80 protein-coding genes, 1 tRNA gene and 2 pseudogenes are annotated in these 94,370 nt (G+C 61.4%); 40 read left to right on the forward strand and 43 right to left on the reverse strand.

Annotated features, from left to right (window positions below):
* Nucleotides 1-163: 163 nt before the first annotated feature.
* The 6 genes and pseudogenes from Q6D67_RS14910 to Q6D67_RS14935 all read right to left on the reverse strand — a co-directional run.
* Nucleotides 164-494: pseudogene (locus tag Q6D67_RS14910) on the reverse strand (transposase); the annotation flags it as partial.
* Nucleotides 495-548: 54 nt separating this feature from the next.
* Nucleotides 549-788, reverse strand: a pseudogene (locus Q6D67_RS14915) (IS3 family transposase); the annotation flags it as partial.
* Nucleotides 789-928: 140 nt separating this feature from the next.
* Nucleotides 929-2,134 carry a site-specific integrase gene (locus Q6D67_RS14920; protein WP_304706460.1) on the reverse strand — a complete coding sequence of 402 codons (1,206 nt, stop codon included), beginning with the start codon at nt 2,132-2,134 and terminating at the stop codon, nt 929-931.
* A 292-nt stretch (nt 2,135-2,426) separates the two neighbouring features.
* Complete coding sequence (locus Q6D67_RS14925; RefSeq protein WP_304706461.1) at nt 2,427-3,659, reverse strand: acetyl-CoA C-acetyltransferase; 1,233 nt, start codon at nt 3,657-3,659, stop codon at nt 2,427-2,429.
* Nucleotides 3,660-3,710: 51 nt separating this feature from the next.
* Nucleotides 3,711-4,478, reverse strand: a complete 768-nt coding sequence (locus Q6D67_RS14930; RefSeq protein ID WP_304706462.1) for a crotonase/enoyl-CoA hydratase family protein — start codon at nt 4,476-4,478, stop codon at nt 3,711-3,713.
* A gap of 95 nt (nt 4,479-4,573) precedes the next feature.
* Complete coding sequence (locus tag Q6D67_RS14935) at nt 4,574-5,008, reverse strand: PPOX class F420-dependent oxidoreductase (protein ID WP_304706463.1); 435 nt, start codon at nt 5,006-5,008, stop codon at nt 4,574-4,576.
* Between the two features lie 137 nt (nt 5,009-5,145).
* Between Q6D67_RS14935 and Q6D67_RS14940 the strand changes: the two genes are divergently transcribed.
* The 4 genes from Q6D67_RS14940 to Q6D67_RS14955 all read left to right on the forward strand — a co-directional run bounded on the left by Q6D67_RS14940 (nt 5,146) and on the right by Q6D67_RS14955 (nt 11,026).
* Nucleotides 5,146-6,609: an FAD-dependent oxidoreductase gene (locus tag Q6D67_RS14940; RefSeq protein WP_304706464.1), complete on the forward strand. Its 1,464-nt coding sequence runs from the start codon at nt 5,146-5,148 to the stop codon at nt 6,607-6,609.
* A complete protein-coding gene (locus Q6D67_RS14945; RefSeq protein ID WP_304706465.1) occupies nt 6,606-8,405 on the forward strand; it encodes an FAD-dependent oxidoreductase in 1,800 nt (599 codons plus the stop codon). Before Q6D67_RS14940 ends, Q6D67_RS14945 begins: the two co-directional genes overlap by 4 nt.
* A complete protein-coding gene (locus Q6D67_RS14950) occupies nt 8,293-8,685 on the forward strand; it encodes a hypothetical protein (protein WP_370551970.1) in 393 nt (130 codons plus the stop codon). Before Q6D67_RS14945 ends, Q6D67_RS14950 begins: the two co-directional genes overlap by 113 nt.
* Before the next feature lie 100 nt (nt 8,686-8,785).
* Nucleotides 8,786-11,026 (forward strand): TonB-dependent receptor, encoded by a 2,241-nt coding sequence (locus tag Q6D67_RS14955; protein ID WP_304706467.1) that lies wholly within the window; start codon nt 8,786-8,788, stop codon nt 11,024-11,026.
* On the opposite strand, the gene Q6D67_RS14960 is transcribed toward Q6D67_RS14955, so the two are convergent.
* Genes Q6D67_RS14960 through Q6D67_RS14970 form a run of 3 tightly spaced genes read right to left on the reverse strand, consistent with a single transcriptional unit; the run spans nt 11,014 to nt 13,170 of the window.
* Nucleotides 11,014-11,385 (reverse strand): carboxymuconolactone decarboxylase family protein, encoded by a 372-nt coding sequence (locus tag Q6D67_RS14960; protein WP_304706468.1) that lies wholly within the window; start codon nt 11,383-11,385, stop codon nt 11,014-11,016. The genes Q6D67_RS14955 and Q6D67_RS14960 overlap by 13 nt on opposite strands.
* Before the next feature lie 28 nt (nt 11,386-11,413).
* The gene (locus Q6D67_RS14965) at nt 11,414-12,139 is read right to left on the reverse strand and encodes a sterol desaturase family protein (protein WP_304706469.1); all 726 of its coding nucleotides are present in this window, start codon (nt 12,137-12,139) and stop codon (nt 11,414-11,416) included.
* Between the two features lie 14 nt (nt 12,140-12,153).
* Nucleotides 12,154-13,170 (reverse strand): MarR family winged helix-turn-helix transcriptional regulator, encoded by a 1,017-nt coding sequence (locus Q6D67_RS14970; RefSeq protein ID WP_304706470.1) that lies wholly within the window; start codon nt 13,168-13,170, stop codon nt 12,154-12,156.
* A 143-nt stretch (nt 13,171-13,313) separates the two neighbouring features.
* Here Q6D67_RS14970 and Q6D67_RS14975 point away from each other — a divergent pair, with 143 nt between their 5' ends.
* The 3 genes from Q6D67_RS14975 to Q6D67_RS14985 are packed head-to-tail and all read left to right on the forward strand — an operon-like array spanning nt 13,314 to nt 16,399.
* Nucleotides 13,314-14,171: an NAD(P)-dependent oxidoreductase gene (locus Q6D67_RS14975; protein WP_304706471.1), complete on the forward strand. Its 858-nt coding sequence runs from the start codon at nt 13,314-13,316 to the stop codon at nt 14,169-14,171.
* A gap of 9 nt (nt 14,172-14,180) precedes the next feature.
* A complete protein-coding gene (locus tag Q6D67_RS14980) occupies nt 14,181-15,650 on the forward strand; it encodes an aldehyde dehydrogenase family protein (RefSeq protein ID WP_304706472.1) in 1,470 nt (489 codons plus the stop codon).
* Nucleotides 15,647-16,399: an SDR family oxidoreductase gene (locus Q6D67_RS14985; RefSeq protein ID WP_304706473.1), complete on the forward strand. Its 753-nt coding sequence runs from the start codon at nt 15,647-15,649 to the stop codon at nt 16,397-16,399. The genes Q6D67_RS14980 and Q6D67_RS14985 overlap by 4 nt, the downstream gene beginning before the upstream one ends.
* A 51-nt stretch (nt 16,400-16,450) precedes the next feature.
* Here Q6D67_RS14985 and Q6D67_RS14990 read toward each other — a convergent pair whose 3' ends face one another.
* The 3 genes from Q6D67_RS14990 to Q6D67_RS15000 are packed head-to-tail and all read right to left on the reverse strand — an operon-like array spanning nt 16,451 to nt 20,087.
* A complete protein-coding gene (locus Q6D67_RS14990) occupies nt 16,451-16,852 on the reverse strand; it encodes a Zn-ribbon domain-containing OB-fold protein (RefSeq protein WP_304706474.1) in 402 nt (133 codons plus the stop codon).
* 2 nt (nt 16,853-16,854) lie between these two features.
* Nucleotides 16,855-18,105: a thiolase family protein gene (locus Q6D67_RS14995; RefSeq protein WP_304706475.1), complete on the reverse strand. Its 1,251-nt coding sequence runs from the start codon at nt 18,103-18,105 to the stop codon at nt 16,855-16,857.
* A 5-nt stretch (nt 18,106-18,110) separates the two neighbouring features.
* On the reverse strand, nt 18,111-20,087 hold the full coding sequence (locus Q6D67_RS15000) for a pyrroloquinoline quinone-dependent dehydrogenase (RefSeq protein WP_304706476.1): 1,977 nt from the start codon (nt 20,085-20,087) through the stop codon (nt 18,111-18,113).
* Nucleotides 20,088-20,170: 83 nt separating this feature from the next.
* On the opposite strand from Q6D67_RS15000, the gene Q6D67_RS15005 reads away from it, so the two are divergent.
* The 3 genes from Q6D67_RS15005 (at nt 20,171) to Q6D67_RS15015 (ending at nt 23,409) form a co-directional block, all read left to right on the forward strand.
* Nucleotides 20,171-21,376: an LLM class flavin-dependent oxidoreductase gene (locus Q6D67_RS15005; protein WP_304706477.1), complete on the forward strand. Its 1,206-nt coding sequence runs from the start codon at nt 20,171-20,173 to the stop codon at nt 21,374-21,376.
* On the forward strand, nt 21,373-21,666 hold the full coding sequence (locus Q6D67_RS15010) for a Dabb family protein (RefSeq protein ID WP_304706478.1): 294 nt from the start codon (nt 21,373-21,375) through the stop codon (nt 21,664-21,666). Before Q6D67_RS15005 ends, Q6D67_RS15010 begins: the two co-directional genes overlap by 4 nt.
* Nucleotides 21,667-21,732: 66 nt before the next feature.
* Nucleotides 21,733-23,409, forward strand: a complete 1,677-nt coding sequence (locus Q6D67_RS15015; RefSeq protein ID WP_304706479.1) for an FAD-binding protein — start codon at nt 21,733-21,735, stop codon at nt 23,407-23,409.
* Between the two features lie 24 nt (nt 23,410-23,433).
* On the opposite strand, the gene Q6D67_RS15020 is transcribed toward Q6D67_RS15015, so the two are convergent.
* Nucleotides 23,434-23,652 carry a ferredoxin gene (locus Q6D67_RS15020; protein WP_304706480.1) on the reverse strand — a complete coding sequence of 73 codons (219 nt, stop codon included), beginning with the start codon at nt 23,650-23,652 and terminating at the stop codon, nt 23,434-23,436.
* 11 nt (nt 23,653-23,663) lie between these two features.
* Nucleotides 23,664-25,016 (reverse strand): cytochrome P450, encoded by a 1,353-nt coding sequence (locus Q6D67_RS15025; protein ID WP_304706481.1) that lies wholly within the window; start codon nt 25,014-25,016, stop codon nt 23,664-23,666.
* A 301-nt stretch (nt 25,017-25,317) separates the two neighbouring features.
* Here Q6D67_RS15025 and Q6D67_RS15030 point away from each other — a divergent pair, with 301 nt between their 5' ends.
* From Q6D67_RS15030 to Q6D67_RS15040, 3 genes are all read left to right on the forward strand, one after another.
* A complete protein-coding gene (locus Q6D67_RS15030) occupies nt 25,318-26,178 on the forward strand; it encodes a TIGR03619 family F420-dependent LLM class oxidoreductase (protein WP_304706482.1) in 861 nt (286 codons plus the stop codon).
* 37 nt (nt 26,179-26,215) lie between these two features.
* Nucleotides 26,216-27,214, forward strand: coding sequence for an SDR family NAD(P)-dependent oxidoreductase (locus Q6D67_RS15035; RefSeq protein WP_304706483.1), 999 nt, complete (start codon nt 26,216-26,218; stop codon nt 27,212-27,214).
* 104 nt (nt 27,215-27,318) lie between these two features.
* Nucleotides 27,319-28,083 (forward strand): sterol desaturase family protein, encoded by a 765-nt coding sequence (locus Q6D67_RS15040; RefSeq protein WP_304706484.1) that lies wholly within the window; start codon nt 27,319-27,321, stop codon nt 28,081-28,083.
* 51 nt (nt 28,084-28,134) lie between these two features.
* Here Q6D67_RS15040 and Q6D67_RS15045 read toward each other — a convergent pair whose 3' ends face one another.
* Nucleotides 28,135-28,755 carry a TetR/AcrR family transcriptional regulator gene (locus Q6D67_RS15045; RefSeq protein WP_304706485.1) on the reverse strand — a complete coding sequence of 207 codons (621 nt, stop codon included), beginning with the start codon at nt 28,753-28,755 and terminating at the stop codon, nt 28,135-28,137.
* A gap of 440 nt (nt 28,756-29,195) precedes the next feature.
* Between Q6D67_RS15045 and Q6D67_RS15050 the strand changes: the two genes are divergently transcribed.
* Nucleotides 29,196-31,412 (forward strand): TonB-dependent receptor, encoded by a 2,217-nt coding sequence (locus Q6D67_RS15050; protein ID WP_304706486.1) that lies wholly within the window; start codon nt 29,196-29,198, stop codon nt 31,410-31,412.
* Nucleotides 31,413-31,577: 165 nt separating this feature from the next.
* Nucleotides 31,578-32,417 (forward strand): SDR family NAD(P)-dependent oxidoreductase, encoded by an 840-nt coding sequence (locus Q6D67_RS15055; RefSeq protein WP_304706487.1) that lies wholly within the window; start codon nt 31,578-31,580, stop codon nt 32,415-32,417.
* 34 nt (nt 32,418-32,451) lie between these two features.
* Here Q6D67_RS15055 and Q6D67_RS15060 read toward each other — a convergent pair whose 3' ends face one another.
* From Q6D67_RS15060 to Q6D67_RS15100, 9 genes are read right to left on the reverse strand one after another with little or no spacing between them, the layout of a single operon-like run.
* Nucleotides 32,452-34,815 carry a TonB-dependent receptor gene (locus Q6D67_RS15060; RefSeq protein ID WP_304706488.1) on the reverse strand — a complete coding sequence of 788 codons (2,364 nt, stop codon included), beginning with the start codon at nt 34,813-34,815 and terminating at the stop codon, nt 32,452-32,454.
* Nucleotides 34,816-34,854: 39 nt separating this feature from the next.
* Entirely contained in the window at nt 34,855-35,643 is a 789-nt protein-coding gene (locus Q6D67_RS15065; protein ID WP_304706489.1) for an SDR family oxidoreductase, read from the reverse strand.
* A 45-nt stretch (nt 35,644-35,688) separates the two neighbouring features.
* Nucleotides 35,689-36,621 (reverse strand): TIGR03619 family F420-dependent LLM class oxidoreductase, encoded by a 933-nt coding sequence (locus Q6D67_RS15070; RefSeq protein ID WP_304706490.1) that lies wholly within the window; start codon nt 36,619-36,621, stop codon nt 35,689-35,691.
* A gap of 55 nt (nt 36,622-36,676) precedes the next feature.
* Complete coding sequence (locus tag Q6D67_RS15075) at nt 36,677-37,471, reverse strand: SDR family oxidoreductase (protein WP_304706491.1); 795 nt, start codon at nt 37,469-37,471, stop codon at nt 36,677-36,679.
* 33 nt (nt 37,472-37,504) lie between these two features.
* A complete protein-coding gene (locus Q6D67_RS15080) occupies nt 37,505-37,921 on the reverse strand; it encodes a RidA family protein (protein WP_304706492.1) in 417 nt (138 codons plus the stop codon).
* 30 nt (nt 37,922-37,951) lie between these two features.
* Nucleotides 37,952-39,034, reverse strand: coding sequence for a hypothetical protein (locus Q6D67_RS15085; RefSeq protein WP_304706493.1), 1,083 nt, complete (start codon nt 39,032-39,034; stop codon nt 37,952-37,954).
* Nucleotides 39,035-39,067: 33 nt separating this feature from the next.
* Nucleotides 39,068-39,904 carry an SDR family NAD(P)-dependent oxidoreductase gene (locus tag Q6D67_RS15090; protein WP_304706494.1) on the reverse strand — a complete coding sequence of 279 codons (837 nt, stop codon included), beginning with the start codon at nt 39,902-39,904 and terminating at the stop codon, nt 39,068-39,070.
* Nucleotides 39,905-39,915: 11 nt separating this feature from the next.
* Nucleotides 39,916-40,713, reverse strand: a complete 798-nt coding sequence (locus tag Q6D67_RS15095; RefSeq protein WP_304706495.1) for a glucose 1-dehydrogenase — start codon at nt 40,711-40,713, stop codon at nt 39,916-39,918.
* A gap of 19 nt (nt 40,714-40,732) precedes the next feature.
* Nucleotides 40,733-41,815, reverse strand: coding sequence for a hypothetical protein (locus Q6D67_RS15100; protein ID WP_304706496.1), 1,083 nt, complete (start codon nt 41,813-41,815; stop codon nt 40,733-40,735).
* Nucleotides 41,816-41,947: 132 nt separating this feature from the next.
* On the opposite strand from Q6D67_RS15100, the gene Q6D67_RS15105 reads away from it, so the two are divergent.
* Together Q6D67_RS15105 and Q6D67_RS15110 are read left to right on the forward strand one after the other, a co-directional pair.
* A complete protein-coding gene (locus Q6D67_RS15105; protein WP_304706497.1) occupies nt 41,948-42,892 on the forward strand; it encodes a GlxA family transcriptional regulator in 945 nt (314 codons plus the stop codon).
* Nucleotides 42,893-43,026: 134 nt separating this feature from the next.
* The gene (locus Q6D67_RS15110; RefSeq protein ID WP_304706498.1) at nt 43,027-43,794 is read left to right on the forward strand and encodes an SDR family NAD(P)-dependent oxidoreductase; all 768 of its coding nucleotides are present in this window, start codon (nt 43,027-43,029) and stop codon (nt 43,792-43,794) included.
* A 22-nt stretch (nt 43,795-43,816) separates the two neighbouring features.
* On the opposite strand, the gene Q6D67_RS15115 is transcribed toward Q6D67_RS15110, so the two are convergent.
* Nucleotides 43,817-44,398 carry a nuclear transport factor 2 family protein gene (locus Q6D67_RS15115; protein ID WP_304706499.1) on the reverse strand — a complete coding sequence of 194 codons (582 nt, stop codon included), beginning with the start codon at nt 44,396-44,398 and terminating at the stop codon, nt 43,817-43,819.
* A 109-nt stretch (nt 44,399-44,507) separates the two neighbouring features.
* Nucleotides 44,508-45,119 (reverse strand): TetR/AcrR family transcriptional regulator, encoded by a 612-nt coding sequence (locus Q6D67_RS15120; RefSeq protein WP_304706500.1) that lies wholly within the window; start codon nt 45,117-45,119, stop codon nt 44,508-44,510.
* A 109-nt stretch (nt 45,120-45,228) separates the two neighbouring features.
* Here Q6D67_RS15120 and Q6D67_RS15125 point away from each other — a divergent pair, with 109 nt between their 5' ends.
* Both Q6D67_RS15125 and Q6D67_RS15130 read left to right on the forward strand, forming a co-directional pair.
* A complete protein-coding gene (locus Q6D67_RS15125; protein ID WP_304706501.1) occupies nt 45,229-46,113 on the forward strand; it encodes a hypothetical protein in 885 nt (294 codons plus the stop codon).
* Nucleotides 46,114-46,147: 34 nt separating this feature from the next.
* A complete protein-coding gene (locus tag Q6D67_RS15130) occupies nt 46,148-46,957 on the forward strand; it encodes a coniferyl-alcohol dehydrogenase (RefSeq protein ID WP_304706502.1) in 810 nt (269 codons plus the stop codon).
* 38 nt (nt 46,958-46,995) lie between these two features.
* On the opposite strand, the gene Q6D67_RS15135 is transcribed toward Q6D67_RS15130, so the two are convergent.
* Complete coding sequence (locus tag Q6D67_RS15135) at nt 46,996-47,616, reverse strand: TetR/AcrR family transcriptional regulator (RefSeq protein ID WP_304706503.1); 621 nt, start codon at nt 47,614-47,616, stop codon at nt 46,996-46,998.
* A 120-nt stretch (nt 47,617-47,736) separates the two neighbouring features.
* On the opposite strand from Q6D67_RS15135, the gene Q6D67_RS15140 reads away from it, so the two are divergent.
* Both Q6D67_RS15140 and Q6D67_RS15145 read left to right on the forward strand, forming a co-directional pair.
* The gene (locus tag Q6D67_RS15140; protein WP_304706504.1) at nt 47,737-48,693 is read left to right on the forward strand and encodes a Rieske 2Fe-2S domain-containing protein; all 957 of its coding nucleotides are present in this window, start codon (nt 47,737-47,739) and stop codon (nt 48,691-48,693) included.
* Nucleotides 48,680-50,275 (forward strand): AMP-binding protein, encoded by a 1,596-nt coding sequence (locus tag Q6D67_RS15145; protein WP_304706505.1) that lies wholly within the window; start codon nt 48,680-48,682, stop codon nt 50,273-50,275. Before Q6D67_RS15140 ends, Q6D67_RS15145 begins: the two co-directional genes overlap by 14 nt.
* A gap of 20 nt (nt 50,276-50,295) precedes the next feature.
* On the opposite strand, the gene Q6D67_RS15150 is transcribed toward Q6D67_RS15145, so the two are convergent.
* Nucleotides 50,296-50,670 carry a nuclear transport factor 2 family protein gene (locus Q6D67_RS15150; RefSeq protein ID WP_304706506.1) on the reverse strand — a complete coding sequence of 125 codons (375 nt, stop codon included), beginning with the start codon at nt 50,668-50,670 and terminating at the stop codon, nt 50,296-50,298.
* A gap of 261 nt (nt 50,671-50,931) precedes the next feature.
* Between Q6D67_RS15150 and Q6D67_RS15155 the strand changes: the two genes are divergently transcribed.
* Together Q6D67_RS15155 and Q6D67_RS15160 are read left to right on the forward strand one after the other, a co-directional pair.
* Nucleotides 50,932-53,136: a TonB-dependent receptor gene (locus Q6D67_RS15155; protein ID WP_304706507.1), complete on the forward strand. Its 2,205-nt coding sequence runs from the start codon at nt 50,932-50,934 to the stop codon at nt 53,134-53,136.
* Nucleotides 53,137-53,275: 139 nt separating this feature from the next.
* Nucleotides 53,276-54,265, forward strand: a complete 990-nt coding sequence (locus tag Q6D67_RS15160) for an aromatic ring-hydroxylating dioxygenase subunit alpha (protein ID WP_304706508.1) — start codon at nt 53,276-53,278, stop codon at nt 54,263-54,265.
* A gap of 7 nt (nt 54,266-54,272) precedes the next feature.
* Here the strand turns inward: Q6D67_RS15160 and Q6D67_RS15165 are convergent, their stop codons facing one another.
* On the reverse strand, nt 54,273-55,676 hold the full coding sequence (locus Q6D67_RS15165) for an MBL fold metallo-hydrolase RNA specificity domain-containing protein (RefSeq protein ID WP_304706509.1): 1,404 nt from the start codon (nt 55,674-55,676) through the stop codon (nt 54,273-54,275).
* Between the two features lie 187 nt (nt 55,677-55,863).
* On the opposite strand from Q6D67_RS15165, the gene lipA reads away from it, so the two are divergent.
* From lipA to Q6D67_RS15185, 4 genes are all read left to right on the forward strand, one after another.
* Nucleotides 55,864-56,853: a lipoyl synthase gene (gene lipA, locus Q6D67_RS15170; protein WP_304706510.1), complete on the forward strand. Its 990-nt coding sequence runs from the start codon at nt 55,864-55,866 to the stop codon at nt 56,851-56,853.
* 14 nt (nt 56,854-56,867) lie between these two features.
* On the forward strand, nt 56,868-57,797 hold the full coding sequence (locus Q6D67_RS15175; protein ID WP_304706511.1) for a 1-aminocyclopropane-1-carboxylate deaminase/D-cysteine desulfhydrase: 930 nt from the start codon (nt 56,868-56,870) through the stop codon (nt 57,795-57,797).
* Between the two features lie 77 nt (nt 57,798-57,874).
* Entirely contained in the window at nt 57,875-58,759 is an 885-nt protein-coding gene (locus tag Q6D67_RS15180) for an NAD(+) kinase (RefSeq protein ID WP_304706512.1), read from the forward strand.
* Nucleotides 58,759-59,610 (forward strand): rhomboid family intramembrane serine protease, encoded by an 852-nt coding sequence (locus Q6D67_RS15185; protein WP_304706513.1) that lies wholly within the window; start codon nt 58,759-58,761, stop codon nt 59,608-59,610. Before Q6D67_RS15180 ends, Q6D67_RS15185 begins: the two co-directional genes overlap by 1 nt.
* Here Q6D67_RS15185 and Q6D67_RS15190 read toward each other — a convergent pair.
* Nucleotides 59,607-60,320 (reverse strand): Crp/Fnr family transcriptional regulator, encoded by a 714-nt coding sequence (locus tag Q6D67_RS15190; RefSeq protein WP_304706514.1) that lies wholly within the window; start codon nt 60,318-60,320, stop codon nt 59,607-59,609. The genes Q6D67_RS15185 and Q6D67_RS15190 overlap by 4 nt on opposite strands.
* 194 nt (nt 60,321-60,514) lie before the next feature.
* Between Q6D67_RS15190 and Q6D67_RS15195 the strand changes: the two genes are divergently transcribed.
* The 3 genes from Q6D67_RS15195 to pepN are packed head-to-tail and all read left to right on the forward strand — an operon-like array spanning nt 60,515 to nt 64,289.
* Nucleotides 60,515-60,784, forward strand: a complete 270-nt coding sequence (locus Q6D67_RS15195; RefSeq protein WP_304706515.1) for a YeaC family protein — start codon at nt 60,515-60,517, stop codon at nt 60,782-60,784.
* Between the two features lie 8 nt (nt 60,785-60,792).
* Nucleotides 60,793-61,620, forward strand: a complete 828-nt coding sequence (locus Q6D67_RS15200) for a DUF2797 domain-containing protein (protein ID WP_370551971.1) — start codon at nt 60,793-60,795, stop codon at nt 61,618-61,620.
* A gap of 8 nt (nt 61,621-61,628) precedes the next feature.
* Complete coding sequence (gene pepN / locus Q6D67_RS15205; RefSeq protein ID WP_304706517.1) at nt 61,629-64,289, forward strand: aminopeptidase N; 2,661 nt, start codon at nt 61,629-61,631, stop codon at nt 64,287-64,289.
* A 25-nt stretch (nt 64,290-64,314) separates the two neighbouring features.
* On the opposite strand, the gene Q6D67_RS15210 is transcribed toward pepN, so the two are convergent.
* The 6 genes from Q6D67_RS15210 to Q6D67_RS15235 are packed head-to-tail and all read right to left on the reverse strand — an operon-like array spanning nt 64,315 to nt 71,242.
* On the reverse strand, nt 64,315-66,015 hold the full coding sequence (locus Q6D67_RS15210) for a BatD family protein (RefSeq protein WP_304706518.1): 1,701 nt from the start codon (nt 66,013-66,015) through the stop codon (nt 64,315-64,317).
* On the reverse strand, nt 65,999-67,825 hold the full coding sequence (locus tag Q6D67_RS15215) for a VWA domain-containing protein (RefSeq protein ID WP_304706519.1): 1,827 nt from the start codon (nt 67,823-67,825) through the stop codon (nt 65,999-66,001). Before Q6D67_RS15215 ends, Q6D67_RS15210 begins: the two co-directional genes overlap by 17 nt.
* Nucleotides 67,818-68,861: a VWA domain-containing protein gene (locus Q6D67_RS15220; RefSeq protein WP_304706520.1), complete on the reverse strand. Its 1,044-nt coding sequence runs from the start codon at nt 68,859-68,861 to the stop codon at nt 67,818-67,820. The genes Q6D67_RS15215 and Q6D67_RS15220 overlap by 8 nt, the downstream gene beginning before the upstream one ends.
* Nucleotides 68,858-69,340 carry a DUF4381 domain-containing protein gene (locus tag Q6D67_RS15225; RefSeq protein ID WP_304706521.1) on the reverse strand — a complete coding sequence of 161 codons (483 nt, stop codon included), beginning with the start codon at nt 69,338-69,340 and terminating at the stop codon, nt 68,858-68,860. The genes Q6D67_RS15220 and Q6D67_RS15225 overlap by 4 nt, the downstream gene beginning before the upstream one ends.
* Nucleotides 69,337-70,275 carry a DUF58 domain-containing protein gene (locus tag Q6D67_RS15230; RefSeq protein ID WP_304706522.1) on the reverse strand — a complete coding sequence of 313 codons (939 nt, stop codon included), beginning with the start codon at nt 70,273-70,275 and terminating at the stop codon, nt 69,337-69,339. The genes Q6D67_RS15225 and Q6D67_RS15230 overlap by 4 nt, the downstream gene beginning before the upstream one ends.
* 10 nt (nt 70,276-70,285) lie before the next feature.
* Nucleotides 70,286-71,242, reverse strand: coding sequence for a MoxR family ATPase (locus tag Q6D67_RS15235; protein ID WP_304706523.1), 957 nt, complete (start codon nt 71,240-71,242; stop codon nt 70,286-70,288).
* Between the two features lie 249 nt (nt 71,243-71,491).
* Between Q6D67_RS15235 and Q6D67_RS15240 the strand changes: the two genes are divergently transcribed.
* Nucleotides 71,492-76,336: an NAD-glutamate dehydrogenase gene (locus tag Q6D67_RS15240; protein ID WP_304706524.1), complete on the forward strand. Its 4,845-nt coding sequence runs from the start codon at nt 71,492-71,494 to the stop codon at nt 76,334-76,336.
* A gap of 70 nt (nt 76,337-76,406) precedes the next feature.
* On the opposite strand, the gene rmf is transcribed toward Q6D67_RS15240, so the two are convergent.
* The 4 genes from rmf to Q6D67_RS15260 form a co-directional block, all read right to left on the reverse strand.
* Nucleotides 76,407-76,610 carry a ribosome modulation factor gene (gene rmf, locus Q6D67_RS15245; RefSeq protein ID WP_304706525.1) on the reverse strand — a complete coding sequence of 68 codons (204 nt, stop codon included), beginning with the start codon at nt 76,608-76,610 and terminating at the stop codon, nt 76,407-76,409.
* 161 nt (nt 76,611-76,771) lie between these two features.
* Nucleotides 76,772-77,998 carry a glycolate oxidase subunit GlcF gene (gene glcF, locus Q6D67_RS15250; protein ID WP_304706526.1) on the reverse strand — a complete coding sequence of 409 codons (1,227 nt, stop codon included), beginning with the start codon at nt 77,996-77,998 and terminating at the stop codon, nt 76,772-76,774.
* A 29-nt stretch (nt 77,999-78,027) separates the two neighbouring features.
* A complete protein-coding gene (gene glcE, locus Q6D67_RS15255) occupies nt 78,028-79,089 on the reverse strand; it encodes a glycolate oxidase subunit GlcE (RefSeq protein WP_304706527.1) in 1,062 nt (353 codons plus the stop codon).
* Nucleotides 79,082-80,557 (reverse strand): FAD-linked oxidase C-terminal domain-containing protein, encoded by a 1,476-nt coding sequence (locus tag Q6D67_RS15260; protein ID WP_304706528.1) that lies wholly within the window; start codon nt 80,555-80,557, stop codon nt 79,082-79,084. Before Q6D67_RS15260 ends, glcE begins: the two co-directional genes overlap by 8 nt.
* A gap of 62 nt (nt 80,558-80,619) precedes the next feature.
* Here Q6D67_RS15260 and Q6D67_RS15265 point away from each other — a divergent pair, with 62 nt between their 5' ends.
* Nucleotides 80,620-82,053, forward strand: a complete 1,434-nt coding sequence (locus Q6D67_RS15265; protein WP_304706529.1) for a DsbA family protein — start codon at nt 80,620-80,622, stop codon at nt 82,051-82,053.
* Here Q6D67_RS15265 and Q6D67_RS15270 read toward each other — a convergent pair.
* Complete coding sequence (locus Q6D67_RS15270; RefSeq protein ID WP_304706530.1) at nt 82,002-83,750, reverse strand: GNAT family N-acyltransferase; 1,749 nt, start codon at nt 83,748-83,750, stop codon at nt 82,002-82,004. The genes Q6D67_RS15265 and Q6D67_RS15270 overlap by 52 nt on opposite strands.
* A 50-nt stretch (nt 83,751-83,800) precedes the next feature.
* Nucleotides 83,801-83,995 (reverse strand): hypothetical protein, encoded by a 195-nt coding sequence (locus Q6D67_RS15275; RefSeq protein WP_304706531.1) that lies wholly within the window; start codon nt 83,993-83,995, stop codon nt 83,801-83,803.
* A 261-nt stretch (nt 83,996-84,256) separates the two neighbouring features.
* On the opposite strand from Q6D67_RS15275, the gene Q6D67_RS15280 reads away from it, so the two are divergent.
* Together Q6D67_RS15280 and Q6D67_RS15285 are read left to right on the forward strand one after the other, a co-directional pair.
* A complete protein-coding gene (locus Q6D67_RS15280; protein ID WP_304706532.1) occupies nt 84,257-87,340 on the forward strand; it encodes a TonB-dependent receptor in 3,084 nt (1,027 codons plus the stop codon).
* 61 nt (nt 87,341-87,401) lie between these two features.
* Nucleotides 87,402-88,829 carry a hypothetical protein gene (locus Q6D67_RS15285; protein WP_304706533.1) on the forward strand — a complete coding sequence of 476 codons (1,428 nt, stop codon included), beginning with the start codon at nt 87,402-87,404 and terminating at the stop codon, nt 88,827-88,829.
* 68 nt (nt 88,830-88,897) lie between these two features.
* Here the strand turns inward: Q6D67_RS15285 and Q6D67_RS15290 are convergent, their stop codons facing one another.
* A complete protein-coding gene (locus Q6D67_RS15290) occupies nt 88,898-89,980 on the reverse strand; it encodes a hypothetical protein (RefSeq protein ID WP_304706534.1) in 1,083 nt (360 codons plus the stop codon).
* A 106-nt stretch (nt 89,981-90,086) separates the two neighbouring features.
* Between Q6D67_RS15290 and Q6D67_RS15295 the strand changes: the two genes are divergently transcribed.
* From Q6D67_RS15295 to Q6D67_RS15320, 6 genes are all read left to right on the forward strand, one after another.
* On the forward strand, nt 90,087-90,431 hold the full coding sequence (locus Q6D67_RS15295) for a hypothetical protein (RefSeq protein ID WP_304706535.1): 345 nt from the start codon (nt 90,087-90,089) through the stop codon (nt 90,429-90,431).
* Nucleotides 90,432-90,510: 79 nt separating this feature from the next.
* Entirely contained in the window at nt 90,511-91,050 is a 540-nt protein-coding gene (locus Q6D67_RS15300) for a DUF3833 domain-containing protein (protein WP_304706536.1), read from the forward strand.
* 106 nt (nt 91,051-91,156) lie between these two features.
* Nucleotides 91,157-92,167, forward strand: coding sequence for an NAD(P)-dependent alcohol dehydrogenase (locus tag Q6D67_RS15305; protein ID WP_304706537.1), 1,011 nt, complete (start codon nt 91,157-91,159; stop codon nt 92,165-92,167).
* An 18-nt stretch (nt 92,168-92,185) separates the two neighbouring features.
* Nucleotides 92,186-92,262, forward strand: a tRNA-Arg gene (locus Q6D67_RS15310).
* 867 nt (nt 92,263-93,129) lie between these two features.
* Nucleotides 93,130-93,411 carry a type II toxin-antitoxin system RelE/ParE family toxin gene (locus tag Q6D67_RS15315; protein ID WP_304706538.1) on the forward strand — a complete coding sequence of 94 codons (282 nt, stop codon included), beginning with the start codon at nt 93,130-93,132 and terminating at the stop codon, nt 93,409-93,411.
* 14 nt (nt 93,412-93,425) lie between these two features.
* On the forward strand, nt 93,426-93,740 hold the full coding sequence (locus Q6D67_RS15320; protein ID WP_304706539.1) for a HigA family addiction module antitoxin: 315 nt from the start codon (nt 93,426-93,428) through the stop codon (nt 93,738-93,740).
* Nucleotides 93,741-94,370: the final 630 nt, after the last annotated feature.

The raw sequence follows: 94,370 nt of genomic DNA on the forward strand, positions 1-94,370 counted from the left end.
GGCGACATAACCGAACTGGATGCCCACGGCAACCAACTGAATTTATTCAACTTTTAACCGGACACTAGTGAGTTTAACTATTAAGTTATATTACGGCCATCAGATAAATAGAGCAAGAGTTATCGTCAAATCTGGTGTTTAGAGAACCCAGTCAGGCGGCCTCTTAGTTGTCTTTGTTGACTTCGATCCCGTCACGGAATTGAACGCCGGTGATCACTTTCCCCAGCGTTTCGTACCCCCGCAGTCTTCGCCAGTTCTGTTCCGCGCACTGACCCAGCTTGAACATCATGTGGAGCATGCCGTTGCGGGTCAGGCAACCCTTTGAGCGTTTCGTCCGATGCCGGATGGTCCCGAAGGTGGATTCAATCGGGTTGCTTGTCCGCAGGCTTTGCCAGTGCGTGGCTGGGAAGTCAGAAGGCCAGTAACTCCTGGCGGTCCTTCTCCAGCTTCACCGTAGCCTTGGGATATTTGGCCTCGTAAGTGCTCAAGAACAGGGCGTGAAAGCCCTTGAAAAGCTGGCCGAGACAGTGAACGTCATGATCTGGGTTCTACCCCACTTCTACGGACGGTTCTAAAACGGCTGAATACTCAAGATCACGCTTGGCCACTCTCCGTCGCTTTCGCGGATTATGAAAGCGCTCAATGTAATCGAACAAATCCGATTTGGCGATATCCCTTGTCCGGTACTTGCTCCGGTTTACACGTTCACGCTTGAGAACACCGAAGAAGCCCTCACAGGCGGCATTGTCACCGCAGTGACCCACGGCGCTCATGGAGCAGATCAAGGCGNCAGCCCGAATGAGTATGAATCAGCAATTTTTGAAATGAAGAAAGCGGCTTAACTGGGTTGTCACAAATTGGTTGACCACTCCACACTGCTGCGTCCTTTTATAGTGTGAGTGATCAAGCCTGCACCACGATCCGCTTGTCAGGCAAGGCAATACTGGCCCCAATCAGCCATCAGACCCCTACGCAGATCAAAGAGGTCGCCACGGCGGTAGGCGCGTTCTACGGCATCACCGACCGTATGCGCCAGGCAAAGCTCGCACGCCTCCCTGGGGTAGGTAGTCTGCTCTGCGGACCAGTCTCGGAATGTGGAGCGGAAGCCGTGCACGGTGACGCCATGTTCTTCCATGCGCCTCAGAACAGCTGTGAGAGACATGTCTGACAAGGGTACACGCTTCTTGCTGCCAGGGAATACAAGGGGATTGTCCGTCTCCTGGGGTAGCCCGCGCAGGAGCTGCACTGCGGCGTCGCTCAACGGCACACGGTGTTCTCTGCCCGCTTTCATGCGGCTCGCCGGGATCGCCCAGACGCGTTCTTCCAGGTCTATCTCGTCCCAGGTGGCGCCTCGCACTTCTCCTGATCGAGCTGCTGTCAGTACTGCAAATTCCAGCGCTCTGGCACCCACACCCGCCCGCTTTCGCAGTGCGATCATGAAGTCAGGCAGGCTGCGATATGGGAGGGCGGGGTGGTGTTCGACAGCGGCGACTTTACGTACCGCGGGAAAAATATGGTCAAGATGGCCGCGCCACCGGGCCGGATTGTCGCCTTTCCGAAACTTGCTGACCGTAGCCCAGTTGATCACGTTTTCCATCCGGCTGCGTACCCTGGACGCTGTTTCAGACTTCACGTGCCAGATGGGTTCCAGTACGGAAACGATGTGTGGGGTGTCGATCTCGTCTACCGGCATGTCGCCGATTACGGGATAAACGTACGCACTGAGCGTGGCATCCCATTGGGCGGCATGCTTAGCGTTCTTCCAGCCATGCCGCTTCGACTCGATAAAAGCCTCGGCGCATTGCTTGAAGGTTCGCCGGGCCACTTCTGCGGCCTTGTCGACCTGCCGCTTTTGCTGGGCTTCCTGGATAGGGTCGACGGGGTTTTCGGGGTCGTGGACTTTGGCTACCAGGGCCCGCGCCATTTCCCTGGCCCTGGCCAATGTAACGGACCTCAGGGACCCGAGCCCCATATTGCGGCGGCTACCATCAGGCGCAACATACCTGAAGACCCAGGTGCGACTATTGCCCCGCGCGAATAGATAGAGGTTCCCACCATCGGCATGCCAGCCGTTCGGTAAAGTTTTGAGTGAAATCGGTTTCAGCTTACCCGGTGTGTGGTCTCGCTTGATCATTAGCCGCCCCTCCTGTATACCATATTGTATACCATTCGAAGTGCAATGCGGTGAAAGCTCGTGAAATTATCTGGAAGCTTAGGATAAACTAACGTATTGATATAAAAGTAAAATATGAATGTTTCTGATGCTTTCTGAAACGTCTTGCCACCCGGCCCCGGCGGACGTCCGCTCCGCCAAATACGAAAAAAGCCACCTTCGCGGTGGCTTTTTTTGTTTGCGGGAACTGAAAAATGGGGTCAGGTCCCTTTTCTCAAATGGGGGCAGGTCCGCTGGACCTGTCCCCGCCTATTTAGATCCGTTCGATGATGATCGCCGGCGCCATGCCGCCCGCGGCGCACATGGTTACCAGGCCGAATTGCTTGTCCTGGCGTTCCAGTTCGTCGAGCAGGGTGCCGATCAGGATGGAGCCGGTGGCGCCGATCGGATGGCCCAGGGCCATCGCACCGCCGTTGACGTTCACCTTGTCCCGGTCGAGGTTGAGATCGCGGATGAACTTCTCGGCGACTACCGAGAACGCCTCGTTGATCTCGAACAGGTCAATATCCGACAGCTGCAGGCCGGCCTTGGCCAGCACTTTTTTCGCCGCCGGTACCGGCGCGTTCAGCATCAGCGTCGGGGAACCGCCCATGTTGCACATGGCGCGAACACGGGCGCGCGGCTGCATGTTGTGGGCCCGGGCGTAGTCGGGGGAGGCCAGCAGCAGTGCCGCGGCACCGTCGACAACGCCAGAGGAATTGCCCGCATGGTGCACATGATTGATCTTGAGGTCCGGGAACACCTGATGCACCAGCTTGCGGAAAGTCGTGCCGGATTCGGTCAGCGGATAGTCCGCCAGAGCCTCGAACGCGGGCTTGAGCTCCGCCAGGCTGGCGAGCGTGGTGTTGGGGCGAGGAAACTCCTCGTGATCCAGCGCCAGGCTGCCGTCGAGTTTGTACACGGGAATCAGGCTGCGGGCAAAGTGGCCGTTGGCAATGGCGTGGGCGGCGCGCTGCTGCGACACCACGGCCAGGCTATCGACCGCTTCGCGATCAATGCCCTCGAGGGTGGCGATGGCGTCGGCGCAAACGCCCTGGTGGGGCTGCGGGTGCTTTTCCCGCAGGCGTAGATTGTCGCTGTCGATAAAGGGTGACTGGCTGGCATCCTGGCCGAAGGTCGACATCATCTCGCAGCCACCGCCAATAACCAGGTCTTCCATGCCGGCCATGATGGAGGCGGCGGCCATGCTCACGGAGGTGATGCCCGAGCCGCAGAAGCGGTCCAGGGTCACGCCCGAAGAGCGAACGTCGTAGCCGGCGTCCAGGGCGGCCATGCGGGCCAGGTCGGCCCCTTGCTGGCCGCGCTGGGTGCTGGTGCCGAAAATGATATCGTCGACATCCGCCGTGTTGAGCTGGTTGCGTTCCGCGAGCGCGCGCAGCACCGCTGCGGCGAGGTGTTGCGGGTGCTGGTCGGCGAGTGCGCCCTTGCCTTTCTTGCCGATACCGCGCGGGGTGCGGCAGGCGTCAATAATCCATGCTTCTGTCATGCTGTGGCTCCGATTCCAATACTTCAATAGGGGTTGGGGGTCTGTGGCCGCTCAGCGGCCCTTCCACTGGGGCGCGCGTTTCTCGGCAAACGCGGTGGCGCCCTCGATGGCGTCCTCGCTGGTGAAGATGGGCTGCAGCAGTACGTTCTGCCTGGCAAACATCTCGTCATTGCTCCAGTCCTGGGCACTGTCGATAACCTGCTTGCTGGCCGCTACGGCCAGCGGGCCGTTGGCGGCGATTTTCTGTGCCAGTTCTTTTGCCGCCTGCAGGGCGGTACCGGAGGGGACGACCTGGTTGATCAGGCCCAGGTCAAAGGCGCGCTGGGCGCTGATGAAGTCGCCGGTCAGCGCCAGCTCCTTGGCGATGCGAGAGGGGATCTGCTTGGGCAGCTTGGCCAGCCCGCCGGCACCTGCGGCCAGCCCGCGCTTTACTTCCGGGATACCGAATTTCGAATCTTCCGCGGCCACGATCAGGTCGCAGCTGATGGCAACCTCGAAGCCCCCGGCAAGGGCATAGCCTTCCACTGCGGCAATCAGCGGCTTCTTGCCGGCGTACTCACAGATACCGGCGAAGCCCCGGCCCTCAACCACGGGCAATTCGCCGGTCACAAAGGCCTTCAGGTCCATACCGGAGCAGAAGGTGCCACCGGCGCCGGTGAGAATGGCGACGCGCAGCTCCGGGTTGCTCTCGAGCGTGTCGATGGCGGCCGCAACGCCTTCAGCCAGCGCCTTGTTGGCGGCGTTCTTCGCGGCGGGGCGGTTCAGGGTAATGGTGAGAATGCCATCGGCAATTTCGGTCAGGACGGGTTGTTCAGACATGCGTGTACTCCATGCATCGGGTGGGGGCGTAATTCCGCGCCCCGATGATACTGCGACTGGCGCGGAATGCGTAATCGTATTTAGGGGGGAGGGTACTAGCTGCCGACGTGATCCAGGCGGCCGCCGTAGAGCAGGGGCGTGGACACCTGCTCGGGGATGACGGTGACGATCACTCGCTCGGCGTCAGGTTCATCCAGGTCGAAGTCCCGGCCCATGCTCTTGCGGAAGAGTTTCTGGTTGAGGCTGCCGCCCGGATCGTCTGTCAGCTCTGCGTGGCCCCTGATCTCCACATAGCGGGTCGGATTTACCGGGTCCAGGACACAGATCGTGATCCGGGAATCCGCCTGCAGGTTGCGGTATTTGACGCGGCTCTTGAGCGTGCTGAAGCGGAAGGTTTCACCATCCCAGTCAAAGCCTACCGGATTGGTGGAAATGAGCTGGTCCTTCACCCGGATAGTGCTGACAAACGCAAACATGCCTTTTTCGAGAATTGCCTTGTGGCTGTCGGGAACGGTTTTCTGTACGGCCATGCTGTCTACTCCTGTGCGGTGATCGTTGTCTGCAGCAGCTGCGCTGCAATGTCTGGCGGCATGAAAAAGCATTGTAATTGAAACGTTTAATCGGCTAAAGTCTTTCCGGATAAAACCCGAGAACAAGGTCGGCTGCCATGTCCAGAATCATCCCGCGCGCGCAGGTAGAGTCTTTCACCGGCAGTTTCGATGCCATAGTCTGCGGCTTCGGAGGCGCCGGTGCCTGCGCCGCGCTGGAGCTGAGAGCCGCCGGCCTGGAGGTGCTGGTATTGGAACGCTTCAGCGCAGGGGGCGGCTCCACTCGCCTGTCTGCCTGTGAAATGTACCTGGGTGGGAGCGGTGGTACCAGCCTGCAGCGGGACCTGGGTATTGCGGACAGCAGTGAAAATTTCGAGCGCTACCTGTTGCAGTGCTTTGGCGCCTTTACCGACCGGGCGCGGGTAAGGGCATTCGTGGACGGGGCCGCCGGCCACTTCGACTGGCTGGAAGGGCAGGGCGTGCCCTACCGGCGCAGCCTCTTTGCCGGTCGCGACGTGGTGACGCTGACGGGTGATTCCCTGCAATACACCGGCAATGAGCGGGCCTGGCCATTTGCCGCCAGCGTCACACCGGTACCGCGGGGGCATCTACCCGAGGATGCGGGTCACGACGGTGGCAAGGTGCTGATGGATGTGCTGATGCAGCGGGTAGCGGAAGCCGGTGCCGATATTCGCTGTGACCACCGGGTGACGGCACTGATCCGGGACGACAGCGGCCGCATCTGTGGGGTTGAGGTAAAGGCGGATAACCGCCTGCAGCATATTGAGGCCCGCAGCGGCATCATTCTGGCCATGGGCGGCTTTATCATGAACGAAGAGCTGACTGCCCAGCACATTCCCCAACTGACCGCCTTCTGCACCCGGCACGGCAACCCCGGTGACCGCGGCGACGGCATCCTGCTGGGCGTGGCCGCCGGTGGCAACGCAATCCATATGGGCCAGGCATTCGTCGGCGTGGCGCACTACCCGCCGGCCCAGCTTACTTACGGCATTTTCGTCAACGCCCAGGGCCAGCGTTTCATCAACGAGGATGTCTACCTCGCCCGTCTCGGTGCGGCGATCGCCAACCAGACCGACATGCGCGCCTGCATGTTTATTGACAACCAATACTTCGCCCGCCCGGACTATCACCAGACCACAGAGATTATCGCCACCGGCGACACTGTGGCGGAGGTGGAGGAGGAAGCGGGATTGCCGCCAGGGTCCCTGCAGCACACGGTGGCCTACTATAACGAGCAGGCGGCGCAGGGTGCCGACCCACTGTTTCACAAGTCGCCTGACTGGCTGGCGCCCCTGGTCACACCGCCCTACGCCCTGGTGGATTACAGCCTGCCCCAGCTGCAGCCCACCTGTTTCACGCTGGGTGGCCTGGATACCCTGCCGACCGGTGAGGTACTCACCGTTGATGGCGAGATCGTACCCGGCCTGTACGCCGCCGGCCGCAGCGCTGCCGGTATACCCCGCACCGGAGCCGGCTATGCCAGTGGCATGTCGGTGGCCGACGCCACATTCTTTGGCCGGCTCGCGGGCAGGCAGATCGCGGCGAGCGCGGGCCAGCCGTGACTGCGCGTGGGGAAGTGCTCCTGAACCCGTTCAGCTGCCTGTTCCAGCCCCTCACTATCGGCAGCATGCAGCTGCGCAACCGTATCGCCATGTCCGCGATGACCACCAACTACGGCAGTGCCGACTTTGAGGTGACACAGCGCCTGATCGCCTTCCACGAAGCCAGGGCCCGGGGCGGAGCGGGGTTGTTAACCGTGGAGATGTGCTCGGTCGATGTTGCCCAGCGCTACCAGCCCCAGGCCCTGAGCCTCGGCGATGATCGTTTCATCGCCGGGCACCGGGAGCTGGTGCAGCGGGTACATGCGCAGGGCGCCTGCGTGCAGCCGCAGATTTCCCACCCCGGGCCGGAGTCCATGACCGACCCGGTGGGCCCATCGGTGTGCGTAGCCGCCGGTACCGGTTGGCCCTGTCGCGCACTCGCGGAGGAGGAACTGGAGCCGATCATGGAGCAGTATGCGGCGGCTGCCGTCCGCGCCAGGGAAGCGGGGTATGACGGCATCGAGCTGCATGCAGCCCATGCTTACATGCTCCTGGGCTCGTTTCTGTCGCCGCAGCGGAATCGTCGTGAGGATGGCTACGGTGGCCAAACGCTGGCGACCCGCAGCCGCCTGTTGCTGGAAACCATTGCGCGGATCAAGCGTGCGACCGGCGCGGACTTTCCCCTTACCCTGCGTATTTCCGGTCACGAAGGCAGCTTTGACGGCCGCGAGTTGACCGAAACCCAGCGCCTGGCCCCGGCACTGGTTGCCGCAGGAGTGGACTGCCTGCAGATCAGCGGTGGCGTGTCCCACGACCGCCTGGTCGGCAATATCGTCTGCGGCGCGGATACCCCGGACGGCCACAACACGGCGGTGGCCGCTGCGGTCCGGCAGGTGGTTTCGGTGCCGGTAATGGTCGTCGGCAGGCTGCACCGCCCGGAGTTGGCGGCAGAGGTTGTCAGCGAAGGACGGGCGGATGTCGTGATGTGGGCCCGCCCCCTGCTGGCGGATCCGGAGCTGCCGGAAAAGCTGCGCAGCGGACGTCGGGACCAGGTCCGGGAGTGCCTGTCCTGCCAGCACTGCATCGACTCCATGCTGCTGGCGCCCTTCGACGCCAATATGCACTGCGCGGTCAACGGCTTCAGTGGCCGCGAGAGCAGCCTGCGACCGGTGCCGGTCAACAAGCGCAAGCGGGTGGTGGTGATCGGGGCCGGAACCGCCGGCCTGGAGGCAGCGCGGCAGTGCGCAGACAACGGCCACGAGGTGATTCTGTTGGAGCGGGGGCCGCGCAGTGGTGGCTCGCTGTTCTTCGCCGCCACCGTGCACCGCGCCAATGAGCCGCTGTTGCACTACCTGCGCGGGGAGGTGCAACGCCTGGGCGTGGACCTGCGGCTCAACACAGGCGCCAACCGGGAAAGCGTTGCGGCGCTGGCTGCGGATGCCGTGATCGTGGCGACCGGCGCCCGTGTTGCAGTAGCCGATGTGCCAGGTGCCGGGCTACCCCATGTGCTGCAGGGTCCGGCGCTGCGTCGGGTACTCGCGGGGGAGCCCGCAGCTTCAATTGGACCTGAGCCATCCTGGACAAGGCTGGCAAGGTACTTGCCAGCAGCCGTGTGGCACTGTCTGCAGCCCGGCCAGGTGCGCAGGCTGGCTTCCGCTGGGCAAACGTGTCTGCGTGGTTGGGGGCGATCTGGTAGCGCTGGAGCTGGCGGAGTTCCTGCAGCGCCTCGGGCGCCAGGTTACCCTCCTGACGAAAGCGTCAGTGCCAGCGCTGGAGGTCGGCCCCAAGCGGCGTCAGGAACAGCTGGCCCGCTTTGACAGCCTGGGCGGCCAGGTATTGGCAGAGTGTGAACTGCTGGGCATAACCGTCGCCACGGTAGAATTCTACTGCGGCGGGCGGGAGGGGCGCCTGCCCGCCGATTCCGTGGTGCTGGCGGGTACCCCGTGCGGTGATACAACCCTGGCAGATGATCTGCAGAATGTCGCCGCACAGGTGTTCAGCATAGGCGACTGTACGGGGTCGGGGCTGATTGCCAAAGCCGTGGCCGACGCCACCCGCACTGCCTGCGCCATTGGTCAGGTGGCTGGTGAACAATGACTGTGGGTCGGGTTACCAGCCCCAAATTTATAACATTGTAAAAGCAATGTGTTTATGAGATAAATGCTTTGCCCTCACCAAATATAAGAGGAATGCCGTGATGCCGTACCCAGCCCGTCGTGTACCAGCTACTTCACTGATCCGCTCAGCCGTTGCACTGGCGGTTGGCGCCACATTTGCACTCGGTCAGCCCGCCCCGGCCCTGGCCCAGGGTCCGGGAAAACTGGAGGAGGTGGTGGTCTCCGCCCGGAAAATCGAAGAGAGCCTCCAGCAAACGCCCATTGCGGTCAGCGCCTATTCCGAGGAAACGCTGCGGGAAATCGGTATGGAGACCCTGACCTCGCTCTCGGCCTTTACGCCGAATCTACAGATGCAGCGCGGAGCCGGTGGCGATAGTTCCCTGGTGGCCTGCATGCGCGGGCTCTGCCGGACCGATGACATCATCACCGAGGAGCCCATGGTGGGCACCTACGTCGATGGCTTCTACATTGCCCGCATGCAGGGTGCTTTCTTTGACCTGCTGGATGTGCAGCAGATCGAAATACTGCGTGGTCCGCAGGGTACCCTGTTCGGCAAGAACACCGCGGGCGGCGCCATCAATATCACTACGGTGCGGCCCGACCAGGATTTTGGCGGCTACCTTGTGGGGACCCTCGGCAGTGATTCCCTTTACGGCGGCAAGGCCAGTGTCAACGTTCCGATCACTGACGGCCTTGCCGGACGGTTCAGCTACGCGCAGCAGAAGCGCGATGGCCTGATCGAGAACACCACTTTCTCTGATCTCAACGACAAGGACTACCAGACGGCGCGCCTTGCCGTGGCCGCGGACCTTGGAGGTCGTTTCAGCGCGGACTACACGTTCGACTGGTTCGACGCCGACCAGACACCCAACGGCTGGCAGCCCACGCTGATTGAACCGGGGCTGGATGTGGTGTTCCCCGGCGTTTCCGGAACCAGTGACCCCGGGTTGGACAGATCCGTGGCAACCCCCGAAGAGGTCTTCGACAAATTCAGGCAGACTTTCAACGGTTTAACGCTGGCCTACGACGTGGGCACTGTGGGGCCGGTAGATGACCTGACAATCAAATCGCTGACGGGTTATCGCAGCACAGACCTGAGCAGTTTCCGCACCATGGTTCCCTACTATCTCATTTCTGGCACCCTGGCCCAGGACTACAATTTTTTTACCCAGGAATTTCAGTTCCTGGGTACTGCGTTGAACAACCGGTTGAATATCGTCTCGGGCATTTTCCTCAGCGAAGATGAGGGGCTTTACCAACTCGACCAGCAATTTGGCTCCGTGGTGCCCAACACCATTATCACCCTGGAGACCGAAACCGACACCTGGGCGGCCTACGCGGAGTTGTCCTACCAGTTCAACGAACGCTGGAAGGCCTCCCTGGGAGGGCGCTACACAGAAGAAAAGAAGAAGGTTGATTCCTCCCTCTTCTTCCCGTCCACCGGCGGGACCCTCCCGGTGAGTGACCTGGCCCCGACGAATGAGTTCGATACGGACAATTTTTCACCCCGTGTGACTGTCAGCTACCAGCCGACCGACAGCACCATGCTCTATGCAACCTATTCCATCGGGTTCAAGAGTGGTGGCCTTAACGGTCGTGCCACACAGGTGCCAAACTTTGTGGTCTACGACGACTCCGAGATCACCAGCTACGAGCTGGGCATCAAATCCGACCTGATGGACAACCGCCTGCGACTCAACCTGGCGCTGTTCTACCAGGAGCTGGAGGACTGGCAGGTTCAGGTAAACAGCATTGACCCGAACACCTTCACCTTCCTCACCCGGATCGAGAATGCCGCCGATGCCAGCATGACCGGCGCAGAACTCGAGGCGACTCTGGTGCTATCCGACTCGTTCCAGCTCAGCGGCACGCTGGGCTGGCTGGATCCTGAGTATGAAAACTACCTCAGCCAGGATTTCACAACCCTGCAGTTCATCGATGTGTCTGACCTGTACAACTTCCAGTTCTCGCCGGACTGGACCAGCAGTCTCACCGCGCGCTACGAGGTGCCGTTGGGTGAGCTTGGTACCCTGCTGATGCGGGTGGACTGGTCCTATGTCGACAACCAGTTCTTCCAGGTTGTGCCGTCGCCCCTGATCGAAGGCGATGACTACACCCTCGTGGACGCAAGGCTGGAACTGCGCGAAATGTTCGGTTCAAGCCTTACCCTTGCACTGTGGGGCAAGAACCTGGGTGACGAAGAGTACCGTACGGGCGGCTTCGACGTCCCGACCTTTGGTATCAACCCACCCGATGGCCTCTATACCAACAGCTGGGCCAACACCCGGACCTGGGGGGTGGATTTGCGTTACGACTTCTGATCGGCTTCCGCAATGGCCTCTTCCAATGGCGCCAGCATGCTGGCAGCCCTCGGGTAGCCCGCATACTGGGCGATGAACAGCAGGAGTTCACGGGCCTCGTCCGGCGTCATCTCGCCGCGCTTCAGGGAGGCCTTGACCTGTATTTTGAAGGTCATGGGCTCGCCTTTCTCGGCGATGATACCCAACAGCAGAATACGCTTGTCCCGCATTGACAGGGTGCCCCGGGTCCACAGCTCCGCGAACAGCTGGCGCAGCATGATGTCGGTAAACGCATATCCCTCCGGAGGTGCAACGACATCCCCTGCGTACACTTCCTTGAGCATATCTTCACCGCGTGCGCGGCGTTCCTGGTCGTTCATATTATTCTCCGTCCTGTGGTGAGTCTGTTCAGTCCAGCGTACCGAACAAATAGTCGTAGAGCAGGGTGATCGTCGCGTAGTTGCCCTTGTGCATGTTTTCATGATGCACGTGGTGTTTGGCGGTGACCCAGGTGACCGTTCTGAAGGGGAAGTAAGGCAGTGTCACCGCGGTGTGATTGATGGTGTTGATCTGGGTAAATATGACATAGCTGACAACGACCGTCGCGACATGGAAAGGACCCAGCCCGAGCGCCAGCAGTGCCATGGTGCCCACGAACAGTGCGATACCGACGAAGGTCTCCAGGGGATGTACATAGAACCCGTCGATATGCGTGGGGCTGCGAGCCTGGTGGTGGACCGCGTGAACCTGCCGCATCTTGCCGTTGCCGTGAAACCAGAAGCGGTGGCACAGGTAATAAAAGAAGTCGTACACCATCAGGATGACGACGACATGCAGCACGACCATCCACAAGGGTTGCGATTCCAGGGTGACAAACCAGGGCAGCATCAGCAGGAAGAACACCAGATTGACCGCCAGTCCCACCTTTTGCGAAGCCCGGACCACAGGGGGATATTTGGGTTTGGCCAACTTCTCTTTATCAGCCGCAAGATTGAGCCGCCGCATTTCGGCGAGGGCCGGCACCCGGAAAGCGATAAACTTTCCCAGTTTGGTCAGGGCAATGATTGCCGCCAGCGTGAGCAGCGCCTCCTGCCAGTGGTAGTAGGCCAAAATATTGGCAAGGTCGAAATCCATACTGTCGCCTCGTTCTATTGAGTGGGGTTGAGCAGCAGCTCACCGAGTTGCTGCGCCCGGTCGGGGCCCAGGCGAGAGAGAAGGCTGTTCGCCAAGTCCTGCAACTCGCCGGTATTGAGGTGCGGTTCGGGTTGCAGCCGGGTGTACAGCTGGCGCATGCCATCCTGCAGCGTGGGCAGCGCTGCCGGTGAGTCTGGCGAGGCCAGCTCTGCCTCGAGAGCATCAATGGCTTCCACCGCGTCCCGGATCATCTCAAGGCCGGCTGGAGTGAAATGGAGCAACACCTGGCGCGCGTCCCTGGGATCGGTTCGACGCTCGATATAGCCCAGCTTCTGCAGCTCCGACGCAATGACGTTGATGGCCTGCTTGCTGACTTTGTGGGCGCTGGCCATTACCTGCATCCGCCCGCCGTCCTTGCCTATCAGGGTCAGCACCTGGGCGTAAGAGAGCTTCAGTCCGGGGTGCCCCCGGGCCTCGGTCAGGTCCATAAGCCGCCGGCTCATGTAGTCGCTCAGTCGCGGCAACAGGGAAGTGAAGCGGCCTTCGGGGAGGTGCGTGCTCATGCCCGCTTGAACGCCCGGAGGATTGCCGGGAAGCGGCGAGACGATAGCAATCAGCGCGTTGCGACACTCCTCAAACTGTGCAGCCCCCAGACAGACTTCGTATTCTGCCTCCAGCCTGGCGGCCACTTGCAGTCCGTCCGCGCGAAGTTTTTCGCCTGCGGCTGTCAGGATAACCTGCTTGGCGCGACCGTCTTCGGCGTCGGGCGCACGGCGCACATAGCCCAAAGACTCCAGTTCATTGACCACCGCATTCGCGGCCTGGCGGGTGATGCCCAGGTTGTCTGCAATGCTGCTCAGGCGTCGGCCGCCACTGGCGGCAAGGGATATATAGGGCTCAAAGCTCAGCCGCAGGCCTCGATGCCGGTGTGTTTCAACCAGACTTTCCATGATCCGCGATTCAAGTTGGCGGGTAATGGCCAGCACGTGCCGGGGGAAGTTGTCCTGATAGCGTTGGAGCACGGGGTTCATGGTGATCGGCAGCCTGCAAGCGGCGGGAATCTATATCTAACGATAAATGTAAATGAAGATTGACCGCAGGTCAAATGCAGTTGACATAAATACTGGGCAATGCCTACACTTCGACGCAAAGTAAATAATATGGAAACTGCATTATGACCATGCCCTTGAACGTAGGCTATATCGGTCTTGGCAATATAGGCGGGCCGTCAGCCCGGCACCTGATTGGTAAAAGCTGGCAGGCCCATGTGTATGACGTGTGGCCGGCCGCCATGGAGGGCCTGGTAGAAGCGGGGGCCGTTGCGGCCGACTCTGTGGCCAATCTGGCTGCGAAGTGTCAGCACATCGGTATTTGTGTGCGCGATGACCAACAGGTTGAGTCGCTGCTGTATGGTGCGGCGGGTGTTCTGGAAAACGCGGCCCCCGATACGGTAATCGCCATTCACAGTACCGTCTCCCGCGCGGGCTTGGTGCGCTGGGCAGCGGATGCCGGCGAGCAGGGGCTACACCTTATCGATGCCGCCATTTCCGGCGGCAAGCAGGGGGCTGAGGATGCGAGGCTCTGCTACATGGTCGGCGGCGCTGCGGAGGTCGTTGAACGAGCCAGGCCCGTCTTTCTGACCTCAGGTAACTCGGTCATCCATGCTGGCGCTTTGGGTACGGGGCTGCTACTCAAGCTGTGCAACAACCTTATCACCTATGCTGAATTTATGGCCATGTCGGAGGCGGTGCGACTGGCGGAAGCGGGCGGCCTGTTGCCCGAAATGTTGCGCGAAGTGGGCAAGTCCAACGGCGTCGTCAATGAAATGATGTCCCAGTTCATCAGCAACCGTAATGCGCTGGCGCGTGAGTGCACTGAGGAGCAGATGGATCAGTTCTTCGGCGACTTTGGGCGACTGGCCGAGAAGGATCTTGACTGTGCCCTGCAGTCCGCCGAGGAGATGGGTGTGAGTCTGCCTTCTACTCGCCGTCTGCGCGACCAGGCGCTCGCACTTTTCCTCAACAAGGCCTAGGAGTATTTCATGCACGCTGAATCCCGTCTCTTTATCAACGGCAAACTGGTGGCAGCCGCGTCCGGCAAGACCTATCCCAATCTGAATCCGGCCACCGAGGAAATGGTTGGAGAGGTGGCCGATGCCGGCCTGGAGGATATGGATCAGGCTATCGCCGCCGCCCGCCGTGCTTTCGATGAGACCGACTGGGCAACGAACCACGCCTTCCGCCTGCACTGCCTGCAGCAACTCAAGGCTGGGCTGGTGGCTGAAATGGGCAACCTGAAGGAGCAGATTGCGGTGGAAACCGGTTCACCGCTGGGCATCTGCGGTGCCGGGGGCCCCCAGTGCGAGGTGCCGATCGGTTTCCTGGATTTCACCCTCGAAACACTGCCAGAGTTCCAGTGGAGTCGGGATATCGGCGTCTCGAACATGATGGGCGTGCAGTCCCGCCGTCTGGTGGAGAAGGAGGCGATCGGAGTGGTTGCCTGCATTACGCCCTGGAACGTTCCCCTGCAGATCAATCTGGCCAAGTGTGTGCCCGCCCTGGCGGCGGGTTGTACCGTGGTACTGAAGCCGGCGCCGGATACCCCCTGGGCGGCCACGGCGCTGGGGCGCATTGTCAGCGAATACACGGATATTCCCCCGGGAGTATTCAATGTGGTGACCGCCGAGGATCCTGTTGCCACGGGCGAGGCGCTGGTGCGTGACCCGCGGGTTGACATGGTGTCCTTCACCGGCTCTACCGGGGTGGGCAAGAGGATCATGGCGATGGCCTCCGAAACGGTGAAAAAGGTGTTTCTGGAACTGGGCGGCAAGTCTGCGAATATCATCCTGGATGACGCCAACCTTGAGCAGAGCCTGCTGAGTGCGCTCAGCGTGTGTTTCCATGCGGGGCAGGGCTGTGCAATTCCGACCCGGCTACTGATACCCCGGGACCGCCAGGCCGAGGTGGAAGCACTGCTCAAGACTTACTTCGGCTTCATTGAGTACGGCGATCCGGGCTCTGAGACCCAGATCATGGGCAGCCTGGTGAATGCCCGGCAGCGGGAACGCGTCCTTGCGTACATCGAGAAAGGCAAGCAGGAGGGGGCGCGCCTGCTGCTGGGGGGCGGCGTGCCCGCTCACCTGGACAAGGGTTTCTATGTCGAGCCGACTGTATTCATGGATGTGAGCAATGACATGACCATCGCCCGCGAGGAGATTTTTGGCCCGGTGCTGGCGGTGATTGCCTGCGACGGCGAAGAAGATGCCATTCGCATTGCCAATGACTCCGACTACGGTCTCTCCGCCGGGGTCTGGTCGGCCAGCGAGGACCGCGCGCTGGCTGTTGCCAGGCGTTTGCGTACCGGTACCGTAAACATCAACGGCGGCAACTTCTACGGTGCTGACGCCCCCTTTGGCGGTTACAAACAGAGTGGCCTGGGCCGCGAGATGGGGCGCGAGGGGTTTGAGGAATACCTGGAAACCAAGACCATTGCCCTGGCGGTATCCGCATGAGCCTGCCGGTGCACGTCGTTACCGGCGGTGCCCGTGGCTTTGGCCGCGCCATAGCGGAACACCTGCTCGCTACCGGCGCGCGCGTTTGTCTGCTGGGACGCAACCAAGCCCGGCTCGACCAGGCGGTGCAGGCATTGGGTGAGCGCGCGACCGCCGTGGTCTGCGATGTGGCAGACAAGGACAGCGTCAGCAGTGCCTTTGCTGAAATCCAGTCGCGCTATGGGAGGATCAACAGTCTGGTGGCCAACGCCGGTGTGGCCCGCCCCGGTCGCATTGAAGTGATGGCTGCCGACGAGATTGCCCTGCAGCTCAACACCAATTTTCTGGGTACGGTGCTCTGCTGTCAGGCCGCCATCCCGCTGCTCAGGGGCGCCGAGAATCCCCGGATCTTGACCGTCTCCTCTGCCAGCGCCTGGCACACCGATGAGATGAGTCATCTGTCCATCTACGCCGCCAGCAAGGCAGGCGTTGAGCGTTTTACCCGGGACCTGCGCGAGGAGTTGCAGGCTGACGGCATCGGCGTCACCTGCCTGCGGCCGGGTGCTGCAGAGAGCGAGTTTGCGCTGGATTGGGACCAGGGGGTCCTGCAGGAGGCCTTTGTGGCCTGGCACGATACCGGCCCCTTGATGGATGTGGGCATGGCTGTGGATCAGGTGGCGGGGGCAGTGGTCTGGGCGCTGGCGCAGCCGCCGGGCGTGGCGGTAGACCTGCTGGAGATTCGCCCGAACGTGCTCACTCCCAAGCCCTGAGCGCCGGCTCTCGAGCGGGCGGTCGTCCTGGAGGCGGCCGCCCGTTTTCGTCTAGCAGGGTGAGAAGAGTGGAGCCATGAAAGGTTGGCCCTCACGCGGCTGCAGGGCGCGAAAACAGACCCGCAGCGGCATGTCGCAGCGCAATCGATCGGCCTCGCAATCGACGATACGCGTCACCAGGCGAACTTCTGGTGCTTCCAGGGGGCAGACCAGTCCCGTGATGTAGGGTGGCGCATGGTCGGGATTTATCGGGGCCAGAACTTCACTCCAGGACAGCAAGGTGGCGTCGCCTGAGAGCGCACGCCAATGTAATTCGCCCTGGCATTGCGGGCAGTCGGCTTTGGGGTACCACACCGCGCGGTCGCAGTGCTCGCACCAGGTTATGCGCAGTTCGCTGTTTGCGGCGGCCTGCCAGAAGGGGCCTGCCAGGGGGTCGTTCCGGTCCGGTGCCATGATCAGTTCCCCCGCTTGAGGATGAGTGTAGACGCTTCATCGGCGGTAAAGCCGGCGTAGGCCGCCACGCGTGCGGAGTCGACCTGGTTTACCGCGTCCCCGCGCAATTGCTTGACCAGTTCCACGACGTGGGAGATCCCGAGCAGATAGCTGTGGGAGAGCAGGCCGCCGTGGGTATTGCAGGGAATGCCGCCCAGCCGTCGGTGCCGCTGGTAGTAGAGGCGATCCTCCTGAATGAATTCGCCGCCTTCGCCTTCGCGGCAGAAGCCCAGACCCTCGATTTGCATCAGCGCGGTGCTGGAAAAGCAATCGTACACCGCAATCACATCGATCTCCGCTGGCGCGGTATCGGCCATGGCGTAGGCCCAGGGTGCCGCAAAAGGCTGTGGCGTAGCGGTAATGACCCGCTGCTGACTGATGTAGGGCGCGCCGTGAACCCGGCCGTGGCCGACGCCTTCGACCGCGATCGGGGCGTGGGGCATATCGCGGGCCTCTTCGGCCGGGCTCATGACCCAGGCCGCGGCGCCATCGGAAATCAGGCAGCAATCTTCCATGCGCAACGGGTCGGCCAGTGGGGTGCGTGCCAGGTATTTTTCCAGGGTCAACTCGCGCTCGTACATGACTGCCGCCGGGTCCCGGTTGGCATGGCGGCGAAAAGTCATTGGCAGCGCAGCCAGCTGTTCAGCGGTGAGCCCGTAGTCGTGCATGTAGCGGCGGGCGAAAGTGGCAAAGTAGACCGGCTGCGGATACCAGCCGAAAGGCAGCTCGAAATGCGCTTTCATGATCTCACTGGCGTGCCAGTCCCCCGGGGTTCCGGTTCCCGCCGCGCGCCGGGTGGCCCAGTCCACGGCAAAGACGTTCACTATGTGTCGCGCCTGTTTCCTGCGCATCGCCAGGGCGGCGGTGTGGGCGCAGGTAGCCGCCCAGACCATCGCGCCACCATCGGTACTGAACCACAGAGGCTGCGAGGTGCCGAAATGTTCATGGAAGTCTTCAGCTGTCAGCTGGTCGGCGACACCGGCCGCGACCATCAGGCCGTCTACCTGCTCCGGGCGCAGGCCGGCATCGGTGATGGCCGCGGCCACGGCCTCCAGCGCCATGGCTTTGGGGTGACGCCCGGAGGGGCCAGTAACGGCGGTTTCCCCGATGCCGGTAATGGCAACTTCGCCGCGAGTATCTTCCAGGGGCAGGCTCTGCCCCCAGTCGGGAACTGGCGCGCGTCGGGCCAGGGCTTCGATTGACTGCTGTGGCATTGAGTTCAGTCCCGTAGTCGATAGACCACCAGAGTGTCTCCGAGCAATTCCTGGAGTTTCTCCGGGCCTTTGGCGGCATAGGCGAGGGGGCCGTGGCCACCTGCGGCGATCGCAATATATTGTTTGCCGGTGCTGGACAGCCGGAAGCTCATTGGTGTCGCCTGTGCGGGTGCCGGCAGGGTGTCGGTCCACAGGGTTTCGCCGGTTGCAGCGTCGAAGGCGCGGAAGCGGCTGTCCAGGGTGGCGGCGATGAACACCAGGCCCGAGGCCGTCTGCAGGCTGCCGCCCGTGTTGGGCGTTCCCCAGTTAAAAAAGCGGCCCAGGCCCAGCGGGGCGAGCTCGGCAAGATTGCCCAGGGGAACCTCCCACAGTGTCTCGCCACTGTCCAGATCAATACCGGTGAGCACGCCCCATGGGGGCGCCGTGCAGGGGGTATTGTGGGGAGAGAGGAAGCCGGCGCGAACCGCCACCCAGGGTGTACCTTCCTGGGGCGCCGCGCCGACCAGATCGGCGCCTTCTGTATTCTCAACCTGATCCCGCGGCAGCAGCTGCACCGTGTACGGCACCCGCATTGAATTGACGACCATGGTGTTGGTGAGTGGATTGACTGAAACCGAGCCCCAGTTGATGCCGCCACCAAGACCGGGCCACATCAGGGTCGGACGGTCCACCGCCGGGGGGGTGAAGATGCCTTGGTAGTTCAATTCCCGGAACTGTTCGAGACAGGCCTGCCGGTCGCCCGGATAGATACCCCAGATATCGTCCTCGGTCAGGGTCGGGGGGTGGACCGGCGTGGGCAGTGTGGGGAACGGCTGGGTTGCCGAGATGGTCTCGCCGGGTACCGGGGAAGCGGGTACCGGACGCTCTTCCACAGGGAACAGGGGCTCGCCGGTTACCCGGTTGAGCAGGAAAACATGCCCCATCTTGGTCGCGACGATGACGCCCGGGACGTTACCATGCTGGTCAAACAGCACCGGTTGAGCGGCGACGTCCCAGTCCCATACATCCCGGTGCACGGTCTGAAAGTTCCACAGGGGCTTGCCGTCGCGCGCGTCCAGGGCAACCACTGATGTGCCGTAGTGATCCATATTCCCGCGCTCCACACCGCGGTAGTGATCGGGCTGTGATCCCCCCGTCGGCAGGTAGACTATGCCCCGTTCCACGTCCGCGGAGAGATTGCCCCAGCTGTTGGGTGTCGAGCGGGTGAAGTCGGCACCTGCGCGGGCAGCTTCGGCGGTAACCGGCTGCATGTCGGGGGGCACTGGGTCGAAGGCCCACCGCAACTCACCGCTACGCACGTCAAAGGCCCGTACTACCCCGGGCGGAGCATCCAGGCGCTGTCCGTCCATGACAAAAGCTCCCGTGATTACCAGATCTTCTATCACCAGCGGGGCGGAAGACACGTAGTACTCGGCCAGTCGTACATCGCCGAGGTTCCGGGTGAGGTCGACACTGCCATTCTCGCCGAAATCCAGGCAGGCCTCGCCTGTGCGTGCATCCAGTGCGATCAGGCGGGCATCCAGGGTTCCACTGAGGATGCGCTGGCTGCAATGCTCGGCCTCATTCTTTGCCTGCCAGTGGGCGACGCCACGACAAGTCGGGGTGTAAACGCCGGCAAGGGCCACTTGCGGGTCGTGTACCCAGAGCTCTTGCCCGGTTTCCGGGTCCAGGGCGATAACCCGATTGAGCGGTGTGCACAGGAACATGGTGTCGTTGACCACCAGGGGTGTGGCCTGAAAGGCTGTGGCGCCATGGGATTCCGTTCCGGGGGAAACGTCTCCTGTACGATAGGTCCAGGCGACTTCAAGGCGATTGACGTTTTCCGAAGTGATCTGGTTTAGCGGGGTAAAGCGCTGCGATGCCGCGCCGCCGCCAATCGTGGGCCAATTCGCTACCGGGCCCGCGTGGTCGATCTCGTCACCGCCGCACGCCACCAGGGCAAGCACCGCGAAGCTCGCGACAGGGATAAAAAATCTGTTCATGTTTTCCGCCCAAACCATATGTAGGAAAATGTTTTATATGGTAGCATGTAAATTCCTGAAAGACAGCGAAATGAGGATTTGACGTGACCTATCAGCCCAGGCGTCTGCGTTTTGGAGCATTCCTTGCTCCCTTCCACAACGATAGAACCAGTCCCACTTTTGCCCTCGAGCGTGACCTGGATCTGATCCAGTGGCTCGACAAGATGGACTACGATGAGGCCTGGATCGGTGAGCATCACTCCGGTGCTTATGAGTGCATTGCGTCGCCCGAGGTGTTCATCGCCGCTGCGGCGGAGCGCACCCGCAACATTCGCTTCGCAACCGGCGTCAGTTCGCTCAGCTACCATCAGCCGCTTGTTCTCGCAGACAGAATCGCGCAGCTGGACCACCAAACCCGGGGTCGCCTGATCTTCGGTGTCGGGCCTGGGCAGTTGATTGCAGACGCCTACATGATGGGCGTGGATCCGCAGCGTCTTCGCGAGCGCATGGGCGAATCCCTTGATGTGCTGATCAAGCTCTTGCAGGGCGAGATCGTGACAGCCGAGACCGACTGGTTCACCTTGCGCGAGGCCCGCATGCACATACTACCGTACCAGGCAAATCTCGAGATCAGCGTCGCATCGGCGATATCGCCTGCGGGCGCCCGCCTCGCCGGGCAGTACGGTGCCTCCATGTTGTCGGTCGCTGCATCCAGCCCGCAGGGCTTCAAGGCCCTGGCCGACAGCTGGGCGATCTGCGAAGACAAGGCGGCAGAGTATGGGCAGACCGTTACCCGTGACAGCTGGAGGGTGGTAGCGCCATTCCACATCGCGGAGACGCGCGAGCAAGCTCGCCGTGACCTTGAATACGGTTTGCTGGACATGTTCAACTATTTCCACAAGTTCGGCGGCGAACTCTTCCCTCAGGTCAAGGATCTGGATGAGGCGATTGAAGTCTGGTGCACCGGTGGCCTTGGGGCGTTCGGAGTAGGCCTGGTAGGCACGCCAGACGATCTGATAGAACATATTCAAAACTTGCAGGACCAGTCAGGTGGTTTCGGTGCGTTCCTGTCACTCGCCCACAATGCGGCGAGCTACGAGGCAACGAAAAAATCCTACGAGCTGTTGGCGCGCTATGTGATGCCACACTTTCAGCACTGCAACGACAATCGTACGCCTTCGTTGGAATGGGCGGCCTCTAATGCAGATCGTTTTATGGCCGAGTACATGGGCGGAATCAAGAAGGCGATCGACAGTCACGAAGCAGAGCAGCGCAATAAAGCCAGGGCGACTGGAGGGAAGGCATCATGATCCGGCACATCACATTGATCGATTTCAAGGAAGACGCCACGCAGGAGCAAAAGGACGAGGCTCTGCAGGCTTTCCGGCAGCTGCCACAGCACATACCGGGTATCCTGGAATTTCAGGTGGGGCTGGACCTGGGGTTGCTTGAGGGCAATGCCGGCCTGGCGGTGCAGGCGACTTTTGCCAACAGGGAAGCCTTCATTACCTATTCCCGCCATGAAGCCCATGGTTCGGTGGTGTTCCCGGTCTGTGGTCCCATCATGGCGGGCTATAGCACGGCGCAGTTTGAAGGCTGAAAATCCCAATAAACGTTTGCTGACCGGACAGGGGTGCCCTTGGTGCCGGGTAATGGAGAATAACAGTTGAAGTGGGATTCGGAGCATGACGTCATTGTCGTCGGCAGCGGCGCCGGGGCACTGACCGCGGCATGCCGCGCCAGAGATCTCGGTAACCAGGTACTGGTTGTCGAAAAGGCCTCCTTCTACGGCGGAACATCCGCAAGCTCCGGGGGCGGCTTGTGGGTGCCCAATAACCATCTAATGCTGGCGGCCGGTATTGAAGACAGCGAAGAGGATGCACTGGTTTATCTGCGCGAATTGACCGCAGGGGATGTCGCGCCAGAGGTCATCGAAGCCTACGTCCGTGAGGCGCCGGCAATGCTGCGCTACCTTGAGGCGCAGACGCATGTCGCCTTTGAGTCCATGATTCACTACGCCGACTATTATCAGGAATTGGCTGGATCCAGGCCAGGTGGCCGTTCGATTGATCCGCTTCCATACCACGCCAGGGTTCTGGGCGCTTCTTTCCACACGCTGGGTATGCCACATATCCAGACCCAGGTCATGGGCTTTATGGGCTACACCAACCAGGAAGGTGCGGTTCTTCTGAGCAAGGCGCCCGGCTGGTGGATAGTAGTCCTCAAGCTCGCGATGGAGTACTTCCTGGATATTCCTGGACGAATGAAAGGTCGTCGGTCCCGTCGGCTGGTAATGGGCAATGCGCTATTGGGTCGGCTGCGCCGTTCGATTGACGATCGCAGTGTGCCGGTCTGGCTCGACTCCCCGGTCACGGAGTTGATTCAGGAAGAAGGGCGGATGGTCGGCGTAGTGGTCGAGCACGATGGCAAGAGAAAAAGACTGGGCGCGCGCAAGGGTGTAATCGTCGGTAGTGGTGGCTTCGAGCATTCCCGGAGCCTACGGGGAAAGTATCTGCCAGTACCGACTCGTGCGGAATGGTCGGCCGCTTCGCCAACCAACACCGGAGATTTGTTGTCCGCAGCTACCGCAATTGGCGCGGCTACCCATCTGCTGGATGAGGCGTGGTGGGGGCCTACCATTCGCGTGGCAGGGGAGGACAGGGCGCGTATGTTGTTTACCGAGCGCTCGATGCCCGGCTGTATTCTGGTCAACCAACGCGGCTCGCGCTTCGTCAACGAGTCTGTCGCTTACACCACCGCGGTGCAGGCCATGTATTCCGGCGACAATTTACCCTGCTACGCGATATTCGACAGTCGCTATCGCAGAGAGTATCCGTTTGGGCCCTTGCTTCCAGGTGGCATGCATCTCGATTGGCTGCAGCCCAGCAAGATAAGCAAGGAGTTGTTGAGTTCCTCGAACTCCATCGCCGGGCTTGCCGAACAGCTTGGTATAGCACAGGACCGCCTGGTCCAGACGGTGGAGTCCTTCAACGGCTTTGCCGCCACCGGTGTTGATGAGGATTATCACCGCGGTGAAAACAGCTATGACCAGCTCTACGGCGATGTGCGCCTCGGCCCGAATACCTGCCTGGCTCCGTTGGCTGAGGCGCCTTTCTATGGCATCGAAGTCTACCCTGGAGACATCGGGACCAAGGGCGGCCTACTCACCAACGAGCATGCTCAGGTTCTGAATGATCAAGGCGAACCACTGCCCGGGCTCTATGCCATTGGCAACTGTGCAGCATCGCCTATGGGGCGTTATTACCCCGGTGCGGGCGCGACCCTGGGGCCGGCCATGACCTTTGGCTATATCGCTGCTGGCCACGTAAGTGAGCGAGTGTAATATTCGCTCTGCGGAAGTTTCTGTTCAGTCAACTTCTACCAATTGAATGGTCTGATTCGGGCAGTATCTGACCGCATCTTCCACCTTGCTGCGCAGGCCTGGGTCCGGATATTCGGCTTTTACCCGAACCTTCGGGTAGCCGGAATCCATATCGACCACCTCGAAAACTTCAGGGCATTCCTCGACACAGACCCCGTGTCCCTGGCAAAGCAGCAAATCCACTTCTACCTTGTATTTACTCATCCCACCCACCCTCATGCTGCCTGGCGGTCGGCGCGGCGCCGGTAGCGCAATATGCAGGGGTCGGAGGGACGCAGGATCAGGGACGGCATGATTTCTGCATACTCACCGGGAGGCCCCGCCAGTTCGAACTCGTAGTGGTGCAGCAGTACCGAGAATATGACCTTGACCTGAAGGATGGCAAAAGCATTGCCGACACATTTGCGTTGGCCGCCACCAAACGGAATCAGGGCAAAGGGATTGTCGGGTGCTGGCCGGTCTGGATCAAAGACCTCGGCATTTGGAAAGCTGCTTTCCAGCCGATGGGCTACATAGGGGCAGAGCATCACGTTCTTGCCCTTTTCAATGCTGTGCCCCTTGTACTCGAAATCCTCGACAACGCGGCGGGTGAGTGTGTTGAGCGGCGGATGTACGCGCAGAGCCTCGCGGATAAAGCCTTCCAGCCTGGACATTCGACGCAGTACTTTCAGGTCGAACTGCTGCCCGCCGTTCATGACCTCGTCAACCTCGCTGACGACAGCACTGGCGAGGTCGGGGTGCCGGGCCAGTTCGACCAGCGTCCAGGCGGCCGTATTGGCACTGGTATGGTGACCGGCAAACATGAACCAGACAATCATGCCGGCTATCTCACTGGTCGTCAGGTGACGGCCGTCGGGGTAGGTCGTATCCATGTACACCTGGAGCAGGTCCATGTGCACCTCGCCAGAGGCGCGGCGTTGCTCCACTCGTTCTGTGATCAGGTCCTCAAGCCGCGCGCGGGCCTGATCACGGGCCGCATAGGCATCTTTCTGTGCTCCGGGGTCCTGCAGGCCGCCCGCGTCGGCCGCAGCGCCCAGGGTGTGGTAAAGCTCGGCAAATTCGTCCGTCAAGGAATAGCGGAATTCGGACCCCAGCAGACAATGAGTCGAGGTCTTGATGGTCAGATCGGCAAAGCCTTCGTAAAAGTCGATCTCGCCGCTGTCGCCCCAGTCCGCTATCCAATCCTCGGTCTCCCTGGCAATAATGGGGGCGTAGTGGTTCATTTTCTCACTGGCGAGGCCTCTCGAGTGCATGCGCAGTTGCTGCCGTTCGATATCGAGGGGCGCGCCATACTGTACGCCTTTACCGAAGATGGGTACCATGAATTGATAGGCTTCGCGCGCGCTGACCTTGTCGTCATCGACGCGAAACACGGCCTCATGCGCCTCCGGTCCCACCATCAGGACCGTGTTCCGGCCGCCCATGTCAAACTCCGCCAGTTCGCCACACTCTTTGTAGGCGCGAAGCAGGAAGAAGGCGGGGTGAGCACAGAACTCCTCAAAATGCCCGCCCTCTTCGGGGGATTTTGCGCCGCTGACGAACGGAATCGGCTTGCTGGACTGAGTCATGTTGGCCTCTGTTTTAACAGGAGAGAGTACCACGCGAAAGTACCATGCGAGAGTAGCACGCCTGAGTACCTCGCGAGAGTAGACAAAACATTGCTATATAAATTTTTATCGAGTATAGGCCAAGCTCCCGGCTCACACAAGCAGGGGTAGATTCGGTTCGAGTTCCGGCGCCAGAGCATATGCTGCCGTAAAATGCGAGCTTCCAGGGCCATGGTTTGACTTGTAACATTTCGTAGAGTATGTTTTTTGCCGCGGCTATCCCGGATCATAACCCAGTCTCCTGCTGAAGAGGTCAACTCGTATGAACTACTGGCAATGCGTCGCCATGCTCGACATGAAGGAGCTCCCCGCGCTTGCTCGCCATGCCGAGACCCTTGGTTTTGAGGGTATCTCTCTCGGGGAACACCTGATCACGTTCAGCGAGCAGTATGAAAACTACGAGTACAGCAAGAACAACCTCATTCGCTGGTACCCGGAAACACACTGGCCCGAGCCCTGGGTGCAAATAGCCGCGCTTTCGCAGGTGACTACCCGGCTTCGCTTTCTCACCAGCGTCTATGTGTTGCCGATGCACGATCCCTTCAACGTTGCCAAGCTGGTATCCACTGCTGCCAACATCAGCGAGGGTCGGGTGATTCTCGGAGCTGGCATTGGCTGGCAAAAGTCGGAATTCGAACTTGTAGGGCAGGACTTCCACACTCGAGGCCGGCGCTGTGATGAAGCGCTTGAAGTCATGGCAAAACTCTGGACAGGTGAACCGGTCAGTCACGATGGTGAGTTTTATCCGTTTCCGTCTCTGCAGATGTCTCCCGGGCTGTTCCAGCCGGTCCCAATCTATATCGGAGGCTTCTCGGAGCCCGCACTGAGACGCGCGGCCAGGCATGATGGGTGGATTGGCGGGCAGCATGAGATGAGCGAAGTAGAGTTCTTTGTGCCCACGCTGATTCAGTACCGTAAAGAGTCCGGCAAAAGCCTTGAGGATTTCGAAATATGCCTTGGTCTTTACGATATGCAAGAGTCGAACATCGAGAGGTGCAAGGAACTGGGGGCTACCATGTTGTATCGGGAGGCCTTTTGCGACGCCAACGGCATGGCCAGTTCCATGACGCTGGCGGAAAAACTCCATGACATGGAGAGGTTCGCCAATCAACACCTGTTGTAGTGTTCAATACTCCCGTCGCCGCCATAGAGATTGAAGAGTGAACGTACTGGTAACAGGCGCGACAGGATTTATCGGCAGTCATACCGTTACGCAGCTTCTCCGTGCGGGGCACACGGTCGGAGTGTTCGCCCGCGATCCCGAGAAACAGAAGTCGGTCCTTGCCGGCCTGGGAGTCGCATCTGAGGACGTTGTCTGTCACCGGGGAGATGTTCTCGATGACACATGGGTCGCGTTACTTCCTCAGTATCAGGCTGTAGTGCACTGTGCCGGAATGATGTCCAAGAATACCGCCGACATGCAAAAGATGTGGGATCTCAATGTCACCGGCAGCGAGCGTGTGCTGAGGGAATCGGCGGCGGCCGGGCTTGATCCGGTGATATTTCTGTCGAGTTTCATGGCGATGTTTCCGCCCAGGGGGCCAGTCATGAACGCTGATGATCCCGTGACTGAGCCGGACTCGAGATACGCCAGAACAAAGGCGCAAGCAGAGCGTAATGCGCGCGCCCTGCAGGCCGAAGGAGCCCCGATCGTCTGCATCTATCCTGCATCCGTAAACGGTCCGGTCGACCCGACCGTAGGTAGCGGCCAGGAATTTTTGGCCAACTATGTCAACAGTGGCTCAATGCTGGTTACCTCGGGCGGACTCACCTTCACCGACGTGAGGGATCTTGCCCTGTTGGTCAGTCGACTCCTGGAGCCAGGGAAGGGGCCCCGCCGGATTATGGCGACAGCGGACTATCTCACCCACCAGCAGATCCTGAGCATCATGCAGGAGCAAACTGGCATGCAGATTAAGCCGATCAAGGTGCCTGGTTGGATTCTGAGGACGGCTGGGCGATTGGCTGACGTCAAGCAAAGGGCATTTGGTGGTCCTGCTCCAGACCTGACCTATGAAGCTGCATCGGTTCTAACTCGCTGTGTCCCGCAGAATGACGAAGAAGCTCGCGCCATCCTGGGGGCGCAACTAATAGGCGGAGAGCAGAGCCTCAGGGATATGGTCGACTGGATGCAGGCTGAGGGCCTCATCGGTCCCTGACCTCATCACAAAAGTAATGCAAGATTGACCATTAGTCAAATATACCTTACTTTATTCGCCTCAGGCTGGCACACTTCAGGCGCTGTCCGGTAAGGGAATGAGAAATGAGCTTCGACTACCACTGGCAGGTAAGCTTGCTGACCTTTGTCATTCTGGGCGGCTGTATTGCATTGGCCCAGCGGCTGGTCTTCAAAGTACCGGCGTTCGCTGCTGCGCGTGAACTGAATCGCGAGGAAAACAAGCGCAAATGGCGGGAACAGGGGAAGAAGTACCATCACCGGGTGGACTCCAGCAAGAAAATTGGATTGGCCATCAATGTGTTTTTCTATGTCGCCATCCTGCCCTTCTTTGTCACCTTGCAGGCCGCCCCGCTGTGGCGTATAGCATTGGATGTGGTCGTGATTCTGATGGTTTACGACTTCTTTTACTACCTGGTGCACCGCTTCCTGTTTCACGGCAAGGGTTCTTTGCGCAGGGTGCATGCAGTCCATCACCAGGCACGGAGCCGGGTAACTTCGATCGACTCCTACCTGCTACATCCAATGGAGATATTCATAGGTATTGCGCTCTATTTCGTGACTATTGTGATACTCGGATTAGTGGGCCTGGCGCCGTTTCATATAGCTACCATTGTGATCTCCAACTTTATTTACACCCAATTGAACCAGATCAACCATTGTCGTATCGATCTCGAGTTTTTCCCCTTTCGCACTCTTAACTGGATCGCGATGAAGCACGATGCGCACCATCTGGATATGCACAAGGGGAATTACGCTACCCTCACCTTGCTCTACGACAAGCTGTTTGGCACGGTGGAAATCCACCCGCTGGAAGCCAGGCAACGGAATGCCGCTGAGAGTCCCCAATAAAAGCCGGGTGCGCGAAATAACTGTTCCGTGGGAGGGGAGGGGCGTAACGGCTTAGGGATAAAGCATTGCCGTCACCGTAGCCTTGAGCCGCTTGATGTAGGCTTTGGGGTCAAAGCTAACCGGCTCCAGCGCCATTTCTATCAGGATCCCGGTCAACATACAGTGAACCGTATATATGACTTCCTGGAATATCTTGTCGGAAGCCGAGCTGTCGTGGAAAATTCTTCGCGCCAGTTCGACATGGGCCTCGCGGCTACGACTGATGGAAAGATCGTTGCTGGCCTTGCCGTGGCCCCGGGTCGCCAGGAGGATTTCCAGCGTGGCCATGTATTCCTCACCCTGATAGTGATACCAGGCAGCGTCCACGTACTTCGCCACACGCCGACCGGCAGTTCCGGTGGTGAATCGGTTTGCGCTGAGGGACTCGTGGAATTTTGTGTGCGAGCGTTGCAACACTTCCTCGAGAATCTCTTCTTTACCCCCGAAATGATGCTGTACCGCTCCCCAGGTGATGCCCGCGCGTTTGGCAATCTGACTTGAGCTGGCCGCTGCAAATCCGCTTTCCTTGATGAGGCTGATGACTGCACCGATAATCTTGTCCTGGGTCGCCTTGCTTTTGGCTGCCTGGCGGCCCATGGCATCGACATCTGCCTGATCGAATTCAATTGCCATAAGCCTTTACACTCCAGTTTTGGGGTCCACACCCCCACCTCGGCGGATGTTACTGTGCATCTCAAGATGTGTAAACATTACGCTACAAATCTGACAGGTTGTCAGGCTTTCCAGAGGGAGCAAGGGTTGTGGCGTTGGCTGATACGGCGTAAGAGAAGCGCAGGCCTGACACCTGATGGTGCAGTAAAAACATACATGCAAGAACGTATTTATCAAGCCACTCATGAATCTCACAAGCCTTGAGGGATAATATAAAACATATTAAAAACAAGAGGATAAGTATCTAGACCGTGTTTTAACGAGCTCAATTTGATGACGCATCCTGGCGGTTCTGACTTCAAATAGAAGAAGAATACATTTTCGCAGGTATTGACAGCCCCAATCGTTTCACGTTCCATAGGGCGCACTCAATTCTTATAAAATCCAGGGCGATAAAGGGCATGAGAAAAATAATTTGTAACGCTGTGTTGGCCGCCTCAATCATTCCTGCGGTCCATACCCTTTCAGCCCATGCTCAAGGTCCTGCCCAGGCGTTGGAGGAGGTTGTTGTATCTTCCCAGCGCCGGGAGCAGAGCTTGCAGGATGTCCCCATATCCATTGCGGCCTTTAGCAACGCGGCTATTCAAAATTTCCGTATTCAGAACCTGACCGACCTGAACACACTGGTGCCTAACTTGTCAGCTGTTGAAGGCGCCGGCGGTACTCGCAGCGTGGTGTTTCAAATCCGGGGTCTCTATGCAACCGGTACGGCTCTCGGTGCGGATGCCGGTGTCGCCACATACCTGGATGGCGTTTATCTCAGGGGGGGCGGTGCGTCTATTGTCAATTATGCAGACCTTGAACGTATAGAAGTGTTACGCGGCCCTCAGGGGACACTGTTCGGTCGGAATACCTCGGGGGGAGCTATCGCCTTTATCACCAAGTCTCCTGACGGAGAGTTCGGTTTCAGGCAGAAACTCACCACCGGTAATTTTGACCTGTTCGAATCCAGAACACGTGTTGATACTCCACAACTGGGACCTTTCAGCGCCAGCCTGAACTACACCTATAGTGACAGGGAAGGGCCGGTGAGAAACACTGGAGCGGGCTTCACGGTCGATTTTTCAGAGTTCGGTGGGGGGCGGTTTGTTTCCCCTGAGCGGCTTGGCGACTCGAAAACCGAGGCGGTTTTCCTGGCGCTGGATGCTGATTTTCATGAGGATTTGAGCCTGGTCTATAAATTCGACTATACGGACATGGAGGCAACCCCGACCGCGGTTGGCATTTTGGGTTCCATTCCAGCGCTGGCAGGCCTTACCGACCCTTCGTTCGGGGCGGAGATGCCGGATACGGTCAACAATGCCTATCACATGCCCACCACCCAGCTCATCCGCGGTCACAACCTTACTGCTGAATATGCCTTGAACGATTCCATGACCTTACGGAATATCCTCTCTTTCCGGGAGGCGTCAGTGCAGGCGCCCGGGCATACTCTGGACGGTCTTGGGCAATTTGCCCCTATTGTTGTGATCTTTGCGGTAACCGGTGAAAACGAGAGGGAAGAATTCAGCGAAGAGCTGCAGTTTATCTGGGACGAAACAGCGTTTACGCTCACCACCGGTGTGATGTTTTACGACCTGGAGCAGACCGCGGGGGGCTACAAGAACGCACAAAACGGCTTCTTCGGTTCCGCGCCTCCGAATTTGACGTTTTTCCCGGGTTCCGTACCTGCGACCCAGTCTGATGTAGAAGCACAGTCGATGGCGGTCTATGGTCAACTCGAGTATCACCTCAATGAGCAGTGGGACGTGATACTCGGTGGGCGCCACACCAAGGACGAAAAGGACTATGTGGATCATACCTTGATGACCGGTGAAGTGCTGGAAACTGCCTACGACGAGTCGGAGTTTACCTATCTGCTTGGGCTCAATTACCAGCCAACCCTCGACTCTCTGGTATATTCGAAGTATTCAACCGGGTACATATCCGGTGGCATTGTCTCTGGCCTCCCCTACGAGCTGGAGAAGTCCAAGTCGTTTGAATTGGGTGCCAAGACGAGTTGGCTGGAGAACAGATTGCAGACCAACGCGGCGTGGTTTTTCGTCGAGTATGAAAACCAGCAGTTTGGGACAGCAGGCAATCTGGTTGACCCTCCTATCCCGACATCCCAGGTTTTGGTGAACGCAGGAGAAACCGAAGCCCAGGGAATTGAATTCGAAGGATCCTGGCTGCCCTTCACCGGATTGACGATGGGGCTGAACCTGGGCTATCTGGATTTTGAATTCAAGGAAATCGACCTTGTGCTTCTGGGTGGACCGATTTCCAAGCATTTACGCCCAAAGTGGACCAGCACGGTTTCGGCGGACTATGAAACTCTTTCTGTTATAGGTGACGCGCGACTGCAGTTTCATTTTGATGCCTCCTATCGTTCTGAAGAGGAAGTCATCACCAGGCCGGTACCCTTTGTCGATGGAACCAACCCCGGCACCTGGCGGTTGAATGGCAGCGTGTCCCTGGGCGGTATGAAGTTTGCTGGCGGCGAGCTGGGCGTGTCGTTCTGGGGCCGGAACCTGACCGACAAGAATCTGCCCTCGAACATGAATACTTTGGGTCCCATAGTTGCCGGATACTATGAATTTCCGCGCACCTATGGGGTAGACCTGACCTACGATTACTGAAGGTGGACCGCAGGCGCTACTGTCACAGCTCGATCTATTGTGGTCCCCGGCGGCCGTGATGAGTTCTGTTAAGAATCCCCCATCATCGCGAATGATTGCGCCAGAGCGGTGGTTGCGCCCACCAGAGTGTGAGCGATGGAGCTGGATAATAACTGAGGAATAGGTATGAGTCTGTCTATTGACCTTGCAGATAAAGTTGCCATTGTTACCGGAGCAGGAATGGGTATAGGCGAGGGTGTGGCACTCGCGTTGGCGCGAGCTGGCGCTCACGTGGTGTGCAATGCACGCACCGCCAGGGACATCGACGAGACTGCGGCAAAAGTGAGGGCGTGTGGGGTAAGGGCGCTTGCAGTCCCTGGGGATGTTACGGTTGCCGAGGATCTGGACCGCCTGGTGTCGGCGACAATTCAGGAGCTTGGGCGTATAGATATCCTCATAAATAACGCTGGTGGCACTATTTTCAACGGGTTTCTGGATATTAGTGACGAAGAGTTCTCGTTCATTTTTGACTGGAATACCAAGTCTGCGTTCATGCTTTCAAAACGGGTAGCGCCCTACATGATCAAGCAGGGATCGGGTGTCATCATCAATGTTTCTTCCGCCGTGGGTCATCTCACAGGAAGAGGTATGATGGCCTATGGTGTGGCCAAGGCCGGGCTGGACTACCTGACTCGCAGCCTGGCGGATGAACTTGCGCCGCGAGTCCGGGTCAATGCGATCGCACTGGGGTCCATCATGACGCCAGCACTCAGGGCCAAGCTGATCGAAGCGGAAGCGAGCTTTGGCGAAACCCTGATAGAGAAAACGCCGCTGCGCAGTATTGGTGACGCCGACAAGGTTGGCGAAACCGTCGCGTTTCTGTGCTCACCGGCGGCCGACTACATCACCGGCGATGTGCTTCGTTACGACGGTGGCCTGCAGGATACCAACTTGCCGTTCCGGCTTCCCGACTATGAACCTGACTCGGTGTTTAATCGAGACAATGGCATCACCCGGGAGAGCTGAGCTTCCCGGATGAGTGGGTCAGGAGGCGCTCAGCTCAGCGATTGAACTCGTATACCAGGTCTGCTCCAAATGTCCTTTCGGGATTGTAACTGTTGGTGACGAAGCCGAGCTGCCCCCAGTCTATACCAAATTCCCGGTACTTCTCATTCTCCAGGTTGCGTACCCATAACCCGACGCTGAGGTGCCCGTTCCTGCCAGCGGGAATCTCGGCCAGCGTGGCCCGGGCGTTGGTCAGCCAGAACGAGTCAGACGAGTTGTACAGGGTCAGCTGGGGGTGAAAGTCGATTTCCCCGGTATAGGAAGTGTCCAGCCGCAGGGTGAGTTCGCCGATATCCCAGCGCGGGAAGCTGTATTCGGCGGAAATTGAGCCGTTGTGATTGGGCGTGTTCTGCTGGGTCGAGGCACTGTCGGCGATATCGACGTTGCGTCCTGTCGAGAAGCCACTGACCGGATCCACTTCGCCAGCTACGAAGCTGTCGAAATTGATGTCGGTGTAGCCGTAACTGGCATTGAGCTTGAGAGCATCGGTGGGTAGCCAGGTGGCTTCCAGCTCAATACCGCTGTTGGCAGAGCGTCCGGCGTTGACCAGAACCTGGGCCGCGCCGGTGTTGCCGGTCTGGAACTGTGAGATCTGCCGGTCCTTGTAGTCGGTGTAGAACACCGCACCGTTAAAGCGCAGGGTGCGGTCCAGCAGGTCGCTCTTCCAGCCAATCTCGTAGCTGATAACTTCCTCTTCATCGAAGGGCAACGACGCTGATTCAACCGTGGTGGCTCGCATGTTGAAGCCGCCAGAGCGATATCCGGTGACCACTTTGGCGTAGGTGCTCAACTGATCTGACCAACGGTAGCTGACGGTCGCGCTGGGACTGAGATTGTTCCAGTCATTGCTGGGTTTTATGCGTTGGGGTACGTTGTCCAGCAGATTGAATAAATCCAGTTCCCGGTCGTCTACGCTATAGCGTAGGCCCAGAGTGACATCGAGGTCCGGTATTAGCTCATAGGTGAACTCCCCGTAAGCGGCATAGGCCACGTTTTCCGGCCTGACGTGGAGGAACGGTGCCGATACCAGCAGGGAGGTGCCACAGGGTGGCGCCTGCAGTAGCAGACAGGTAGGCAGGACGAATGCCTGGGGGTTTCTGAGTTCCGACTTCTCCCGGAAGTAGTAGAGACCGGTGTTGTAGCGCAGGCGATCGTCCATCAAAGTACCGATGATCTGGAGTTCCTGGGACCACTGGTCCTGGGAGCGGTCGCGGTCATGGGATTGATAGAGGGGTACCAGGGTGCCGGCGGGGATCGGCTGAAAGGTGGCCAGGTCGAGCAGCGTGCTGCCATCGGCGGGGAAGGCGCCACCAAAGGTAGAGTTCGGGGTAAATTCGTCCCAACTGCGATAGCCGGTAATCGACTTGATGGTCAGGTTGGGCAGCGGGTCCCAGGTCAATGTCAGGGCGTGACCGTCGATGTCAGAGGTCCAGTCACCGGGATTTTTCGCGGCGCGAGGCAGGCGGTCCAGTCGCGAGGACGATGCCTCGTCTCTTGCCTGCTCCCAATAGGGGCCTCCGTAGAAGGCTCCGTCCGGACTGGCGTACATGTCTCGCACGAAGGTAAGCTGCGCTATGGGTTCGCCAGACTCCCACTCCGAGCGTTCGTAGCTATAGTCGACGCTGAACGCATCACTGGGCGTCCAGTTCACAGCCAGGCGATAGGCTCTGGTCTTTGATTCATCGAGTTTTCTACTGGTGTACACATCTTTGCGGTCGCCGTCGTTACGAGTGTCCAGAATCGACAGGCGGGCGGCCAGGCCGTTGTAACGGCCTGTATCAATTGCGGTCTGGAAATTGCGCTGGCCGCGGTTGCCGGCACCGATCTTCTGTTTGAAGACGAATTCGTCGCGGGGCGGCGTGGTCACGATATTAACAGCGCCGCCGATGGTGTTGCGTCCAAACAGCGTTCCCTGGGGCCCTCTGAGCACCTCGATGCGCTCCACATCGAATATGGCGAAGCCGGTGCTGGACTGACGCCCGACGTAAACGCCATCGACGTAGACGCCGACGGTGCCATCGAAGGAAATCGAGTCATCCTGGTTGGAAATCCCGCGGATACTGTAGCCAACAGCGGGTTGCCCGCCACTAAGTTTACGAATATCGAGGTTGGGCGTTGCCTGGGCGATATCCCTGACCTCGCTGATGCCCATTTGCTCGAGTTCGTGTTGGCCGAACGCGGAGACCGATACCGGGGTGTCCTGGAGCGACTCCTCGAATCGACGAGCGGTTACGGTCACTTCTTCGAGAACCCTCGCCTGGGAGCCTTCGGTCTGGGCTGCCGCCGGCAATGCTACTCCAGCCACCAGTGCGCCGAGCGCCAGAGGGATGGGATGTACCTTTACAGACATTATTTTCATGTTGGTTTCACACCTCTGTTACATGGATTAGCGACGGATTTACTTGCCGAACCACTGCCCGCCGTTCACGGACAGACTCTGGCCAGTGACCACGCGGGCGAGGTCCGAGGCCAGGTAGACCACGGTGCCCGCGCATTCCTCAGCTGTGGGGACGTAGCGCAATGGAAACTCCTGCTCGCAGTAAAGCGCCAGTTCTTCTTCGAAACTGCGCCTGTGCTGCTCCGCCAGGCCGGCCAGCCAGGGCCGGAAATTGTCGCCATCGATGGGCCCGTAGTGGACGCTGTTGCAGCGTATGCCATCGGGCCCGTATTCGGTGGCGATCGAGCGGACCAGGGAAGCCAGCGCCGCCTTGGATGCTCCGTAGGAAGCCAGATAGGGTGGCGGAGCATTGTTCGCGGCCCCGGAGTTGACAAGAATCACGCGGCCGTCACCGCGTTGCTTCATGGAGGGAAGGGCAGCCTTGAAGAGGTGCAGCGCACCGAAGAGATTGACCTCGATGGCTTCGCGCCAGCGGGCGACGTCTGCATCGGCGATCATCGCCATGTCTCCGGTGTCGTGACCATTCTGTACCAGGATGTCGACACCGCCAAATCGCTGTACCGCCTCCGACACGATGTGCTCACAGGATGCATGGTCGGCCAGATCGGTGCGAATAGCTACGGCCACGCCGCCTTCGGCTTCGATGTCCCCGGCGACCTTCTGAATGTACTCTTCGTTGCGGGCGCCGATGACGACCTTGGCGCCTTGCGTGGCGAAGGCCACAGCTGTTGCCTGGCCGGCCCCTGGTCCAATCCCGGTGATCACGGCGATTTTGTCTTTGAGTAGCATCTTTTTTGTTCTCCCTAGAGGTTGGTATTCCTGGTTGTCATTTCACTACCAGGTGTCGTTTCTGAGCGATTGCTTGAGCTGAACCAGGCGATCCAGCAAATTTTCGATGTCGTCCGGGTCGGGAGAGAAAAACAGTGGAGCGATGTCGATCACAGTGATGCCCGTATCGATCATCGCCTGGCCCTGGGCAAAACTGGCGTCGAGATCCACCCTGCCACGGCCATCCAGGATGGGTACCAGTGTGCCGCGCACATCAAAATCGTCAGGATTCCGGCCCTGCACTAGCAGTAGTGGCTTCAGCTGTGACACCGTATCCCTGATGACCTCCAGGGATCCGGTCGCTGGCAGCCAGCCGTCGGCGAAGCGCGCCATCCTGTCGAGATTGCGCTCCGTCGGGCTCACACCGAGCCAGATGGGCAGCGCAGTCCCCTGTACTGGCAAGGGGTAGGCCTGCAGGTCGTCGAAGTTGATAAACTTGCCGTGAAAGCTATGGGTCCCGCCGCTCCACAGCGCCCGACAGACCTGGATCTGTTCTTCCATGTGCGTGAAGCGGCCCTGAAAGGGCAGGTTTTGCGAGGTGAACTCGGCACGCTGCCAGCCGGCACCGAACACGGCAATGACGCGCCCCTTGGAGATGTAGTCCAGTGTGGCAAACTGCTTTGCCAGTAGAACGGCGCTGCGTGCCGGGGCGATAATCAACGCGGTGGAGAGCTGTATCCTTCGGGTGCGCGCCGCAAAAGCCGCCAGCAGCGTAATGGGCTCGAACCAGTTTTCTTCGATACCGCCCGGGAAAGCCTCTGGGCCCATGGGGTAATCTTTGGGGGCGTCGCTGGTGAAGCACAGGTGATCCGCCACGCTGATCATATCGATACCCTTGGCGTCGGCCATCTCGGCAATCGCCATGATCCTGTCGATATCCCCGTTCGTGTGGTGGCTGATGCGGTAGAGCGTGACACCCACACGAATCGACTTTGCCATTAGTCGGTTCTCCCTATGGAGTTGATGTTGGCCATAGTGAGTGGCGGGGTGGCAATCATGCTCCGTCCTCCTGCCCTTCCAGACGCTTGGACGTGCGCACGCCCGGCTTCACTTCGATGAACTCGGCGGCGATACCGGGTGGATACTCCAGGCTCTGCGCGATTGCTGCCCCCATGATCGGGGGAGTGGTAGAGCCTCCGTAATACTCGCCCTTGGCGAGCCACGCGGTGTAGGCTTCGGCCAGGGCGTTTTCGTCGAAGTTGTTGACCGTGCCGGTGAAGACGCTGCCGGAACTGAACAGGGTGACCAGGATGTTGTCCTCCACCAGTTCCTTGCGCAGTTCGGCGGTGAACTGATCCACGGCAGCCTTGCAGGCAGTGTAGACGGCCAGGTGGGCGAACTCGTTATCACAACGGACGGTCGCCGAGGATATGTTGACGATGCGCCCACCGCCATTGCGGCGCAGCCAGGGGATGGCCGCCTGGCAGCCGAAGATGGTTGAGAGCAGGTTCAGCTCCACGAGTTGCCTGACTTCCTGGGCGGGCATCAGTTCGACCCGCCGGGGGAACTGGAAGCCGACGTTGTTGATTACCGCGTCGATCTGGCCGAAGTGCTCCCAAATTTTGCAGTACACTTCGTCGAGGGCATCGCGATCGCTGACATCCACGGGAAAGCCGACGACTCGGTCCGACTGCCACTGGGCCACGGAAGCCTGCAGGCGAGCGTTGTCCCGGGCCAGCACCGCCACCTTAGCGCCGCGATCCAGCAGCACGCCGACCAGCCCCTCGCCAATACCCTTGGAGCCGCCGGTAACCACGACAACCTTGTTTTCCACATACCACTGGGGCATCTCTATCCTTATCCTTGTTTGTGTGTACAGCGCTTATCGTGCCAACAGCAGTTCATACTCCACCATGATATCGGGCGCTGCCAGCCGGTCGACGATGCGCAGGGTGCCGCCAGCGGGTTTGATCTTCATGGGCGCGACGAATGCTTCCCAGGCGGCATAGATGCCGGGGTAGTCCGATTCCTGGACGTCCTTGCGGAAGGTCCATTCCATGCGGATGATGTGCTCGCGTTCAAAGCCTGCCTCGCGAATGAATTGGTCCATCCTCTCCAGTACGCTTTCGGTCTGGGCCACCGGATTTCCCGGAAAGCGTGCCCCGGAGCCATCGTCGGCCATATCGGCGAGGCCGGTGATAAAATAGAGTTCCTCAAACTTCGCGACCCGCAGCCCCCAACTGAAGAGCTTGCTCATGTCCGGAAGGTTGTCCGGTCTATAGACCTGTATCTCTGCCATCACTGTTTCCCTCAGCTGATCGTGGTGTCTTCACTTCGGCAACTCAAAGGCCTGGTAGGCGGGGATCACTTTCATGTCCAGCTGGGTCACGATACCGGGAGGCGCGGCGACCACTTGGGGCATGCTGTTGACGCAGTTCATCGCCGTGCAGAGGATGCCCAGGGCGGCGGAATCACTGCCGTCTTCCTGCCCGCAGGTGAAGTGCAGGCGCAGGTCGGGGTCGCCCTTGATGTTGATCTTGTAGGCCCAGGGCTCCAGATGCCCCCACTCCCGGGCGATGCTTTCGTCCATGGGCCAGAAGGTTTTGAACTCGATGACCGGTTGACCCTTCACCAGGCCCGCGTAATTGAAGTTCTGTCCTGCCACATGGCCCTTGCGAATTTTTCCGGTCTTTGAACCCAGCTCCAGTTGGACATCGATGTCCTGCTTGGCCAGGGCGAAGCGGTGCTTCTTTTCGTACTCCTCGACCTCGATGCCCAGAGCTTCAGCGACCAAGGCGATGGACTCGAAGAAAATCGTGCTCATCACCTCCAGCAGGAAGGGCGGGTTGGCTTTGGCATCTTCGGGGGACATGTCGAAACCGAGGTTGGTGACCATGTCCCAGGACTCGTTGACCCGGGACATGTCGACAATCTCGTGCACGGTGATCTTGCGGATACTGCGGGACATGGCCGACAGCACAATGGGCAGACGGTCACCAGAAAAGCCGGGGTGGATGCCCGAACCGTGCATGCTGACCCCGCCTTTGTGGCAGGCGGCGGCGAGCTTGGCCTCGTCTTCCTTGTTGCGCACGGTGGTGAAGCCACTGGGGGTCACCAGGTTCTTGCCTGACTCGAGAATCCGGCACATTTCGTCGACATTGGCCAGCAGCGGTGCGTAGTGCACGACATCGGCGTCCAGGGCCAGAATCTCCTCCACGCTGTTGCTGCAGGAGACGCCGATGGGGCCGATACCGGCGATCTCACCGGCATCCTTGCCCGCTTTATCGGCGCTGTGGACCCAGCAGCCCACCAGCTGAAAGCCGGGCTTGTTGTGGAAGGCGACGATGGAGAATTTGCCGACGCTGCCAGTGGCCCATTGAATTACGCGGATAGCTTGTTTTTGTTCAGCCATGCTGGCCTCCTCAAGTAGTTGTTTACTGTTGTTTCAGGCCGCAGGCATCACAGCACCACCACACACACTGATCAGTTGCCCGGTTACATGCCTGGCGGCAGCAGAGGCAAGGTACACAGCCGCATTGGCAATATCCGCTGGTCGCCCGAGCCGCTGTAAGGCACGTGCCGAAGCTGTTGGTAATTCTTCCCCCGCCTCGTAAGCGGCATTGAAGGATTCCGGTGTGCCGAAGGTGTCCCCCAGGGTATTCCAGAAGCTGCCGGCGGAAATCTCGGCGCTGGATTCGGGAACTATCCAGCCTGGGGCGATAGTGTTGACCCGTATGTCATACTGGCCAAGATCGGCGGCCAGGGCCCGGGTCAGGGAGACCATGAATCCCTTGCAGCCGGCGTAAACGGGGTCGTTACGCCCGGCGGTGCCACTTATCGCGGCGGCGGAGGCGATGTTGACGATCGCGCCACCACCTCGCTCCACGAAATGCCTGGTCACTGCCTGGGTCACCCACAGGGTGCCACGGATATTGAGGTCGATCATCCAGTCGATGTCGGCCGGCGTGACTTCCAGCAGCCGTGCAAAGCCCTTGCCGCCACCGGCATTGTTGACCAGGACATCAATCTGTCCGAAGGTCGCCAGTGTCTGTTCCACCATCGCGTCCACCGAGGCGCGATCGGTGATGTCGGTGCGACAATTGAGAATACTGGGGTTGTTGGCGAATCGCTCGTGCTCCGCCGCCGGGGCGTGATCGGCGATGACCACCTGCGCACCCCGTTGGGCGAATGCCCTGACCATCCCCTGGCCAATGCCGCCGTTACCGCCGGTGACGATGACCGTTTTGCCCTCAAAGGAGAAAGCATCCTGCTGATCAATCATGGCGACCTCCGTCACAGGTCGGGCAGCCTGAAGGGCAGGTTGGTATCCTGCAGGCCGCCGTCCATGTCGAGAATGGCGCCGGTGGAATAGGAGCCCGCCTCCGAGCAGAGGAACAGGGCGGCCAGCCCGACGTTCTCTGCGTCACCGATGCTTTGCAGCGGGGTCTTTGCCAGCAGTTTCTCTCGAAATCCGGCCTCCATGTCGAAAGTGTTCTGCAGGGCGGGCGTCATGATGGAACCCAGGGCCAGACAGTTGACCCGGATCCTGGGGGCCAGCTCCTCTGCCATGCAGCGGGTCAGATGGTCCAGGGCGGCCTTCGCTACGCAATAGGCCATCATTCCGCGTATGCCGATGTGACCCGCTCCAGAGGAAATATTGATGATGCTGCCACCGCCGCGCTTGAGCAGCCAGGGAGTGGCCAGGCGGCTGAGGACGAAGGCGGAGGTAGTGTTCCAGTCGAAATGGTGGCGGAAGGCTTCCGTGGTGGTGTCCAGGAACGCGGCGTAGTCACTGCCACCGGCGTTGTTGACCACGATGTCGATGCCACCACAGCGCTCCACCGTAGTGTCCACCAGGGCAGCCAACTGGTCCTCCTGCATCACATCGGCAATCAGCGCCTCGGCACTCCCGCCCGCCTGTTTGACCAGCTCAACAGTTTCATCGATTTGAGCTGCAGTTCGCGCCGAGCACACTACGTGCGCACCGCCGGCCGCCATCGCCAGGGCGATGCCGCGTCCCACACCTCGACCGGCACCGGTGACAATAGCGACCTGGCCATCCACACGCATGCGGTCCAACAGATTGGTCATGAAGCTCTCCTGTAGCTAATCAGCGGAAGGCGCCGTGGCTGGTGATGATCGGCAGGTCGAGGAAGGTGCGCACCCCTGGCTCCGCCCGGCACACTGCCGGGATAGCGTTTACGGCGTGAACGGCCGTGCCCAGTAGCGCACCTTCTTCACCGCCCTTGCCGAACATCGGGTGGTTTTTGTCGAAGGACGCACAGACCTCCAGATTGATGCGATAGGAGGGGGTTCCCTCAACGGTGATGGTCCAGGACACTTCCTTCTCGGATTCAACCGGCCAGGCCGGATCGATGTCCATGGTGGTTTTCCAGTAAGTGCGCAACACAAAGGCTGGCTTGCCGTTGACAATGCCCCGCCACTCGAAGCGTCGGCAGGCAACGGTGCCAGGCTCGATACTGCGGCCGTTGGCCAGTTCCACGCGACTTTTGGCCAGCGCCACTTCATGGTTGGGCTCAACCCGTTCCAGAGTGACACCCATATGGTCGGCCATCATCACCATGGACTCGCGGAAATAGGCGCTCATCCAGTCCAGGAAGGGATTGTCCGGTCGCAGCGCTTCCTCCCGGGTCTTGCCGAAGCCAATATTGTCCATCATGATCTCGGGCGCATCACTGGTATAGACGTGAACGTCGGAAATCTCCTGAACGGTGATCTGGCGGGCGCGGTGGGACAGGCCTGACAGGGTCAGGGGCAGGACATCCGACATGAAGGCGGGATTGATGCCTGAGCCGTGGAACACGCTGTTGCCTGCCAGCGCAGCCTGCTGTAGCTGTTCCCAGGCGGCGTCGCCACGTGCCCTTGGATAGAGGTTGCCGGCTGTGGTGATGACATTTACGCCGCGCCGAAGAAGATCAGCTATTTCGTCGGCATCGGGCTGCATGGGCATATAGAGCAGGCAGTCAGCTTCGGCCAGCGGTAGAGCCTCCGGGTCCATGACCGCCTTGATGCCCGTGTCTGGGCGGTCACACAGATGACCGGCATCCAGTCCGACTTTCGCTTCACTGTAGACCTTGACGCCAGTGAGCTGCATATCGGGGTCATCGAGCACAGCCCGCAGGGCGTGCCTGCCTACCGCTCCCGAACCCCACTGGATGACTTTGTAGATCATGGCGTGCTTTCCTGTTGTTATCGTGATTTGTAGTCACCTCGCGGTTCTCGTATATTAAGGAGGCGCCAATGGGCAAATAATGGGTAATCGCGTCAATTACTGGCCGAATTGGCCGGGGGGTGACGAATAAGTATGCGTGCTGCCATATTGCTTACACCGGGTTCCGTCGTCTCCCTGGTAGCTGCAGTGCATGACCTGCTGTTGCACTGCATGACGCACCACATCAAGGAAGCAGCAGAGGTCGATCTGCTATACGGGGTGTCAGCCAGGGATTGTGCCCTGCTGCAGGACCGCTTCAGTTTTATCAGGCAGTACGATGTGGCCAACGCGCCGCGTCCGGACTGGCTGTTCGTGCCCGCCTTGATGGTGGATGGCAGCTGGGAGCCCTGCCGGCAGGGCCGGCTGGCGTCGTGGTTGCGAGACGAGGCTGCCAACGGTACCCGAATCGTGGGTGTAGGCACCGGTGCCTTTCTCCTGGCTGAGGCGGGCCTGTTTCCCGGCGGCAAAGCCGTAACACACAGCCGCTATGCGGCTCTTTTCCAGCGTAACTTTCCAGCCCTGCAGGTGGTCGCAGAACCGGGATGGGTGGAGGAGGGGGCAGTTATCTGTTCGGGCGACCTGCCGTGGCAGGAGCTGGTGCTTGCAGAGATAGCGCGTCGTTGGGGTGATGCCGCTGCCCGGGATGTTGCCGAAACCTATGCCCTGCAATGGAATCATCTGCTGCATCATCCGGACGGCAGCGGTGGAATTGATGCGTCCATGGCCCAAGCCAGGTCCTGGCTGGCCGAACACTATGCGGAAGACAATCTCATTTCGCGTTGTATCGAGCACCTCGGCCTGTGTCGCCGCACGTTCAATCGGCGCTTCAAGCAAGAAACAGGTATGACACCCAAGGAATATGTGCATCGCTTGCGGGTGCAGGCCAGTCAGTCGCTTCTGGCATCCACCCGTCGCAGCATCGAGGATATCGGTGGCCATGTTGGCTACACCGACATGGGCGCGTTTTACAGGTTGTTTCGGCGCCACACCGGGGTCTCGCCGGGCCAGTTCCGTCGCGGGCACACTGCCTTGCCCTGAACCCCGCGGGCCGATTCACCACATTTTTCTTCACAGAACTCTCCATTCCAGCCTGCATGAAACATTGCGATAATAATCTTTTCTGGGTAGTCTTTCTTCGGCTACAGATAATTCTGGCTTAGACAGGACTCTTTATGACACAGGATTTTCCGGCGGGTGTCGCCCTCGTCATTGGTGGCAGTGGCGGTACCGGCGCGGTTATCTGCGAGAAGCTGGCGGAAGCGGGTAGCGATGTGGTGCTGACCTATAACGGGAACCAGGCGCGAGCCGCTGAAACCGCTGAGCGGCTCAATGGCCTGGGACAGACTGCGGAGTATCATCAGCTCTCCATTGGCGACCATGTACGTGTCAAACAGTTGATCGACGATATTGCATCCAGACACCGGATCCACACCGTCGTGGTTGCGGCGGGATCAGACATCCCTCAGCTGATGATCAGGGACGTATCCCCTGAAGAGTGGCGGCGGGTGATCGACTCGGACGTCAACGGCTTCTTCAACATGGTCCACGCTTCCTTGCCTCACATGAAAGATGCTGGTGGAGGTTCGTACGTGCACATCAGTTCCGCTGGGTTGCACAAGTGGCCCGAGCGCGATGTGCTCTCCGTCGCCCCCAAGGCCTCGATCGAATGGCTGATCCAGGGGCTGGCGAAGGAGGAGGGCGCATTTGGCATTCGCGCCAACAGCGTCGCCATCGGCGTAATCAATGCCGGTATTTTCAAGCGGCTCTGGGCCGATGGCACTTTTGACGAGGCGTGGAAGGACGCTGTCCAGGCTGGCTTGTGCATCAAGCGCTGGGGTGAGCCCGAGGAAGTGGCACACGCGGTTGTCTATCTGGCATCACAGCGCGCGGCCTATGTGACGGGCCAGATGCTTTCGGTGGATGGCGGCTACGGTGTCTGACAAGGCGTATGCCGGTACTGAATTACTCCTGCATCGGCGTGCCGTGCACACCCAAATAATGGCTGCTCAAGTTTGGCTCCTTTAGCAGAGGAGTATTGATTTCGTAGAGCCGCTCATAATGCGTCTCGATAATCAGCCAACGGCCGTTCTCCTTCACGTAGCGGTCCCAGTAGAGCAGGGTGCCCTGCAGGAAGTTGCCGATATCCAGCTGCCAGGCGAGGTCCGCCAGATACCAGACGCCGGTAGCCTCAGTCTCGCTGAGAATCTGGATTTCCGGATGGTGGCCATTGTGTTGACCGATCATGCGGGTATTGAAAGACTGCCCGATGGCCGCCAGGTATTCCGCCTTGCCATCCAGCTTCCACTCGTAGGTGCCACCCTTGAAGTGCACATGTACGTCATCGTGGAACAGTTCGGACATCTCCTCCAGATTGGCGGTATCCACGCAGCGCAGATAGCAATGCTTGAGCTGCTTGATGGCTTCGATGTCCATGAGGCGCTGGATATCGCGACGCAGGCCCTCGATGTCGGTTCCGGTAGCCTCCAGGGGAATGCCAGCGGTGATGCCCATGGTTTGTCGGTTCAACTTTGCTGGCTCGCGCATGGTGCTGCTCCATTATTTTGGTTGTGGTCCTGCAGTGTAGTCTCTGTAGTAGACCCGGTCACCCGAAGACAAATACCAGGGCGCCGGCAGTACTGAGTCAGCTCCAATGTCACGCGCGTAGGCCGGCAATAATGGTGCCGATCATCAGGTCCTGGCGGCGGCTGTCGCGCATTTCTATGACGGGGCGGGAGGACAGGTTGTTGCGCTCAATACTAAATACCAGTGCCTGCAGCATATGCGCGGTATCTGCCGGGTGTGTTTGGGGCGCAATGTCGCCCTCACGGATCCCTCGCCGAATGACCTTTGCCAAAGCCCGTTTGACTTTGCGCAGCGCATCATCAGTTGCCTCCTGGTCCAGCATCAGTACCCCCTGCGCGTCATCAATCATCACTACCCGGATAAAACCTGGTTGATCATGTGACAGGAGGTCCCGCATCCACTGTTCGATCACCGTCAGTGCGGGTTGGCGGCTATTGAGAATAAACCGCGTTACAGCCAGGGTGTCTTCCACAACCCGAGCGTTCAATGCCAGCAGAATAGCTTCCTTGGTTGGAAAGTACTTATAAATAGCTGCGCGCGAGAGGCCGCATCGCGCAGCGATCTGCATCATGCGAGTATCACGATACCCGTCCTCCAGAAAGCAGGCCGCCGCATTGTTCAGAATCTTCTCCCGGGTGGAGTCCGCTCGGGAGCGTGTTCCGCCGCTTTCGTTCTTTGTCATTAGCGCCCTGTGGGTGAAAAATTCGGTAGACATAGTATAAGTATTCTGTTGACTTTGATGAAGTGTAAATCTAGCATTCCTTGCCGGCAAAGTAACAGGAGCAGACAAAATGGCGGAGCAAATTGCCTCCGGGAAAGGTCTTCCCGGTTACTGGTTCTCACCGAATCCGGACAAGGCATGGGGGGAAAAGTTCTTCCTGACTGTCGTGCCGTTCTGGTTCCTCTACAACATGGCGATGGTCCAGATGGGCTGGCTGAATACGGGCACATTCTGGAACATCATGCAGAATGTGCTGATGTGGATACCGTATTGTGTGCTGTTACCCTGGTTTCTGCGCCGCAACAGTGGTGTTGTGTGGCACGACAGTTACTGGTTCAAGTTCAATGTTTACATGTTCTGGTGGATTTTCCTCGCCACCTATTTCCACACCGAGTACTTTTTCGAGGTTCTGGGCCTGCGCTATCGTTTCGAGGACGTGACACTGTTTCTGGACTCTGCCCTGGTCGGCCCGGACGAAGCCACTGCCCTGGCGCAGCACATGAAAGTGCCGCCATCAATGTACTTCAACGCGATCGTTTTTTTCATCGTCTACCATGTGACTGCGGTGATCGCTCTGCGACGAATCCGCACCATGACCATGAACTGGAGCTCAGCAGCTGCGCGTTTTTTCACCTACTGCGGCATCGTGCTGCTGATCGCGGCATTTTGGGGTTGGGGTGAAACCTACATGTACTTCGTGATGATTTCCCACGGCGATGATACTTCCGCCATGAACGTCTGGTACGAGAACCTGGATGCCATGCTCTGGGTGGGCTCCTGGTTTTATGCCCTGTACTTCGTGGTGGCGTTCCCGAATATCATCCGCCTGGATGAAGAAAGAGACGGTGAACGCTGGAGCATTGGTCGGGTGTTTATCGAATCAAGCTTCGTGGCGATGATCACTCTGCTGCTGATCGACCTGGCGACCCACCTGCTGGGTGGTCCCATCTACTGAACATGGTATTACAAGAGAAGGAAAAGGAAACATTATGAACGATGTACTGGGTTATCAAGGCAAGCAAGTGGTTATTACCGGGGCCGCTTCTGGCATGGGTGCCGCGGCGGCGCAGTTGTTGGTCGATGTCGGTGCGGAGGTCCATGCGCTGGATATCAGCGACGTCACAGTGCCGGTGAAAAAGGCGATCAAGACGGACATGAAAGACCAGGCTTCAGTGGATGCTGCCATCGCTCAGTTGCCCGGGGAAATCTACGCGCTGTTCAATTGCGCCGGTGTGCCGCACCCGCCGTTTTCCGCGATGGATACGGTGATGATCAATTGGGTTGGCGCGCGCTACCTCACCGATGCGATGATTCCACGCATCGGCAAGGGCGGCGGTATCGCGTCTATCGCTTCCACCGCGGGCATGGGTTGGAAAAGCAACCTGGATCTGGTCAAGGAGTTTTTGGCTGTGACCGGCTTTGCCGAATCCAGAGCCTGGCTGGAAGCACACCCGGACCTCAACGTAGATCCGTATGGCTTCTCCAAGCAATGCATGGTTGTCTACACCATGATGCAGGCAGGGGAGCTTGCGAAGCGTGAGGTGCGGATCAACTGCATTAGTCCTTCGCCCACGGCGACGGCGTTCATGGATCAGCTGACCAAGGAATTCGATAGAGATGCGCTCAAGGTTTTCTGCCCCTCTAACGGGCGTTTCGCGGATCCCGCAGAAATGGGCGAACCACTGGTCCTGCTGAACAGCAAGCTGGCGAGCTTTGTAAGCGGCGTAAATCTGCCGGTGGATTTTGGCTACTGCGCGGAAGTGTGGATGCAGCAGCGGGACAATCTGCTGGGCGTCTAATCGAGAGCGTTTAAAGAGCGTGCTGAGAAGCTACGCTCTCAAAAGATCAGCCGCAACAGGTAGTCCAGCAATTCCTCGCGTTTGGCTGGAGTCATTTCGTAGGTACCGGCAGATGATTTTCCGGTAGCCACGGCACGTGATCGTTCCAGCAACGGACCCAGAGTGACAAAGGCCACCAGGGTGCAGGCCAGAATGTCGCGCAATACCGAGGTATGGAGGCGTTTCTGGATATCCGGATCCCGGTAGTGCACTCTCAGGGCTCGAGGCGGGGCAAAGTGCCTGGACAACCACTCCATCCTCGGGCTATCCGTCGCCCCTTCACGCAGGTAGATCTGGCCGTATTCCGGCACTTCGCAGAGGGCGTCCAGAAAGCAGGACAGCGCGTAGCGGGCTGTCTCGCGGTCGCTGGCCTGCTGCTGTTCGGTAAACACTGAGTCGAATGCGGCATTGAAGCGCTTTTCAACGTCTTCCGCGGCAGCCTGCCACAGAGTCTCCTTATTCTGGAAGTGGTAGAGGATCAGTGAGCGCTGGGCACCGCAGAGCGCGGTGATTTCCCGAAAGTTGGTGCCACTGTAGCCCAGGCGTGCAAACACCTGGATTGCGGCCTCAAGTATGGCGAGCCGGGTGGAGGGCTTGTGGCTCTCTGTGCTTGCGCTCATCAATGCCTCAATAGCGAAAGAATTTGCTGGGGCTCATGTTACCGCACATTGCATTGACAGATATGTCAGTTGAGCTTATGGTTTGCTGACACATATGTCAGTTACGATCAGGAGTCCTCTATGAGCACCAAGCGCTTTCCTTTTCCGATTCCCTTAGGCTGGTTCCAGGTTGCATTCGAAAGTGATGTTCACCCCGGTGACATAAAACCACTCCGTTACTTTGGCCGCGACTTGGTCATGTGGCGTAGCGAGGCAGGCAAACTGCATTTACAGGACGCGTACTGCCCGCACCTGGGTGGTAATTTTGGTGTGCTTGGAAAGGTTGTTGGTGAGAATATCCGCTGCCCGTTCCATCACTGGGAATTTGACGGCGAAGGGCAGGTTGCAGCGATACCCTATGCCCAACAACTGAACACGCGCGCCTGTGTGCGAACCTACCCACTGCAAATCAGGCACGGTCTGGTCATGGCCTGGTATCACCCCGAGGGCGCTGCACCTGATTTCGATCTGCTGGAGGTCCCGGAGTTCGACGACCCCGCTTATGTCACTCCAATCGTGACCGAGCACAAGATCAGAACCTGCCTGCAGGAAATGGCTGAAAACACCGCTGATGGCGCTCACTTCATGACCGTTCACCAGCATCCTGGCGCCGCTGAATATGATCGCTTCGATTTTGACGGCCCCAGCATAATCATGGAAAGCCGACAGAAGTTTCCCAGCTCGGGCGGTCCGGTCGAGGGATACCTGAACTCGACTAATTCCGGCTTCGGCTGGGCGGTGGTTCGGTACAAAACACTGGTTGAAGTCTGCATGCTAACAACAAATGCCCCCATCGACGAGGATAATGTCGTTCAGTACTTCCACGTCAGCTACAGGAATCCGGAACGCGACCCCAAGATCGATCGGATTGGTGCGTCGTTCAACAAGGAGGTCAACCGGCAGCTCACTGATGACATCCCCATGTGGGAAAACAAGATTTATCAGCCGAAACCCAATTTATGTGACGGTGATGGACCGATTGCGAAGTTTCGCAAGTGGGCACAGCAGTTTTATGTGGAGCAGCATGCAAACTCTTGACTACAACAAGGAAGAAAATCGTGTGCTTGGCAATATTCTTCGCCATCAGGCAGAAACTACACCCGGGAAGGATTTTCTGATTGACGGGGAGCGTCACATCACCTATTCCGAAGCCCACGATGCAGCGTGTCACTATGCGGCGGGGCTGAGGCAGCTGGGTGTGCAGCAAGGTGATCGAGTCTGTATTTTCATGAACAGTTGCCCGGAATTTGTCCTGGTAAGCTTCGCCTGCAATTTGCTTGGTGCACCATGGGTGCCGATTAACACCGACTACCGGGGTGAGTGGCTGCAGCAGACATTGGTCGATAGTAAGCCCCGAATCACGGTCACCGATCGCGAGTACTTGTCCCGACTTGCAGAGTTAGGGGATGCTTTCATGGCCAATGTTGTCATCAAAGAGCCTGATGCGGGCTTCCCCAGCCTTACCGAACTATTGTCCACTCCAATCGATAGCTCCCTGCCCGCTGTGCTGCAACGAGGGGATGTCGCTTCAATCATGTGGACTTCCGGTACGACTGGTCGCTCTAAAGGCGTGATGCAGAGTCACAATGCCTGGATGCGAGCGGCATTGAGCGCGGCCAATATAGGTGGCATGCACGAGGGAGACATGATCTACAACTGCATGCCGCTGTATAATTCCGCGGCCTGGGTCACAAGCATATTTCCTGCTCTCGTAACGGGCATTGCGGTAGGTATGGATTCTGCCTTCTCGGCCAGTCATTTCTGGGAGCGCACCCGCTTTTACGGTGCCACCCATATCTTCACCCTGGGTGCGATGCACATGTTTTTGTGGAATGCCCCCGAAAGACCTGATGACTCGGACAATCCTGTACGTTCCGCGACGATGACGCCAATGCCACATGATATCCACAGACCCTTCTGTCAACGGTTTGGGATTCAGGCTATTCAGCAAGGATTCGGCCAGAGTGAGATCATGCAGCTGATCTCCCGTTTCGACGATGGTGTGAGTGAGTTATTTCCCAACGCACTAGGCACCCCCGTAGACGACCTGGAGGTGGCTCTGCTGGATGATGTCAATCGGCCTGTGCCGGTGGGCGACGTGGGTGAGTTCTGTGTCAAGCCCAAGGCTGAACACATTCTCTTCAATGGCTATTTCAATGATCCGGATGCCACTGAGAAAGCATTCGTGGATGGCTGGTACCGCACAGGTGACCTGGGTAAGCAGGATGGCGCGGGCAATTACTTCTTCGTCGATCGGAAGAAGGACCTGATTCGCTACAAGGGGCGCAGCGTGTCGTCGGTTGCGGTGGAGTCCATTGCGCGACGCCACCCCGGGATCAGTGATGTTGCCGCGTTTGGAGTACCATCTGTCGAGTTGTCCTCGGAGCATGAAATCATGCTGGCGGTTGTCGCCAAGCCGAACAGCAGTGTTTCCGAAGAAGCATTGGCCAGGCACATCAATGATAATGCACCCTACTTCTTCGTTCCCCAATATATAGAGATTGTTGAATCATTGCCGATGACGCCCACTCAGAAGGTGCGGAAAGTGGAGCTGAGGGAAAGAGGCGTCACCAATACAACTTGGGACGCACGGGCCGCCGGATTCAAGGTAACGCGCTGAGCCGCCGCAACGGTATTCGCTTAGGATTCCGCCATTTCGATGCGGATCTCCCTTAACTGGCCCTGCTCCGCGCGGTAATATCCCTCGAGCTGTAGCTCGAAACTTTCACCGGCGGCCAGGGATTGCCCCAGGAAAACAGTTACGTCAGTCCGGGCGGTAAAACGGTCGACAATAATTACCCGGGCCTCATTCCCGTTCACCGTAATCTCCGTCGGGGTCATGCGGTCCTCGAACATGCCGATCAGAGCCCGGTAAGTGTCCAGAATCGCCCCCCGCCCCCGCAAGGTGCCCTGGGCGGATTCCAGTGTGCAATCCGGGTGGTAGAAATCAGCGAGTACTTCGGGGGCCTCGCTGTTGTAGGTCGCGTAATAGCGCCGCATCAATGCTTCATCCATGTTGCTGCCTCAGTAGTGGTAAACGATCTGCCGATTTTTCCTGAGAGTGGATTAGAAAACATTACACAAACTATGTAAAGATGGGCTCGCGACTGCAGCGATGGCGACAGGGCGTCGTAAGCAGGCGGGAATTGAGATCGATGTTAATGCCATTTCCTCACTCGAAAAGTGGTTCGGAGGTGGTCCAATAAAGCATTGCATAAGAAATTGTTACGTGAGATAAATACTGCGGCCAGGATAAATAATAATCAGGAGAATCCAGTGATCCGCAGCCGCTATTCAGTCCTCGTTGCCGCCCTGGCCGCCAGTTCCCAGTTGCACGCCCAGGGCAGCATGATGCTGGAAGAGATCACCGTCACCGCGCAGAAGACCACCGAGCTGATCCAGGACATCCCGATGGCGGTGAATGCCGTCACCGGTGAGGCTTTCCGGCGCGCAGTCGCTTTTGATATGCAGGACCTGGGCAAACTGGTCCCCGGCGTCGTGCTTGAGTCCACTGGCAACAACCAGAACATCACCCTGCGCGGCGTGGGCACCAAGATCAGTGCGGCCCAGGCGCCGCGCACCAATACCTACCTGGATGGATCCTACGTCAACAACCAGCAGCTATCCTTTTTCTCCCAGTTTGATATCGCCCGGTTCGAAATCCTGCGCGGGCCCCAGGGCACGCTGTATGGCAGGGCGTCCCCGACCGGTTCCATCGTGATCCACACCCGCAATCCCGATCTCACCGGGTTTGAGGGCTATGTCGAGGGCACTCTGGGCGACTACGATCTGGTCAATACCCGCTTCGGAGTCAGCGTTCCCTTGATCGAAAACGAGCTGGGCCTGCGTATTGCCGGGCTTTTTGATGAGAACAACAGTGCCGATGGCAGTTACGCCAACCTTGATCAGGAACAGTATGTGCGCACCAATGCCGGCCGGGCGACGCTGCTCTGGGAGCCGGAAACGCCCGTTAGCGCACGTCTGAGCCTGAGCCATGTCGACTACCGCGGCGACCAGTCCTCGGCCTATGCGGAGGATCCGGTGCAGGGGATCAGCCGCTACGACAGGGTCGAGATCTCCGAGCAGCCGCGCCTGTTCGGCTCCCGCTTCAATCAGGTGATTCTGGAACTGAACTATGACCTGGATTGGGCCGTGCTGACCTCCCAAAGCTACTACGCGGACGGCACCAACGATGAGATCAAGGATGTCGACCGGACGCCGGTCTACGCCAGCGTGCAGGACACCAATATCATCTTCAACCAGGCTCACAATCAGGAACTGCGCCTGACCTCCAGCGGCAACGATTACTGGGACTGGATCGTCGGCGGCTATTACTCGCGGGCGGCGGCGGATACCGATGTCGAAAACCGCTTTGTCGGTGATTTCGGCGGGGTGTTGGTCAACCTGACCACCAACAGCGAGGACTTCGGCGTATTCAGCCACAACACTATATACCTCACCGGGGACTGGACCCTGACCGCCGGTGCGCGCTGGAACAAGACCAGCCGCTACAATTCCAACACCGCCGACTATTTCGGGCTGGTGCCGCTTCCCGACCAGGCCAATGTTTCCCGCATTACGGACATCGACTGGACCGGCACACTAAAACTCGCCTACCGCCTAGGGGTTGACCAGATGGCCTATGGGACCGTCGACAGGGGTGGTCGCGGCGGTGGCCAGACTCTGGACCTCACCGGCTCCACCCCGGACAACATCCAGGATTTTGGCCCCGAGGAGTCCACCAGTTTTGAACTCGGCTACAAGTCAACTCTGCTCAACCAGCGCCTGCGCTTCAATGTTGCGGCCTATTATCAGATCTACGACGACTTCCACCAGGAAGCCATTGATGTCGACATCGATCTCAACCCCGCTACCCCCGGCCCGGATTTCAACTTCCGCGTCATCCAGAACGCGGAGAAAGTGTTAGTGACCGGCGCCGAAGTCGACCTGACCTACCTGTTCAGCACCTGGTTCACCGGTCAATTCAACGTTGCCTATAACGATGCGGAGTACGACAGCTTCAGCAACGTGGCCTGCAATGGCGGCCCCCGGGCCACGGGTCTGCAGGGCAGTTACGCTACTGGTGGCATCTACCAGGTGTGCGATTACAGCGGTTTGCGCATTGGTGGTGACTCGGGCGACTGGTCCGGGGTGGCGCAGGGCAATATGGTCCTGCCGCTGTCGGGCACCGGTATGGAGTGGTATCTTGATGTGCTCGCCAACGCCAACAGTTTCCGGGTTGCGCCCAACACCCGGATCCGGTCAGCGGGCTTCGCCACCGTCGACCTGTTCACCGGGCTGCGCAGTACCGAGGGCGTTTGGGATCTGAAGCTCTGGGTCAAGAACGCCTTCGACAAGGAGGCCACGATTATCGAGGACGTGCCCGAGGCCAGGACCTACAACGTTCCCAACGGTATTACCCCGCAGGAGCGGGTGATTCGCCCGCGCCAGGTGGGCCTTACCGCAATCTGGAACTTCTGACCGGAGGCGCAGGCGTCCGGTCCAAGTGCTTGTACCGCGCGGCTTAAGCCCTGTCGTAAAACCGTCTATCATGCCTGTGCTGAGCCGCCCGCAGCTGCGCTGACCCGGTGGCCCTTCCCAACCAGCGAGGAGTTCTGTCATGCCCAAGCCCCGTCCCCCCATGCCGATACCGTTCGGCTGGTTTGTGATTTCCTACAGCGATGAGCTTGCCATCGGCCAGTCCCGCGCGGTGCAGTATTTTGGCAAGGAGCTGGTGCTGTTCCGGACCGAGTCGGGCAAGCCGGTGCTGCTCGATGCCTACTGCCCGCACCTGGGCGCGCACCTTGGCTACGGCATCAACGAGAGCAGTGGCCAGGGCGGCCGCATCGAGGGGGAGACCATCGTCTGTCCGTTCCACGCCTGGAAATTCAATGCCGAAGGCTACTGTACGGAAGTGCCCTACGCCAGGAACATGCCGCCCAAAATCCAGGGTAAGCAGTGCCTGCAGACCTACCCGGTAGTGGAAGACAACCAGGTGATCTATGCCTGGTACCATCCCGACAACGCTGCGCCGCTGTGGGAAACCGAGTCCTTTCCCGAGGCCAACAGCGACGACTGGGCGCCGCTGCAGCGCTTCGAGTGGGTGATCAAGACCGCCTGCCAGGAAATGGCCGAGAATGGCGCCGACTCCGCACACTTCCGCTATGTGCATCAGACCGCAACCTTCCCCGAAACCGAGCTTACCTACGAGAAACACTACTCCATGGGGATTCAGCGCGCCGACCTGGAAACACCGAAAGGCATGGTCAAGGGCAGCATTACATCCAGGGGTATTGGTCCCGGCCAGGGCTTTACCCGTTTTGAGGGCATTGCCGACACCTTCCTGATGGGCAATGTCACGCCGATCGACGACGAGACCGTGCACGTGCGCTTTGCCTTTACCCAGCCCAAGGTCAATGGCGAGGTCAAGGCGGGCGGGGTCAATGCGGCCATCATTCGCGACATCTGCAAGCAGCTGGATGAGGACAAGCCGATCTGGGAGCACAAGATTTTCCGGGCGCAGCCCGTGCTGTGCGACAGTGACGGCCCCATTGCCCGCTTCCGGAAGTGGTACAGCCAGTTCTACACCGAGCCCCTGGCCACCGGCTGAGCCACCCTCAGAACGCGATCGATTCGCCGGTGGCCGGGATGGCTGCGCGCACCTGCAGCCTGTCCCACAGCTTGTCGGCGAGGGCATCCTGGGACCTGGGCTCTCCATGCACCAGGGCGATCCGCGGCGCGGGCTGAAAGTTCGCTGCCCACTCAATCAGTTCAGTCTGGCCCGCGTGGGCGGAAAAACAGCCCAGGGTTTCCATGCGGGCCTTGACCGCATACTCCTCCCCAAAAAGTTTTACCGTCTTCATGCCATCGACCAGCAGTCGGCCCAGAGTGCCCTGGGCCTGGAAGCCGGTGAAGATCACCGAGTTGCGGGCGTCCCAGATGCGCTGCTTGAAGTGATGCCGTATGCGCCCGCCGGTGCACATGCCGCTGCCGGCGATGATAATGGCGCCGCTCTTGATCCGGTTGATGGCCATGGATTGCTCGGTATCCGCGGTTAGCTGCAGGCGCGGCAGGAAATCCGCCAGAGACTCCCGGTGGGCGGCGGACAGTTCGCGAATGTCCTCGTCATCCATCAGTTCCAGCCAGCGGTCGTAGACCCGGGTCACCTCGATGGCCATCGGGCTGTCGAGGAAGATCTGCCAGGCATCGAGCTGGCCTGCGTAGTGGAGGCGACCGAGATGGAACAGGATTTCCTGGGTGCGGCCTACCGCGAAGGCGGGGATCATGACATTGCCGCCCTGTTCCCAGGTCTCGTGCAGCACCGTGCGCAGTTCTTCCATGGTTTCGTCTTCTTCGCGGTGATTGCGATCGCCGTAGGTGCTTTCCAGCAGCAGCAGATCCGCTTTCTCCAGCAGTTGCGGGTCATTCATCAATACGGAACCCTTGCGCCCCAGATCGCCCGAGAACACCAGCGTCTTGGCACCCCGGTTCTCCTGCAGAGTGACTTCGACGATGGCAGAGCCGAGGATGTGGCCGCCGTCATGCAGGCAGACCTGGCCGTTGGAGCCGAGCTTGAAAGTCTTGCCGTAGCGATAGGGCTCGAGCTGGCGCAAGACTTGCTCGACGTCGTGCTCATCGTAGACCGGCTGCCTGGGCTTGCGGCCGCGGCGCTCTGCCCGCAGGTTCTCGCGCTCCAGATCCCGCAGGTAGAGGCCAACCGCATCCTTGAGCATGATCGGCAGCAGGTCAGCGCTGGCGCGGGTGCAGTAAATGGGGCCGCGGAAGCCCTGGTGCACCAGCAGTGGCAACATGCCGCAGTGATCCAGGTGCGCGTGGGACAGAATAACCGCGTCGATACTGGTGGGATCGAAGCTGAAGCGCTCGTTGTGGATCCGCTCCACGGCGTCCCCTCCCTGGCGCAGGCCACAGTCCAGTAGCACCCGGCCACAGGCGGGGGATTCAAGCAGGTGGCAGGAGCCGGTGACTTCCTGGGCTGCGCCGTAGAATGTGATTGTCGCCATGACAGAGCCTTGTTGCAGAGTGGAGCGGCCACTATACCCCGGTTGCCGCCCGCGGCGCAGCATGCCGCTGCCTGCCAGCCCGGGCGGAATACCGCGAGCGCTGCTTTGTCCGCCGTGGTCCGCTATAATGGCGCCCCTAAAACAGGCGGGTCGCAGCCGGGTGGCGCCGCCGTGACAGGATCGTGCCATGCCAGACAGCAAACTCATTCCCACCGTACAGGTAGCCAGTGGCGACAAGTTCGTCAACGAGCACGGTATCACCGCGATCAAGGACGGTATCAAGGCGGCTGCCGGTGCCGGCGAGCGCCTGGCCAAGCCGGACTGGCTGCGCATCCGGGTTCGGGGCGGCGCCAGCTACGAAAAGGTCAAGGACATTGTGCACACGCATCGCCTGGCTACGGTCTGTGAGGAAGCCAAGTGCCCGAACATGAGCGAATGCTGGAGCGCGGGAACCGCGACCATCATGCTGATGGGGGAAACCTGCACTCGCGCCTGTCGCTTCTGTGCGGTCAATACCGGTAATCCGCGGGGCTGGCTGGATCCGGAAGAGCCCGCCAATACTGCCGAGTCGGTGCGTCTGATGGGCCTGAAATACGTAGTGCTGACGTCGGTCAATCGCGACGACCTGGCCGATGGCGGGGCCGGGCACTACGCGGCCTGCGTGCGGCGGGTCAAGGCGGACAATCCGGCAACCGCGGTGGAAGCGCTGACCCCGGACTTCCTTGGCGTGCTGGCAGATGTCGAGACGGTGCTCGACTCGGGTATTGCGGTTTTCGCCCAGAATGTGGAAACCGTGCGCCGTCTGACTCACCCCGTGCGCGACCCGCGCGCCAGCTACGAGCAGACTCTGGCGGTGCTGGCCCACGCCAAACGCTATCGTCCCGATGTGCTCACCAAGACCAGCCTGATGCTCGGCCTCGGCGAGACCGACGCTGAACTCCAGCAGGCGATGGCCGACCTGCGCGCCGCCAAGGTCGATATCCTTACCCTGGGCCAGTATCTGCAGCCCACCGTCAACCACTATCCCATCGAGCGCTATGTTTCGCCCCGGGAATTTGAGCAGTACCGCGAGTGGGGCCTGGAGCTGGGCTTTCTCGAAGTAGTGTCCGGCGTGTTCGTACGCTCAAGCTACCGCGCCGAGCAGGTGCTGCAGAAAGACAACGTGGGGCTTGCATAGGCGCCGGAACTTGCATGGGCGCCGGAGTTTGCAGCACTCCCCGGGGCAGTGAACTCTGGCAGTCGCTGACCGGGCAGGTGCTGGAAGGCGTGGCCCTCGATAACGTGACCGTGCTGCGACTGGATCGCTGCGGTGGGCTCGCTCCCGGCAACAAGCAGTTCAAACTGGCGCCCCACCTGGCGCTGATCGCCGCGGCAGGGCACCGGCGGGTTTTGTCTTTTGGCGGCGCCTGGTCCAATCACCTGCACGCTTTGGCAGCCGTCGGCCAGGCAGCCGCGCTGGAGACCGTGGGCGTGATCCGCGGCGAGCGCCCGCAGCGGCTGTCGCCAACCCTGGCCGATGCCGCCCAGTGGGGCATGCAGCTGCATTTTGTCAGCCGCAGTGACTACCGCCGCCGCCAGCAACCCGGCTTTGTCGCCACGCTCTCGCGGGAGCTGGGGGCCGACCATGTGATACCCGAAGGTGGCGCCGGGCCGCTGGGCGCGGCTGGTTGTCGCCCGCTGGCGGAGATGATCGCGGCCCGTTTTCCGCAGGGCGCGCGAGTCGTGGTCGGCGTCGGGACCGGGACTACGCTCGCGGGATTGGCAGCCGCTTTGCCGGCGACTTTCCACATTGATGGTATTGTTGCACTGCGCGGGGAGGGCGGCCTTGAAGCGACGATCGCCGCCCTGGTGGCGGCGCAGGTGCCCGCGGCCCACGCGCGCTGGCGGCTGCATCGCGACTTTCACTGCGGTGGCTTCGCCCGCGCTGATGCGCGGCTGCGGGAGCTCATGCTGCGCTGTGACCGGGAACTGGGCCTGGCGCTGGAGCCGGTTTACACCGGCAAGGCATTGCTGGCGCTGCACAGCTGGCTGGCCGCTGGGGTGGGGTCGGTGCGGCAACCAGTGGTGCTGGTGCACACCGGCGGGCTGCAGGGTCGGCGCGGTTACCCCTGGTTGAACTGAGGGATGGCGGCGCGCGTGTGCCCGCCACCTCGTGTGTGTTTATAATGGCGTTCGCTTGCGGACAGGGCAGTTCGGTTATGCAAACTGGTTTTGACAGGATCGGCCTGGTGGGGCGCAGCCAGCAGGATGGCCTGGCGGAAGTGCTGGAACAGCTGATCGGCCTTTTGCAGGCGCACGGCAAGGAGTTGGTGCTGGAGTCCCGTCTCGGGGAACTGGTGGCCGATACCCGCATTCCCCGCGCTACCCTGGATGAGATTGGCGAAGACAGCGATCTGGTGATCGTGGTCGGCGGCGACGGCAGCCTGCTGAGTGCGGCCCGAACCCTGGCCAAGTATGAGACTCCGGTACTCGGGGTCAACCGTGGCCGGCTGGGTTTCCTGACCGACATTACCCCCGATGACATCGCCACCCAGGTGCCCGCGGTACTGGCGGGAGAGTTCGCACGCGAGAGCCGCTTCCTGCTGGACGCTCGTGTACTGCGCGACGGCAAGACCGTGGCCCGCGCCGATGCCCTCAACGATGTTGTGGTCAACTCCGGCACCTCTGCCCAGATGATTGAGTTCGAGCTCTACATCAACGGCGTGTTTGTCTATCGCCAGCGAGCGGACGGGCTCATCATTTCTACGCCCACCGGGTCCACGGCATATTCTCTCTCCGGTGGTGGGCCAATCATGCACCCGACTCTGGACGCAGTGGTACTGGTACCCATGTTTCCCCATGCCCTCACCAGCCGGCCCATCGTGGTGGACGGCAACAGTGAACTGCGGCTGGATATTCTTGAGCGCAACCGGATTCACCCTCCGGTCACCTGCGATGGCCAGGTCAACATGACCGCGCGTCCGGGTGATTCGGTGGTCATCACCAAGAAACCGCACCGTCTGACTCTGCTGCACCCGGTCGGGCACAGCTTTTACGCCAGCTGCAGAGACAAACTGCGCTGGAGTACGGCGTTGGTGAACTGATGGCGCGGGGACATACGGTATTGCGGGTGCCGGCGGGTGAAGACCTGCTGCCCTTTCTCGTGCTGCTGCAGCATCGGCGCGTCCCGCACCGGGTCTACGAGGCCGGGGGAGAGCAGGTGCTGGAGGTCGCTGACCCGGCCCAGGCCGAGCGCGTGATGGGCCTGTACAGCGCCTGGCGCTCGGGCGAGCTGCAACTGGATATCGCGCCACAGGCGTCACCGGGGGCGCAGCAGGCCAACAGTGCGCAGCGGGTGCTGTCAGTGCCGGTCACCCTGTTGCTGATGGCGCTCAGTGTGGCCGGCTTTCTGCTGGTGTACCTGCGGGCACCCCTGTCGTGGCTGTCCCTGTTCACCTTTGTTCCCTTTACCCTGCAGGGCAGTGGCATCAGCTATGGCAGCGTGGGCTCTGAATACTGGCGTCTGATCACCCCCGCGTTTTTGCATTTCGGTTGGCTGCATATAGTGTTCAACAGCCTCTGGTTGTGGGAACTGGGCAACAAAGTGGAGCGCACGCTCGGTGCCGTGCATATGCTGGGCCTGTTCTTCGCCATTGCCCTGGTTTCCAATGCCTGCCAGTACCTGTTCGGAGGCCCATCCATCTTCGGTGGCATGTCCGGGGTGGTGTACGGCTTACTCGGCTTCAGCTTTGTCGGCGCCCGCTTGCAGCCGCGCTGGGCCTTCGAACCCAGTCGGCCCATCATGCTGCTGATGGTGGGCTGGTTGCTGCTGTGCATGGTGGGGTTTGTCGAAGTGCTGGGATTCGGCGCCATCGCCAATGCGGCCCATGTGGGCGGATTGCTGTCCGGTGCGGTGCTGGGGGCTGGCCTGGCGCTGCTGTCGCGGGCGCGCTAGGATTTCTGTATGTAAGCCGTCAGGCGGTCGCTTTCGTCCTTGACCACGCGGTAGCATTCGCAGCTCAGAGTCTCCAGTTTCTGGCGATCCAGCACTTTGATATGTCCGCGTACATAGTGGATAACGCCCAGTTTTTGCAGTTTGCCGGCCGCCTCGGTCACTCCCTCCCGGCGCACCCCCAGCATGTTGGCAATCAATTCCTGGGTCATGATCAGCTCGTCGGATGGCAGGCGGTCCATGGATAGCAGCAGCCAGCGGGCCAGCTGCTGCAGGATGGTATGGTGCCGGTTGCACACAGCGGTCTGGGCCATTTGGGTGATCAGGGACTGTGTGTAGCGCAGCAGCAGCATGCGCATGGCCGTGTCGGTGTCGAACTCGCGCTTGACCTCCGCAGCCGACAGACGATACGCCCGGCCGGCGCTTTGCACAATCGCATCGCTGGTGGTGCTGCCCCCGCCCAGGAATACGGGCACGCCGAGGACGCCTTCGCGACCCACGACCGAAATCTCGGCAGAGTGCCCGTCTGCCGTGACGTAGAGCAGGGATATGATGCAGTCGATGGGGAAGTAGACTGAGTTCTCCACCTCTCCGGGCGCGTAGATCTCCATGCCCAATGGCAGCATTACCTCTTGCAGCAGCGGAAACAGCCGCTGTTTTGCCGGTTGCGGCAAGGCGGCGAGCAATGCGTTCCCCTCTGGTCCGCTCTTCATGACCGACTGTGCCTCTGCGTGGTCTCGTACTTAAATGTAGCAGACGGATGTGAAAGAACAATCACCCCTTTTGGGAAACTCGCGTATTGGCGCGCTCATTTTTGGTGCAAACGCCGATGGCAGGCCACGGCCCGGGCGGGACAGGGGCTGGCCCGGACGGTTATACTGTGCGGCTTTATCGTGCCGGAGCCGACATGGAATACGAGGACGTCATCAGCCAGCTCACCCCGGAAATCTACCAGAGCCTGAAACGCTCGGTGGAGCTGGGCCGCTGGCCCGACGGGCGCCCGGTAACGCCCGAACAGCGCGCCAATGCGCTGCAGGCGCTGATTGCCTGGGGTGAGCGCCACCTGCCGCCGGAGCAACGCATTGGCTTTATCGACAAGGGCAGCAAGGCCGGCGGCGACTGCGACAATCCCCAGCCTGAACCCCTGCACTGGCGTGATACGCCCGGCGACCAATAGCAATGGCAATGGAACTGGCCCGCGGGGCCCTGCGCAAAATGCAGACCCGCCTCGAAACGCCGGTGGCCTACGAGATGGTGCTGGGTGCGAGCCGGGTGCCACTCAACGGGTTGCTGGGGCAGGCGCTGCAGCTGGAGTTCCTGGGCGCAATCAACTGCATCCACTGCGAGCGTCTCACCAAAAAGAGTTTCAACCAGGGCTACTGCTATCCCTGCTTTCGCCGCCTGGCCCAGTGTGACAGCTGCATTATAAGCCCGGAAAAGTGCCACTATCACCTGGGGACCTGTCGGGAGCCGGAGTGGGGCGCAGCCAACTGCATGATCGACCACTTCGTTTATCTGGCCAACACCTCCGGGCTCAAGGTCGGCATCACCCGCAACAGCCAGGTGCCCACCCGCTGGATGGACCAGGGCGCGACCCAGGCACTGCCAATCCTGCGGGTAGCCAGTCGCTTTCAGTCCGGGCTGGTGGAAACTGTTTTCAAAGCGCATATTGCCGACAAGACCAACTGGCAGGCGATGCTCAAGGGGGCCTCCGAGCCCGCGGACCTGGAGTTGGAGCGGCAGCGGCTGATGGCCGTCTGCGCCGACGAAATCGCCGCCTTGCAACAACAGCACGGCCTGCAGGCACTCATGGTGCTGGAGCAGCAACCGGTAACCGGGATCGAATACCCGGTGCTGGAATACCCACGCAAGGTCACCTCGTTCAATTTCGACAAGGACGCGCTGGTGGCCGGAACCCTGCTGGGGATCAAGGGTCAGTACCTGATTCTGGATACCGGAGTCATCAATCTTCGCAAGTTCGGCGGCTATCAGGTCGCCCTGTCACAACATTGAGGTAAGCCATGCGCGATGCACAGCCGCAAGTTATTCAACGGAAAGATTATCGGCCCCCGGCGTTTCTGATTGAACGCACCGAACTGGGCTTCGAGCTACATGAAGACCACGCCCTGGTGAATGCCTGTCTGCACCTGCGGCGGAATCCGGAGGGTGAGCCCGACGCCGCGCTGGAATTGCACGGGCAGGAGCTGGAACTGCTGTCGCTGTCGCTGGACGGGCGCGAGCTGGCGCCCGGGGAGTATCAACTCAGCGCGGAGCGCCTGGTGGTCGAAGCTGTCCCCGAGTCGTTTCAACTGCGCAGCCAGGTTCGCATCCGGCCCCAGGACAACACCGCCCTGGACGGCCTGTACAAGTCTCGCGCCATGTTCTGCACCCAGTGTGAGGCGGAGGGTTTTCGCAAGATCACCTGGTACCTCGACCGTCCCGACGTGATGGCGGAGTTCCATGTCAGCATCGAGGCCGACCAGGGCCGCTACCCGGTGCTGCTGAGCAACGGCAACCCGCTGGCGCCGGAACCGCTGGGCAATGGCCGCCACCGCGCGCGCTGGCACGACCCGTTCCCCAAGCCGGCCTACCTGTTCGCCCTGGTGGCGGGCGACCTGCGCCATATCGAGGACAAGTTCCGCACTGCCAGCGGTCGCGATGTCACCCTGCGCATCTATGTGGAGGAAAAGGACCTGGACAAGTGCGACCACGCGATGCTTTCGCTACAGCAATCCATGCGCTGGGACGAGGAAGTGTACGGCCGCGAATACGATCTCGACGTCTTCCATATTGTCGCGGTTGATGATTTCAATATGGGCGCCATGGAAAACAAGGGGCTCAACATATTCAACAGCTCCTGCGTGTTGTGCAGCCCGGAAATCACTACCGATGCCGGCTTCGAGCGGGTGCAGTCCATCGTCGCCCACGAGTACTTCCACAACTGGTCGGGCAACCGGGTCACCTGCCGGGACTGGTTCCAGCTCAGCCTCAAGGAAGGGTTTACCGTGTTCCGGGATGAGGCATTTTCCGCGGACATGGGCTCGGCAACGGTCAAGCGGGTAGAGGAGGTGAACACGCTGCGCAGCGCCCAGTTCGCCGAGGACGCTGGTCCCATGTCGCACCCGGTGCGCCCCGACTCCTTCGTCGAGATCTCCAATTTCTATACCGCGACTATCTACCAGAAGGGCGCGGAGGTGGTGCGCATGATCCACACCCTGCTGGGGCCGGAGCGATTCCGCCAGGGCTCGGACCTGTACTTTGAGCGCCACGACGGCCAGGCAGTGACCTGCGAGGACTTTGTGCTGGCGATGGAGGAAGCCTCGGGTATGGATCTCACCCAGTTCCGGCGCTGGTACTCCCAGGCCGGTACCCCCCGGCTGAGCGCACGTGGCGAGTACGATGCCGATGCCCAGCGCTATACCCTGAGCCTGCGCCAGAGCACGCCGCCCACGCCGGGGCAGCCGGATAAAGAGCCGCTGATGATTCCGGTTGCCCTCGGGCTGCTTGGCGCCGCGGGCAATCTGCCCCTGCGCCTGACGGAGGAGGCCCCCGATACAGAGACCGCGGACAACACGCACCGGGTACTGGTACTGGCCGAGGCGGAGCAGACCTTCTGCTTTGAAGGGGTGATGGAAGCCCCGGTGCCGGCACTGTTACGCGGATTTTCCGCGCCTGTGCGCATCGAATACGACTACAGCAGCGCAGACCTCTGTGCCCTGATGAGCCGCGAGGAGGACGGCTTTGTGCGCTGGGATGCTGCCCAGCAACTGGCCCTGCGGGTGCTGGACGCGGCCCAGGAGCAGTTGGCAGCCGGCGCCCCGGTAGAGGTTGATCCCCTGTACCTCGATGCCTGCGGCGAGCTGCTGGCGGACACCGCGCTGGACCCGGCCATGGTCGCGGAAATGCTGCGTCTGCCCGGTGAAGGCTATCTCGCCGAGCTGGCCGCGTCCCGCGGCGGGGCGGATGTGGACGCCATTCATGCTGCCCGCAACGCCGTGCGCACGGCGCTGGCCCAGCGCCACGCCGCGGCATTCCAGGACTGCTACCAGAGACTGGCGAGCAGTGAACCCTATGCACCGGATTCCGCCCAGATCGGCGCGCGCAGCCTGCGCAACACCTGCCTCGATTATCTGGCGCTGGCCGGGGATGAGGGGCTGGAATTGGCGGCTGCGCAGTTTGCCGATGCCGGCAACATGTCCGACCGCCTCGCCGCGCTGCAGGCTCTGGCCTACCACGGCAGCGCCGCCCAGCGCGATGCGACCCTGGAGTGGTTCTACCAGGACTGGCAGCACGAGACCCTGGTGGTGAACCAGTGGCTGCAGGTGCAGGCGACGCTGCCGGCCGCGGATACCCTGGAGCGGGTGCAGCGACTGCTGCAGCATCCGGCGTTCGACAGCCGCAATCCCAACAAGCTGCGCGCCCTGATCGGGGCTTTCTGCAGCGCCAATCCGGTCAATTTTCACCGTGCTGACGGTGCCGGCTACCGCTTCCTGGCAGACCGGATCGAAGAACTCGATGCCCGCAACCCGCAGATCGCCGCCCGCCTGTTGACGCCGCTGACCAAGTGGCGCAACTACCGGGGCCGGGAACAATTGATGCGCGCCCAGCTGCAGCGTCTGGCGGCATTGCCGAACGTGTCGCGGGACGTCTACGAAGTGCTGGACAAGGCGCTCGCCAGCTGAGCGCCGCTTCCTGCCGGGGGCCGGTTCAGGTGCCGCGGGGGTAGAGAGTCAGGGCATCGCTGCCATTGTGGGCACCGCGCCCGGGCGCGGTCCCGCGCAGGCGTGCCACCGCGGCGAGCAGGGCGGCGCCATCCCAGCTGTTGCCGCCGTCCCGGTACAGGGCGCGGTCCAGGGCCGCGACCGCAGCGACCAGAGCGGCATCATCGAGGTTTGCAGCCAGCGCCGCCGCATTCATCCCGGCGCGGCCAGGCAGGCGCGCCTTGCCCCAGGCCAGCAGCGCGCGCCGGGCCTGGGGTGCGCTGTTGCTGGCGCAGGCCGCCTGCAACTGTTTGAAGGCGCGGGCTTCACCGGGGTTGGCCGCCGGCGCCGCTGCCAGTGCAGGCGCTGCGTCGGCCCCGCGTGTGCTGCGCCAGTGCCAGGCCAGGGTGGCCAGCCAGCCCAGGGCAAACAGGGCCGCCAGCGCCTGCCATAACCGTTGCGCAGCCGTGTCAGCCCCGGTCGTGGCGGTAGTGGGAGCGGGGCTTGTTACGGGGTTCTGCGCCGGGTCCAGCGGGGCGGGGCTGCCGGGAGCAGCGGCAATGCTGATTTCGCGGGCCGGAAGCACCGCATAACGCAGGCTGTCGGTTTCCGTGTCCCACCAGGGAATGCGCACTTCCGGCAGGGTCCAGCTGCCGGCCCGGCTCCCCACCAGGGCGGCGCTGTCCCGGCGCAAACCCACTACGCCATTGCCGTCTTCGCGGTCGTCCACCAGCGGCTGGTCGGGGTAATAGCGCAGGGCGTCCGGCGCCGTGAATTCCACCGGTGGCAGTTGCGCTCCCTGTACGCCTTCGCCGCGCAGGCGCAGGGTGCGGGTAGCGGACTCACCCGCCTGCAGCTGGTCCGGGGGCGTCGACCAATCCTCGTCCAGGGTGAGATTGCGGGCCGGCAGCCAGGTGGCGCCGGCGGGGAACGCGGCAGGGCGCGGGCGCACGGTAATCGTCAGCGGTTCCGTCCGCCGCTGCAGCTGGCGGCCGCCGCCGCCGAGGTCGAAGACACTGCGGCGGCCGCTGCTCTCGCGGGCAGTAAACACCTGTGCCGGAATTTCCAGGGTGCCGCTCTGTTCGGGAAAGATCGCGTAGCGCACTTCATGCACCAGCCATGGCCGGCCCTCGATAGTGCGCTGGAAAGAATTTTGCTCCAGCGGTTTGACGAACGCACCGTCCAGCTGCAGCTCACTGACGCTGCGGGAGTCCAGGTTGATTGCCTGCTGGATGCGCAGGGTCAGCAGGAGTTGCCCCTGGACATAGACCTCGCTGCGATCGACCTCGGCGGTAAACAGCACTTCCTGGTCGGCAGCGCCGAGAGTGGGCGGGGGGCCGACTTCGATGGCGACCGGCTGGGTGGTCTCCGCACCGGCGCGAAACGCCGGTATTTGCAGGGTACCTTCCCGCCGTGGGGTGAGATCCAGCGACAGCTGCCGGGTGCGCGTGGTCTGGCCGTTGATGATGCTGGTACTGCTGCTCATGCTTCGCTGCAGGATCTCGAAGTCCGCCAGCAAGTTGCGCAGGTCCAGACCGTCCAGGTCTTCATCGCCGGTGGCGGCGATTACCAGGCGCAGGCTGTCGCCCAGCGCCACCTGCTCGCGATCCACGGCCACTTCCAGCGCCGCCTGCGGCGCTGCGCACCACAGCCACAGCAGCAGTCCCAGCCCCAGTCCCAGCCAAGCACGGCTACCAGTCTCGCTCATTGTCACTCCCGGGTTGTTGTTGTCGCTTGCGGCTTTCGTAGCGGAATTTCTCCCGCAGCAGACCGGAGGGGTCATCCGGCACCCGCCGCAGCCACTGCTCCATGGCCTGGTTGCGCTCGGCTTCCTCCAGCGACAGTTCCGGCACCTCTATGTTGGTCAACGGCTCCTGTTCGGCCGCCGGTTCCTGGGCCGGTTCGGATTCGCGGGCGCCAGTGTCCTCCTCCGCGGTGCCCTCATCCTCATCCTGTGTCCCCGAGGAAGGGTCCTGGGGCGAGCCCTGATCCGGCTCTCCCTGTTCCCGCGGCTCCGCCTCCTGTTCCTGTTTCTGCGGCTGTCCCTGCTCCTGCCCCTCGCTGTCTTCGCCGCTGTCCGGTTGCGGCTCTCCGTCCTCGCCGGACTGCTGTTCCTGCTGTTGCTCCTGCTTCTGCTCCTGCTCCTGTTGCTGCTGCTTCAGATCTTCCACCAGGGCCAGGTTGTCGGCGGCGTCCTCGCGCCCCGGTTGCAGTTTCAGCGAGCGTCGGTAGGCTTCGCTAGCCCCGTCCAGATCGCCGGCACGGGCCAGGGCGTTGCCGCGGTTGTACCAGCCGTCGGCGCTGTCAGGGCCCTGGAAGTGCTCCGCTGCCGCTGCGTAGTCACCGGCGGCGTAGGCGGCCGTGCCGGCCCAGGCCGGATCCTCGAACAGGGCCGCGGCGCGCTCCGCATCTCCGGCCTCCAGCGCCCGCCGGGCCTGCTGGTCGGGGGTCAGCCAGAGATTCTGCAGGGGTTGGGCCTGCACGGTCGCCGGCTCCAGCAATAGCAGCAACGGCAGCAGACCCAGCAGCCAGCCGCGCCGGAACAGGGCCAGCGCCAGCGGCAGCAGCAGAAGAATGAGCCAGTAGCCCTGGTCCTCCCAGGCATCTGCGGTCAGGCCCTCAGCGAGACGGGTTTCCGTAGCCGTGGCCGCCTGTGCCAGCAGCATGTCGAGATCACTGTCATCCACCCGCAGACGCTGATAGCGCCCGCCGGCGGCCTGCGCCAGCGCTTCCAGAGGGCCTTCCTCGAGGCGCGGCAGAATAATGGCCCCGGCGTCGTCGCGCAGAAAGCCGCCGCGCGGCAGCGGCATGGGCGCGCCGTTGGCGGTGCCCAGCCCCAGCACCGATAGCGTGACTCCGGCGCTGCGGACCAGGCGTCCCATGCGCGGCACCTCGTCCTCATCGACACCGTCGGTGAGCAGCAGGACGCGGCCCCCACTGACCCCGGCAGACTGTAGTAATTCCAGGGCCAGGCGCAGAGCGCCGAGAGTGTCGCTGCCGGGCAGCGGCATCATGTCCGGGTTCAGGGCCGGCAACAGGTTGGCGATGGTGGCGGTATCGTCGGTCAGCGGCGTTACCACGTGGGCGTCGCCCGCATAGGCCACCAGCCCGGTCTGGCCCTCGCGCCGGGTCGCCAGCAGGTCCAACAGCTTCTGCCGCGCCCGGTCCAGGCGCGAGGGTGGCTGGTCGGTCGCTTTCATGGAGTAGCTGAGGTCCAGCACCAGCACCAGGGCATCCTCCACCTGTTCCACCGGCTGCGGGATTTTCTTCCAGCTCGGCCCTGCGGCGGCGATGCACGCCAGCAGCCACGCGGCGCAGACCAGTAACAGCAGGTTGCTGCGCCGGCGTTGCTGCTGCTCCGGAATCAGGTGGCGCAGCAGCTCCGGGGCAATTACCCGGCTCCAGCCGCCGGCCCGGCCGCGCTGCTGCCACAGCATCGCGGTCAGCAGCAGCGCCGGCACTGCGCACAATAGCCACAGCGGCCGCATCAGGTGAAGTCCGAACAGCGTCTCAGGCATGGCTGCGCTGTACCTCCTCGCGGGTGGCAGTCGTGGCCGGCCGCTGCGCACGGCGCTGCCAGGCGAGGGCGAAGCTCACTAGCAGTGCCAGCAGCAGGGGCCAGTGGCCCAGCGCCTGGCGGGGCCGGTAGCTGGCGGCCTCCTGTTCTATGGGCTCCAGCTCGTCCAGCAACTGGTAGATACCGGCCAGCTCCTGGGGATCCCGGGCGCGGAAATAGCGCCCGCCGGTGCTGTCGGCAATCTCCTGCAAGGCGGCCTCGTCCATGTCGCTGGAGGGATTGACCCGGCGGCTGCCGAAGCTGGAACCAAAGATGCCGGGCAGGGCCAGCTGGTCGGCGCCGATGCCGATGGTGTAGATGCGAATCCCCATTCCCTGGGCAAGGCGCGCCGCGTCCATGGTGTCGATGGTGCTTGCGGTATCCTGGCCATCGGTCAACAGTACCAGCACCCGGCTTTCCGCGGGGCGCTCACGCAGGCGTTTGACCGCGAGGCCGATGGCATCGCCGATGGCCGTTTCCTGCCCGGCGAAGCCGATCTGTGCATCCAGCAGAAATTGTTCCACTGTCGCCACATCAAAGGTCAGCGGTGACTGCACATAGGCGTTGCTGCCGAACAGGATCAGTCCCACCCGGTCTCCCTGGCGCCGCCCAATAAAGTCCGCGCCGACGGTCCGCACCGCGTCGATGCGCCGCACCAGATTGTTGCCAACCTGCATGTCTTCCACCCGCATGCTGCCGGACAGGTCCACCGCCAGCATCAGGTCACGCCCGCTCTTGGGCAGTTCGACGGGATCCCCGATCCAGATCGGCCTCGCCGCAGCCAGCAACAGGCAGATCCACAGCAGCCACACCAGGAGCAGGGTGGTGCGGTTGCCGCTGCTGCCGCGACGGGCCTGGCGCTGGCCCAGCGCCTGCCAGCGCTGGAAGAACGGTACCCGCAGCGCGGGTTCTTCGCTTTGTGCCGCCGGCCAGAACCGCTGCACCAGCAGCGGCAGCGGCAGCAACAGCGCCAGCCAGGGCCACAGCCAGGTAATCATTGCTGCCTCCGGTGCCGGCGCAGCCAGGTCTCGGCGCAGCGCTGCAGGGCGACGCGGTCGACTGGCCCCGGGTCGGGCGTATGGGCGCGAGCGACAGCCTCGGGGAACCGCAGCGGCGAGCGCGCGCGCGCCAGGCCTTCATTGAGGAAGCTGCGCCAGCGCTCACCGCTGAGGGATGCGACTTCAGCGCGCGGGCAGGATTGCAGGGCCACCGCTTTCAGCAGCGTATTGAGTTCACCCAGAGTACGCGCAGGGTCGCGGTGATCGGCGTGGCGCGCCAGAATCCCCTGCAGGGACCGGCGCGCGGTGCGCCGGTACTGGTTGTTCCGGTAGCGCCGCCAGCCGAGCCAGGCGGCCCAGGCCAGCGCCGCCAGCAACAGCCCGGCAAGCAGCCACCAGCCCGGGGCCGGGGGCCACCAGGGCAGGGGCTCCGGCGCCCGCAGCGGGTGCAGCGCGGCCAGCGGGTCCTGTGGATTCATCGGCTCTGCCCCCCGAAATAGCGCTGCAGCAACAGGAACGGGGACTCCGCGGTGGAGGCTCGCAGCAGGGGGATACCGAGGCGTTGCAGGTCGGTGCCCAGCGCCTCCATGCGCGCCTCCTGCTCCTGCCGGTAGTTCTGGCGCAGGTGGCGGTCAGCGGTCGCCAGTTCACTGCGGCGCTGGCCGTCGGTAATGGCGTAGCGGCCCGCCGGCGGCAGCGCGGTTTCCAGCGGGTCGGCGCAGGACAGGGCGGTGATTTCCGAGTGCTGGGCCAGGCGGAACAGGTTCTCGCGTACTGCGGGGTCCTCGGCGCCGTAGAAGTCGCTGACCAGATAGATGCTGGTCCCGGGCCGGGCGATGCGGCGCAGGGTCTGCAGTATGCCGGCCAGGCTGCGATCATCGCCGCTGGCCAGGGGCAGGCGCTGGTTGAAGGCCTCAATCTGCGACAGGATCGTCAACACGGTGTTGCGGCTGCGGCGCGGGCGTACTTCGCGGTGGCGGCTGTCGTTGAACACCAGGCCGCCAACCCGGTCACCATTACCCAGCGCGCTCCAGGCCAGCAGAGCGCCCAGGTGTGCGGCGAGTACCGACTTGAAGCAGTATTGCGAACCGAAGAACTGGCTGCAGCGTTGATCCACGACTACCAATACCGGACGCTCGCGCTCCTCGCGGAAAACCTTGGTGTGGGCGGCTCCGGTGCGCGCGGTCACCCGCCAGTCAATGGTGCGGATGTCATCGCCCGCCTGGTAGCTGCGCACTTCCTCAAAGTCGATGCCGCGACCGCGGAAATTGGCCTTGTTGGGACCGGCCAGTGCGCTCAGGGCACGATTGCGCCGGGTCAGCTGCAACTGACCGGCGGGGAAGCGGAGCCCGATCAGGGTTTCCAGCGCCACATAGGCGCCGGTCGCGGGCTCACTGACATCGGCCAGGCGCATGCCGGGCGCCCTACGCGGCCGGGACCAGGGTCAGCAATTCATTGATGACCTGGTCCGGGGTGACACCGTTGGCCTCGGCCTCGAAGCTCAGTATCAGGCGGTGGCGCAGAACATCGCCGGCCACAGCCTGGACGTCGTCCGGGCTGACAAAGTCCTGGCCCCGCAGCCAGGCGTGGGCGCGGGCGCAGCGGTCCAGGGCGATAGTCGCCCGCGGGCTGGCCCCGTATTCGATCCAGCCGCCGAGATGCTCGGCGTAGAGCTCCGGCTGCCGGCTGGCGATGACCAGTTGCACGATGTATTGCTCGACAGTCTCTGCCATGTGCAGCGCCAGCACTTCGCGCCGGGCTTCGAACACAGTGTCCTGGCGCAGGGGTGGCGGCGCACTGGCGCTGCCGCTGCTGGCCTCTGCCCTGGTCAGGCGCAGGATCGCGGTTTCCGCGGCGGCATCGGGGTAACCCACCCGCACATGCATCAGGAAGCGGTCCAGCTGGGCTTCCGGCAGGGGGTAGGTGCCCTCCTGCTCGATCGGGTTCTGGGTGGCCATGACCAGAAACAGGGGTGGCAGGGGAAAGGTTTCGCTGCCCACGCTCACCTGGCGTTCGGCCATGGCCTCAAGCAGGGCGGACTGGACTTTGGCCGGCGCCCGGTTGACCTCGTCCGCGAGCACCAGGTTGTGGAAGATGGGGCCGCGCTGGAAGTGGAAGCTGCCCTCCTGGGGGCGGTAGATTTCGGTGCCGGTGACGTCGCCGGGCAGGAGGTCGGGAGTAAACTGGATGCGATGAAAGCTGCCTTCGATGCCCTCCGCCAGTGCCTTGATGGCGCGGGTCTTGGCCAGGCCGGGCGCGCCCTCTACCAGCAGGTGGCCGTCGGCGAGCAGCGCAATGAGCAGGCGCTCAACCAGGTGGGCTTGTCCGATGATCTGGCCACTGAGCCAGGTTTCCAGGGTACGTATGTCTGCACTAGCCACGCAGTCTCCTTGCATGCCGATTGAACGCCGCGGCCGCGAGGCCCCCCCGCGCCGGGTGGCGCGGGGGGCATTGTAGCCAAACCCCTGCCGCAGTTCACGCCCTGGTCGCGGGCAGCCCTTGGGACCGGACGCATGTGTAAAAGTTCCTGCTCACCCGCCCGACAAGTGGCGCAGCTTTGCGCTAGACTATGCGGCGACGATAATGAATCAAATACGGCCCTGCAGCGGCCGAAGGTGCACGCTTAAGCCATGGCCTGGGAAGCTTACAAGAACAATTTGCTGGAAGAACTCACTGCCCTGATCGAGCGCCGCAGCGATGATGCTGACCGGGAATCCCTGCTGCAACTGGCGGATTCCTTTTTCAGCCGCTTTCCCGCGGAGGACCTGCGCCAGCGCTCGGTGGAGAATCTTTACGGCTGCCTTTACGGGTTGCTGCACTTCATGCAGGACTGGGACGCGCCCACGCCCAAGGTGCGGATCTTCAACCCCGACATCCAGAGTCACGGCTGGGAAAGCAAATATACGGTCATTGCCATTCTCTGCCGCGATCTGCCGTTCTGCACGGCTTCGGTTCGCGGCGAGCTCAACCAGCGCAACATCCGCATTCACAGTCTGGCCAGTTGCAATGTAGAGGCCCGGCGCAGCGCGGCTGGCGAGCTGGAGGCAGTGCTGGAAGTGGGGCAGGATGCCTTCCCCGACAGCTCCCACGAGAGCCTGCTCTACTTCGAGATAGGACGCCACTCGCGGCCTGACCAGCTGGGTGAACTGCGCGACTGCCTGCGCGACATTCTGCAGCAGGTCGCGCTGGTGGTGGATGATTTCGGGCCGATGCGGGCCCGTCTGCAGGAGGCGGTGGACGCGGTCGCTGACAGCAGCTGTGTCGACCCGGACAATCGGGATGAGGCCATTGAGTTCCTCAAGTGGCTCGAGTTCGATCGCATGACCTTCCTCGGCTACGAATTCCTCGAAGTGCGGCGCGAGGGCGCGGTGATCGAAGTGGAGGCAGACCCGGCGCGCAGCCTGGGCATGTTACGCCTGCGTTCCACCCGCGGTGCCGGGGATCTGCAGGCCGACCTGCACAGCATGGCGCCGGAAGAGCAGCAACGCCGCCAGTTGAGCTTTGCCAAATCCGGCACCCGCTCGCGGGTGCACCGGCAGGCCTACCCGGACTATGTCGAGGTGAAGCTGTTCAACGATGCCGGCGACGTGGTCGGCCAGCACCGCTTTTACGGGCTCTACACGTCGTCCGTTTACACCACCAATCCGATGTTGATCCCCATCCTGCGGCGCAAGGTGCAGGAGGTCATCCAGCAGTCCGGGCTGGATCCACGCGAACACGATGGTCGCGAACTGGCGCGGGTGCTGGAACTGTTTCCGCGCGACGAGCTGTTCCAGTCCAGCATTCGCGAACTGGGCAATACCGTGTTCGCGGTCAACCGCATACAGGAACGGCGCCAGACCCGGCTGTTCGTGCGCCGGGACGCCCACGGCAAGTTCTTCAGCTGCCTGGTGTACATGCCCCGGGATCGCTACAACACCGAGCAGCGCCGCGTGATGCAGGACATTCTGTGCCGGGCTCTCGGTGCGGAGGAATCCGAGTTCACTACCTATTTTTCCGAGTCGGTACTGATCCGCTGCCACTTTGTCCTGCGGGTGGACCCGGCGGTGGAACAGGCCTATGAAGTCAATGAAATCGAGGAGCAGATCGTGCAGGCGACACTGGCATGGGAAGATCGGCTGCGGTTGCGCCTGATTGAAGAGTTTGGCGAGGAAAACGGCGAGCAGTATGCGCGCGAGATCGGCGTCGGTTTTCCGCCCGGCTACCGCGATGACTTTGATCCCCGGGTCGCGGTGCTGGATATCAAGCACCTGCTGGAACTCAGCGACGACCATTCCCTGGGCATGATGCTGTACCGGATGCTGGAGGAAGACGTCGACCGCCTGCGCCTGCGGCTGTTTCATCGCGGCGAATCGCTGCCCTTGTCCGATGTGCTGCCGATACTGGAGAACCTGGGCCTGCGGGTCATGTCCGAGCGTCCCTACGGGGTGCGCGGCGGCGACGGTGGCCGCTACTGGATCCAGGAGTTCAGCCTCAGCTATTCCCTGTCGGACAATATCGACCTGGAGCAGGTGCGCGATGAATTCGAGGACGCGTTTGCCCGCATCTGGTTTGGCGAGGCCGAAAACGACTCCTTCAACCGGCTGCTGCTGGGCACCCGGCTGAGCTGGCGGGAAATTGCGCTGCTGCGGGCCTACGCCCGCTACCTGCGCCAGATTCGCTTCCCCTACAGCGTCGAGTACATCGCCGAGACCATGGCGGACCACCTGCACATCACCGCCGGCATCGTCGAGCTGTTCCTGACCCGCTTTTCACCGGTCTTTGACGGCGACGAGGACTGGCGCGCGCAGCGGGAGGAGGCGGTGGAGCAGCGCATCCTGGCGGGGCTGGAGCAGGTGCAGAACCTGGGCCAGGACCGGATCATCCGCCAGTTTATCCTGGTCATCAAGGCGACCCTGCGCACCAACTTCTTCCAGGAAGGCGAGGGCGGCCTGCTCAAGCCCTATTTCTCTTTCAAGCTGAGCCCGCGGGATATTCCGGATGTGCCCAAGCCGGTACCACTCTACGAAATATTCGTGTATTCACCGCGGGTGGAGGGCGTCCATCTCCGCGGCGGCAAGGTCGCCCGGGGCGGCCTGCGCTGGTCGGATCGGCTGGAGGACTTCCGCACCGAGGTGCTGGGCCTGGTCAAGGCACAGCAGGTTAAAAACGCGGTTATCGTGCCGGTGGGCGCCAAGGGTGGCTTTGTCGCCAAATGCCTGACCCCGGACATGGGCCGCGACCAGGTGCAGGAAGAGGGGATTGCCTGTTACCGGATCTTCATCCGCGGCCTGCTCGACATCACCGACAATCGGAGTGAAGGCGGGATCATTCGGCCGCCGCTGGTCGTCGCCAAGGATGACGAGGATCCCTACCTGGTGGTGGCGGCGGACAAGGGTACCGCCACCTTTTCCGATATCGCCAACGGGCTCTCCCGGGAATACGGTTTCTGGCTCGGTGACGCCTTCGCCTCCGGGGGCAGCGCTGGCTACGATCACAAGAAGATGGCGATTACCGCCCGCGGGGCCTGGGTCTCGGTGCAGCGCCATTTCCGCGAGCTGGGCGTGGACGTCCAGAGCACGGACTTCACCGTGGTGGGTATCGGCGATATGGCCGGGGACGTGTTCGGCAACGGTATGTTGTTATCGCCTCACATTCGCCTGCTCGCGGCCTTCAACCACCTGCACATTTTTATCGATCCGGAGCCGGATGCCAGCAGCAGTTTTGCCGAGCGCCAGCGACTGTTCGGGCTGTCGCGCTCGAGCTGGTCCGACTATGACCGCAGCCTGATCTCCGCCGGGGGCGGCGTGTTTGAACGCGCCGCCAAGGCCATTCCCATCTCGCGGCAAATGCGGGCGCGCTTCGACATTCACGTCGATCACCTGACTCCGAACGAGCTCATCTCCCACCTGCTGCGGGCGCAGACGGACCTGCTCTGGAACGGCGGTATTGGCACCTATATCAAGGCCAGCAGCGAGTCCCACACCGATGTTGGAGACAAGTCCAACGACGCCGTGCGGGTCAACGCGCCCGAGCTGCGTTGCCGGGTGATCGGCGAGGGCGGCAACCTGGGTATGACGCAGCTGGCGCGGGTGGAATACAGCTTGCACGGTGGTCGCTCCAACACCGATTTTATTGACAACGCCGGCGGCGTTGACTGCTCCGACCACGAGGTCAACATCAAGATCCTGCTCAATGCAGTGGTGGATCGCGGCGATCTCACCGGCAAGCAGCGCAACAGTCTGCTGCAGGAGATGACCGACAGCGTGGCGCAACTGGTGCTGCAGAACAACTACCGCCAGACCCAGGCCATCAGTCTGGCGGAACTGGAAGCCATTGAGCGCCATGGCGAGTATCGGCGCCTGATCAGCAACCTGGAAACCGCGGGCAAGCTGAGCCGTGGGCTGGAGTTTATTCCCACGGACCAGGAACTGGCGGACCGGCGGGTGCAGGGCCACGGCCTGACCCGGCCGGAGCTGGCGGTGCTGGTGTCCTACAGCAAGGCGATTCTCAAGGAGGAGCTTATCGCTTCCGACCTGGGCATCGATCCGCACCTGGCGGCGGCGGTGACTACCGCGTTCCCGCCCCGGCTGCTGGAGCTATATCCGGAGGAGGTGGCAGAGCACCGCCTGCGCCGGGAGATCATGTGTACCCAGGTGGCCAACGATATCGTCAACCGGGTCGGGTTCAACTTCGTTGCCCGGCTGCGCAAGGCTACCGGCGCCTCGGTCGCCGATATTGCCCGGGCCTACACTTCGGTGATGAAGATCTATGCCGTGGACGAGCTCTGGCTGCAGATCGAGAGCCTGGATCACCAGGTCTCTGCGGTGGTACAGCAGGAAATGATGCACAGCCTGATCCGTCTGGTGCGGCGCGCGAGCCGCTGGCTGCTGCGCAACCGGCGCCACGAAATGGCTCCCACCCGTGCCATCGCCGAGTTCAGCGAGGGGGTTGCCCAGTTGAGTGTGGCCCTGCCGGGGATGTTGCGCGGCCGCGCCGTCGAGCAGTACCGGGCCCTGTCCCTGCACTGGCAGGAGGCCGGGGTCGAGGAGGTGCTGGCCGGGGCGGTGGCGTGTGCCCTGCAGGGCTCCACTTCCCTGGGTATCATTCATGCCGCGCGCGAGACCGAGGCACCCCTGCTGCAGGTGGCCGAGCTCTACTTCGAGATGGGTGAGCGCCTCGAGCTGGACTGGTTCAGCGGCCAGATTCTGTCCAGCAAGGTCGACAACGAGTGGCAGGCGCTGGCGCGGGATACCTACCTGGAAGACCTTGAGTGGCAGCAGCGCACCCTGGCGGTCGGTGCCCTGCGCTATCTCGACGACGCCGGCACCCTGGAAGGCTGCCTGGAAACCTGGGAGCAGCAGCAGTCGGTGCTGCTGTCGCGCTGGCAGGACATGCTCACCGAACTGCATACAACCGATTCACCGGATTTTGCGATGTTCGCGGTGGCGGTCAGGGAATTGCTGGATCTGGCGCAGAGCAGCCTGCGCACATGAAAGCGGGCGCCCTTGGCGCCCGCTGTTCCTTATGGTTGTACCGGGTTAGCCTTGCCGGGTGATCCTGGCCTCAGGAAACCCTCATCTTGTGGACCCCTGACACGCCCGTCAGGCCGTCCCATTGATCTACACGACCTTCTCGCCAGCCAGACACCCACTGCTGGCGATGTTCCTCTTGGGCATGGGGGCAGAAATCAATACTGCGGCCGGATACTCCAGCCCGATAGCCGTGGTCGAATGCCCTGGAACTGGTGTCGCGCTTCTGTCTTCTCATAGATAGTGCCTCCGTTCATAGCATGGCGTCGAACGACGCAACCTCATGTAACCAGACTGTCATCTCCCGGGCCACTAACAATTTGGAACAAGATTTCAGGTGCTTATAACCAAACCGGGCTCACCGGGCAAAAACCCGCCCCGGGTTGCAGCCGGATCTGTTCACTGGCGCGCCCTGGCGCGTGCGGGATCCAGCAACTCTATCCAGTGCAGCACTGGCACCTCCGGGTTGGCGAGATGCAGCTGGCAGCCGACGTTGGCGGTGGCAATCAGGGCCGGGGCATCCACCGTCAGGGCCGCCTGCTTGCGCTTGCGCAGCCGCTCACTGAGCGCCGGCTGCAGCAGGGAATAGGTACCGGCGGACCCGCAGCAGATATGGCTTTCCCCGGTCCGGGCCAGCTCAAACCCGGCGCCCCGCAGCAGCCGTGGCAACAGGTCAGGCTGGCGCAGGGCATGCTGCAGGGAGCAGGGCGTGTGCACCGCCACCTTGCCGCAGCTGGTATCTGCAGCCAGCGCGCCCAGGTCCTCCGCCAGCAGTACCTCGCCGAGATCACGGGACAGGGCGGACACTCGCGCCGCGCGCTGGGCGTAGGCCGGGTCGTCCGCGAGCAGGCGTCCGTAGTCTGCCAGCATGGCCCCGCAGCCGGAGGCGGTACTGACAATGGCTTCCGCCCCCGCCTCGATGGCCGGCCACCAGGCGTCGATGTTGCGGCGCATGTTGTTGCGGGCGGCCTCCGCGCCACCGAGATGCTGCTGTACCGCGCCGCAGCAGCCGGCCTCTGGCGCCGCTTGCAGGGTGATCCCGAGTGCGGCGCAGACCCTGCGGGCGGCGTCGTTGGTACCCGGCGTGGCCGCAGCCTGGACACAGCCCTCCAGGACCAGCAGCCTGCGTTGACCGCTGGTCGCCGGCACCGGCAGCCGCCGCTGTCGCGGCGGGACTTGCTGGCGCAGGGTGGAGGGCAGCAGCGGGCGCAGGAATTGTCCGATGCGCAACAACGGGGAGAGTACAGCAGGCCGGCTGATTACGGCCCGCAGTGTCTTCCGCAGCGCGGCCTGCAACCGAGGCCGGGGGGCGGCTTCCTCCGCCAGCTGTTGCCCGATCTCGGCAAGCTGCGCGTACTGTACCCCCGAAGGGCAGGTGGTTTCGCAGCTGCGACAGGTCAGGCAGCGGTCCAGATGGTGGCTGGTGGGGGCCGCGGCGGCACCGGTCTCCAGCAGCTGCCGGATCAGATAGATCCGGCCCCGGGGGCTGTCGCGCTCGTCCCGGGTTTCCAGGTAGGTGGGGCAGGTTTCCAGGCAGAAACCGCAGTGGACGCAGGCGCTGAGCAGTTGCCGGGCGCGCTGGGCCTCGGCATTGTCCCGGTAGCGGGAGTCAAGTTCAGTGTGCATAAAATTGCATAACGTTGCCTGGAATTGCCCTAGAGCCAGCTGTAGAGGCGGCCGGGGTTGAGAATACGGTCCGGGTCAAAAGCCATCTTGAGCTGCTGGTGCAGGGACTGCAAGGTGGGTGACAGCGGCTGCGCGGTCTCATCTTCCCAACCCGCGGGGGGCCACCAGAGAGCGGCGTGGCCGCCGTGGTCACCGGCATAGCGAAAGGCATCGAAGCCGTCGGCGGCAAACCAGCGCAGGGCGCCGGCCCAGTCGATCAGCAGGGGCATCGCCCCGGACGGCAGCGGTGCATTGCCCGCCAGGGAGACCCGCCACAGGGGTTTGGCGGCGGCCTGGGCGCCAGCGGCAAATTCCCCCAGGGCGTGCCAGGGTGCATCCTTCGCTGTCACCGTGTCGCCGCCCCAGCGACGGGCGCTGGCCTCAACCGCGGCAGCGGCACCCGAGAGACGCAGGAACAGGCGCCCCTGCAGCCAGCACGCGCCGGTCAGCGGTGTCGACTCCCGGGCGTAGCGGCTCATGTCCGCGAGTGCCGCCTCTGCATCCCGCTCCAGCGCAAGTGTCCGGGTGGCTTCGGGAGCGGGCATGACTTTCAGGCTGACCTCGGCGATCACACCCAGGCTGCCCAGCGCGCCGGCCTGCAGCCGCGATACGTCATAACCTGCCACGTTCTTTACCACCCGCCCGCCAAAATTCAGGCACTCGCCCTGACCAGTGAGCAATTTCACGCCCAGGACCGCATCGCGCACCGCGCCACTCCAGGGCCGGGCGGGCCCGGAACAGTTGCTCGCCAGGGTGCCGCCCAGGGTGGCCCGGCCGCCGCCGGCGGGGGGCTCGAAAGCCAGTACCTGATGCTCCGCAGCCAGTACCTCGGTGAGCTCGGCAATCGGTGTGCCGGCCCGGGCGACCAGCACCAGCTCCCCCGGTTCATAGGCCACCACCCCGCGGTGTTGGGCCAGATCCAGGATATTCTCTTCCGCGCAGGGACGGCCCAGCCACTGCCGCTTGCTGTCGCCGCCGCGAATGCGCAGGGGAGTGCCCGCCGCCCGCGCGCTGCGCACGCGGTCACACAGGGTTTCGATCAGGTCAGTCAACGGCAGCCTCCCGCGCCGGCAGGGCGCGGTATTCCTGGCAGCGTTTGAGGATGGGGATGCCCTTGCCGGGGTTCAGGGTCAGGGCGGGATCAAACGCGGCCTTGATATCTTCCAGCTGGTGCAGCTCGGCGGTGCTGAACTGGCTCGGCATCTGCCGCAGTTTCTCCAGGCCGACGCCGTGCTCGCCGGTAATACAGCCGCCTACCCGGACACTGAGTTCGAGGATGTCGGCCCCCAGCGCCTCGGCCCTGTAGATCTGCCCTGGTTGGGCGGCATCGAACAGGATCAGCGGGTGCAGGTTGCCGTCGCCGGCGTGGAAGACATTGGCCACCGCGAGCCCATAACCTTCCGCCAGCCGGCTGATTTCCTCCAGCACCGGTGCTACCTGGCCGCGGGGGATGGTGCCGTCCATACAGTAGTAGTCCGGCGCCAGCCGCCCGACCGCGGGAAAAGCGGACTTGCGCCCGGCCCACAGCAAGGCGCGCTCTCGCTCGTCGGCGGACACTCGCAGAGAGGTGGCGCCCAGCTCCTGCAGCAGGGCCTGTACCCGCACAATCTGCGCCGCCACTTCCTCGCGGGTACCGTCCAGTTCACACAGCAGCAGCGCCGCGGCATCTCTGGGGTAGCCGGCGCCGGCGAAGTCCTCCGCCGCGCGCAGGGCAAGCTGGTCCATCATTTCCAGCCCCGCGGGTATGATGCCGGCACCGATGATCACGCCCACCGCATCCCCCGCCTCGCGCACGCTGGCGAAGCCGGCCAGGATCACCCGGGCCAGTTCCGGCTGCGGCAGCAGTTTCACGGTGATTTCCACCACCACGCCCAGCAGGCCCTCGGAGCCTGTCAGCAGGGCCATCAGGTCGAGGCCCGGGCCGTCAAAGCCGCTGCCGCCGAGGATGACCATTTCTCCCTCGACGGTGAGTACGGTCAGCGCCAGCAGGTTGTGGGTGGTCAGCCCGTACTTCAGGCAGTGTACTCCGCCGGAGTTTTCCGCAACGTTGCCGCCGATGGTGCAGGCAATCTGGGAGGAGGGGTCCGGCGCGTAGTAGAGCCCGTGAGCTGCCGCTTCCCTTGAGATGGCGAGGTTGGCCACGCCTGGCTGGACCCGGGCGCTGCGCGCGTCGGGGTCGATGGCGAGGATCCGGTCGAGCTTGCTGAGCACCAGCAGAAGACCTTCGGGGTGAGGCATGGCGCCGGCGCAGAGCCCGGTGCCAGCGCCGCGGGCGACGACCGGCACCGCCAGCCCGTGACAGACGCGCAATACGGCCTGCACTTCCTCTACCGTGGCCGGCAGGGCGGTGACCAGCGGCAACTGCCGGTACAGCGCCAGGGCATCGCACTCGTAGGGTCGCTGTAATTCCGCCTCGAGAATGAGATCGAGCCCGGGTGCGGCGGCGCGCAGTTCCGCCAGCAGCCGCTCCCGATCAACCGGAGGCAGTGGTGCGGCCGTGTTTGCCTGTGAGCCATGCATGCTGCGTGCTATCCTCGCCGTGCAAAAGCAAAGCATAACCCATTCGCCAAGGGAGCGGCTTCATGGCGCAGAATTTTCGCGAGCAGGGTGGGGCGGCCACCATGGACCCTTCTCCCTTGCGGCGCTGGGTAACCTCGCGCATGCTCAACAAGCTGCTCGATCCCGAGCGCGAGCGCAAGCTGCTGGAAGAGGCGGAACAGGAGCGCGAACGCAGCGGTGCGGGCCACAGCGGTGCGGGCCACGTAGTGGACTATTTCCACCAGCTTGACGACCCCTACAGCCTGCTGGCTGCACAGTGCATCGGCCCGCTGCTGGCCCACTATGATATCTACATGCGCTGGCATCTGGTCCCTGGCCCCAGCGGCGCCAACCTGCCGGAACCCGAGCTGCTGTCGCTGCTGGCGAGGAAAGATGCGGCGGCGGTGGCGCCTTTTTACCGGCTGGCTTGCCCGCCCCTGGTGGAGCCGGATGGCGCCCTGTTGCAGCGTGCCCAGCGTATATTTGCCGCCACGCCGGAAAGCGGCCGGGTGGAGGCAGCAGAGGGGCTGTGCAGTGCGGTGCTGACCGGCAATACAGCCCTGCTGGACGATCTGGCGCGGCGCCACGGTGAAGCGAGCGCCGCAGACGCCGAGGCCCTGCTGCGAGCCGGCGCGGCCCGGCGCAAGGAACTGCACCATTACGCCGGGGCGATGTTTTACTACGGCGGGGTCTGGTACTGGGGAGTGGATCGCCTGTATCACCTGGAGCAGCGCCTGCAGGCCCTGCAAACCCAGCGCCGCCCGCTGGCGGGCTGCCTCTACCCCCGCCCTCCCTTGCGCAGCGGTCCGCACAGGGACAACGGTTCCCTGACCCTGGAATTCTATGCCTCCCTGCGCAGCCCCTATACCGCGCTGATCTTCGACACCGTCGTGGACTGGGCAAAGGCCGTGGGCGTGCGCCTGGACCTGCGCCCGGTCCTGCCCATGGTCATGCGCGGGGTGGCGGCCAGCCGCGACAAGGGTGTCTATATATTCAATGACGCCGGCCGCGAGGCGCGCGCGCTCGGCGTGCCGCTGGGACCCTTCTACGACCCCATAGGCGAGCCGGTGCGGCGCTGCTATTCGCTGTTGCCGGTAGCGGATGCCGCGGGCAAACGCGCTGAATTGATGAGCAGTTTCCTGCGCGCAGCGTTTGTCGAGGGGCGCAACACCGGCCGCAAGAGTGTTCTGCGCCTGGTGGCGGAGCGGGCGGGGTTATCCTGGCGCGAGGCCTCTGCGCAGTTGGGCAAGCCGGGCTGGGAGGAAACGCTGGAGGCCAACCGCCAGGCCATGTATGCGTTCAACTGCTGGGGCGTTCCCGGCTTCAGGCTGCTGGATGCGGATGGCAGCACCCTCGCCACGGCCTGGGGCCAGGATCGTCTCTGGTTTATTGCCGAGGTGCTGCAGCGGACCCTGGCTGCCCACAATCAGCCGGTTGCGAGCGCAGATCTGCCGCCGCCGTTCCCGCATTCCAGGTAGCGCTTGCGTTTGCGCGGTTTCATCTGCTGCAGGTCCACCAGCACAAAACCGTCGACGCAGTTGCCAAAGTCCCGATCCAGGTTAAAGGCGGTGATGGCGACACCCGCCGGTTCCGCCACCTGGGCGTAATGCTTGTACAGAGTGGGAACCCGCAGGCCATTCGCTGCCAGCGTGTCCTGCAGCGTCCTGAAGTCCGCCTCCGCGTCCGTACGCTCGCAGACTGCCGGAAACAGCGGCGGCAGCCCGGCGGGTGGCGTGAACGGCGTGCGCGGCGCCAGATCCAGGGCCAGGCGCGCGTAGTGGGCGTTGTAGTAGCTGACCAGGTGGGCGATGGCTTCGTCTCCGTAGAGGCGGCTGATCGAGGCGGGGCCGAACAGGTAGCGGTAGCCCGGATAGCGGCGCAAAAACGCGCCTATACCCTGCCACAGGTAATCCAGGCTCTGCCGGGTCTGGTAGCGGGGCTGGACAAAGCTGCGCCCCAGTTCCAATCCACTTTGGAGATACGGCTCCATGCCCGGGCCGAAGGCGAACAGCGTGTGGGTATACAGTGCGGCCATACCCCCCTGGTGGATTAGCGCCCGGGCATCGCCAAGGCGGTAGGCGCCGGCAATCTCCAGCTCCTGCGGATCCCAGAGCACCAGCTGCAGATAGTCCTTGTCGAAGCGGTCGATGTCCCGCGGCAGTCCCGAGCCCTCGCCGACCGCGCGGAAGGTCAGTTCCCGCAGGCGCCCGATCTCGCGCATCACGCAGGGCGCGTCAGTCATGCGGCACAGGTGGATTTGCTTGCCGTCCGGGGTCAGCCCCAGCGATTCACTGGCGTTGATTTCCTGGCGCAGCAAGAGCCGGTTTTCCGGCGCGGCCACGGTCTCGATGCTCTGGAATATGGGCCGCCGGTCGCGGGCAATCCGGTAGACATGTTTGCGGAACAGTCGCGCCATCTGTTCGACAGATACCTCCAGCGCGTTGTAGTGTTCCCAGGGCACTGGCCGGCCGACCCGGGCATCCACCGTATTGTGGCTCTGCTTGAACATCTCACGCACCAGCCAGAGAGTGGACAGCGGCTTGGCCAAAAACGAAATGCTGTAGAAGAACAGCGAGTTGCGCCCGGCGACATAGATCGGCAGGATCGGCGCGCGGGTGGCCGCGGCGATCCGGACGAAACCGGTCTGCCACACGCCATCCTTCACGCCCTTGACCCCGAAGCGAGACACCTCGCCGGCGGGAAAGATAATCAGGGCACCCTCCTGCTCCAGATGATCGCGAATGCGCCGCAAGTTCTTCCGCGGGGTGCTGCCGCCCATATTGGTTACCGGCAACAGCACCGGCTCCAGTGGACCCACGGCAGTGAGCAGATCATTGGCCACCACTTTCACATCCGGCCTGACCTGGCGTACGAGGCTGAGCAGCGCCAGGCCATCGAGTGAGCCAATCGGGTGGTTGGCGGCGATTACCACCCGCCCACTGGCGGGAATCCGGGACCGCTCGTTGTCGCGGATGCGCAGGGTGAAGTCGAAATAGCGCAGGGTCTCTTCGACAAAATCAAAGCCCTGCAGATGCGGGTAGTCCTGGGCGAACTGACGAAAGCGCGACTGGTAGAAAAGATAGCCGAGGAAGCGTACCAGCGTGGTTGCGATGCGTCGGTGGTGTTGGAACAGCGTCGGGTAGCGGGTTTCCAGAACCTGGCGAATGTCAATCATGACCGTGGTGCTCCGGCGCGTGGTGGTAGTGTAGAGCGGTCCGCATTACACTAGTTAAGCAGTTCAATACCCTCGTCGTACTCGCGCCAGGCAGTGCCCAGCAGGGCCGCAGTTTGCTGAAGCTGGTAGGTGTCGACCACTGAAATTCTGCCACCGCTGGTGAGGAATGCCTCGACCTGGCGTTCGATTTCCCGCCGTGCCCGCTCCTTCTGGCTGAGATGGTTGGTCTGACTGCTGCGCTGCATCGTGGAGCTCCTGTTTAATGAAGGAACAGGGCGCATCCTGCAGTGCCGATGTTGCAGAAAGGCGACAACTCCGTGAAGTTTTCTTGACTGCGGCCCGGCCGCTGTGCTCGGGGCTGCCGGCCCAAATTGCAACAAAAACGTCACAATCCGATCACATTACTGTCATTAACTGGCCCTAAGCTTGTCCGGAACGTGAGCAGCGGCTGTGGTATTCGAATACCGCGCCTCGGCAATAAACAACCGGACCATTGGGACCCCAGAATGAAACCACTGTTTTCTCGCTTGAGCGCCACTGCAGTTTTGCTTTGTTCGGCCCTGTCAGTCCAGGCAGCGGATGAGCTGGTTGTCCAGGTGAGCAGGGACGGCGCGGCGTCGCCGGGCCTGACCATTGTCCTTGACGGCAGCGTCCGCAAGCCGATCGACGGCAGCGGAGCAGTGTACTTTGACCTGACCTCAGGCGCCCACAGCATTCAGGTGCTGGACGGCGAGCAGGTCCTGCACAGCTTCCGCTTTGAGGTCGCCGAGGGTCAGCTCGCAGATGTGTTCATTCGCCTTGAAGAGGGTCAGTCTCCAGTTGCTTCTGTAGATTCCTATTTCACCTCGGAGACTGCAGCACAGCGCGCACGTGCCTCGACCGGCACGGTCCAGGGCCAGGTTACCTCCGGGGGCGAACCGGTTGCTGACGCCATGGTTGAGCTGTCCGGCGCGGTGGCGCGTTCGGCGGTCACCGGAGCTGATGGCAGTTACGCGCTGGAGGCTCCCCGCGGTATCTACACGCTGACCATTACCCACCCGGAACTCGGCAGCCAGAGCGTCGAGGACTACCGGGTCATCGCCAACACAGCAAAGGGGTCCGATTTCAACCTGCGCCGGCCGCGGCAGGCCGATGTCGGTATCAGGATGCCGCAGATTGAAGAAGTGACGGTAATCGCCAGCATGCCCACAGCTGGCCTGCAGGAGAGCGAGCGCTATTCCACCAACGTGGTCAATACCCTGGATGTGGAGCAGCTGGCGCGCTTCGGTGACACCGACGTCGCCGCTTCGGTAATTCGCGTGCCCAGCGTCACGGTGCAGGACGGCCAGTTCGTGTTCATTCGCGGCCTCGGCGACCGCTATGTCAGCAGCACCCTGAACAACGCGACCCTGCCCAGCACCAACCCGGTCAAGCGCAGCGTGCCGCTGGACCTGTTCCCCAGCAGCATGGTGGAGCAGCTGGATATCCGCAAGAGCTTCCTGGCGTCCATGCCCGGGGAGAGCACCGGCGGTAATCTGGAGATCAATACCCGCACCTTCCCCAATGAGCGCACGGGCAAGGTCAGCTTCCAGCTCGGCTACGTCGACGGTACCACCGGCAAGGACGCCTTCGTCGACCCAATCAGCGGCGATTTCGATATCATTGGCTGGGATGACGGCGAGCGCCAGCGACCGGCGATTACCTACGCCGTTGCCGAGGCCCTGAAGTTTTCCGAATTTCTCAACCCCGCGGTGCAGCGCGAACTGGGCAAGCTCGGTGCCAACCAGCTGACCGACAACTTCCAGTACGACACCGAGACCGCGGCTCCGGACGTTTCCGTCGGGCTCAGCTACGGCGACGTTTTTGATCTGGACCTGTTCGGCGGCTCGGAGCTGGGCTTCTTCCTCGCCGGCAACTACAAGAACGAGCGAGGAGTACGCCAGGATGGCGTGCGCAGGACCTACGGTGGGGTCAACGCCTCGCGGGTTCTTGATGACTATACTTTTGAGCAGTTCGACAACGACATCGATGCCAGCAGCCTGCTGTCCATCGGCCTTAATGTCGGCCAGAGCAGTTATACCTCCAACACCATTGCCTCCCGCGTTACCAGCGAATCGGTGCGGGTGGAAGATGGCTTTGACGGTGACGAACTGAACCCATCGCTCAATTGGTCAATTGAGTGGGAAGAGCGCCAGTTCCTGTCACAGCAGCTGGCTGGGGAGCATATCCTGGGCTCTGATGAAGCGTGGACCCTGAACTGGCAGGCAACCGCCAGCCGTGCCGAGCGCTATGCACCAGACCGCCGCGACGTCCGCTTTGACCTGCAGGGCAACGACGGTATTTACAATCTGCAGGTGCCCGAGCTGACCCGGCGCTACGACGACCTGGTCGACGACAACCTCGACGCATCGCTGGATCTGGAGTACTTGTTCTCCAATGGCGATCTGGAGTCCAAGCTGGAATTCGGAGTCAACGGCATCACCCGGGAGCGGGACTCAGATTCTGACACCTACGGTTTCGGTGGTGGCCTGCTGGCGGTTGACGACAGCGCGCCCAATCTGCAGGTCTCCGACGTAATCAACGACGATACCATCACCGGCGTTCCCAGTACGGGTTTCACTTTTCAGGACAAGACCCTGCCCAGTGACAGCTATGAAGCGGAGCTGGACCTCAACAGTGTGTACCTCTCCTATGACGCGTTGTGGAACCTGAAGTATCAAGTGGTGCTCGGCGTGCGCTATGAGGAGTTCGAGCAGGTTACCGATACTTTCGGTCTCTCCGGGACCCAGGGGCCCCAGCAGTCTGTGCTGGAGGAGAATTCGGTGCTGCCGACCCTGAGCTTCAACTGGTTCATTACCGATGACCAGCAGCTGCGTTTCGCAGTGTCGAAGACCGTTGCGCGGCCGGACTTCAAGGAGACCTCCAACGCAACCTTCTACGACAAGGAGTTCAACTTCCGGGTCCGCGGTAACCCCAGCCTCGGTGTGTCGGACGTGACCAACTATGACCTGCGCTGGGAAAAGTACTGGTCGGATCAGGAATCTCTCAGCGTGGCCCTGTTCTACAAGGACATGGAAGACCCGATCGAGCGCGTAGTGCAGCCAGCCTCGGGCACCGCGGGAAATTCGCGAACCTACCAGAACGCTGAATCGGCGGAGATCCTGGGTGTGGAGGTTGACGGCCGCAAGGACTTCCCGCTGGACGAATCCTTTACCCGCAGTTTCTTTGTCGCGACCAACGCCAGCTATATCGACTCAGAAGTAACCCTGCTGAACGCCAGCAAGCGCGAGTTGCAGGGCGCGCCTGAGTACACCTTCAACCTGATCGCAGGCTATGACGATATTGCCCGTGGCCATGAGCTGACGGTGCTGCTGAACCAGGTTGGCGACACCATTGTCGACGTCGGTGTATCGGGCCAGCCAGACGTGCTGCTGGAGCCACGCCTGGAGATGAACCTGGTGTACCGCTACGCCTGGTCCGACAATTTTACTTTCCGCGCCAAGCTGGAAAACATTCTGGATTCGGAAGTGGAGTTCACACAGGGCGGCAACGTGTTTCAGAAATACAAACGTGGCTTTGAAGTGAAAGCAGGATTCGATTGGAAGTTCTGATCGGAAGCTCGCCGTGGGGCAGCAGTAAATTAAACCTACCAGAGAAAACCCAGGAGAAGTTATGAAACTGAAGAAAATGGCAATCGCTACGGCGGTGCTCGGCTCTCTCGGCGGCCTTTACGGATGTTCCGAAGGCGACGAGGCCAACATCAATATTGACGCGCCGACGACCGTTACCAACCCGCCGGCAAATGGCGGTGGCGACACCGGTACCACCTCCATCTGCCCGGACTGGTCCTCCGCGCGGCCCAAGGACGCGGACGGCAATGATGTCTGCCAGCTGCCCGCTACCATTCTGGTTGACCGCACCCTGACCAGCGACAAGGTCTGGTACATGGAGTCCCGGGTCACCGTGGGTAACGGCAATCAGGAGATGTCGATTGACGAAGGTAATCTCGCCAGCGGTGATGCGGTGGTTGACGCGACCATCAGCATCCAGCCCGGTACCCAGATCAAGGGCCAGACCGGCAGCTTCGCCAACCTGATCATCACCCGCGGTTCCAAGATCATGGCCGAGGGTACTGCCGATGCACCGATCATCTTCAGTGCTGACGACCCGGGCTTTGACGGCGTGGGCGATTGGGGCGGTTTGATCATGCACGGCTACGCGCCGCACAATGAGTGTTTGACTGCAGATCAAGGCGCGGTGGCCTGCAATATCGACTCGGAAGGTGAGTCCGGCTTTGGCGGTGGTTATTCTCCCGATGACAGCAGCGGTGTGCTGCGCTACGTGGTGGTGGCCGAGGGCGGTTTCGAGTTCGCCACCGGTAACGAGATCAATGGTATTTCCCTGATCGGCGTTGGCCGCGGCACTACGATCGAATACATCCAGATCCACAACAACGCCGACGACGGTATTGAGTACTATGGTGGCACCGTTAACACTCGCTACATCGTGTTGACCGGGAATCAGGATGATTCCATCGACTGGGACGAGGGTTGGAATGGTAACGTGCAATATCTGCTCGCTATCCAGGGTCCCGATGCCAACGGTAACCTGATCGAGGCAGACACCGAGGGCACCCTGGACTTCCTGTCCATCCCCACGATCGCCAACGCCACCTTTATCGGCGGAGGAGCCAACGCCACGGCAGCCGTGTTCAAGGCCACCTCCGGCGGCTTTGTCCACCATTCCGTGTTTACCTACGATGACGCGTTCGAAGGCGAGACGACCTGTGTCAACGCTGAGCGGGCTGCCCAGATAGGTACCGAGCTGGTCTACACCAACGTGGTTGCGGATTGTGACATCGGCGGTGATGTGGTCCTGTTGCCGTCACTGGTTTCTGATGTGCAGCTGGATGAGAACTACGCTTCCCAGGCGCCAGAGTCGTCTGCGGTAGGCGCTCTGGATATCGAGGACATCAACGCGACCTACCCGGTAAGCGTGGCTGCCCCCGACTTCTTCGACGTCACTGACTATGCCGGCGCCGTGGACCCGAATGCCACCAGCTTGTGGTATGAAGGCTGGACAATTCCCGGTTCGCTGTAATGCTGATGTGACAGAACAGTAATACCCCCGCTTGAACGCCGGCCCTGTGCCGGCGTTTTTTTTGGGCTTCAGGGCAGGCGGGTTCCCAGCTGCCGGCTGCCGTCGATCCGCGGCAGGTCGAGAATGGTCAGAATCCCCGCGTTGGCCGCATTCACCGCCGGGATGGCATTGACCAGCCAGCAGGCTGCGGAGGCGTTGCCACCGCCGCCGGCGCCGACTTCGTATTCATCTTCCGCATGCAGGCTCAGGGTTATGGTGGGGTTGCCGCGGACTATGACCTGGTGGCAGCCCTGGCCTTCGGGCGGGTGGGGCCAGTCCGGGGCGCAGGTATCGTCGATGCGGGTGACATGCTCCAGGACAAAGCGCACCGGGCTGTCGGTGACCCCCGACACCTCAAAGCGGAAAGCACCCTGGGTGCCGGCCTCGAACAGGCCCATGGTGGGTATCCTGATATCCCGCTGCAGCGGTTGCCGTTCAACGATGACCTCCAGGCTGGTGACAGGCTGCTTCAGGGCATCGCCCACCAGCCTCACCATCGGACCCCACACCATTTCAATCGCGAAGTCGTGCAGCATGATCGGCAGGGTGTCCATGGAGCCCCCAAAGCCGATGACCTCGCGCACCACCCGCGGTTGGTCGTAGAGCGCGTAATTAAAAATTTCCCGGCTGCGGATCTCGGTAATGGCGGAGCTGGTGCCGCTGACCAGCGCCGGCAGCATGTCCATGGCCCAGCCGGGATCGATGCCGGACACGAACAGGGAACTGCCGCCCCGGTCGCAGGCCGCCTGCACCGGCGCGAGCAGGTCGGGGAGTGTGGTTCGCGGGTGCAGAAATGCGTATAGCCCGCTCGCCACCACGTTGCAACCGGCACTGAGGCAGGCCAGCAGGTCCTCCATTGCGGCCTCCGGACGCGTATCAGCCGTCGCCGCGTACACCACTGCATCCGCGCCTGCCGCCATGAGTGAGCGCCGGTCGTCAGTGGCCGCAAGGCCAATGGGCGCCAGGCCAGCCAGCACCCCGACATCGACGCCAACCTTGTCCGGATTGGCGACAACCACGCCCGCCAGCTCAAGGTCCGGGTGGGTAAGAATGGCCCGGATGGCGGGGCGGCCGACATTGCCGGTGCCCCAGACGATAACGCGCAGGCTCATGGGTCGACGCTCCCCTGATAATTCATATCGTTGTCATACAAGTGTCACATAGGCGCACTATCATGCCCGCCCATAGACACGTTGATTCAGGACAGACCAGAATACCATGCGCTCACTTGTTGCTGCACTGCTGCTGATTGCTACTAGCCAGGTTCACGCCCTCGCCCTGGGCCCGGATGAATTTGCCGCGGCCAAACGCCTCAGCTGCGTGTTGGCCCAGGACTCACTGGGCTACATCAACGAAGATGACTACGTCGCCCTCACTGACGACGTGCTGGATGAGTATGACGCCGCCGATGGCGATGTAATCTTTGCCAAGGCGTTGGGATACTTCGATGGCCTGATGTTCGGCATTCCTGAACAGGATGCTGCCGGTATCGAGTCTCGTCTGCGCAGCTTTGTGGACAGCCAGGCCTGCACCCAGGTCGTAGGCGTGAGCTTTACTCTGTAGTTGGTTCCCCGCGCCGGTGATCCTGCACCGGCCCCGTTGCGTAGTCTGTGTGAACCCACATGACCTGCGAGATGTTTTCATGCGCTTTACTCCTGCTGTAGCCCTGCTGCTGGCCTTGACCTTCGGTCTCGCCGGCTGCAGCCCCGTAACCGTGCAGGACTATGCGGACAACCGGCCCCAGCTGGTGCCAGAGGAATTCTTCCAGGGTCAGCTAACCGCCCACGGGGTAATCAAGGACCGGGGCGGCAAGGTCATCCGCTACTTCAATGCCGACATCAAGGCCTACTGGAAAAACGGGATAGGTACCCTGGAAGAGGACTTCATGTTTGACGATGGCGAGCCCGAGCGACGGGTGTGGACCCTGACCCCGACGGGAGATGGCGGCTACACCGGTACTGCTGGTGACGTTATTGGCGACGGCCAGATTACCGTCGCCGGTAACAGCATGTTTCTCGACTATGTGCTGCGTATTCCCTATAACGACGGCACGCTGGACCTGCGGATTGACGACCGGATGTACCTGGTCAATCCCACCACCTTGATCAATGAGTCCACCATGAAGAAGTTCGGCTTCCGGGTAGGGGCAATTCTGTTGGTCATCGAGAAGCGCAGCGACTGACGCTGCTTGTGGTTGCGCTGCACATTGCTTACATTGCAGGCCTCATCGCCCGTGGCACAGCCTGAAACGGGCGCTATCACTTGAAATCAAAACAGGGAGCGACTGCATGCGCGCAATTTCGGTACCCAAACCAGGTGGACTGGACAAGCTGGCTCAGGTGGACGTCGAGCCCCGCGCCCCCGGCCACGGCGAGATCCAGGTTGCAGTCAAGGCCAGCTCGCTGAACTTCCACGACTACGTGGTGGTGACCGGTCTGCTCCCCACCGATGACGGCCGCATTCCCATGTCTGACGGTGCCGGTGTGGTAACGGCAGTAGGCGAGGGGGTGGATGCCTTTGCCGTGGGCGATAACGTCCTGAGCTGCTTCTTCCCCAACTGGCTTGACGGCCGCCCGGGTTTCGAGAAGCTGTTTGCGGTGCCCGGTGACCACGCCGACGGCTTTGCTGCGGAAACGGTGACCATGCCGGCCCGGGGCTTCACCCGCATGCCTGCGGGCCTGGATTTTCACGAGGCCGCCACCCTGACCTGCGCCGGCCTCACCGCCTGGCGCGCGCTGGTGGTCGAGACTGACCTCAAGCCGGGCGACTGGGTGTTGGTGCAGGGCAGCGGCGGGGTCTCCATCTTTGCCCTGCAGTTTGCGCGGCAGATGGGCTGCCGGGTGATTGCCACCTCTTCCTCTGATGCCAAGCTGGAACGCCTCGCTGCCCTCGGCGCAGAGCAGTTGGTCAACTATCGCGACACGCCGGAGTGGGGCAAGCGGGTGCTGGAGCTCACCGGCGGCCGCGGCGCCGACCTGGTGGTGGAAGTGGGCGGCTCCGGTACGGTGGCCCAGTCGGTAAAGGCAGTCGCGTTTGACGGCTGCATCAGCATGATCGGCGTGCTTACCGGGCTTTCTGGCGAAGTGCCCACGGCAGAGCTGTTCCAGAAGAACGCCCGCATCAGCGGCATCACCGTCGGCAGCCGCGCCCAGCAGCTGGACATGATCGCCGCTGTTGAAGCTGGCGCAATCAAGCCGGTGATTGACAGCCGTTACCCCCTCGAGCTGCTCGCCGAGGCTTTCCGCCACCAGGAATCGCAGCAACACTTCGGCAAGATTTGCGTAGATATCGGCGGCTGATATACTGCCGCGCGCAAAGCCCCCGTAGCTCAGTTGAATAGAGCGACCCCCTCCTAAGGGGTAGGCCGCAGGTTTGAGTCCTGCCGGGGGTACCAAATAGGCATATAAATCAAAAACTTAAAATTATTTATTCTCTATGCCTACATTAATACCTACATAGGTTTTGCCTTTCTGGACCCCGCACCAGTCGATAACTGCTTCCCAGGGCGCCTTGATCCAGCAGCCCCCGGGTTGGGTCCACGTCGCTAAATCCCTCTCGAACGGCGATAACTTAACCGCAGTAGACTGGTTCCAGTGTAACCACAAACCCCGACCGGCGGTGACGGGGTTTCCCCTTGCATCGGCCGCAACCCTGTGCATTATTGGCCTAGAGATCACCTGAGTGGCAGGCCTGCCATCGTCACTAGCGAGCGCAGCGGGGTAGTGACGATGGCTCCGAGCCCAGAAAGTACGCTGCTCCGAGACCGATTTTCGGCAGGACGCGCGCGTGACGGGTTCCTAAAATACCCACCGTAGACAGAATTACCCGTGGCCACTGCGGATCAGTGGCACAGAGGGGGCCCGCCCTCGACCATCCGGTCACAACGGGCCCGTGCGTCCAGGACTGCACCCGACGCACCGACCTCAGGGTCGGCAGTCCATTCTCTACATCGCGACCGTCATCGCTTAACTCAAAGGAGGTGCTTATACCACTACCATTATCACTCGGCCCATTGGGGCCGCGTGTGTATACACAACAGGGATCTCCCCCAGGAGATTGGTTGTGTAGCCTGTTTACAGGCGCTTTCAGGTTGTAAGGGAGTGGTGTCCCATGATCCTTGCCGGTATCCGGATGCGGTGGGTTCGCGCCTCCGCTTGATCAGAAACACTAACCGAGACAGGAAACACCGTGAACAACCTGAACTACCAATCTAAATAACGCCGTGTTGACACGCGTCACGTGACACAGTAACGTTTGCTTTATGATCAAGTCCTTTGCTGACAAACGAACACAAGAGCTCTACTCACAGGGCAAGACCAAGAAGTTCTCCGCGGATGTTGCTCCGCGAGCGGCCAGAAAACTTGAATACGTGCATCTAGCGGAGCAGCTGGACGACTTGAGAGTGCCGCCCGGCAATCGCCTGCACTCACTCTCCGGAAACAGGCAAGGGCAGCACGCGATTTCCATAAATGATCAGTGGCGGATCTGCTTTCGATTTGAAGATGGCGACGCCTATGAAGTTGAAGTGTGTGACTACCACTGAAAGGAGCAATGATTATGGCTATTCCCAACACTGTCGGCATGCAGCGCAAGCCGACCCATCCAGGTGAAATGCTCAGGGAGGATTTCCTGCCGGACTATGGCCTGACGGTTGCCCGGCTGGCCGAGTCTTTGGGTGTCTCCCGGCAGTCAGTGAATGAACTCCTGCGCGAACGCCGTGCTGTCAGCCCTGAAATGGCACTCCGGCTAGCCCGGCTGTTTGGCAACTCGCCCGAGTTCTGGCTGAATGCACAGCGCGCAATTGATCTATGGGCGGCGGCTCAATCGGTCAAGGAAGAAGTTGATCGGATCAAGCCACTCCACGCTGCATAGCCAGGACTACGCACAAAATGCCACAGAATGCTTGAGGCGCCACGTACTGGTGACCACCGTCGGCACCAGCCACTTCTTCTACAACCTGGCCCAATTGCATCCGTTGTCCGACGTCCTAGGCGGTGGCAGCCAGGTTCGATCACCAGCCAGGAGAAACGCGGCTATACCGGTCCCGAACATAGCGATAGTCTCGGATGGTTTGAGCGGACGTGGGGTCGGCGCTTTAGACGGAGCAGGATCTGCCATGGTCGAAAACGGGCTTAATCTTGCTATGTCCATGCATCCATTATTTAGACGGGTGCCCAAAGAAATTTGACAAAAGATGTCCGCCACTTTGGGGCTCATCATCGGTGGCGTGGACATGTTGGAGAGCGAGGTATATGACTAAGCAGGCGCACTTTTGTGATAGAAAAATCAGTACGTACTGCATCGGCGGCGGCATTTTCTACACCGTTATTGTATTGGCAATCTCGCTGCTGAGTCGGCCAAGCATAGGTACGGTATTACTGGCTGTTCTGGGCGGGTGGGGCGCTTGGGTTATTTGCTACCTTTACTTCACTGGGTCTTCACCAAATCGTGTGGGTAGATTAGCCTTGTCATCATGAAAGATACACAGCTTTACAGTCAGAT

This window comes from Haliea sp. E1-2-M8 (genome assembly GCF_030649675.1).
Classification (GTDB): domain Bacteria; phylum Pseudomonadota; class Gammaproteobacteria; order Pseudomonadales; family Halieaceae; genus Haliea.

Coding starts and splice junctions, on each gene's coding strand:
- rmf (WP_304706525.1), bottom strand. CDS start 76,610: ATGAGAAGACAGAAGCGCGACACCAGTTCCAGGGCATTCGACCACGGC.
- Q6D67_RS14920 (WP_304706460.1), bottom strand. CDS start 2,134: ATGATCAAGCGAGACCACACACCGGGTAAGCTGAAACCGATTTCACTC.
- Q6D67_RS15030 (WP_304706482.1), top strand. CDS start 25,318: ATGAACTACTGGCAATGCGTCGCCATGCTCGACATGAAGGAGCTCCCC.
- Q6D67_RS15110 (WP_304706498.1), top strand. CDS start 43,027: ATGACACAGGATTTTCCGGCGGGTGTCGCCCTCGTCATTGGTGGCAGT.
- lipA (WP_304706510.1), top strand. CDS start 55,864: ATGCCAGACAGCAAACTCATTCCCACCGTACAGGTAGCCAGTGGCGAC.
- Q6D67_RS14940 (WP_304706464.1), top strand. CDS start 5,146: ATGTCCAGAATCATCCCGCGCGCGCAGGTAGAGTCTTTCACCGGCAGT.
- Q6D67_RS14935 (WP_304706463.1), bottom strand. CDS start 5,008: ATGGCCGTACAGAAAACCGTTCCCGACAGCCACAAGGCAATTCTCGAA.
- Q6D67_RS15265 (WP_304706529.1), top strand. CDS start 80,620: ATGGCGCAGAATTTTCGCGAGCAGGGTGGGGCGGCCACCATGGACCCT.
- Q6D67_RS15195 (WP_304706515.1), top strand. CDS start 60,515: ATGGAATACGAGGACGTCATCAGCCAGCTCACCCCGGAAATCTACCAG.
- Q6D67_RS15140 (WP_304706504.1), top strand. CDS start 47,737: ATGAGCACCAAGCGCTTTCCTTTTCCGATTCCCTTAGGCTGGTTCCAG.
- Q6D67_RS15040 (WP_304706484.1), top strand. CDS start 27,319: ATGAGCTTCGACTACCACTGGCAGGTAAGCTTGCTGACCTTTGTCATT.
- Q6D67_RS14965 (WP_304706469.1), bottom strand. CDS start 12,139: ATGGATTTCGACCTTGCCAATATTTTGGCCTACTACCACTGGCAGGAG.
- Q6D67_RS15085 (WP_304706493.1), bottom strand. CDS start 39,034: ATGGCTGAACAAAAACAAGCTATCCGCGTAATTCAATGGGCCACTGGC.
- Q6D67_RS15220 (WP_304706520.1), bottom strand. CDS start 68,861: ATGATTACCTGGCTGTGGCCCTGGCTGGCGCTGTTGCTGCCGCTGCCG.
- Q6D67_RS14925 (WP_304706461.1), bottom strand. CDS start 3,659: ATGACAGAAGCATGGATTATTGACGCCTGCCGCACCCCGCGCGGTATC.
- Q6D67_RS15060 (WP_304706488.1), bottom strand. CDS start 34,815: ATGAAAATAATGTCTGTAAAGGTACATCCCATCCCTCTGGCGCTCGGC.
- Q6D67_RS15020 (WP_304706480.1), bottom strand. CDS start 23,652: ATGAGTAAATACAAGGTAGAAGTGGATTTGCTGCTTTGCCAGGGACAC.
- pepN (WP_304706517.1), top strand. CDS start 61,629: ATGCGCGATGCACAGCCGCAAGTTATTCAACGGAAAGATTATCGGCCC.
- Q6D67_RS15225 (WP_304706521.1), bottom strand. CDS start 69,340: ATGAATCCACAGGACCCGCTGGCCGCGCTGCACCCGCTGCGGGCGCCG.
- Q6D67_RS15305 (WP_304706537.1), top strand. CDS start 91,157: ATGCGCGCAATTTCGGTACCCAAACCAGGTGGACTGGACAAGCTGGCT.
- Q6D67_RS15180 (WP_304706512.1), top strand. CDS start 57,875: ATGCAAACTGGTTTTGACAGGATCGGCCTGGTGGGGCGCAGCCAGCAG.
- Q6D67_RS15200 (WP_370551971.1), top strand. CDS start 60,793: ATGGAACTGGCCCGCGGGGCCCTGCGCAAAATGCAGACCCGCCTCGAA.
- Q6D67_RS15090 (WP_304706494.1), bottom strand. CDS start 39,904: ATGATTGATCAGCAGGATGCTTTCTCCTTTGAGGGCAAAACGGTCATC.
- Q6D67_RS15105 (WP_304706497.1), top strand. CDS start 41,948: ATGCGTGCTGCCATATTGCTTACACCGGGTTCCGTCGTCTCCCTGGTA.
- Q6D67_RS14995 (WP_304706475.1), bottom strand. CDS start 18,105: ATGCCACAGCAGTCAATCGAAGCCCTGGCCCGACGCGCGCCAGTTCCC.
- Q6D67_RS15045 (WP_304706485.1), bottom strand. CDS start 28,755: ATGGCAATTGAATTCGATCAGGCAGATGTCGATGCCATGGGCCGCCAG.
- Q6D67_RS15075 (WP_304706491.1), bottom strand. CDS start 37,471: ATGCCCCAGTGGTATGTGGAAAACAAGGTTGTCGTGGTTACCGGCGGC.
- Q6D67_RS15260 (WP_304706528.1), bottom strand. CDS start 80,557: ATGCATGGCTCACAGGCAAACACGGCCGCACCACTGCCTCCGGTTGAT.
- Q6D67_RS15100 (WP_304706496.1), bottom strand. CDS start 41,815: ATGATCTACAAAGTCATCCAGTGGGGTTCGGGAGCGGTAGGCAGGCAC.
- Q6D67_RS15315 (WP_304706538.1), top strand. CDS start 93,130: ATGATCAAGTCCTTTGCTGACAAACGAACACAAGAGCTCTACTCACAG.
- Q6D67_RS14990 (WP_304706474.1), bottom strand. CDS start 16,852: ATGGCACCGGACCGGAACGACCCCCTGGCAGGCCCCTTCTGGCAGGCC.
- Q6D67_RS15070 (WP_304706490.1), bottom strand. CDS start 36,621: ATGGCAAAGTCGATTCGTGTGGGTGTCACGCTCTACCGCATCAGCCAC.
- Q6D67_RS15160 (WP_304706508.1), top strand. CDS start 53,276: ATGCCCAAGCCCCGTCCCCCCATGCCGATACCGTTCGGCTGGTTTGTG.
- Q6D67_RS15055 (WP_304706487.1), top strand. CDS start 31,578: ATGAGTCTGTCTATTGACCTTGCAGATAAAGTTGCCATTGTTACCGGA.
- Q6D67_RS15000 (WP_304706476.1), bottom strand. CDS start 20,087: ATGAACAGATTTTTTATCCCTGTCGCGAGCTTCGCGGTGCTTGCCCTG.
- Q6D67_RS15010 (WP_304706478.1), top strand. CDS start 21,373: ATGATCCGGCACATCACATTGATCGATTTCAAGGAAGACGCCACGCAG.
- Q6D67_RS15065 (WP_304706489.1), bottom strand. CDS start 35,643: ATGCTACTCAAAGACAAAATCGCCGTGATCACCGGGATTGGACCAGGG.
- Q6D67_RS15215 (WP_304706519.1), bottom strand. CDS start 67,825: ATGCCTGAGACGCTGTTCGGACTTCACCTGATGCGGCCGCTGTGGCTA.
- Q6D67_RS15190 (WP_304706514.1), bottom strand. CDS start 60,320: ATGAAGAGCGGACCAGAGGGGAACGCATTGCTCGCCGCCTTGCCGCAA.
- Q6D67_RS15320 (WP_304706539.1), top strand. CDS start 93,426: ATGGCTATTCCCAACACTGTCGGCATGCAGCGCAAGCCGACCCATCCA.
- Q6D67_RS14955 (WP_304706467.1), top strand. CDS start 8,786: ATGCCGTACCCAGCCCGTCGTGTACCAGCTACTTCACTGATCCGCTCA.
- Q6D67_RS15210 (WP_304706518.1), bottom strand. CDS start 66,015: ATGAGCGAGACTGGTAGCCGTGCTTGGCTGGGACTGGGGCTGGGACTG.
- Q6D67_RS15150 (WP_304706506.1), bottom strand. CDS start 50,670: ATGGATGAAGCATTGATGCGGCGCTATTACGCGACCTACAACAGCGAG.
- Q6D67_RS15165 (WP_304706509.1), bottom strand. CDS start 55,676: ATGGCGACAATCACATTCTACGGCGCAGCCCAGGAAGTCACCGGCTCC.
- Q6D67_RS15120 (WP_304706500.1), bottom strand. CDS start 45,119: ATGACAAAGAACGAAAGCGGCGGAACACGCTCCCGAGCGGACTCCACC.
- Q6D67_RS15285 (WP_304706533.1), top strand. CDS start 87,402: ATGAAACTGAAGAAAATGGCAATCGCTACGGCGGTGCTCGGCTCTCTC.
- Q6D67_RS15095 (WP_304706495.1), bottom strand. CDS start 40,713: ATGACCAATCTGTTGGACCGCATGCGTGTGGATGGCCAGGTCGCTATT.
- glcF (WP_304706526.1), bottom strand. CDS start 77,998: ATGCACACTGAACTTGACTCCCGCTACCGGGACAATGCCGAGGCCCAG.
- Q6D67_RS14980 (WP_304706472.1), top strand. CDS start 14,181: ATGCACGCTGAATCCCGTCTCTTTATCAACGGCAAACTGGTGGCAGCC.
- Q6D67_RS14960 (WP_304706468.1), bottom strand. CDS start 11,385: ATGAACGACCAGGAACGCCGCGCACGCGGTGAAGATATGCTCAAGGAA.
- Q6D67_RS15295 (WP_304706535.1), top strand. CDS start 90,087: ATGCGCTCACTTGTTGCTGCACTGCTGCTGATTGCTACTAGCCAGGTT.
- Q6D67_RS15125 (WP_304706501.1), top strand. CDS start 45,229: ATGGCGGAGCAAATTGCCTCCGGGAAAGGTCTTCCCGGTTACTGGTTC.
- Q6D67_RS15270 (WP_304706530.1), bottom strand. CDS start 83,750: ATGATTGACATTCGCCAGGTTCTGGAAACCCGCTACCCGACGCTGTTC.
- Q6D67_RS15175 (WP_304706511.1), top strand. CDS start 56,868: ATGGGCGCCGGAGTTTGCAGCACTCCCCGGGGCAGTGAACTCTGGCAG.
- Q6D67_RS15135 (WP_304706503.1), bottom strand. CDS start 47,616: ATGAGCGCAAGCACAGAGAGCCACAAGCCCTCCACCCGGCTCGCCATA.
- Q6D67_RS15050 (WP_304706486.1), top strand. CDS start 29,196: ATGAGAAAAATAATTTGTAACGCTGTGTTGGCCGCCTCAATCATTCCT.
- Q6D67_RS14975 (WP_304706471.1), top strand. CDS start 13,314: ATGACCATGCCCTTGAACGTAGGCTATATCGGTCTTGGCAATATAGGC.
- Q6D67_RS14970 (WP_304706470.1), bottom strand. CDS start 13,170: ATGAACCCCGTGCTCCAACGCTATCAGGACAACTTCCCCCGGCACGTG.
- Q6D67_RS15300 (WP_304706536.1), top strand. CDS start 90,511: ATGCGCTTTACTCCTGCTGTAGCCCTGCTGCTGGCCTTGACCTTCGGT.
- Q6D67_RS15025 (WP_304706481.1), bottom strand. CDS start 25,016: ATGACTCAGTCCAGCAAGCCGATTCCGTTCGTCAGCGGCGCAAAATCC.
- Q6D67_RS15080 (WP_304706492.1), bottom strand. CDS start 37,921: ATGGCAGAGATACAGGTCTATAGACCGGACAACCTTCCGGACATGAGC.
- Q6D67_RS14985 (WP_304706473.1), top strand. CDS start 15,647: ATGAGCCTGCCGGTGCACGTCGTTACCGGCGGTGCCCGTGGCTTTGGC.
- Q6D67_RS15185 (WP_304706513.1), top strand. CDS start 58,759: ATGGCGCGGGGACATACGGTATTGCGGGTGCCGGCGGGTGAAGACCTG.
- Q6D67_RS15280 (WP_304706532.1), top strand. CDS start 84,257: ATGAAACCACTGTTTTCTCGCTTGAGCGCCACTGCAGTTTTGCTTTGT.
- Q6D67_RS15130 (WP_304706502.1), top strand. CDS start 46,148: ATGAACGATGTACTGGGTTATCAAGGCAAGCAAGTGGTTATTACCGGG.
- Q6D67_RS15115 (WP_304706499.1), bottom strand. CDS start 44,398: ATGCGCGAGCCAGCAAAGTTGAACCGACAAACCATGGGCATCACCGCT.
- Q6D67_RS15275 (WP_304706531.1), bottom strand. CDS start 83,995: ATGCAGCGCAGCAGTCAGACCAACCATCTCAGCCAGAAGGAGCGGGCA.
- Q6D67_RS14930 (WP_304706462.1), bottom strand. CDS start 4,478: ATGTCTGAACAACCCGTCCTGACCGAAATTGCCGATGGCATTCTCACC.
- Q6D67_RS15240 (WP_304706524.1), top strand. CDS start 71,492: ATGGCCTGGGAAGCTTACAAGAACAATTTGCTGGAAGAACTCACTGCC.
- Q6D67_RS15230 (WP_304706522.1), bottom strand. CDS start 70,275: ATGCGCCTGGCCGATGTCAGTGAGCCCGCGACCGGCGCCTATGTGGCG.
- Q6D67_RS15290 (WP_304706534.1), bottom strand. CDS start 89,980: ATGAGCCTGCGCGTTATCGTCTGGGGCACCGGCAATGTCGGCCGCCCC.
- Q6D67_RS15145 (WP_304706505.1), top strand. CDS start 48,680: ATGCAAACTCTTGACTACAACAAGGAAGAAAATCGTGTGCTTGGCAAT.